This window comes from Fervidobacterium changbaicum (genome assembly GCF_004117075.1).
GTDB classification, from domain to species: domain Bacteria; phylum Thermotogota; class Thermotogae; order Thermotogales; family Fervidobacteriaceae; genus Fervidobacterium; species Fervidobacterium islandicum.
Window position 1 is genome coordinate 1211101 of record NZ_CP026721.1, and the last position, 115343, is coordinate 1326443.

At 38.7% G+C, this 115343-nt stretch carries 105 protein-coding genes, 2 pseudogenes and 1 riboswitch (2 of these 108 only partly in view); of the genes and pseudogenes, 66 read left to right on the forward strand and 41 right to left on the reverse strand.

Translation table 11 applies throughout. The annotated features are described in order from the left end of the window. From CBS1_RS05715 to CBS1_RS05735, 5 genes are all read left to right on the forward strand, one after another. Window positions 1–198: the 3' end of an aspartate kinase gene (locus tag CBS1_RS05715; RefSeq protein WP_033192196.1), read on the forward strand. It extends 1191 nt beyond the left edge of the window; only the last 198 of its 1389 coding nucleotides appear in the window; its start codon lies off the left edge, out of view; it ends in the stop codon at window positions 196–198. 24 nt (window positions 199–222) lie between these two features. Continuing rightward, the gene (locus CBS1_RS05720; RefSeq protein ID WP_236938352.1) at window positions 223–1638 is read left to right on the forward strand and encodes a homocysteine biosynthesis protein; all 1416 of its coding nucleotides are present in this window, start codon (window positions 223–225) and stop codon (window positions 1636–1638) included. A 38-nt stretch (window positions 1639–1676) separates the two neighbouring features. After that, window positions 1677–2504: a UPF0280 family protein gene (locus tag CBS1_RS05725; protein WP_052107216.1), complete on the forward strand. Its 828-nt coding sequence runs from the start codon at window positions 1677–1679 to the stop codon at window positions 2502–2504. A 23-nt stretch (window positions 2505–2527) separates the two neighbouring features. Next, window positions 2528–3478, forward strand: a complete 951-nt coding sequence (locus tag CBS1_RS05730; RefSeq protein ID WP_338323348.1) for a methylenetetrahydrofolate reductase — start codon at window positions 2528–2530, stop codon at window positions 3476–3478. A 198-nt stretch (window positions 3479–3676) separates the two neighbouring features. Further along, window positions 3677–4870 carry an L-cysteine desulfidase family protein gene (locus CBS1_RS05735; protein ID WP_090222091.1) on the forward strand — a complete coding sequence of 398 codons (1194 nt, stop codon included), beginning with the start codon at window positions 3677–3679 and terminating at the stop codon, window positions 4868–4870. 12 nt (window positions 4871–4882) lie between these two features. Here the strand turns inward: CBS1_RS05735 and CBS1_RS05740 are convergent, their stop codons facing one another. Continuing rightward, window positions 4883–8383: a histidine kinase N-terminal 7TM domain-containing protein gene (locus tag CBS1_RS05740; RefSeq protein ID WP_241685484.1), complete on the reverse strand. Its 3501-nt coding sequence runs from the start codon at window positions 8381–8383 to the stop codon at window positions 4883–4885. 162 nt (window positions 8384–8545) lie between these two features. Here CBS1_RS05740 and CBS1_RS05745 point away from each other — a divergent pair, with 162 nt between their 5' ends. The 13 genes from CBS1_RS05745 (at window position 8546) to amrB (ending at window position 22141) form a co-directional block, all read left to right on the forward strand. After that, the gene (locus CBS1_RS05745) at window positions 8546–9682 is read left to right on the forward strand and encodes a sodium ion-translocating decarboxylase subunit beta (RefSeq protein WP_456263882.1); all 1137 of its coding nucleotides are present in this window, start codon (window positions 8546–8548) and stop codon (window positions 9680–9682) included. 35 nt (window positions 9683–9717) lie between these two features. Next, window positions 9718–9885, forward strand: a complete 168-nt coding sequence (locus tag CBS1_RS10340) for a hypothetical protein (protein ID WP_164969247.1) — start codon at window positions 9718–9720, stop codon at window positions 9883–9885. After that, window positions 9848–10915 carry a sensor domain-containing diguanylate cyclase gene (locus CBS1_RS05750; RefSeq protein WP_090222060.1) on the forward strand — a complete coding sequence of 356 codons (1068 nt, stop codon included), beginning with the start codon at window positions 9848–9850 and terminating at the stop codon, window positions 10913–10915. The genes CBS1_RS10340 and CBS1_RS05750 overlap by 38 nt, the downstream gene beginning before the upstream one ends. 31 nt (window positions 10916–10946) lie before the next feature. Next, on the forward strand, window positions 10947–11597 hold the full coding sequence (locus CBS1_RS05755) for a class I SAM-dependent methyltransferase (RefSeq protein WP_052107217.1): 651 nt from the start codon (window positions 10947–10949) through the stop codon (window positions 11595–11597). Window positions 11598–11644: 47 nt separating this feature from the next. After that, window positions 11645–12337, forward strand: coding sequence for an energy-coupling factor ABC transporter ATP-binding protein (locus CBS1_RS05760; RefSeq protein ID WP_090222062.1), 693 nt, complete (start codon window positions 11645–11647; stop codon window positions 12335–12337). 6 nt (window positions 12338–12343) lie between these two features. Beyond that, the gene (locus tag CBS1_RS05765) at window positions 12344–13585 is read left to right on the forward strand and encodes a type II secretion system F family protein (protein WP_090222064.1); all 1242 of its coding nucleotides are present in this window, start codon (window positions 12344–12346) and stop codon (window positions 13583–13585) included. Between the two features lie 24 nt (window positions 13586–13609). Then, window positions 13610–13942: a type II secretion system protein gene (locus tag CBS1_RS05770; protein ID WP_033192203.1), complete on the forward strand. Its 333-nt coding sequence runs from the start codon at window positions 13610–13612 to the stop codon at window positions 13940–13942. A 2-nt stretch (window positions 13943–13944) separates the two neighbouring features. Next, entirely contained in the window at window positions 13945–14865 is a 921-nt protein-coding gene (locus CBS1_RS05775) for a hypothetical protein (protein ID WP_090222066.1), read from the forward strand. Further along, a complete protein-coding gene (locus CBS1_RS05780) occupies window positions 14837–15397 on the forward strand; it encodes a hypothetical protein (protein ID WP_090222068.1) in 561 nt (186 codons plus the stop codon). The genes CBS1_RS05775 and CBS1_RS05780 overlap by 29 nt, the downstream gene beginning before the upstream one ends. Further along, window positions 15394–15792, forward strand: coding sequence for a hypothetical protein (locus CBS1_RS05785; RefSeq protein WP_090222070.1), 399 nt, complete (start codon window positions 15394–15396; stop codon window positions 15790–15792). The genes CBS1_RS05780 and CBS1_RS05785 overlap by 4 nt, the downstream gene beginning before the upstream one ends. A 28-nt stretch (window positions 15793–15820) precedes the next feature. Next, on the forward strand, window positions 15821–16462 hold the full coding sequence (locus tag CBS1_RS05790; RefSeq protein ID WP_090222071.1) for a hypothetical protein: 642 nt from the start codon (window positions 15821–15823) through the stop codon (window positions 16460–16462). Window positions 16463–16489: 27 nt separating this feature from the next. Continuing rightward, entirely contained in the window at window positions 16490–21202 is a 4713-nt protein-coding gene (locus CBS1_RS05795; RefSeq protein ID WP_090222073.1) for a type II secretion system protein GspD, read from the forward strand. 138 nt (window positions 21203–21340) lie between these two features. After that, on the forward strand, window positions 21341–22141 hold the full coding sequence (gene amrB, locus CBS1_RS05800; RefSeq protein ID WP_090222074.1) for an AmmeMemoRadiSam system protein B: 801 nt from the start codon (window positions 21341–21343) through the stop codon (window positions 22139–22141). A gap of 82 nt (window positions 22142–22223) precedes the next feature. Here amrB and mscL read toward each other — a convergent pair whose 3' ends face one another. From mscL to sufC, 6 genes are read right to left on the reverse strand one after another with little or no spacing between them, the layout of a single operon-like run. Then, window positions 22224–22580 carry a large conductance mechanosensitive channel protein MscL gene (mscL, locus tag CBS1_RS05805; RefSeq protein WP_033192210.1) on the reverse strand — a complete coding sequence of 119 codons (357 nt, stop codon included), beginning with the start codon at window positions 22578–22580 and terminating at the stop codon, window positions 22224–22226. 51 nt (window positions 22581–22631) lie between these two features. Next, window positions 22632–23039: a Fe-S cluster assembly sulfur transfer protein SufU gene (gene sufU / locus CBS1_RS05810; protein ID WP_033192211.1), complete on the reverse strand. Its 408-nt coding sequence runs from the start codon at window positions 23037–23039 to the stop codon at window positions 22632–22634. Next, window positions 23036–24301, reverse strand: coding sequence for a SufS family cysteine desulfurase (locus CBS1_RS05815; RefSeq protein ID WP_090222076.1), 1266 nt, complete (start codon window positions 24299–24301; stop codon window positions 23036–23038). The genes sufU and CBS1_RS05815 overlap by 4 nt, the downstream gene beginning before the upstream one ends. Further along, on the reverse strand, window positions 24276–25418 hold the full coding sequence (locus CBS1_RS05820) for a SufB/SufD family protein (RefSeq protein WP_090222077.1): 1143 nt from the start codon (window positions 25416–25418) through the stop codon (window positions 24276–24278). The genes CBS1_RS05815 and CBS1_RS05820 overlap by 26 nt, the downstream gene beginning before the upstream one ends. Before the next feature lie 17 nt (window positions 25419–25435). After that, window positions 25436–26845, reverse strand: a complete 1410-nt coding sequence (gene sufB / locus CBS1_RS05825; RefSeq protein WP_090222079.1) for a Fe-S cluster assembly protein SufB — start codon at window positions 26843–26845, stop codon at window positions 25436–25438. 12 nt (window positions 26846–26857) lie between these two features. Continuing rightward, a complete protein-coding gene (gene sufC, locus CBS1_RS05830; RefSeq protein ID WP_033192214.1) occupies window positions 26858–27619 on the reverse strand; it encodes a Fe-S cluster assembly ATPase SufC in 762 nt (253 codons plus the stop codon). A 336-nt stretch (window positions 27620–27955) separates the two neighbouring features. Between sufC and CBS1_RS05835 the strand changes: the two genes are divergently transcribed. The 12 genes from CBS1_RS05835 to CBS1_RS05890 all read left to right on the forward strand — a co-directional run bounded on the left by CBS1_RS05835 (window position 27956) and on the right by CBS1_RS05890 (window position 40544). Continuing rightward, window positions 27956–29026: a hypothetical protein gene (locus tag CBS1_RS05835; RefSeq protein ID WP_052107219.1), complete on the forward strand. Its 1071-nt coding sequence runs from the start codon at window positions 27956–27958 to the stop codon at window positions 29024–29026. A gap of 1 nt (window position 29027) precedes the next feature. Continuing rightward, on the forward strand, window positions 29028–29942 hold the full coding sequence (locus CBS1_RS05840) for a DNA-methyltransferase (protein WP_033192215.1): 915 nt from the start codon (window positions 29028–29030) through the stop codon (window positions 29940–29942). Window positions 29943–30436: 494 nt separating this feature from the next. After that, window positions 30437–31012, forward strand: coding sequence for an ECF transporter S component (locus CBS1_RS05845; protein ID WP_033192216.1), 576 nt, complete (start codon window positions 30437–30439; stop codon window positions 31010–31012). Window positions 31013–31042: 30 nt separating this feature from the next. Then, on the forward strand, window positions 31043–31822 hold the full coding sequence (locus CBS1_RS05850) for an energy-coupling factor transporter transmembrane component T family protein (RefSeq protein WP_033192217.1): 780 nt from the start codon (window positions 31043–31045) through the stop codon (window positions 31820–31822). Continuing rightward, window positions 31807–32697: an energy-coupling factor ABC transporter ATP-binding protein gene (locus CBS1_RS05855; RefSeq protein WP_052107221.1), complete on the forward strand. Its 891-nt coding sequence runs from the start codon at window positions 31807–31809 to the stop codon at window positions 32695–32697. Before CBS1_RS05850 ends, CBS1_RS05855 begins: the two co-directional genes overlap by 16 nt. Then, entirely contained in the window at window positions 32694–33500 is an 807-nt protein-coding gene (locus CBS1_RS05860) for an energy-coupling factor ABC transporter ATP-binding protein (protein ID WP_033192218.1), read from the forward strand. The genes CBS1_RS05855 and CBS1_RS05860 overlap by 4 nt, the downstream gene beginning before the upstream one ends. A gap of 61 nt (window positions 33501–33561) precedes the next feature. Then, the gene (locus CBS1_RS05865; RefSeq protein ID WP_033192219.1) at window positions 33562–34803 is read left to right on the forward strand and encodes a M48 family metallopeptidase; all 1242 of its coding nucleotides are present in this window, start codon (window positions 33562–33564) and stop codon (window positions 34801–34803) included. After that, window positions 34793–35356, forward strand: a complete 564-nt coding sequence (locus tag CBS1_RS05870; protein WP_033192220.1) for a thermonuclease family protein — start codon at window positions 34793–34795, stop codon at window positions 35354–35356. Before CBS1_RS05865 ends, CBS1_RS05870 begins: the two co-directional genes overlap by 11 nt. A gap of 252 nt (window positions 35357–35608) precedes the next feature. Continuing rightward, complete coding sequence (locus CBS1_RS05875) at window positions 35609–36724, forward strand: DUF3798 domain-containing protein (protein ID WP_033192221.1); 1116 nt, start codon at window positions 35609–35611, stop codon at window positions 36722–36724. An 86-nt stretch (window positions 36725–36810) separates the two neighbouring features. Beyond that, complete coding sequence (locus CBS1_RS05880; RefSeq protein WP_062946241.1) at window positions 36811–38415, forward strand: sugar ABC transporter ATP-binding protein; 1605 nt, start codon at window positions 36811–36813, stop codon at window positions 38413–38415. After that, window positions 38408–39472, forward strand: a complete 1065-nt coding sequence (locus CBS1_RS05885; RefSeq protein ID WP_090222081.1) for an ABC transporter permease subunit — start codon at window positions 38408–38410, stop codon at window positions 39470–39472. Before CBS1_RS05880 ends, CBS1_RS05885 begins: the two co-directional genes overlap by 8 nt. Window position 39473: 1 nt before the next feature. After that, complete coding sequence (locus CBS1_RS05890; protein WP_033192223.1) at window positions 39474–40544, forward strand: ABC transporter permease subunit; 1071 nt, start codon at window positions 39474–39476, stop codon at window positions 40542–40544. A 38-nt stretch (window positions 40545–40582) separates the two neighbouring features. On the opposite strand, the gene CBS1_RS05895 is transcribed toward CBS1_RS05890, so the two are convergent. After that, window positions 40583–41047, reverse strand: coding sequence for a hypothetical protein (locus tag CBS1_RS05895; protein ID WP_033192224.1), 465 nt, complete (start codon window positions 41045–41047; stop codon window positions 40583–40585). A gap of 96 nt (window positions 41048–41143) precedes the next feature. On the opposite strand from CBS1_RS05895, the gene CBS1_RS05900 reads away from it, so the two are divergent. Beyond that, window positions 41144–41974, forward strand: a complete 831-nt coding sequence (locus CBS1_RS05900) for an alpha/beta fold hydrolase (RefSeq protein ID WP_033192225.1) — start codon at window positions 41144–41146, stop codon at window positions 41972–41974. Window positions 41975–42018: 44 nt separating this feature from the next. Then, the gene (locus CBS1_RS05905; protein ID WP_033192226.1) at window positions 42019–42693 is read left to right on the forward strand and encodes a hypothetical protein; all 675 of its coding nucleotides are present in this window, start codon (window positions 42019–42021) and stop codon (window positions 42691–42693) included. A gap of 13 nt (window positions 42694–42706) precedes the next feature. Here CBS1_RS05905 and CBS1_RS05910 read toward each other — a convergent pair whose 3' ends face one another. After that, window positions 42707–43402: a hypothetical protein gene (locus CBS1_RS05910; RefSeq protein ID WP_033192227.1), complete on the reverse strand. Its 696-nt coding sequence runs from the start codon at window positions 43400–43402 to the stop codon at window positions 42707–42709. A 138-nt stretch (window positions 43403–43540) separates the two neighbouring features. Continuing rightward, complete coding sequence (locus tag CBS1_RS05915) at window positions 43541–44578, reverse strand: extracellular solute-binding protein (RefSeq protein WP_033192228.1); 1038 nt, start codon at window positions 44576–44578, stop codon at window positions 43541–43543. A 195-nt stretch (window positions 44579–44773) separates the two neighbouring features. Beyond that, window positions 44774–44942, forward strand: a riboswitch (cobalamin riboswitch). Between the two features lie 64 nt (window positions 44943–45006). Between CBS1_RS05915 and cobT the strand changes: the two genes are divergently transcribed. From cobT to cobO, 8 genes are read left to right on the forward strand one after another with little or no spacing between them, the layout of a single operon-like run. After that, entirely contained in the window at window positions 45007–46035 is a 1029-nt protein-coding gene (gene cobT / locus CBS1_RS05920) for a nicotinate-nucleotide--dimethylbenzimidazole phosphoribosyltransferase (RefSeq protein ID WP_033192229.1), read from the forward strand. Continuing rightward, window positions 46032–46529 carry a bifunctional adenosylcobinamide kinase/adenosylcobinamide-phosphate guanylyltransferase gene (locus CBS1_RS05925; RefSeq protein ID WP_033192230.1) on the forward strand — a complete coding sequence of 166 codons (498 nt, stop codon included), beginning with the start codon at window positions 46032–46034 and terminating at the stop codon, window positions 46527–46529. Before cobT ends, CBS1_RS05925 begins: the two co-directional genes overlap by 4 nt. Window positions 46530–46555: 26 nt before the next feature. After that, a complete protein-coding gene (cbiR, locus tag CBS1_RS05930; protein ID WP_236938356.1) occupies window positions 46556–47242 on the forward strand; it encodes a cobamide remodeling phosphodiesterase CbiR in 687 nt (228 codons plus the stop codon). A 3-nt stretch (window positions 47243–47245) separates the two neighbouring features. Continuing rightward, complete coding sequence (locus CBS1_RS05935; RefSeq protein WP_033192231.1) at window positions 47246–47998, forward strand: adenosylcobinamide-GDP ribazoletransferase; 753 nt, start codon at window positions 47246–47248, stop codon at window positions 47996–47998. A gap of 40 nt (window positions 47999–48038) precedes the next feature. After that, on the forward strand, window positions 48039–48872 hold the full coding sequence (locus CBS1_RS05940; RefSeq protein ID WP_236938701.1) for a nucleotide-binding protein: 834 nt from the start codon (window positions 48039–48041) through the stop codon (window positions 48870–48872). Beyond that, window positions 48869–49783, forward strand: coding sequence for an adenosylcobinamide-phosphate synthase CbiB (cbiB, locus tag CBS1_RS05945; RefSeq protein ID WP_176759478.1), 915 nt, complete (start codon window positions 48869–48871; stop codon window positions 49781–49783). Before CBS1_RS05940 ends, cbiB begins: the two co-directional genes overlap by 4 nt. After that, a complete protein-coding gene (locus CBS1_RS05950) occupies window positions 49759–50805 on the forward strand; it encodes an aminotransferase class I/II-fold pyridoxal phosphate-dependent enzyme (RefSeq protein WP_033192233.1) in 1047 nt (348 codons plus the stop codon). Before cbiB ends, CBS1_RS05950 begins: the two co-directional genes overlap by 25 nt. A gap of 4 nt (window positions 50806–50809) precedes the next feature. Next, entirely contained in the window at window positions 50810–51337 is a 528-nt protein-coding gene (gene cobO, locus CBS1_RS05955; RefSeq protein WP_090222082.1) for a cob(I)yrinic acid a,c-diamide adenosyltransferase, read from the forward strand. Window positions 51338–51549: 212 nt separating this feature from the next. Here the strand turns inward: cobO and CBS1_RS05960 are convergent, their stop codons facing one another. The 7 genes and pseudogenes from CBS1_RS05960 to CBS1_RS05985 all read right to left on the reverse strand — a co-directional run bounded on the left by CBS1_RS05960 (window position 51550) and on the right by CBS1_RS05985 (window position 58358). Further along, window positions 51550–52548, reverse strand: coding sequence for an endonuclease NucS (locus tag CBS1_RS05960; protein WP_090222084.1), 999 nt, complete (start codon window positions 52546–52548; stop codon window positions 51550–51552). A 143-nt stretch (window positions 52549–52691) separates the two neighbouring features. Beyond that, a complete protein-coding gene (locus CBS1_RS05965) occupies window positions 52692–53507 on the reverse strand; it encodes an energy-coupling factor transporter transmembrane component T family protein (protein ID WP_090222085.1) in 816 nt (271 codons plus the stop codon). Then, window positions 53504–54703: an IS110 family RNA-guided transposase gene (locus tag CBS1_RS05970; RefSeq protein ID WP_128998116.1), complete on the reverse strand. Its 1200-nt coding sequence runs from the start codon at window positions 54701–54703 to the stop codon at window positions 53504–53506. Before CBS1_RS05970 ends, CBS1_RS05965 begins: the two co-directional genes overlap by 4 nt. Window positions 54704–54883: 180 nt before the next feature. Further along, window positions 54884–56272, reverse strand: coding sequence for an ABC transporter ATP-binding protein (locus tag CBS1_RS05975; RefSeq protein ID WP_241685581.1), 1389 nt, complete (start codon window positions 56270–56272; stop codon window positions 54884–54886). Then, complete coding sequence (locus tag CBS1_RS05980) at window positions 56253–57290, reverse strand: RNA-guided endonuclease TnpB family protein (protein WP_338323349.1); 1038 nt, start codon at window positions 57288–57290, stop codon at window positions 56253–56255. The genes CBS1_RS05975 and CBS1_RS05980 overlap by 20 nt, the downstream gene beginning before the upstream one ends. A gap of 6 nt (window positions 57291–57296) precedes the next feature. Then, complete coding sequence (locus tag CBS1_RS10470; protein WP_176759465.1) at window positions 57297–57527, reverse strand: helix-turn-helix domain-containing protein; 231 nt, start codon at window positions 57525–57527, stop codon at window positions 57297–57299. 261 nt (window positions 57528–57788) lie between these two features. Further along, window positions 57789–58358 (reverse strand): annotated as a pseudogene (locus CBS1_RS05985) (ECF-type riboflavin transporter substrate-binding protein). A gap of 282 nt (window positions 58359–58640) precedes the next feature. On the opposite strand from CBS1_RS05985, the gene CBS1_RS05990 reads away from it, so the two are divergent. Next, window positions 58641–63338 (forward strand): sister chromatid cohesion protein PDS5, encoded by a 4698-nt coding sequence (locus tag CBS1_RS05990; protein WP_164969248.1) that lies wholly within the window; start codon window positions 58641–58643, stop codon window positions 63336–63338. An 85-nt stretch (window positions 63339–63423) separates the two neighbouring features. On the opposite strand, the gene CBS1_RS05995 is transcribed toward CBS1_RS05990, so the two are convergent. Beyond that, entirely contained in the window at window positions 63424–64350 is a 927-nt protein-coding gene (locus CBS1_RS05995) for an aldo/keto reductase (RefSeq protein WP_090221661.1), read from the reverse strand. Between the two features lie 347 nt (window positions 64351–64697). On the opposite strand from CBS1_RS05995, the gene CBS1_RS06000 reads away from it, so the two are divergent. Genes CBS1_RS06000 through CBS1_RS06015 form a run of 4 tightly spaced genes read left to right on the forward strand, consistent with a single transcriptional unit; the run spans window position 64698 to window position 73074 of the window. Next, a complete protein-coding gene (locus CBS1_RS06000; protein ID WP_090221662.1) occupies window positions 64698–68333 on the forward strand; it encodes a UvrD-helicase domain-containing protein in 3636 nt (1211 codons plus the stop codon). After that, window positions 68330–71740, forward strand: a complete 3411-nt coding sequence (locus CBS1_RS06005) for a PD-(D/E)XK nuclease family protein (protein ID WP_090221663.1) — start codon at window positions 68330–68332, stop codon at window positions 71738–71740. The genes CBS1_RS06000 and CBS1_RS06005 overlap by 4 nt, the downstream gene beginning before the upstream one ends. 18 nt (window positions 71741–71758) lie before the next feature. Continuing rightward, window positions 71759–72538, forward strand: a complete 780-nt coding sequence (locus CBS1_RS06010; protein ID WP_090221665.1) for a hypothetical protein — start codon at window positions 71759–71761, stop codon at window positions 72536–72538. A gap of 23 nt (window positions 72539–72561) precedes the next feature. Then, complete coding sequence (locus CBS1_RS06015) at window positions 72562–73074, forward strand: NUDIX domain-containing protein (protein WP_090221667.1); 513 nt, start codon at window positions 72562–72564, stop codon at window positions 73072–73074. A gap of 5 nt (window positions 73075–73079) precedes the next feature. On the opposite strand, the gene CBS1_RS06020 is transcribed toward CBS1_RS06015, so the two are convergent. The 4 genes from CBS1_RS06020 to nadX are packed head-to-tail and all read right to left on the reverse strand — an operon-like array spanning window position 73080 to window position 76310. Beyond that, on the reverse strand, window positions 73080–73739 hold the full coding sequence (locus CBS1_RS06020; protein WP_090221668.1) for a Dph6-related ATP pyrophosphatase: 660 nt from the start codon (window positions 73737–73739) through the stop codon (window positions 73080–73082). Window positions 73740–73782: 43 nt separating this feature from the next. After that, on the reverse strand, window positions 73783–74604 hold the full coding sequence (gene nadC / locus CBS1_RS06025; RefSeq protein ID WP_176759466.1) for a carboxylating nicotinate-nucleotide diphosphorylase: 822 nt from the start codon (window positions 74602–74604) through the stop codon (window positions 73783–73785). Continuing rightward, a complete protein-coding gene (gene nadA, locus CBS1_RS06030; RefSeq protein ID WP_206732148.1) occupies window positions 74597–75547 on the reverse strand; it encodes a quinolinate synthase NadA in 951 nt (316 codons plus the stop codon). The genes nadC and nadA overlap by 8 nt, the downstream gene beginning before the upstream one ends. A 31-nt stretch (window positions 75548–75578) precedes the next feature. After that, window positions 75579–76310 carry an aspartate dehydrogenase gene (gene nadX, locus CBS1_RS06035; protein WP_090221670.1) on the reverse strand — a complete coding sequence of 244 codons (732 nt, stop codon included), beginning with the start codon at window positions 76308–76310 and terminating at the stop codon, window positions 75579–75581. 264 nt (window positions 76311–76574) lie between these two features. Between nadX and CBS1_RS06040 the strand changes: the two genes are divergently transcribed. The 3 genes from CBS1_RS06040 (at window position 76575) to CBS1_RS06050 (ending at window position 79565) form a co-directional block, all read left to right on the forward strand. After that, the gene (locus CBS1_RS06040) at window positions 76575–78014 is read left to right on the forward strand and encodes an outer membrane protein assembly factor BamB family protein (RefSeq protein ID WP_090221672.1); all 1440 of its coding nucleotides are present in this window, start codon (window positions 76575–76577) and stop codon (window positions 78012–78014) included. Window positions 78015–78146: 132 nt separating this feature from the next. Beyond that, a complete protein-coding gene (locus CBS1_RS06045; RefSeq protein WP_090221673.1) occupies window positions 78147–78686 on the forward strand; it encodes a hypothetical protein in 540 nt (179 codons plus the stop codon). After that, complete coding sequence (locus CBS1_RS06050; RefSeq protein ID WP_090221675.1) at window positions 78687–79565, forward strand: endonuclease/exonuclease/phosphatase family protein; 879 nt, start codon at window positions 78687–78689, stop codon at window positions 79563–79565. Window positions 79566–81622: 2057 nt separating this feature from the next. On the opposite strand, the pseudogene CBS1_RS06055 reads toward CBS1_RS06050, so the two are convergent. The 16 genes and pseudogenes from CBS1_RS06055 to CBS1_RS10650 form a co-directional block, all read right to left on the reverse strand. After that, window positions 81623–82706, reverse strand: a pseudogene (locus tag CBS1_RS06055) (ISLre2 family transposase); the annotation flags it as partial. Window positions 82707–82874: 168 nt separating this feature from the next. Continuing rightward, window positions 82875–83633: an ABC transporter permease gene (locus CBS1_RS06060; protein ID WP_090221678.1), complete on the reverse strand. Its 759-nt coding sequence runs from the start codon at window positions 83631–83633 to the stop codon at window positions 82875–82877. Further along, entirely contained in the window at window positions 83626–84327 is a 702-nt protein-coding gene (locus CBS1_RS06065; protein WP_128998118.1) for a hypothetical protein, read from the reverse strand. The genes CBS1_RS06060 and CBS1_RS06065 overlap by 8 nt, the downstream gene beginning before the upstream one ends. Continuing rightward, on the reverse strand, window positions 84320–85069 hold the full coding sequence (locus CBS1_RS10480) for an HNH endonuclease (RefSeq protein WP_206732131.1): 750 nt from the start codon (window positions 85067–85069) through the stop codon (window positions 84320–84322). Before CBS1_RS10480 ends, CBS1_RS06065 begins: the two co-directional genes overlap by 8 nt. 4 nt (window positions 85070–85073) lie before the next feature. Continuing rightward, window positions 85074–85613: an RNA-guided endonuclease IscB gene (gene iscB, locus CBS1_RS10645; RefSeq protein ID WP_241685486.1), complete on the reverse strand. Its 540-nt coding sequence runs from the start codon at window positions 85611–85613 to the stop codon at window positions 85074–85076. 220 nt (window positions 85614–85833) lie between these two features. Continuing rightward, window positions 85834–86784, reverse strand: coding sequence for an ABC transporter ATP-binding protein (locus CBS1_RS06075; RefSeq protein ID WP_090221682.1), 951 nt, complete (start codon window positions 86782–86784; stop codon window positions 85834–85836). Between the two features lie 878 nt (window positions 86785–87662). Then, entirely contained in the window at window positions 87663–88190 is a 528-nt protein-coding gene (locus CBS1_RS06080; RefSeq protein WP_033192248.1) for a cupin domain-containing protein, read from the reverse strand. A gap of 180 nt (window positions 88191–88370) precedes the next feature. Further along, window positions 88371–89768: a HAMP domain-containing sensor histidine kinase gene (locus CBS1_RS06085; protein WP_090221683.1), complete on the reverse strand. Its 1398-nt coding sequence runs from the start codon at window positions 89766–89768 to the stop codon at window positions 88371–88373. Beyond that, window positions 89758–90456 carry a response regulator transcription factor gene (locus CBS1_RS06090; RefSeq protein WP_090221685.1) on the reverse strand — a complete coding sequence of 233 codons (699 nt, stop codon included), beginning with the start codon at window positions 90454–90456 and terminating at the stop codon, window positions 89758–89760. The genes CBS1_RS06085 and CBS1_RS06090 overlap by 11 nt, the downstream gene beginning before the upstream one ends. A gap of 201 nt (window positions 90457–90657) precedes the next feature. Then, window positions 90658–91035 carry an ABC transporter ATP-binding protein gene (locus tag CBS1_RS06095; RefSeq protein WP_128998120.1) on the reverse strand — a complete coding sequence of 126 codons (378 nt, stop codon included), beginning with the start codon at window positions 91033–91035 and terminating at the stop codon, window positions 90658–90660. A 737-nt stretch (window positions 91036–91772) separates the two neighbouring features. After that, window positions 91773–92318 carry a GNAT family N-acetyltransferase gene (locus CBS1_RS06100; RefSeq protein ID WP_090221687.1) on the reverse strand — a complete coding sequence of 182 codons (546 nt, stop codon included), beginning with the start codon at window positions 92316–92318 and terminating at the stop codon, window positions 91773–91775. 136 nt (window positions 92319–92454) lie between these two features. After that, the gene (locus CBS1_RS06105; protein WP_090221688.1) at window positions 92455–93714 is read right to left on the reverse strand and encodes an MFS transporter; all 1260 of its coding nucleotides are present in this window, start codon (window positions 93712–93714) and stop codon (window positions 92455–92457) included. A 54-nt stretch (window positions 93715–93768) separates the two neighbouring features. Then, window positions 93769–94566, reverse strand: a complete 798-nt coding sequence (locus tag CBS1_RS06110) for an ABC-2 family transporter permease (protein ID WP_090221689.1) — start codon at window positions 94564–94566, stop codon at window positions 93769–93771. Beyond that, window positions 94563–95318 carry a lantibiotic immunity ABC transporter MutE/EpiE family permease subunit gene (locus CBS1_RS06115; RefSeq protein ID WP_090221691.1) on the reverse strand — a complete coding sequence of 252 codons (756 nt, stop codon included), beginning with the start codon at window positions 95316–95318 and terminating at the stop codon, window positions 94563–94565. The genes CBS1_RS06110 and CBS1_RS06115 overlap by 4 nt, the downstream gene beginning before the upstream one ends. A 1-nt stretch (window position 95319) precedes the next feature. Then, window positions 95320–96009 (reverse strand): ABC transporter ATP-binding protein, encoded by a 690-nt coding sequence (locus CBS1_RS06120; RefSeq protein ID WP_090221693.1) that lies wholly within the window; start codon window positions 96007–96009, stop codon window positions 95320–95322. 777 nt (window positions 96010–96786) lie between these two features. Beyond that, window positions 96787–97038: a hypothetical protein gene (locus tag CBS1_RS10650; RefSeq protein WP_241685487.1), complete on the reverse strand. Its 252-nt coding sequence runs from the start codon at window positions 97036–97038 to the stop codon at window positions 96787–96789. 120 nt (window positions 97039–97158) lie between these two features. On the opposite strand from CBS1_RS10650, the gene CBS1_RS06125 reads away from it, so the two are divergent. Beyond that, window positions 97159–98817 (forward strand): ABC transporter ATP-binding protein/permease, encoded by a 1659-nt coding sequence (locus tag CBS1_RS06125; protein WP_164969250.1) that lies wholly within the window; start codon window positions 97159–97161, stop codon window positions 98815–98817. Window positions 98818–99091: 274 nt separating this feature from the next. On the opposite strand, the gene CBS1_RS10350 is transcribed toward CBS1_RS06125, so the two are convergent. The 3 genes from CBS1_RS10350 to speD form a co-directional block, all read right to left on the reverse strand. Beyond that, window positions 99092–99250 carry a hypothetical protein gene (locus CBS1_RS10350; RefSeq protein WP_164969252.1) on the reverse strand — a complete coding sequence of 53 codons (159 nt, stop codon included), beginning with the start codon at window positions 99248–99250 and terminating at the stop codon, window positions 99092–99094. A 291-nt stretch (window positions 99251–99541) separates the two neighbouring features. Beyond that, entirely contained in the window at window positions 99542–100408 is an 867-nt protein-coding gene (gene speE / locus CBS1_RS06135; RefSeq protein WP_407918639.1) for a polyamine aminopropyltransferase, read from the reverse strand. Window positions 100409–100476: 68 nt separating this feature from the next. Then, on the reverse strand, window positions 100477–100899 hold the full coding sequence (speD, locus tag CBS1_RS06140; protein ID WP_033192250.1) for an adenosylmethionine decarboxylase: 423 nt from the start codon (window positions 100897–100899) through the stop codon (window positions 100477–100479). Between the two features lie 304 nt (window positions 100900–101203). On the opposite strand from speD, the gene CBS1_RS06145 reads away from it, so the two are divergent. From CBS1_RS06145 to CBS1_RS06225, 17 genes are all read left to right on the forward strand, one after another. Further along, window positions 101204–101797, forward strand: a complete 594-nt coding sequence (locus CBS1_RS06145) for a queuosine precursor transporter (RefSeq protein WP_090221697.1) — start codon at window positions 101204–101206, stop codon at window positions 101795–101797. A gap of 17 nt (window positions 101798–101814) precedes the next feature. Beyond that, complete coding sequence (locus CBS1_RS06150; RefSeq protein WP_090221699.1) at window positions 101815–102585, forward strand: lipoate--protein ligase family protein; 771 nt, start codon at window positions 101815–101817, stop codon at window positions 102583–102585. Beyond that, a complete protein-coding gene (gene rsmI, locus CBS1_RS06155) occupies window positions 102582–103301 on the forward strand; it encodes a 16S rRNA (cytidine(1402)-2'-O)-methyltransferase (RefSeq protein ID WP_164969288.1) in 720 nt (239 codons plus the stop codon). Before CBS1_RS06150 ends, rsmI begins: the two co-directional genes overlap by 4 nt. Before the next feature lie 20 nt (window positions 103302–103321). Next, window positions 103322–103858: a 16S rRNA (guanine(966)-N(2))-methyltransferase RsmD gene (gene rsmD, locus CBS1_RS06160; RefSeq protein ID WP_090221702.1), complete on the forward strand. Its 537-nt coding sequence runs from the start codon at window positions 103322–103324 to the stop codon at window positions 103856–103858. Between the two features lie 41 nt (window positions 103859–103899). Next, entirely contained in the window at window positions 103900–104547 is a 648-nt protein-coding gene (locus tag CBS1_RS06165; protein ID WP_090221704.1) for a TIGR00153 family protein, read from the forward strand. Between the two features lie 44 nt (window positions 104548–104591). Beyond that, window positions 104592–105602 carry an alpha/beta hydrolase gene (locus CBS1_RS06170; protein ID WP_241685488.1) on the forward strand — a complete coding sequence of 337 codons (1011 nt, stop codon included), beginning with the start codon at window positions 104592–104594 and terminating at the stop codon, window positions 105600–105602. Window positions 105603–105642: 40 nt separating this feature from the next. Further along, window positions 105643–106134, forward strand: a complete 492-nt coding sequence (locus CBS1_RS06175) for a DUF3242 domain-containing protein (RefSeq protein WP_241685489.1) — start codon at window positions 105643–105645, stop codon at window positions 106132–106134. 13 nt (window positions 106135–106147) lie between these two features. Next, window positions 106148–106900: a ribonuclease HII gene (locus CBS1_RS06180; protein WP_090221707.1), complete on the forward strand. Its 753-nt coding sequence runs from the start codon at window positions 106148–106150 to the stop codon at window positions 106898–106900. A 79-nt stretch (window positions 106901–106979) separates the two neighbouring features. After that, the gene (gene thyX / locus CBS1_RS06185; RefSeq protein ID WP_241685582.1) at window positions 106980–107618 is read left to right on the forward strand and encodes an FAD-dependent thymidylate synthase; all 639 of its coding nucleotides are present in this window, start codon (window positions 106980–106982) and stop codon (window positions 107616–107618) included. After that, window positions 107608–107964, forward strand: a complete 357-nt coding sequence (locus CBS1_RS06190; protein ID WP_033192257.1) for a hypothetical protein — start codon at window positions 107608–107610, stop codon at window positions 107962–107964. The genes thyX and CBS1_RS06190 overlap by 11 nt, the downstream gene beginning before the upstream one ends. A gap of 40 nt (window positions 107965–108004) precedes the next feature. Beyond that, complete coding sequence (locus tag CBS1_RS06195; protein WP_090221709.1) at window positions 108005–108826, forward strand: bifunctional 5,10-methylenetetrahydrofolate dehydrogenase/5,10-methenyltetrahydrofolate cyclohydrolase; 822 nt, start codon at window positions 108005–108007, stop codon at window positions 108824–108826. A gap of 25 nt (window positions 108827–108851) precedes the next feature. Beyond that, entirely contained in the window at window positions 108852–109220 is a 369-nt protein-coding gene (yajC, locus tag CBS1_RS06200; protein ID WP_090221710.1) for a preprotein translocase subunit YajC, read from the forward strand. Window positions 109221–109242: 22 nt separating this feature from the next. Beyond that, a complete protein-coding gene (secD, locus tag CBS1_RS06205) occupies window positions 109243–110667 on the forward strand; it encodes a protein translocase subunit SecD (RefSeq protein ID WP_090221712.1) in 1425 nt (474 codons plus the stop codon). Further along, a complete protein-coding gene (gene secF, locus CBS1_RS06210; protein ID WP_090221714.1) occupies window positions 110667–111563 on the forward strand; it encodes a protein translocase subunit SecF in 897 nt (298 codons plus the stop codon). The genes secD and secF overlap by 1 nt, the downstream gene beginning before the upstream one ends. Window positions 111564–111662: 99 nt before the next feature. Then, on the forward strand, window positions 111663–113612 hold the full coding sequence (locus tag CBS1_RS06215) for a sodium-translocating pyrophosphatase (RefSeq protein WP_090221716.1): 1950 nt from the start codon (window positions 111663–111665) through the stop codon (window positions 113610–113612). After that, window positions 113613–114614, forward strand: a complete 1002-nt coding sequence (locus CBS1_RS06220; protein ID WP_128998124.1) for a 6-phosphofructokinase — start codon at window positions 113613–113615, stop codon at window positions 114612–114614. It abuts the gene before it with no gap. A 279-nt stretch (window positions 114615–114893) separates the two neighbouring features. After that, window positions 114894–115343, forward strand: the 5' portion of a protein-coding gene (locus CBS1_RS06225; protein WP_090221720.1) for an MFS transporter. The gene runs 918 nt beyond the window's last position; 450 of the gene's 1368 nt are visible here — the first part of the coding sequence; its start codon is at window positions 114894–114896; the stop codon falls past the right edge of the window.

The following is a 115343-nucleotide window of genomic DNA, read 5'->3' on the forward strand; positions in this document are numbered from 1 at the left end:
GTTGCCGTAGTGGGTTACGGTTTACTAGATACGCACGGCATTGCAGCAAAGGTGTTTGGGGCATTGGCTAAGAGTGAGATAAACGTTGATATGATTTCTGCAGGTGCATCGGAGGTTTCAATGTATTTCTTGGTTGATTCGCAGAACGTGAAGATGGCTGTTAAGCAAGTTCACAAAGCACTTTTTGAGGAAGCTTAAAAAGTAGAAATGGGGGTGGTTGATTTGGAAAATTTGAGGACGATTGAGGAAATTAACAAGAAGATTGAAAGAGGAGAGGCTGTGGTTCTAACTGCAGAAGAAGTTGTAAGAATGGCAAAAGAAGAAGGGGTTAAAGAAGTTGCAAGGAAAGTGGATGTGGTAACAACAGGAACATTTGCCCCCATGTGTTCCAGCGGAGCGTTTATAAACTTTGGACATACGATGCCTGCTATGCGTATGGAAAAAATAAAGCTGGCTGGTGTAGAAGTGTATGGTGGACTTGCCGCTGTTGACGGGTTCATAGGTGCGACTCAGGAGTCGGATTTTGATAAGACATTTGGTGGTGGGCACGTAATTGAAATGTTGATAAGAGGGGAAGACCTATTGCTTGAAGCGTATGGAAAAGGTACGGATTGTTATCCGGGCAAGAATTTTAGAGGGTACATCAATAAGGATATGATCAACGATTTCTTCCTTTTTAATCCGAGAAACGCTTACCAAAACTACGCAGCAGCTACTAACAGCTCTGGTAAAGTGCTTTATACATACATGGGCAAGTTGTTACCAAACTACGGGAATGTGAACTACTCAACTTCCGGAGAACTCAGTCCATTGCTCAAGGACCCGAAGATGAAGACGATAGGTATAGGAACAAGGATATTTCTCGGCGGAGGAGTTGGATACGTTTCCTGGTACGGAACACAGTTTAGATCCAACGTTCGAGAAAATGACAATGGTGTCCCTCTTGCTCCAGCTCGCACACTTGCATTGATAGGAGACGCTAAGAAGATGGAACCGAGATTTGTGAAAGGTGCGTATTTTAAAAACTACGGGGTGACACTATTTGTTGGTGTAGGAGTACCTATACCTGTTCTTAACGAGGAGATAGCGTTCTACGTCAGTCTTTCCAATGAGGAAATTCACACGGAGATTAAAGATTATGCGAAGTTAGAGAAACCTACCGTTGGAGTAGCGAGCTATGCACAACTGAGGTCAGGAAAGGTTAAAATCAACGGGAAAGAGGTTAGAACAACTTCCCTTTCCAGTTTACAAAAGGCAAGAGAAATAGCAAACATTCTGAAAGAGTGGATATTGGCTGGCAGGTTCTTCTTGACAAATCCGGCGGCTATGCTCGATGAGGAACGGACTTTGAAAAGCCTTTCTAAAGTTACTCAAATCGCTCTTCAATCGGAGGATGAAAAGGTTGAGTACGTTAGAGGAACGTCGCACCCAAAGGAGAAACTCAGCGAACACAAAGAATGTGTCAACTGTGGTGCGTGTATTTCAGTATGCAACTATGGAGCTCTTTACTGGGACGAAGACAAAGTTAAATTTGATGAGTCAAAGTGTGTGTACTGTATGCTCTGCACCGATACCTGTCCTGTTGGTTTGAGACTCCCAGATGAAAAATCAGACTTGAAGTTTGAAATGCCATATTGATGTTGAGGACTTTTAATTTTGCGAGCGGGGGACATACGATGAAGCAGAATGACTACAACCGATGTGGAAGACAATACAACGGGTATGGCGAACGTTTCGATATTTTACTTAGCCAAAGAAAGCTCAACGTCGTGAAAAGATTTTACAGAGATTATTATTCTGAAAACTTTGATAGATTTTACGTGCGTTACAAATACACCGATTTAGCAATTGCAACTGATAAGTTTACACTGGAAATGCTTGATGGTGTCTACGATTTAGTTAAAAAGCACTACGAAGAACTTGAAGAATTAAGAGCGATAAGCAAGGAATTCTTCGAATCTTTTAAGCCTGTAGATATCGTTGCTTTAAATATTCCAGATATTGCCCGTTCCATGTGCGAAGCTACGAAATTGGCAGAAGTTGGTCCTATGGCCGCAGTTGCCGGTGCGTTTGCAGAATCTGTAGGAAATTATCTTCTAAACCTGCACCACTGCGAGGAAGTCATTGTCGAAAACGGGGGAGATATTTACATAAACGTGCGCAGGCCGGTAAACGTTGGCATCTTCGCAAATTTTGAGAGCGAATTCAACAAGCTTTCCATAGCTTTGGAACCGGGCGAATACGGTGTGTGCACGTCATCTGGGAAGATAGGACATTCGATTAGTTTCGGAAATGCCGATGCTGCGTGTGTGATTGCCAAAAGTAGCACGTATGCCGATGCGTTTGCAACAAAATACGGGAATTTGATAAAAAGCGAGGATGACCTTGAAAAAGTCTTAGAATTTGTGAGGAAAGACGTTGATAGAGAACGTTACATACTTGGTGTGTTGTTTGTTGTTGACAAGAAATTGTTTGCTTATGGAAACGTAAAGCTTTCAATTTAAAACTGTAAGTGTGAGAAATGGAGGTGGGGAAGTTGAAGGTTTCTGAAATAGTCAAAGAAAAGAGAATCATATCGATAGAAATAATACCACCAAAGCGTGGGGAAAATGTTGAGAACATCTACAAGAGCTTGGATAAGCTCATGAAATACGATATCTCTTTCATAAACATAACAAGACATCCTGTGGCGGTGGACTACATTGAGCACGAAGATAGGATAATCAAAGTGCAGAAGGTCAAAAGGCCTGGAACGATCGGTTTGACTGCAGCACTTATGAATAGGTACAAAATCGATGTCGTTCCACATCTTGTATGTGTTGGAATGAATAAATTTGAAATGGAAGATACCTTGATCGACCTTGATATAATGGGCGTAGATAATGTGTTTGTTATTCGCGGGGAAACCGACCAAAACAACGGAAGTTATACGAAAGGAGATTACAGATACGCAGTTGACTTGGTGCAGCAGATAAGGGATTTGAACAGCGGAAAGTACTTGTACACGAAAGCGAAACCTACGAATTTTTGTATCGGTGTGGCAGGTTATCCGGAAAAGCACTACGAATCACCGAATGCAGAGACCGATTTGAAATTCCTCAAACAAAAAGTGGATGCTGGTGCAGACTATATTATCACTCAGATGGTCTTCGATGCAGAAGTCTATAGAAGCTTCGTTGAACGTTGCAGAATGGTGGGGATAGATGTTCCAATAATTCCAGGAATTAAACCTGTTGTTAGCAAAAGCTCTGTCTTCAACATCCCGAAGAAGTTTTTCGTAAACATACCTCAAAAATTGGTTGAGGCAATTGATAATGCAAAAACAAAAGAAGAAGAGTTTAGAATAGGGATAAGTTTCACAGTAGAACTTGTTGAAAAGCTTATCGAGTACGGAGCACCCGGAATACATGTTTTTACGATGGGGCGCGGTGAGGAAAGTTGTGAGGTGATTAAGTTCGCACAAAGTATAATTAAGTGAGAATTAGGAAAAATAAGAAACACCGATGGTTTGTCCGATGCTTATCTTTTTCAGCAAGAAAATAGGGTAAAATGTGATAGATTTATAAAAAACTTTGCTGTAGAATTTTCGTAGAATGAGATTTCTACAGATTTTCAAAAGGTGGTGTTCAATGTGGCAGTATTTGAAGAACCAATCGCAGTAGGGAAGATTAGAAAAATAATCAGGGATATATTTTTCGATAATGTGAAACTTTCGTACGGTTGCACAGAGCCGGTAGCTGTCGGGCTTTCTGTGGCCATTGCGAAGGATTATCTAAAAGGGGAACTGAATAGGATAGAGATTTTGATGGATAGAAATACCTACAAGAACGGTTTAGAGGTTGGTATCCCGGGAACGCATCTGCACGGTTTTGAAATTGCAGCCGCGCTGGCGTATTTGATTGGCAAATCCGAGTTCGGATTAGAGGTTTTCAAAAATGTCACTGGTGAGATAGTTTCTAAAGCTTACGAGATGAAGGATAAAGTCAGCGTGAAATACGAAAACGAGATACGTTTGCATATTAAAACAAAAGTTGTAGGAGATAACGAGGTACTTGTGGAGATAACAGATAGTCATGATAACGTGAGCAGAATAGTTGTTGACGGGAATGAAATACTGAACACACAATCGAGCGTGAATTTTAAAAAAGAAGGAGCAAAAGCTGTCACACTCAATGAGATATTTGATTATGTTCAAAAACCTGATGAAGATGTTTTGGAACTTGTCAGGAAGGCGACTGAATATAACATAGAGATTTCAGAAATTGGATTGAATACGGATGGGAATTTCGGGAGAGTCTTAGATGGTATACCGCGGTATGTTGCCGCAGGTGTCGATCAGCGAATGAGTGGAGCACTACTCCCTGTCATGACGGTGGCTGGTAGTGGTAATCAGGGTATTTCTTGTATCGTACCAGTATCGAAAGTTGCAGATGATCTTGGCGTATCGCAGGAAAAGAAAGAAAAAGCGGTTTTACTGAGTATACTTGTAACGATTTATGTGAAGGCTTATACGGGTACGTTAACTCCAATATGCGGGGCTGGTAGTATAGCTTCAGCAGGTGCATCAGCTGGAATTGTATTCTTGAACGATGGTAGCTATGAGCAGATTAAGAATGCCATCAACAACGTACTTGCTACGTTGTTTGGTATGACGTGTGATGGAGCGAAAAGAAGCTGTTCATTAAAAGCAAGTATTGGCACCCAGATGGCACTGAATTCAGCTAAGCTGGCTTTAAATGGTACAAATATCCCTTGCGGAAATGGATTTGCCGCAAGGGATGTGGAGGAAACGATAAGAAGACTCGAAGTACTTACAAATTCGTTGAGAAACTTCGATGAGGATGTCATAAATTTCATCGGACATTGCTGAACTTTGAATTTTTCAGCTTTTGAACTTTTCTTCGAATAATCTTTCAACAAAGGCGATTTCTTGAGAAAGCTTTTCGACTTGTTCAAGGTAATTGAATTCAGCATTTTTATCACGTGCAGCGTATTCGATAGCCTTTGCGAGTTCTCCTATTTCTGCAAAGCCAAGTGAACGTGCGGCACCTTTGATGCTGTGAGCTTCTCGTTGGATGGTTTCAAAATCTCCCATGGATAATGCTGAGATAATTTTGCTTAGTGAATCTTTCGAAGAGGTTACAAACATCGCAAGCAGTTCTTTTTCGAATTCTGGAGTTAAACCGTATTCTTTTTCAGCTGTTGCTAGCTCTTCCTTTAGTTTTGCTATATGTGATCCGATTGTATCTTGTGTTATATCTTGCCTTTTTTCAGCTTTTTTACCTTCAGTTTCGACCGAAACAGCTTGGTCACCGCTTTTTAAAGTTTCTGAGTCCTCTGGTTTTTCAACTAAATGGCCACAGTACGTTTCAAGAACACTCTCTATTTCTTCAAGCTTTATCGGTTTGACGACATAATCGTTCATTCCAGCTGCGAGGACTTCATCTTTTATATTCTTCATTGCATGTGCAGTTAGAGCCACTATTGGAACTTTCAGGTTAAACTGCCTTATCCGTTTAGTAGCTTCTATACCATCCATTTCCGGCATAAGTATGTCCATAAAGATCAAGTCGTAATTGTTTTTCAAAGCCTTCTCCATAGCTTCCTTTCCATTAAAAGCAAATTCAGGTTCTATACCGAACTTTTTGAGTACCTCTGTCATGAGTAGTCTGTTTACCTCGAAACCTTCTGCGATCAAGACTTTTGCTTTGTATTTTTTAATTTCAGAAGGTTTCTTTCTCTCTTTAGCTGGAACTTTTGAACACTTTTTTAATTTGAGTGTGAAATAGAAATTGCTCCCTTTTCCTTCTTCACTCTCGACGTTGATCTTTGAATCCATCAGTTCTACAAGTTGTTTGCTAATAGAAAGTCCCAGCCCAGTTCCTCCGTACTTTCTTGTAATTGAAACATCTGACTGCTCAAAGGGTTCGAATATCTTTTCGAGCTTTTCTTTTGGAATACCTATTCCCGTATCTTTTACCGAGAACTTTATGTACTGGTAGTCGTCATCTTCTCCCACTTTTTCTATACGAACGGATACTAACCCTCCTGCAGGTGTGAATTTGATGGCGTTGTTGATCAAGTTGAACAACACTTGTTGGAGTCTAACACTGTCGAAAATTAAACAATCAGAGATACTTTGGTCTATGTAAATTTCGTAATCAACGTTTTTCTCTTTTGCTTTTGCTTCGTATAACATGAGCGAACTTTGGAGTTCGGCTTTAAGGTTCGACTCGATGAATTCAAGTTGTAATCTTCCACTTTCGATCTTCGCTAGGTCCAGTATGTCATTGATCACTCCAAGCAAAACTTCTGTTGATTTTAGTATCGTTGAGAGGTATTTTCTTTGTTTTTCATCAAGTTCGGTTTCTGCAAGAAGGTTGGCGAATCCAACTATACCGTTTAAAGGGGTTCTAATTTCATGGCTCATGTTTGCAAGGAAATTGCTCTTTGCTACACTTGCCTCCTCTGCTAATTTTTTTGCGAGTATCAGTTCTTGTTCGTACCGTTTCTTTGATTCGATGTTGGCGATGAGAGAAGCCAAGAGTGTGAAAATATTCTTTTCAACCGGGTGCCAAGCTCTCCTTTCTTTAAGAGCGGCACTTACAAAACCAATAACTTCGTTTTCCAGTTTTATTGGAGTAATAAGTGCCGAATAATTTTCCCCAAGAAGGCTTAGAATTAGCTGGTTCTGCGTGCTTTGTTTTGTTATTACAAATTGTTTACCTCTCATGAGATTATCGAGCTCGGGACCTCTTACTTTTTGAAGATCAATCTCAACTTTGGAAGATTCATTTGGATTAGATGAGTAGAACCAGGGATTGATAGAAGTGAATGAATCTTTGTCTTTAACAAACTTGTAGACTCTCATTCTTGATACATTGAGTTCTTTTGCAACAAGTTCTATGGCCCTTGAAATTTCCTCATCAAGCTTTTCAACTGGTAAATTTATAAAGTTTATAGCCAGGTTTACAATTATCTGTTGGTATTTTGCAAGTTTTCTTATTACCTCTTGCGCAACTTTTTGTTTGGTGATGTCTTTTTGTATCGACAGTATTCCCTTTCTCCCGTTTGGCAGAATGATACTTGTTTCGTAAAGTTCTATGTATTTGATCTCACCGCGTTTCCCGACGTTTCTCACCGTATGAATCAATTTTTTTCCTGAAAGTATTTCCTGGATATTTTTTCTGACTCTTTCAGTGTCTTCTTTTGGGGCAAGGATCGTAACATTCCGACCTATAAGTTCTTCCTTAGTCTTCCCGTTTATCTTACAGAATTCGGGATTAACATCGATGATATTACCTTCCTCGTCTTCTAAGAGTATGCCGACGGGGGCAAATTCGAATAGTGTTTTGTAGCGTTCATTTTCAATCATCCTGGCTCGTTCCGAGAGTTTTATGTCTGTTATGTCATGGAAAAATACCACAGTACCATTCTTTTTTCCGTTCTTGCTAACCAGTGGGCTTGTCCATATTTCAAAATAGTGGCCAAACCTTTCAATAACACCTTGCCCTTTTTCAATAGTTCCAATGCATTCTTCGCTTAGAATATTCTGAGCAGGTTTGTACAGTACATCAATATTCCCAAGAAAGTCCTTTGCATATCTTTTGAAATTTTCATTTGCGCTGACTATGTATCCTTCTTTATCAAGAACAACTATCAAGTCTCTTGAAGATTCGTATACTATGCTTTTTACTTCGTTTTCTAAGTCAAACCCGTGCAATCTTTGGGCTTCAAAAAGTATTATGATTATACTTACCATCAATCCGAAAGGTAACAAGTCAATTGGCAAATTAAAGATAATGTACACAGCACTTGCCATAACAGGTATTACAACCGCAGCTAACAGATGTAAGATTGTAATCTTGCGAAAGATAGTTCTGTATTTATGCGCTATTCTTAGAATGATGTAATAAGCAGCAAATGAGACTACGTAACTATATAAAATATGTAAGTAATACAGAGGTCCTCTTATTATGTACTTGTCTTCGACAAGATATGCCTTTAAGAACAAGTGATGTAAATTGTTTGTCCAAACAGATAATGTTGTTGTTATTGGAATTATAAGTAAAAGTATAACTTTCCTCTTTGAAATCTTTATACCTGCAAAGCTTGAAACAAAGAAATACCATAGCACAGGCAAGTATGGAATTGCGAAGTATTGTATTTTGTACCAAAAGAACGCTTGATCGAAGTTGTTAGACAGTATGTTCAGTAGTTCCATTGCGTATCCAAAAGAGTAAAACCCCACGGTGAAAGATGCGATGGCCCCGGTAATTGAGATTGACTTATTACGGTACTTTAAAAAAACTGCTATAGTCTGCAGTGATATTATCGAGTTGTACAAAAGGAGGAAAATATAGGTTGTTGAAACATTAAGCATAACAATCACGCTCCAGATTTAAATATGTTCCGATTGACAATTTTTTTAAATCGATGAATTTATGAAAAAAATGATGTTACAAGAAAGCAAAATTACCATTTTTAGCTTTCACAATGCTAAAATATTAAAGTAGCAATGACATTACACAGAAGCCCTTTGGAGGTGTTTGCGTTGCAAGAGCTCTTAAATGGAGTACTCGCTTTGAACTTTGGAAATGTTACAATGGTAGCAATAGGGCTCTTTCTAATTTATCTCGCCATCTCTAAGGAATACGAACCTGCGCTCTTAGTCCCCATTGGTTTTTCTACGATATTAGTAAATATTCCGTTTTCCTCCGCTATAGATCAGTGGATAGATGGTGTTCTGCACCGTGGTGTTTTAAACGTATTTTTCGACATAGGTATTATAACAGAAATTTTTCCATTATTGATATTCATTGCAGTTGGTGCGATGATTGATTTTGGGCCACTGCTCGAGCATCCAATTATGTTCCTTTTTGGTGCAGCTGCTCAATTTGGTATATTTGCTACGATGGTTGTTGCGACGCTTTTGGGGTTCGATATCAAGCAAGCCGCTTCGATAGGGATAATAGGTGCTGCGGATGGTCCTACCTCGATATACGTTGCTGGAAGATTTGCAAAAGAATTGCTTGGCCCTATCTCGGTTGCTGCTTATTCTTACATGTCGCTTGTGCCTATAATTCAACCACCAGTCATAAAAGCTTTAACCACCAAGGAAGAAAGAAAGATAAAAATGTCTCCGAAAAGTCTTAGGATAAGCAAAAGAGTCAAGATAGTCTTTCCTATATTGGTTACCATTGTTGCAAGTTTGATAGCTCCAAGTGCTGCGGCACTAATTGGTTTTTTGATGTTTGGTAATTTGTTAAGAGAATGTGGCGTGTTGAATTCCATCGCAAAAACAGCTCAAACAGAACTGGCGAACATTGTTACTATCTTTCTTGGATTATCTATAGGTTCTACAATGACGGCAGACAAATTTCTCAAACCTCAAACACTTTACATAATGCTTCTTGGTATCGTGGCTTTTGTCTTTGATACGGCTGGTGGAGTTCTTTTTGCAAAGTTTCTCAATCTCTTTCTTAAAAACAAGATTAATCCAATGCTTGGAGCAGCTGGAATTTCTGCTTTTCCAATGTCTGCGAGAGTCATTCATCAACTCGGTAGAAAAGAGGACCCGACAAATTACCTTTTGATGTATGCAGTTGGTGCAAACGTTGCTGGTCAGATAGGGTCCGTCTTGGCCGGTGGAATACTGATTGCACTGGTAAGCAATTTGTGAAAACTTTTAGTCGATAAGTGACGGGAGATGAGAGTATGGTGAATGAGAATTTCTTGACAGCGATAAGGGTCGGTATTACGGGTTACCTGTCACTCATAGCTGTACTCATTTTATTCTATTTTCTAATAATCTCGTTTGTTAATTTTTTCGCGGAGAGTGATAAGAATGGCTCGAAAAAAGGAAACAAGAGAGCTGAAGAATGAAATCAATAATACGTACTTGCTTTTTAGTCAGTATCTGATGGATACGATTAGAGATAGATCGACTCCGCTAAAGAAAAGGGACTTTGAGCGACTTCTTAAAATAGCCGTTGATAATCTCAGCTTTGTCCACAGTGGAAGCGTCCTATGGCAGGACAGCGATGGAAGATTTTTCTATTTGGCTGCTTATAACCATGATTACGATATTCTAAAAAACGTCACATTCGCTCCACATGAGATGGTCATGAGAAGATTTAAGCACGTCTACGTGATCAAACGTAGAAGTGTTGATATCATTAAGGAACTTGCAAGGAAATTAAACGAAAATGAGAAGCACATTCAAGAAAAGGCTCAAAGCATAGATAATATAAAGGCTTTCATTTCCATTCCCATTAGATCTCAAAGGAAAATTGTTGGTTTCTTTAATTTGGACACCTGGGATCACGAAAATATATTTGCGGAAACTGGATTTGAAAGTGTTGCCGAGTTGATGGGCAACTTACTCTCCATCGTTGTTGAGCGATTTGAATTAATTGATATGGTAAAAGAGAAGAACTCTGAACTTGAAAAGATCAACCTTTTCGATAAACTGACTTATCTTCCCAACTTGAAATTTCTATCGCAGTACTTCGAAAAATACTCGGAAATAACAAAACGTCTCCCTACGAAGTTGTACCTGGTGTATATAGATATAAAGGAATTCGAGAAGATTAACAGAATGTATGGATACGAATTTGGAGACGATTTGATTCTTAAATTGTCGAAAATAATCACAAAATCTTGTAGGAAAAGTGACATAGTTGGGAGAACAAATGGCGATGAATTTATAATACTAACACTTTCCAAAGAGAACCCCAAATCACTGATCAAAAGAATTCAGGAGAAAGTATCAGGTTTCGCTACGAAATCTGGTCTGAATATCGAAATCCAAATAAGCACAGTTGAATATGGAACAGATGGTAAAGACTTCAATACATTAATTTCAAAAGCTCAAGAAAAAATTTACGAGAAAAGGGTTTTTGCTACGTATTGATTTGCTAAGCGTATAAAACGGAGGTGAAAAAATGAACGAAAAAGATAAAATAAACAAAAAAGGTCACAGTTTGCAAAATTCTGAACATTTCGAACATTATTACGTTGAAGAACCTCAAACTCCTTTAAAAGTTAGAGAGGTACAACTTAAACTGAAGAGCGGGCACATATACACGTTTAAAAGTCCCTCAGGGGTTTATTCTTTTGGAGATGTCGATAAAGCGACCCAGATACTCATTAATCACCACGCTCCAGTAAGTGGGAAGGTTTTAGACATAGGTTGCGGATATGGGGTGATAGGCATTGTTCTTAAAAAGGAAAATCCTCAAATAGAAATATTCATGTCGGATATTAACAAAAGGGCGGTTGAATTTGCGAAGATAAACGCCAAAGACAACAATATAGATGCAGATATACGACATGGAAGTCTGTACGAACCATGGTCTGGGATGGTTTTTGATCACATAATCGCTAACCCACCGATTGTCGCTGGTAAGAAGGTGTGGATGGATCTTGTTTCTGGAGCATATGAACATCTAAAACCCGGAGGGACACTCCAGTTGGTTGCCTATCACAACAAAGGAGGAGAAAGGATTAGAAACTACATGAAAGATATTTTTGGAAATGCTGAGGATATTTGGAAGGAAGGCGGGATTCGGATTTATTTATCAAGGAAAGAATAAAATCTGGAAGTCGGTAATAAAGCTTGCGAATTGGTGAGTGGACAAAGATGTTGATAGAGTTAAAGGAAGTCTCTGTGATTTTCGAAGAGAGTACGGATATTGAAAGAGTAGCTCTCAGAGAAATAAATCTTTCTTTTTCATCAAACGAGAGCATTTTACTTGTTGGAAACACTGGTTCCGGTAAAACAACGTTGATTTATCTGATAGACCTACTAATAAAACCCTCTAGAGGTTCTTTATCCTATGATGGTAAAGACCCTTTTTTGTATCCTTACGAATATCGTAAGAAGTTCGGAGTAGCATTTCAGATACCAGAACGTCAATTCTTCAGTGAAATGGTGGAGCAAGAGCTCACATACGCTGCAAAGAATTTTCAAGTCCCGTTTACTCAAAACGATATTGAAGAAGTTCTTGAGCTCGTTGGTTTGAGAAAAAGTGTCCTCAAAGAATCACCCTTTCGGTTATCTGGCGGAGAGCAACGAAAGGTGGCTATTGCTTCTATTTTGTTGCATAAACCTGAGTTTCTCATCTTCGATGAACCAACTGCAGGATTGGACCTCCAAGGCGTGCTTTCGGTTAGAGAAATACTTAAGAAATTTAAGCAAAATGGAAAGGGATTCCTTATAGCTACGCATGAGCCCGAGCTCTTCGAAGATCTATGTGACAGAAAGGTCTTCTTGCACAAGGGCACGATTTTCGAAGATTTGCGTTTATCCACAATCCGTGCGAAAGGTTGGTGAGTTGATTTGGTTTATCAATATAAAGGCATAGACCGAAGCGGTAGAAAATTGAAAGGAATTGTCCAAGCTGATAATATAAAGGAAGCACTTGATAGGCTCAAGGAGCAGGGGATACTGGTTACAGATATTGTTGAAAAGGCTGAAAAGGGTCAGAAAAGCTCAAGCGTACGCACAGTTCAACCTGGGCGTAATGTTCCGAAAAAGAAAACGGTTTTTCAGGTAAGGTTGAAAGATATAGTTCTTTTTGCAAGACAGTTGGAAACTATGATTTCCGCTGGTTTGAGACTCGTTGATGCGATAATGACTTTATCAGAACAAGAAGTGTTTTCAAGGAAGTTTCGAAACATACTTAAAGAAATTGCTTCCGACATGAAAGGTGGTATGTCGTTTTCTGACGCCCTTGAAAGGCAGGGAGTATTTGATTCGATATTTGTAAACATGGTCCGCGCTGGTGAAGAGGGCGGTGTACTGGACGTAACGATGAAAAAAATTGCGAATTACTACGAGGGTATCAATAGATTAAGAGAGCAGGTAAAATCATCGATGGCTTATCCTATGTTTATTCTCGGGTTTGCAGTCGCAGTTGTTATTGTGATTTCTGTATTTATTTTACCAAAGCTTATCTCTGTCTTTGGTGCAACACCTCAAGGTGGAGTATTGGGAATGCTTATGAAACTGAACTATATTTTCACTAAGAAATGGTACATACTTCTGCCTATTGTTATTGGAATCGGTGTCGGATTGAAATTTTTCTTAGATACTGTGTACGGTGCGTACGTTAAGGAATTCATTGGAGGATTAATTCCGCCTATTAGGAAGTTAAGGCTCAAAATGGCCAACGAACGATTTACAAGGACACTTGGGGTTCTCATTGGTAGCGGTGTTCCAATGGTTAATGCTTTGGATATGGCTGCAAAAGCTTCAAATAATCCCAGGTTTTTAGCGATTATTTCGAAAGTTATTGATGAAGTCAAAGCTGGTAGTAGTCTAAAAGAGAGTCTTAAAAGGGCAGGTATTTTTCCACAGATAGTGTACGAAATGGTTGGAACGGGCGAGCAAACTGGTAAGTTAGATGTTGTCATGGAAAAAGTTGCTGATTTTTACGAAGAAGAGATATTGGCAGATACAAAAAAGCTTGTTAACCTTATCGAGCCTATGATGATCGCATTTGTTGGTTTGTTTATCGCATTTATTGCTTTTACAATGTACTCAACGATATTCCAGATGCAGGGGCAGTTTGGTAGGTAGAATTTGCTGGTAAGGTGATTAAGTTTGAACCTTATCGAGTTAATGGTTGTTCTGCTAATCTTAAGTTTGGTTTTTGTTGCTCTTTCAGTCAGTATCTCAAAAATGGCAGACGTTGATTTAAATAAAGAGTATGTAGAAACGGCGATCTATGCTGGTCTGTGGAAATCCCAGCTGTATAAAGATTACAAGGGAAGCTATTGCCGAGTCGCCACGATTAATATGATGGAGTTTTACAGAGTTTCAGAGAACAGCCTTTCTGGGATCGTGGTTGACTCTTTCAGGTGGGTAAAAGGTGGTAAATACTCAGGAGTAGCTGTTGAGCCTATAATTATTAAAATTTCAGGAGGTGCAAAGTAATTTTGGGCATTCTTTCGAACAGAGTAGTGGCTTATAGTCTGAACGACGGGCAAATTAACACTGCAGTTGCAAAATACCGCGGAGGTAAGCTTAGAATAAAAAGCTATTATCCACAGTTCATTCTACCTGATCCAGAAGATATAACAGTCGTAAATGTGCCGTGGGATATTATACAAATGATATTCTTAGAATTACCACCGACGAAGAAAGAAAAGGACCGTATCAGAGCTGCTGAATTAGAAATCAGGAGAATTTACAACCTTAGTGAAGATTTGATCGTGTCGTGCATTCCTTCACTCTTTGGAAAGTGTTTGACCTTCTTTTTGAAAAGGACAGATTTCTTCAGGTACCTCAGTTCGTACAATATTGATTTCATACCTGATGTCGCTTATCCAAATATCATTGCCGAGCTGTTGATTGCCAAGAAGCTTCCGGGTAGATGGATTTACATTGTGCTCAGTGAGTACAGCTCTGGTATAGTGATTATGAACGGCGAGAATATTCTGAACGTTAGGATGATTGATTTTTCGTTGAACGAAGTGAACCACTTGATTAAAGAAGAAACAGGGTTTGAACTTTTTGAAATTGAAAACAGTGGTAACGAAGAACTGATAGGATACGCTAAAAGGATAGTAGGAAGCATAATTTACGACATATTGGCGATAATAAACAGAGAAGTGATAATCACAATCAATACAACGGAACTGGAAAAGCTTAGTTTAGAAATGATCGACGGAATTTCATTGGTATGTCGATCGACCGTTCTCAAAGAGGCGCTTTTATCTACTAACTCGGATTTCAAGTCAAAACTCTCTGAGGCTGTATTTTCATTCCGGCCACATGCAGAGCTAACCATAGCAGACCTTGGCCTTCTATACAGGGGGGGATTAGAACTTGGAAAGGTTAAATCTATCACCTGGTAGGAAGAGAGTTTTGAAATTAAGTTCTTTTCTTGTACTCTTGGTAATATCGCTCGTGCCTTCTATTTCGTTCTTTTCAGCCTCATATTTTCTTAAGGAGCAAAAAGTTTCAAAGTTGTTAGTTAATTACCCCGAGGTTTTTAACAATCTCTCAACTGCGGATTTGAAAAGCTTAGATACCCAAGTAGAGAATCTACTATCCTCTTTAAAAAGCAAGGAATCTCAACTAAGAACCGTGAATGAGGGAATCAGAAGTTATATAATTGAAAAGTACAAAGATACGTACTTCCTGCGCAGGTTTTTGAAGTATGTATCATCAAGCACAAATAGCTACTTTTTAACAGGGGTGCTTTACGACGGGCAAAAATTTTACTTGGAGTTCTATGAATACGGTACGGAAACCCAAATCAGTACCTCAACGGTTTACAATGACTTGGGAAGATTCTACAAAGATGTAAATGTCTCTTTAATGGAACAGAGAAACTTTCTGGGAGATTTAAAGTACTACCACTATATCTGGGAGGGTATGAAATGATACTGATACCACGAAAAGTGGCGGTAACTATTTCCATTCTTACGCTAATCCTGTCACTTGCTGGTAGCTTTCTTTATTTTTCCAACAAAACATATTCGTATATTTCTAAGCTTGAACAGAAGTTTTCTGAAATAAGAAATGTATACCGCACAGTATCGCAATTGGAAGAACAGGGTAAACAGCTAGAAAAAGTCAGATCGCTAATTTACAATATCCAAGGGACCTTTGCTGATGACGAAATGACTTCCGCTGAACTTAAAGCTAAGCTGGAGGAACTTCTTTCTGAGAAGGTGCTGGCAATAGATTACTTGGTTATAAAGTCATCTTTCAATGAACCATTAGCATTTAAAAAGACTGCTGTGAAATATACATTGATCATTCGTAGTTCCGAGTAAGAGCAGGAAATGAGGGTGGGGAGAATAGATGGCATTGAATAAGAGGACTATAATACTTCTTGTATTAGCTGTGGCTATATGGGGCATTGCTATCGTTGTTTTGTATATAAATTACGGGCCAAAAAAGTCCAGTCCACAACCATCGTCTGGATCTTTAAATCAAGCGACACAACAGGCGATTTCTCAGACAAACTTATCTAATTCAACGAGTAATAATGCAGCCAGTAGTCAGAACTCCGGTGATATTTCTTCGGCGCGTGAAACTACTTCAGCAACTATGAGTTTTCCCAGCCAAACGAATTTAAGTATTACAGAGCTAGCTTCACTAGTTGAATACAAGGTAAACGTTCCAAACGTTTTTGAACCATACTTTGTGGATCTTGTAAGTTTGCTCAGTGGAGTTGCTGGAGATCTAGAATCCAAAAGTTCTTCAGTGTTCATTGAAGACATAACTTCAGATAACATTCAGTATCACGGTTACTTGGAAATCAGAGATGGAAAATCGAAAATAACTAAATTGTATCTTACGTTGAATGGTGAAACTAGATCTTGGCTTAGCGATGAGTTGATCGATGCAAAATACAAGGTTATATACATCGGTAGCAAGCATTTGGTTGTTTTGGATACAACAGATGGTAAAATAAAAAAGATAGGAGTTAGCAAAGAATAATTTTTGATCAATAGGGGGGATAAAGCTTTGAAGAGATTGCAGACTTCCTCAATTCTAATTACTGTTTTTCTTTTTTTTCTTTTCTCAAGTTCCTTTGCAGAACTTACAGACCTTACATATGTTAAGACCTCAAGTGAGATAGTGGTCATAGCGTCCTTCACAAAATCCCCGACGGTTCAGTACTATTCAAAAAACGGAAGTAAGACCGTCCATTTCTTAGTGGTAAATGATACATGCATAAGTCCTATTTATCTACCTGTGAATGCAGAAACAGTCGAAGGTGTCCAAGTGATACCGTTTCGTGGTGCTTTAAATATTTTTGTGTACACAATTACCCCCGTTAGTGCAACGTACAATGTTACGGGATCAAAATTGTATATTAGATTACCTTTAAGTACTTCCACAAAAAGAATGACAGCGAATTTTACAAACCTTAAGAGCGAAGTTGCTTTCAAAGATTTGGCGGAATTCTTTGGGATAAATCTTGTCTTGTACGATAGCGCTAAGGGAAAATTTGTAAATACAAAGGCCAACAACTCGAGCATAGAACAAATTTTGAGAAATCTCCTGACTCTTACAGGTTTGTCTTATGCTTACGCTGAAGATCAAACTTTGTATATTGGGGCTCAGGAAGATATTGAACGAACCTTTGCACTTAACTTCCAGATTCCTGGTGGCAAGGTGTCTGTTGAAGAGTTAAGTAAGATGTTTGTGGAAAGTATATATGTCCAACCTATGTCGGATAAATCTAAGTTATTTACATATGGTGGGGTTAATCAATACAAAATACTCGCATCAGCTATAGGCTTAGCTGCAAGTGAACTAACTAAGAAAACAGAACCCAAACTTCCGTGGTATTACATAGATTATTCATCTGACGACAAAGAACTCGAAGAATTCTTGTCAAAACTGAGAAAAATCTACGACTTTGATTTTGTTATCCTCCCGGAGATAAAGAAAGTTGCCCTTTCAGGGGTCGATTGGGACAAAGCCGAGGAAATGATAAGAACACTGAAACCTGCACGAAATCCAACACTAGAAACACAATACAAGACGTTTATTTCTGAGTATCCTCAGCGCGTTGCTGAATTCCTCAGATTACTTTACAAAGATGTGGGTATCCAAGTTATTGGAGATAAACTTTATGTTCCTGCTGATTATGAAAGCGTAGTAAAAAGCTTTCTTCAAGACCCAGTTATTTCACAACCTTGGAAGGTTACACTAACAGATGTGCCGGAAGAGCTTGTAAAAACCACTTTGAGTTATTTAGACATACCGGAAGTTGATTACATTCTCAAGTCGTACGATAACACCGTATATGTAACTTTATTTGTCAGCGAGAAAAAATATAAGGAATTTCTTGAACTTGTAAATTTAATGGGAACTACAACCGCAACGGTTAAGGTCGATGATGTTTTTTTGAAAGCCTTTAATGTAAATGTATTACAAAGTTTCTCGGATGGTTCAAAGCTCGTTAAAGGGAAGATAAAGGAGATAGAACGGTTAAAAAAAGCAGTAGAAGAAAATTTAACGACAGTAATTTTAAAGGCAGACCCGTCTGATCCTTCAAAAGATGTAATGGAAAAACTTACAGGGTACACGGTGGGTCTCTCTACCGATGGATATTGGATCTTTACAGTGCCAAAGCAGGAAGCTTCAAAAGTTCAAGAAAAGGTTAAAAACATCAGGGAAGGTTTTGGTAAGAACATAATTATCCTAAGCGGTAAATACGATGAAAATGCGTTTGAAGTTGTAAAGAAGCTTTATGGAGTTGAGGTTTACGAACTCTCAAACGCATTACTTATCTATGGTTCCCAAGCACTTAGTGCAAAGCAATTTTTAGAAAACTTGACAGTTGAAAACTTCATAGTTCCTGTTCAGATTTCACTTTCTACTTCCCACATCGATTATGTCAAAAAGGTTTACAACGCTGATGTGACATACTTCCAAGATCTTGGAAAAGCAGTGGTATCTGGGCTTACGGAAAATGCGCTAAGGGCTGCTGCATACTTGAAATCACTTAGCCTCCAGTCTGACTTGGTATCCCTAAATCTTTCCGGCACTTTGAAAAAGGAAGATTTGGAAAAGCTGAGTACAATTATGGGGTTGAACGTTAAAGTGGAGATAGTTGGTGATACCGCTTATCTGAAAGGGAGTAAAGAAGAAATAGAAAAACTAATCAAAGAAATTAACAGGCTGACCAAGTCACCGGAGATGAAATACGAAGTTCTTAGTTACGATGACAGTTTAGATGAAGTCTTGAAAAAACTCTATGGTGTACAAACTTACAAAACGAAATTCGGATACATAGTCTACGGAACTCAGGAGCAGATACAAAATGTAAAAACTTTCCTTGGTCAGATAAGGGTAGACGAAGAGGTCAGAGTGGTTACAACCAGTGTAGAGGAAAACTACATAAGGATGATAAAAGAGATTTTCGATAGCACGGTGAAACACTACAAGATAGGTGATAATCTGTACTTAATCGGTAAAAAGGAGAGCCTTGATAAAATTCAAAAAGAGATAGCCATTTTCGATGAAGAGAAAGGCTCGATGGTTATAGATACGCTAAGAGTTAGTGGTAACGTGAAGACTGAAGATATGACCAAGCTTCGTGACTTGCTTGGCTTGAAAGCAGAAGCAATCCAAGTCGGTGACATTGTTTATTTAAAAGGCAAGAAAGAAGAAGTAGCCAAATTGAAATCGGAGTTAGAAAGACTCTCTCAATATCCTGAACTCAAGTACGAGTTGTTGAATTACGACGATGCTTTGGACAACATTATAAAAGAGTTGTACGGCGTTAAAACCTATAAAGTCAAAGCTGGTTATATAGTCTACGGAACTAAAGAACAGATTGCAAGTGTGAAGAGCTTTGTGAGTGGTTTCTCGACGCAGCTTGAGTTAAGGTCTTTAACAACGAAACTTGAACCAAAGGATATTGAGACGATCATTTCAGTTTACGATGCAGATGTTAAATATTACAAGGTTGGTGATAAAGTATATTTGATAGGTAAAAAGGAGAGCCTTGATAATATAGAAAAGGAGATAATGCAGTTCAATATTGATAGTGAGTACAACGTCATAAATGGTAAATTGCTGATAGAAGTTTCAAACAAGAATTTAGCGGAAATAATAATGAAGGTAAGTAACATATTGAAAGAACAAGTTATTTTGGCTGACGAACTAAAAACCAACGTTACTTTGAGATTGTTAGTACCAGATTTTAAAAGCTTTTTGGAGTACTTACAAACGTTTGGTGTTAGCTATAAACAAACAGATGAGGTTTACTTGATTTATTCAAATCTTCCTCAACAAACATCTGTTCGAGAGCAACAAGCAGTATCTCAACTTGCACAGCCGGGAGAAGTTGTAGTTAAAGAAGGACTAATAACTATCAACGCTTCGAACAAAGATGTAACTGATATAGTTTCTCAAGTACTCTCCAAGCTTGGAAAATCTTACAAAATCGATAATGTTCAAGCAAGGATATTCTCTGTGAGTTTGAATAACATAGACTACGAAACTTTTAAGGATGTCTTTTCAGAATGGGTTAGTTTCAGAGAAATTGGTAATGTGGTGTACGTCTCAAAACCTGTTGCGAAGAGTGATTCAAAAGTTGCGGTAAGGGATGGAAAAATTAGCGTGAAAATAGATAACGAACCGTTGGGTAGTGTTATTAGGTCTGTTTTTGAAAGCTTCGGATACTCTGTAATCTTCGCAAAACCGATAACTACTACTGCAACAATGTCGATTTCAAACATTGATTTTGACACATTCACTTCCATACTCTTAAATTACGGCGTTGCTTTAAAGAAATCCGGAAATGTTTACGTCGTAGATACTACGCCCGAAGCCACTAAGACGAAGACCACATATACGTTCAACGTCACACGCGGAGCTGATAGGGTTAAACAACTCATAGAGTTCTACGGAGGAAAAGCTTTGGTGAATACAGACGCTGGAATAATAATTGCCTACGATCTGGATCCGAAAAACGTTGACGATATCAGGAACGTTATAGAAAAAGTTTCCAAAGTGAGGGTTGTTTCTATCGAAGCGAAAGTCGTCGACGAAGCTTTGTTGAACAGTCTTGGATTTGATATCACAACGATTTTGAGCTCAGCTGATTACGTATCGATAGGAACAGGAGGACTTAGCTTGAAATTCAAGATCGTCGACTTTTTGGATTTGCAGGCTCTTTGGAACAAAATAGTTGACGAAGCTCAGATTCAAATCAAAACATCGGGCAGTAACGTGCAGATCCCATATGGGACATATGGAACGGGCAAACTCTTAGCAAGTCCTAACATAATAGCCAAGAGTGGTGAGCAAGCAAGAATATTTATAGGTGATTCCATACCCGTAATAGTAAGTCAGCAAGGTCAACAAAGCGTGACTTACCTGGAAGCTGGTATAGAACTCAAAATAACTCCTAGCGTGAACCTTGATGATACAATAGATCTCGACTTGTTTACCTCTGTAGGAAACTTCGATTACTCTGTAGTCATCAGCGGGCTACCAAAACAGAACAAGAGAGAAGCATCAACTAAAATCACACTAAAAGATGGTCAAACGCTTATCCTTGGTGGCCTTGCCCGAGAGGAAATAAGCAAATCGGAGTGGAAAATCCCGATACTCGGTGACCTGCCTATTATCGGGTGGCTTTTCAAAGGTACGCAGGAAAAAATAGAGCAAAGGAACATTGTGATCTTCCTAACAGCTAAGATAATAGAACAATAACTAAAAAAGACTTTCAAAGCGCCGGTAAAAAACATCCGGCGCTTTCTTAATGAAAAAAGCCTATTTGAAAGAAAAATTGTGGTATACTATAAGCGAGTGGCTTTTCAATTAAGTTTACTCGAAAGTAAGGTGACTGAAATGAACAGAAGACCAGTGGTTGCTGGAAAGTTTTATCCGGGAACTCCGAACCAACTAGCTAGTGTATGCGAAGCTTTTGTAGGTAATGAAAAACCAAAGAATTACCTGAGCCAACCCATAGGTCTTATTTTGCCACATGCAGGTTATGTATACAGTGGGAAAACCGCAGGATTAGGCATTAGGAGAGCAATTGAATTTGGAAGGCCGCGAAATATCATCATTCTTGGTCCGAACCATACAGGTTATGGCGCTGCTGTTTCCGTTTGGCGAGAGGGTGAATGGTATGTTCCAAATGGAAGTGTCAAAATAAGCACCGAAATTGCGGATGAGATAATAGATGGTAAGTTAATTTCTGATGATGAAGCTGCACATCTCTATGAGCACTCTATCGAGGTTCAGCTACCTTTGTTGATCCATGCATTTGGAGAATTTCAATTCGCTCCAATCTGCATGATGGACCAACGGCTTTCTACAGCGCGTTATGTTGCGGAAAGAATAAGAAAAATTTTAGAAAAATACCCGGACACGATAGTTGTTGCTTCGTCTGACTTCAATCATTACGACCCGCACGAAATAACGATAAAAAAAGACGAAATTGCCATCCAGCGAATTCTTGCGAATGACTTGGAAGGTCTCTACGAAGACCTGAGGAAATACGACATAACCATGTGCGGTCCCGGACCTGTTGCGGTTGTAAGAAGCTTGTTTAACCATGCAGAGCTTGTCTATCACACTACAAGTGCAGAATTCTCACAAGATTACTCCTATACAGTGGGGTATGTTTCTTTCATTCTGTGGTAGGCATTGTGGTTAAATTAACAACTAACAGAAAAACAAAAGCCCCGAGTCATTCGGGGCTTTTCGTGTATTTTAGAGCAAATGCTTAGTCTTTTTTCACCTTTTCTTCTATCTTTTTTGCTGCCAATTCGGCAGCTACTTTTGCTTTTTCAGCAGCTTTGTTCATCGCTTTTACCAGTGTGAAAACAATCCAAGCAACTATAAGAAAATCTATCGCAGCGGAGAGAACCTTTCCCCAGTAAATGCCATGCCACTGAATTTCCTGAATACTTCCGAGTTTCATTCTGCTGAGTACCGGCTGAAGAATAGCCGGAGTAATAAGGTCGTTAACAAGGGATGAAACAAGTTGGTTGAGTTTCCCACCGATAATAATTGCGACAGCAAGACCAATTACGTTGTACTGTTTTAAGAAATCAGTGAACTCCTTGAAAAACTTCTTCATCCATCTCCACCTCCAGTGTTTTTTAGAATGAGTATTAACTGAACACTTTGTTTATTCATTCTTTAAAGCAATCTCCAGGGTTTTCCATGGAAGTAGAAAGCATTTAACCCTCATTGGATAATTCTTCACATCGTAAAAATTTATGATAGGTCCAAGAACATTCTCATCAAATTCTTTTCCAAGCATCATATTCTCTGCGTTTTTCATCATTTCAAGTGCTTCTTGTTTTGTTTTTCCAATGATTTGTTCTATCATCACGTTTGTTGATGCCTGACTTATCGCACAACCGTGCCCTTCAAATTTCACATCGACGATCTTGTCACCATCAAAAAGAAAATAAAGCGTTACTTCATCACCGCAGGAAAGATTTTTACCTTCCTCGACCTTGTGAGCGTTTTCTATCTTTCCATGAAATTTCTTTAGTTTTGAATAGTCCATTATGAATTCAGAGTATATCATTCGAACCACCTCCGGATGTATTTTAACCCTTCTATTAAGACATCTATATCTTCTTTCGTGTTGTATAGATAAACGCTCGCTCTAACTGTTGAGTTAGGAAAATCTATCTTTGATCCTTTCGCTAAGACGCCCATTAGCGGTTGTGCACAATGGTGCCCGCTTCTTGTGGCTACACCAAAATTCTCATCGAGTATGTGTGAAACATCATGCGGATGCACACCTTTCACATTAAATGATACCAAAGATTTGTGAGAAGAATCAATTGGTCCGTAGATTTCCACAAAATCAAGTTCCATCATCTTTTCTAACAGGTAATTTGATAACTCTTCAACGTGCTCTTCTACCTTCTCAAATCCGATACTTTCCAGATAATCTATCGTATAACCAAGCCCAACGGCACCTGTGATGTGTTGAGTACCGGCTTCGAATCTGTACGGTAGAACATTGAATGTAACATCTTCAAATGTAACTTTATCTATCATCTCTCCGCCGTACAAAAACGGCTCAAGCTGTTCAAGAAGTGCCTTTTTTCCATACAGAACACCTATTCCCGTCGGGCCAAGCATTTTGTGGCCTGAAAACACGAGAAAATCAACATCGAACTTTTTGACATCAACTTTTTTATGTGGTACAAGCTGAGCACCGTCAACTATCAAGGTTGCATTTTTGAAAGTCTCTCTTATCAACTCTATAGGCATCTCTTGACCTGTAACATTTGACTGTCCTGTAATTGAAACAACTTTTGGGTTTGGAATAGATTCTTTAGTTTTCAAAATTGATTCATTTGTGATAACCCCTTTTTCATCTGCCGTTATGTAAGCTACTTTAAAGCCGTAGAATTTTGAGAGTCTCACCCAAGGTACGAGATTCGCATGGTGTTCTACTTGCGAGATTAATACAGTATCTTCCGTTTTCAAAATCCCGCTTTTCACGAGCGAGTTCACTAAGAAATTTATTCCCATAGTTGTTCCACTTGTGAAGATGATTTCTTCGGAACTTGCGTTCAAAAAATTGGCCACTTTTTCCCTTGCTTGTTCGTACGCGACTGTTGCCTCACCTGCGAGTGTGTGAACAGCTCTGTGGATGTTGGAATAATGATAAAGGTAAAAATCCGTCATCTTTTCGATGACGGATTTGCATTTGAGCGTGCTTGCTGCATTATCTAAATAAACTAACCTCTTGCCGTTGATATTTCTTTTAAGTGCAGGAAAATCGTTCAGTATATTTGAAAACTCCTCATCCGAGAACACCGTTGAGCGCATTCTCAACAACCCCTTCCAGATTGTATCGTTTGAGTTCATCTTTCAGTGTCTCAAAGACCCCGCGTACAATCATCTTCTGCGCATCTTCTCTTGGTATACCCCTGCTCATCAGATAAAATACCATGTTCTCATCTATCGGTGAGCTACTTGCGGCATGTGATGCAACAACATCGTTTTCGTCGACCATAAGACTTGGTATCGCTTCAACTTTAGCCTTTAGAGAGACCAAAGTTGCATGGTTGCTTTGGTGTGCTTCGACTTCTTTCGCACCGCTGATGATATCCATTATGCCTCTGAATACTACTTTAGATTCATCAGAGAGTACACCTTTTGCATCGACATTTCCGTAACTGTTTGGTTTGTAGAATCTCATGAGATAGAGTATGTCTATAATCGTTTTCCTGCTTCCAAGATAATAAGGACGCACATCGGCGTAGGCATTTTCACCACTTATTCTCACACTTACGTATCCAGCATTTATTTTACCACCGAAATAGAAATCTTTGACTACGGTTTTTGAATTATCTTCGACATCTATGAAAACATTTGAAATAAGTAAACTGTCATCTTTGCTTCCTAAGTAAAGATTGTAAAGATTAAACTTCGCACCCTTTCTGACTTTCACTCTGAGATTGCCTACAAAGAAAGGTTTTTCGACAATTCTTACAAGATTAAGTTCCCCGCTTCGCACGTCGATCAACATATTATCGTACTGGGTGATGTCGTTGACTATCAATGTGGTGTCATCTTTGACAGTTACGTAGTCCCCACTCGAAGAGAAAACGTCGGCAAGTAGAACAAATTTTCTATCTGCTCCTTCAAAATCCAGAGATTCGAGTAAATTCAAACCATCGATATCGAGAGATTCTAAACCTTTGTATGGCAAGACGTTTGGTAAAGAAATGCTCTTTAAACCCGTTCTCTTCCACATGGGAAATTTGTACGTAAGGTATTCGGAAAGCCTTTTTATCCTCCATTCATCGAGTAGATTATTTCCGCTGGGTTTGAAGTCTTCCACATTGTAGTCTTGTGCATCTATCGTTTTTCTCTGGGGGACAATCGCCCGTAAGTTTTGATGTTCCAGTCTCAAAGTCTTTTCTATTTTCGTTATGCTCATACTGCTCACCACCCTGATTAGCCTATCGAAGACTCAATTTCCATATCCACGAGCCTGTTCAATTCTATTGCATATTCAAACGGAAGTTCCTGAACAACTGGTTGGATGAAGCCTTTGACGATAAGCCCTTTAGCTTCTAATTCACTTAATCCTCTGCTCATGAGGTAGAAGATCTGCTCATCTTTAATTCTTCCTATCTTTGCTTCATGCCCAACATCTGAATCCGTGTTGTACACTTCAATTATCGGGACGGTGTCGCTTTTTGATTTATTGTCAATCATAAGCCCTGTACAACTCACACTTGCTTTTGAGCCTTTTGCACTCTCCATTATCTTGAGTAATCCTCTGTAGAACGACCAGCCACCACCTATACTGATACTTCTTGCATCCACCGTAGAACGCGTGTTCTTACCTATGTGTATCACCTTAGAACCAGTATCGATATGCTGTCCTGGTCCTGCAAATGAAATCGATACATTTTCTGAAACGGAGTTGTCTCCTTTAAGTATCGTTGCAGGGTACACCATCGTCTTGTAACTACCGAAAGAGCCTGAGACCCAAGTCATAACGGCGTCTTCTTCAGCTATTGCGCGTTTGATTTCAAGATTGAACATGTTCTTGCTCCAATTTTGCATTGTAAGGTACTTCATCTTTGCGCCCTTCTTGACGTAAACTTCAACGGTTCCAACATGTAAGTTCACAACATCGTATTTAGGTGCCGTACAGCCTTCGATGTACGTTACCTCACTACCTTCATCCGCTATTATTATCGTATGTTCAAACTGCCCACCACCAGGATTACCAAAAAGAAAGTAAGATTGGAGTGGTAGTGGTACTTTAACACCTTTAGGTACATAGAGGAACGTACCGCCGCTCCAAAGTGCACCGTGAAGTGCCGCGTACTTGTTGTCAGTTGGCGGAACGAGCTTCATGAAATATTCCTTAACGAGGTCAGGATATTCCCTAACAGCGGTTTCAATGTCTGTAAATATAACTCCAATCTTCTTCAGTTCTTCCTTGATGTTTTTGTATATCATCTCGGAGTCGAATTGAGCACCAACGCCTGCTAAATATTTCCTTTCCGCTTCTGGTATTCCGAGTTTATCAAACGCTTGTTTAATTTCTTCAGGGACTTCCTCCCAAGTGGTAGTCTTTTTAGCATTTGGTTTGACATACGGAACTATTTTTGACAAATCGAGCTCATCCCTGGTAACGCCCCAGTCTGGTTCGTGCCATTTTTCGAATATTTCGAACGATTTAATTCTGTGCTCTGTCATCCATGCTGGTTCATTTTTAGCCTCGGAGATTTCGTATATGAGCTTTCTATTCAAGCCAGCTGGCAGCTTTATCGCCGGCTGGACATTTACCTTTATCTGGAAATCTTCTTTTTTCTTTAGTTCATACAAAAGTTCATGGAGGTCACTCATCTTTATCCCTCCTCATTTAGATGAATTGGCATCTGCAGTGCCGTTTACTATCGCGTATCCTGTTTTTTCTACCTCGTAAGCTAAGGACTTATCACCTGTTAAAGCAACCTTTCCATCGACGTACACATGCACTTTGTCAACATCTATGTAGTTGAGGATCCTCGCATAGTGTGTGATTATCAGCAGAGATGTTCCTTCGGCTCTGAGCTTGTTGATCTGTTCTGCGACAATTCTCAGAGCATCAACATCAAGCCCTGAGTCTATCTCGTCTAAAATTAAGAGCTTGGGCTTCAAAAACCTTGCTTGAAGAATCTCACCCTTCTTTCTCTCTCCACCAGAAAAGCCAAGGTTAACAAACCTTTCTAAAAACTCCGTTGGGAGTCCAACTTCATTTAAAAGCCCCTTCATCTCTTTATCAAGTTGGAAGAACGTTTTATCTTCCCCGTGCAGTTTGCGGTAAGCAATCAAAAGCAGTTGGTCAAGTTTGACACCCTCAATTTCATATGGATTTTGGAACGTCATCATGATGCCTTTCTGGGCTCTTTCGTCAGTTCTTAAATCCAGTATCGACTCTCCTTCAAACAATATATCTCCAGAAACTACTTCGTACTTTGGATTTCCCATAATCACGTTTGCCAGTGTTGATTTACCAGATCCATTTGGCCCCATTATCGCATGAACTTCTCCTCGTCCTATTTCCAAGTTCACACCTTTAAGTATAATCTTTTCTTCTTCTCTCAACTTAGCCACCAAATCTTTCACTTGTAAGAGCATAATCACACCTCCGAAAATTATCTAATATTATCTACTTAGTTTTTCCTAATTTATTATACCATATGGTATTGAGTTGTAAAGTAGATTTTGTACAAATTTTGAAACAGAAGCTGGAGTGTGGTATAATTAGAAAAGAGTTTTTCTACGCTCTGTTTCGTGATTTCACTAAGCACTAACTTAAATGACCTAATTTGTACTCTTTTGTTGCTATTTCATCAGTCTTATACTTGTGAAGAGGATTTTCTCTTCTTTTTCAAAAGCTATTTCGATGGGCTTACGGGAATTTATAGTTTATCAGAGTTGATAGGAAGAAAAATTCAGAAGGGTTGTGAGAAATTGGTTAGAGAACAATTTTTATGGAACAAGGATGCAGAAAGGAAATTTTTCGAAAACTATATCACACAAATTGAGCATCAGATTAAAAAATATAAAAACCAAAAAGATACCAACTTAGAAAAATTAAGAGAAAAACTTCTGAAAAAGATATTTTACAAAGATGAAGAACAAAACACATACTATGCATTTTGGCCTAAAACTGGAAATGTTCAAAAAGGAAATACCGTCGTTCAAGGGAGAAACAGTTTAATAGGAAACTACACTGAGGAATGGACCAAAAATCTTTTAGAAATGGTTTTAGGAGATATCGCAAAGGAAAGTAATTATAAGGAACCTTTCCGTGTTGTTCGCAATGTTGTGTGTGAAGATTTGGGACTTAGTAAAGACTCGCCAGCGGATATTGTCCTGACTATATCGACAGAAGCAAAAAATACGGATCGAAAAACCAAAACAAAGGCTGTAGAACTAAAACCTGAAGAAATTTTGGTCATATTCGAAGTTAAAATGTCAATAGTTTGGAATTGGAAGTATTCACCTAACGGTGTATTGGATTGTATAGGAGATTTTACAAAGCATCAAGGAAATCCTGGTCTTCTAAGATCGGATACGGTGTTAAAAGCTGTAGGGAAATGTATTATGATGAGGGTGAATAATCCGGGGAAACGTAGTGTACCAATAGTTGTGCTTGGAAACACCCCGATCACGAGGAACTATGAAAGAACAGTTGATAACCTTAAAAACCTTGGTTTTATTCAGGGATTTTATTCGCTAAATCCTAAACCTTTTGATGCGGGAAACGAAAAGTTATCAGACCATTATCTTATGGAAAGCTCAGATGAAGGTTTTATCACAGTACAAAACTACGCAGTATTGAAGGATCTGATTACGAAATTAATCAACACTTCCCTAAAGGACGAAAAGATTTTCTTCTCTAGTTGGAAGAGTACGGATGAACTTGGAAAAATAATAAAAGACTCGTGTGGTAAAATATTAAAGGATAGATATACGAAAGAGGACTATAGAAAAATTGCTGAGCTGTTTTTAATGTACGTAAAGGATGGTGTAATTTGACATGGCCAGTAGAAAAATTGGCACAGTTACAAGTGCGTTTGGTGCACCAAGTAGGATTAACCATGACTCCTCGCCTTTCTATAGCAGAAATCTTTATTCAAATCTTCCTAAGGAGCAAAATCTAAGTTACGTAGAGACACCTTTACCGGACGAAGTAATTAATAAAATAATTCTGAAAAGTAGCGAAAATATGGAAGAACTTCCAGATAACAGTATTCACCTGATGGTCACTTCTCCTCCTTACAATGTTGGTAAGGAATACGACGAAGATTTAACTCTCAATGAGTACAGAGATTTTTTAAAAAGAGTTTGGAGAGAAGTGTATCGTGTCCTTGTACCAGGAGGTAGGGCTTGCATAAACTTAGCAAACTTGGGAAGAAAACCATATATTCCATTGCATGTGTATGTTATTGAAGATATGTTAGAAGTTGGATTTTTAATGAGAGGAGAAGTTGTTTGGAACAAAGGTGCAACTGCCAGTTCCTCTACAGCGTGGGGAAGTTGGATGTCGGCCAGTAATCCAAGCCTAAGAGATGTACATGAATACATCCTAATCTTCTCAAAGGGAACGTTTACAAGAAAAAATCCGAAGGGTCGAAAAAGTACCATATCCAAAGAAGAGTTTCTGGAGTTTACAAAAAGTATCTGGACATTTCCAGCTGAGTCTGCAAAAAAGATAGGACATCCCGCACCGTTTCCTGTAGAACTTCCCTACCGTTGTATTCAGCTTTATACTTTTGAAGGTGAGGTCGTCTTAGATCCTTTTATGGGTAGCGGACAAACTGCGATTGCAGCATTGATGACAGGAAGAAATTATGTTGGATATGAGATTAATGAAGAATATTTAAACTTGGCAAATAGAAGAATCTATGATTTTCTTCAGAAAAAGAATACCAAAACACTCTTCGATATTTGAGTAAACACTTTAACGATGTGACAAATGATGCTTTTTATAAAGAGTGTTGTATTGTGATTTTCTCTTTGTACGTACCAACTGGTATAATGTATGAGGTGTGGGGTTGTAGATACTTAACAGACAAAAAATGCTGAGCAAGTGGTCGCTCAGCATTTTTTCCATTTTTTCTCGTTCCCTTTTATATCCTTAGTTGACATTCCCAATTTCAAGGGGAATGGTATCCTTATCAGTTCGAGTTTGCCTTCTATGGAAATTTGTTTACTCCATAAAAGTGGCATTTAACAACTTAGAAACTTGAGTTTAGTGTCCAAAATGCATGTCTTTCGCTTCCATAGGAGAGAAGCTTGCGGGTTTGTCAGGTACTGTTACGTTTGTTTCAGTTTAAGATAACTCAAACCGGGAAATTTTATGGGGATCCATGTTACAATATATATGAGACTAAAGTTTAAGGTTTTCTATAATTTTCAAGACTCTTAAGTTGGGGGGATGTTATTATGGCAAGGTCTTCAAGACTCACAACGATGATAGTTGTCCTGATTCCTGTAGCGGTAGGCATCAACTATGCGGGTAAATTTTTTGCGGAGGCTTTGAAACTACCGCTGTGGTTGGACTCTATAGGTACGGTACTTGCGGCCATGCTTGCTGGTCCAGTCGTTGGTGGACTTAGCGGGGCAATCAACAATATCATCTACGGTTTGACAGCTGGACCTATATCGTTCATCTACGCACTTACAAGCATAGGTATAGGTGTGGCTGCTGGATTACTTTATAAAGCAAAGATGTTCGAAAACGCATTTAGAGCTTTCCTGAGCGGTTTGATCATAGCCGTTGTGGCGACGGTTATCTCTGTACCTCTGAACGTTATTTTCTGGGAAGGTCAGACGGGAAATGTCTGGGGAGATGCACTTTTCGCATTCCTGAGGTCCAAGAATGTAGGTGTTTGGTTGGCTTCTTTCTTCGATGAACTTGTTGTCGATTTAGTAGATAAAGTTCTGACAGTTTTCATCGCATATGGAATTTTCAAAGCACTACCAAAATCACTAGTATATAGCTTCAGGCAAGAACAATAAAGTGAGAGATTGATTTCGGAGGTTGAACCTTTGAGAACGATAAGCCTCTACGTTGAGAAAAACACACCAGTGCATAGGCTAGAGCCCGTTACCAAATTGTGGTACGCTTTTACCTCAGTCATTCTGACTTTCTTATTCCCATCCATGTGGATGGGACTTCTCTTTCTTTTAATTTCCTTAATAATTGCAGTTCTAGCACGCGTTTTGAAAAACATGGTTGGATTCATAAATGCAGCTTTAGTTGTCTCTACGACAATGTTGATAATTCAAGGTATGTTCTATCAGGGTAATGCAACGTTGATTTTTACACTTGGCAAACTAAGTTTTTACAAAGAAGGTTTCCTACACGCAACAGTTCTTATTATACGCGTGATAAACATGATAGTAGCCTTCGGAATGCTTATACTCACGACCAGACCATCTGATATGGTATCAAACCTTGTTCAAAAAGGATTGTCGCCGAAATTGGGCTACATTCTCTCATCCGTGTTGCAAATTATTCCTCAGATGCTATCCACAGCTTCCACGATAATCGATGCCCAGCGTTCTAGAGGACTTGAGACGGAAGGTAGCTTAATGCAAAAACTGAGAGCGTTTTTCGCACTCATAGGTCCTCTTGTCTTGAGCTCGCTTGTTGAAGCCAGAGAAAGGGCGATCGCAATTGAAATGCGAGGGTTTGGTGTTTCAAGAAAGCCAACATTTGTGAAGATAATTCCCGAGACAATGCTTGACAAGAGTATAAAACTTATCATGAAATCAACTTTAATCTTTGCCATCGCGTGGAGGGTTATTTCATGGATAACGATTTAAGTATAGATGAAGCAAGGTTGTCAAAGCAAGAAAAAATAGTTGTCGCGGACCTGAGCTATGAATACCCACTTTCTGGAAAGAAAGTGTTAAACAGCATTTCCTTTTCCGTATCGCGAGGTGAGTTCATTGGTATCATCGGTAGGAATGGTGCTGGTAAATCAACACTTTGTTTTGCCCTAACAGGGCTTGTTCCTTCATTTTTTGGTGGTAAACGTAGTGGAAGCGTTTTAATCGATGATGTAGATGTTCTGCACATTCCAAAAGAACAGCTTGTCAAGAAAGTAGGACTTGTACTTCAGAATCCATTTTCGCAAATCAGTGGTGCAAAGATGACGGTGTTCGAAGAGGTGGCTTTCGGGCTTGAAAATATCGGAATCGATCGTGAAGAGATAGTTGAACGGGTCGAGAATGTCTTGAAAAGATTCAAACTATGGGAAAAAAGGGAAGAAAATCCTTTCGAACTTTCCGGTGGTCAGCTGCAAAGGTTGGCAATAGCAAGTGTTCTTGCCTTAGAGCCTGACATTGTTATTTTGGATGAGCCTACTTCACAACTTGACCCACAGGGTACAACTGAGGTCTTTGAAGCTTTATTGGAACTAAAGGAGCTTGGAAAAACGATTATTTTGGTTGAGCATAAATTCGAGAAGTTGGTAGAGTACTGCGACAAGTTACTGTTCTTGTACAATGGAGAGTTAATAAGCTACGGGACAGCTGAAGAGATCTTTTCTATGCCGGAAATTGACCAGTACCACGTAGGTGAGCCTATATACACTTCTTTGTGCAAGGTTTTGAACCTCAAAAAATCCAACGGATTGTATCCTGTGCATTTCGATGATGCAGTTAGCTTATTGAAGGGAGTTTTTCAAAGGCCATGAGTGGGACTTATAACGATGATGTGATAAGCGTTCAAAATTTGTGGTTTGCATACAAAGACGAAGAGTTTGTACTTAGGGATGTAACGATTACAATAGACAATCGACCTACTGCGATTGTTGGTCAAAACGGAGCTGGCAAGACAACGTTTGTCAAACTCCTAAAAGCATTGTTAACCCCAACGAAAGGGGATATATGGATATTTGGACAAAACACCAAGGATACAACAGCGGCTAAATTGGCAAAGACTGTCGGTTTAGTTTTCCAAAACCCAGCTGATCAGATATTTAAGAGTAAAGTAATCGAAGAGGTTATGTTCGGTCCAATGAATGTTTTCAAGGATAAGCACGTAGCTTACGAAAATTCAGTAAGAGCTCTTGAACTTGTGGGGCTGAAAGGAAAAGAAGAGGAACATCCGTATGACCTCACATTATCTGAAAGAAAACTGTTGTGTCTTGCCTCTATCCTTGCGATGGAACCGAAAGTGATTATTTTCGATGAGCCAACAATCGCACAAGATAGGTACTCCACACAAGTAATTGCTGGGATTATAAAATCACTCGTCTCTTCTGGAAAGTTTGTTATAACCATAACACACGATATGGATTTTGTTCTAGAAAATTTTTCAAGGACAGTGGTTTTTTCAGATGGCATGATAATTGCCGATGGTGAAACAGAACACGTTCTTAGTGACGACGAAATCTTAACCAAAGCCCATCTTGAGGTGCCTTGGTTGATACGCCTGTCACGTGAGTTGAATGTGCCCTATAAAAAGATTAGGGAAATAAAGACCGTAAACTATTAGCGCACGTATTTCAAATAACAATGTGAGAAAGAAAAATTCCAATTTCTAAGGAGGGATTTCTGTGCTTAATACCTTTTTCCTTTTATTCCTATTCACAATCATTCTAAAGTACGTTTGGGAAATTGCACTTGATGTTCTTAACTTAAGATATTCTACAGGTCCGAGTGCAAGAGTACCGGACATCTTAAAAGATAGGTTTTCACCAGAAGATTTTGAAAAGGCAAAAAGGTATTTGAAAGACAAGGTCAGGCTAGCAACGCTTGAGAAAATAACTTCCTTGATACTTACCCTTTTCTATGTATTTTACCTTTTCCCAACTCTTGATAAGTCACTTTCCAGTGGACGTTCTGTGATTATCCAAGCGCTTATTTTCTTTGGTATATACGCTGCGATAGAATACGTAGTTGAACTTCCGTTCAAGGTGTATTCCACCTTCGTTATTGAGCAAAAATACGGTTTCAACACGACAACTGCTAAGCTATTTATTAGAGACCAGATACTACAAATTCTCCTTGCCGTCATCATTGGTGCACCGATAATCGCCGGTATAATCTGGTTCTTAGTTAAGTTTCCCGTTTGGTGGTGGCAACTTTCCATTTTGGCTTTTGTGATCTTAATATTTTTCATGATCATCCAACCGATTTTAATCGCTCCGCTTTTCTTCAAGTTCTCTGAGCTCGAAAACGAAGAGCTCAAATCAAAGATTCGTGCCATCCTTGATAAAGCACGCATTAAAGTTCCGAACATATACAAAATGGATGCCTCGAAAAGAACAAAAAAGCAGAACGCATATCTGACAGGTATTGGAAAATCAAGAAGACTTGTACTATTCGACAATATCTTAAGTTACAATCAAGATGAGATTCTCGCTGTTGTTGGTCACGAGCTGGGGCACCACGCTAAAAGGCATATTCCCAAATTGCTGGTATTGAATGCACTACTGATAACATTTACTTTCTTCATAACAAACGCTATATACAAATTCCTCATGGAAACGCATATATTCGGTGTTTCGCAACCATACACAGTCTTTGCGTACGCGTTCATGTTCGTTTCATCGATAATGTTCTTTTTGGAACCAGTGATGAACTATTTTTCTAGGAAAATGGAGTACGAAGCTGATGAATACTCGGCCAAATTGCTTGGTTCACCGACCTATTTGATCTCTTCTTTGAAAAGGTTAGTAAAAGAAAACCTATCAAATCCAAACCCGATGCCACTTTACAAAATTTGGTACTATAGTCACCCTGCCCCAGAAGAGAGGATTAAAAGACTTATGGAGGTCGGGCAGAATGACCGCTGAGCGAAAAACTCGCAAAACAAAAAGGGTCAAAACCGTATCGCTTGGCAGCTTATTCACTGCAATTTTAGTTATGATAGTGCTATTTTTTCAGTACCAAGGTGAGTACAAACCGTGCTACGTGGTTGAAGTTATCGATGGGGACACGATAAAGGTTGATCTAGGTGGAGAAAAATACAAAGTCAGACTTATCGGTGTGAACACTCCAGAGACAAACCACCCGGTGAAAAGAGTTGAACCGTATGGTCCGGAAGCGAAGGCCTTTACTAAGAAAATACTGACAGGAAGAAAAGTATACTTGGAGTTCGATGTTCAAGAAAAAGATAGGTATGGAAGATTGCTCGCATACGTCTGGCTTGAAAAACCAAGTCAAATAACAGACGATGAGATTAGAACAAAGATGTTCAATGCGATACTTCTTCTCGAAGGTTATGCTCAGGTTATGACGATTCAGCCAAACGTGAAATACGTTGACTACTTTTTGCGGTACCAACGCGAAGCATTGGAAGCAGGTAAAGGTTTGTGGGGACTTTCGGTGTACCGGAAAAGCAAATAAAGAAGATGAAATTTAGAAAAACATATAACCATCTTCTACTTTTTAATCTCTTCCTTTGTGCAAAAGCTGTTTTTTATTTCTCCACCTAAAGAAAAAAAGCAATCAGTTTTGAACTGAGAAGAAAAGAAACAACAGGAGCTATAAATTAACAAAATTCACAACTTTCTTAACTCATATCCGATATTTTGAAACAACCAAAACTTTGTGATATAATTATCACGACCCACACTATTCCAAGGGAGGGGATTGGGTATGAAGAAACTGATGGTATTGCTTGTAGCGGTTTTGTTTATTACATCACTCTACGCTGCTCTCGGTTTTAAGATAGGCGTTGTCACGGGAACTGTTTCACAAGGCGAAGATGAGTACAGGGGTGCTGAAAACGTTGTTAAGAAGTACGGTAAAGAAATCATCCATGTGACATATCCAGACAAATTCATGCAAGAACAAGAAACAACGATAGCAAGGATCGTCGAACTGGCATACGACCCACAAGTTAAGGCAATTGTTATATGCCAAGGTGTACCCGGAACAACGGCAGCAATCAGAAGGGTCAAAGAAATGAGGAAAGATATCGTTTTCGTCGTTGGCGTGCCACACGAAGACCCAGGGGTTATTTCACCTGCGGCAGATGTTATTCTCGAAGTAGATACTCCAGGCCGTGGAAAAACAATAGTTGAACTCGCAAAGAAGATGGGTGTCGAAACGATAATTCACTACTCATTCCCAAGGCACATGAGTTACAAGCTTCTTGCGGAGAGAAGAGATATCATGGAAAAAACAGCTAAGCAAATGGGAATTAACTTCGTGTTTGTTTCCGCTCCAGACCCACTTGGTGAACAAGGTTTGACTGGTGCTCAGCAGTTCATACTTGAAGATGTCCCAAGACAACTTGCGAAGTATGGTCCAAAGACAGGATTCTTCTCAACGAACTGTGGAATGCAAGAACCTCTCCAAAAAGCGATTCTCAAACACGGTGGATACTATCTTGAACCATGCTGCCCATCGCCAACACACGGATTCCCTGGTTCACTTGGCATTTCCATTCCAGAAGATAAAAAAGGAGATATGACCTACATACTTAGAGTTGTAAACCAGAAGATCATAGAAATGGGTGGCGCAGGAAGGTTTGCAACATGGCCAGTACCTATGAACATGCTCTTTGTTGAAGCAGGTGTCGAAATTGCTAAGGCACTTGTGCAAAAGAAAGTCAGCCCAACTAATTTGAATGGTATCAAACTCATCGTGACAGAAGAAGCAAAGAAGAAATATCCAAAGGCAGAACTTCAAGTTAGAACACTCGATCCATACAAGAATTACTACATGTTCATCCACAAATCGGTTATATTCGGAGTTGACAAATTCTGATACGTTTTTTTGACTGCACGAATTGGGGTGTCGGCACTCGCCGACACCTTTAAATTAAGTTTAAGCCTTTGAATAGGGGGATGAGCATGAAAATGGTTTTAGAAATGAGAAGTATCTCTAAGTTTTACTACGGTAACCAGGTTTTAAAGAACGTTTCTATCTCAGTCGGTGAGGGCGAAATATTGGGATTAGTTGGTGAGAACGGTGCTGGTAAATCAACACTCATGAATATCCTTTTCGGGATGCCTGTGATACATTCCACAGGAGGCTTTGAAGGAGAGATTATTTTCGATGGACAAAAAGTTGATATAGACTCTCCTTCTAAAGCGATGTCGCTTGGAATAGGGATGGTACATCAGGAATTTATGTTACTTCCCGGATTCACAGTGACGGAGAACATAAAGCTCAACAGAGAGATTACCAGACCAAACATACTCAGTAAATTACTACGAAAAAATGGAAAAAGACTCGAAACTTTAGATATACCTGCTATGCGTAAAGATGCAAGGCAGGCACTTGATACTATTAAAATGTACTCAATTGACGAAATGGAATATGTGGCATCCCTTCCGGTTGCACACAAGCAATTTGTTGAGATAGCTCGTGAAATCGACAAAAAGACGTTGAAGCTTCTTGTTCTTGACGAACCTACTGCCGTTTTGACGGAATCAGAGGCGGAGAACCTACTGAATATTATCAGATTGCTTTCTGAAAAGGGCATTTCTATCATATTTATTTCACACCGTCTCCATGAAATTTTAGAGGTTGCTCATAGGATAGTTATCCTACGAGATGGACAGGTTGTTGCTGAAGGGAACAAAGAAGAGTTCACCGTCTACGAAATTGCGGAAAAAATGGTTGGTAGAAAAATAGAGAATGTGGAGCTCCCACCGAGGAAAAAGGAAATGGATGAGAACAATATTATAATGTCGATAAGGCACTTGAAAGTTCATATGCCCGGAGAGGAAGTGAAAGACTTTTCAATTGATATCAAAGAAGGAGAAATTCTTGGTATTGGAGGACTTGCAGGGCAAGGAAAACTTGGCATTGCAAACGGTATCTTTGGACTTTACCCTGCCGAAGGTGATGTAACCTTCATGGGACGAGCGTACCAATTGAACTCTCCAATGTACGCTTTGAAAAGTGGTATAGTTTATGTCTCTGAGGACCGAAGAGGGGTTGGATTGCTTCTTGATGAATCTGTCGAGATGAACATAGTCGCCACCGCTATCACCGCATTTGGAATGTTCACAAAGAAGTTCCTGGGTTTAACCATATACGACAGAAAAGCTATCAGAGAGCATGCCGAGAAGTTAATAAGGGAATTGGATATACGATGCAAAGGACCCACGCAACCAGTAAGAAGGCTCAGTGGTGGTAATCAGCAAAAGGTATGTCTTGCACGTGCGTTTACACTCAATCCGAAACTTCTGTTTGTCTCAGAACCGACACGTGGAATAGATGTTGGTGCGAAGAAGCTTGTTCTTGATTATTTGGTGAAACTCAACAGAGAGCACGGTATTACCATTGTACTTACCTCAAGTGAGTTGGCAGAGCTGAAATCCATATGTGACAGAATAGCTATCGTTGCTGAAGGTAAGCTCGCTGCAGTGCTACCACCAACAGCGCCAGATGTTGAATTCGGCTTGGCTATGGCTGGCGAGCTAAAGGAGGTAAAGGCAAATGGGTGAGGCTATGGGTATTAAGAACTTTCTGACACAGATTTTCAAGAAGGTTGATATTCCTATACTGGTCATAATTCTTTTCTTACTATCCTTGTTTGTTTTGGCTGCGTTTACTTCGGTTTCTATAACTGGTTTGATAAATGATTCCTTGGTAAGAATTGGTATGAACGGTGTTTTGGTCCTCGCTATGCTTCCGACAATTAGGGCCGGCATAGGTCCAAATTTTGGTTTACCTGTCGGTATCATTGGCGGCTTATTGGGGATGCTTATCGTTATGGAGAATCACATAACAGGCCCGATAGGCTTTTTTGTAGCAGTTGCCATCTCGATAGCTTTCAATTTGGTTCTTGGATGGATATATGCTTGGTTGCTTGATAAGGTGCGCGGACAAGAGATGATGGTTGAAACGTACGTTGGTTATTCAATCGTCGCATTTATGTCCATCATGTGGTTGGTGCTCCCGTTTAAAAATCCTGAGATGGTATGGGCCATCGGTGGTGTTGGACTGAGGTATACGTTAACGTTACAAGGGTATTTTGATAAGGTTCTGAATAACTTTCTAAGGTTCAAAATTATCGGAGACCTCTACTTCCCAACAGGTTTGATTCTGTTCTTTGCTTTTATGTGTTTCATCATATATCTATTCTTCAAAACAAAAGCTGGCTTATCTATCGATTTAGTTGGACAGAATGAAATGTACGCAGTCAGTTCTGGTGTTAAACCAAGAGCTGCACGAAGGAATGCAGTGATTTTATCAACAGTTTTAGCAGGCATAGGAATTGTTGTTTATGCCCAAAGTTACGGTTTTGTTCAACTTTATCAAGCACCGCTCTTCATGACATTTCCTGCCGTTGCTTCTATTTTGATAGGTGGAGCGTCGATAAGGAGAGCTACGATAACAAACGTAGTAATGGGAACGATAATTTTCCAAACTCTTCTGACAGTCGCGTTGCCAGTGCTGAGCCAAGTAACACGCGGTGATATCACCGAAGTTATGAGGCTTATCGTAAGTAATGGTATGATACTTTACGCACTGACACGCGCTCCAAAGGAGGCAAATTGATATGGAAAAGAACGTAGTAAGCAGAATAAAATCAATCCTTTTGGGTAATATAGTACCGATAGCTTTCTTCCTACTAACTTTGGGAGCGGTTATCGCAGCAAAGATTCCACCTTTGTTCTTATTATCCGAAGTTGTCCGAAGGTTAAGCCGAAATACATTTCTTGTCCTCGCTCTTATCATCCCAGTCATTGCAGGACTTGGTTTGAATTTTGCTATAGTTCTTGGGGCTATGGCTGCTCAGGCTGCGCTTTTCTTTGTTGTGGATTGGAACGTCACAGGTCTAAAAGGTATTCTACTTGCGATGGTTATAGCAAGTTTGATATCTGTCTTCCTCGGTTGGCTCGTTGGATTAACACTCAACAGAGCTAAGGGGCGCGAAATGATAACATCCATGATACTTGGCTTTTTTGCCAACGGTGTCTATCAGTTAATATTCCTGTTCTTTATTGGTTCGCTCATACCTTTTTCGAAAGCAGAAATGCTTTTACCACAAGGTGTTGGTTTGAGGAATACCGTTGATCTGTACGGAACAGTTGCCGGTGCGTTGAATAATATATACGTTGTGAACATAAAGTTCATAAGCATATTTGTAGTACCTTTGCTATTTGTAGTTGGGCTATGTTTATTCATCACATTCCTCCTGAAAACAAAGCTTGGTCAAGACTTTAAAGCGGTTGGTCAAGATATGCACATCGCCAGAACAGCTGGTATCGATGTGGACAAGACAAGGATCATAGCGGTTATATATTCAACTGTTTTGGCAGCAATAGGGCAGGTCATATATCTCCAAGATATAGGAACGGTGAACACGTACAACAGCCATGAACAAATAGGCCTGTTCTCAATAGCAGCCTTGCTAGTTGGTGGCGCCTCTGTTCGGAAGGCTTCTATATGGAACGCAATAATTGGTGTTTTGCTCTTCCATACGCTTTTCGTGGTGGCACCAAGTGCAGGTAACAGATTGTTTGGACAACCACAGATAGGTGAATTTTTCCGAGAATTCATAGCTTATGCGGTCATTGCATTTGCACTCGCAATGCATGGTTGGAAAGCAAGAAAGGCAAAGCATTGAAGCAGGCGGAATAATTAAAGGGGGACTCTTCCCCCTTTTTATTTTCTGTACCAGTACGCTATCATTACATTTCCAGAAGGATTTTGTAGAGCCGTTATTGCAAAGAAAACATCTGTGCCTGACAGAATAATCAAGTGCGAGATAGAAGAACTTTTTGCAAGGTCGAATCTGTACCTATTTTTTCCAATTTTCTTTACCGTAACGTTTTCAGCCTTAAAGGTTAATCCTGAAGTTAACTCAAGTTCGACTTCTATACCTCTCTTACCCTTTGGATACTTTACCACAATATCATGCGGATGTTTTTTAGGTTTTGGTAATTTTATTTCTTTTCCTTCGGATATCTCGTAATTCACAGAAACACCAAGAGAAAAATTTAAACCAAAGTTTTGAGTTAGATAAAGCGATAGCTGCAATGATACATTTGGTTCTTTTGAGTCTTTTGGACCTGCAAAAAGCAGAGAAAATAATAATACACATACAAGTAAGACGTATACTCTTTTCATTTCGACACACCTCCTACACAAACGAAGTAAAACCATGTTTTCACTTTTTAAAATTATAGCACACAAAGTGTCTTATTTGAAAGGAGTTGATTAATCATGGGAAATACTTTCATAACAAGCGATGGCGTTGGAATAAAGTACGAGTATTACATCACCAAAGCTTTTGAACATACCAACAAAATTCCATTAGTGTTCCTCAACGGAATCTTTATGCACTACGAATCTTGGAAACTTTTTACGAAAGACATTTCAGAAAAGATGCCTTTGCTTTTCCACAATTTCCGATGTCAGTGGGATTCTGATTGCGAAGAGACTAAAGAATGCTCGTTTGAAAGACACGTGCAGGATTTGAAAGAATTACTCGACCATCTCGGGATAAAGAAAGCAAAGTTTGTAGGGACCTCTTATGGTGGAGAGGTTGCAATGCTTTTTGGGGTTTTTTATCCACAATACATTGAATCGATGATGATTATAACCTCAACCGCTCGTACGGACAAAGTTATGGAAAGCAAAGCTATGAGATGGAAAGATGGCGCAAAAACAAGAAATCCGGAGAGTTTTGTTCACAGCTGGCTTACCGATGTGTACAGCGAAAAGTATATAAATTCCTTCGATAACTTAGTGCAAATCATTTCTTCAAGACTTAATGGCTTTAACTATCGTGGTGCGGAAAGATTAATTGATGCTTTTCTGAACCTGAATAGCTATGACCTTCTCAACAGGATAAAGGATGTAGAATTTCCGTTAGTCGTTGTTTCTGCGGAATTTGACAGAATAAAACCAAAGAGTTTTAGCCAAGAAATACACAATAGTTTGAAAAAGGGAGTGCATATAACCATTCCAGACTCAGGTCATGCGGTCGTTGTCGAAAAGCCAAAGGAAATTGGATGGCTGATTAGGAACTTTGCCTTTGATTTCTGGAAATAGCCTCCTGGCAAATTAGAGAATGGTAGCTTTTTGGAGGGGTGGCAGTGAAAAACGTGTTTAGCTTGATTTTGTTAGTTTTTTTCCTTCCGAATTTGGTTCTATTTGCGCATGCACCTATTGTTTCAAATCTTTCGGGTTCAAACATGGCTGAAGCTATTCCGATAAAGAATATCGATATATCTCAGGTTTTATACAAAGTCTTCAAGGAAGACAACTCTTTTCTCTGGATGACATTTGAAGGCAAGGGAGGAGACGAGTTATACTTCCAAGTAGGCACTCCTAAAGAGGATAAGTACATACAGCTAAGACCAGCTGTCGTAATAATAGGTCCGGGGTTTCCAAAAGTTGATGGTTTGCCATTTGAAATTCCAGCGGAAATGGGAGCAGTTGTTTGCAAATCTAAGGAATCACCAACAGCCTTTTATGAGCCTGTAACCGATACAAATTCGTGGATACATTTAACAAAGAGGATAACTTTGCCGCAGACTGGAAGGTACTATTTGGTGGCGTTTTTTCCACCAGATGGGAAAGCTGGAAATCTATTTGTTGCTGTTGGTACAAAAGAACGATTCACGATGGAGGATATAATTAACGTTTTCAAAATCCTGCCAGAAATAAGAGCTTTCTACGGACTTTCAGGTTTGCCAACATGGATGAATGTTGTTTTGGGAATTTCAATATTCGGATTAGTGATTTTGTTGACCTCTATATTCAGGTGAATGGAGAGTTGATTCATTCTAAGAAAAGAGGGCCGTAAAGGTCTTTTACCAGGTCTTTTAATAGCAATTGTATGTCCTCGCCTTTTTTCTTAAACACCTTCTTTAAGTCAGGATTTATTTCGTTGTTTGGATTTTCCCAAGGTCTGAAACCGCTGTATTTCCTGTATTCACCAGAAATCCAAAGGTACCTGTGCAGATCAAAAACAGAAGTTTTGAAATCAAGCGAGTTCAAAAGCATGTAGAAATCATGGTAGAAATCGCTGTACGTGGCGTATTTCTTGTTGCCCTTAATTTCTTCATGCACATGGTATCCAACCATGCGGGCTATAACGGAATTGTAAATTGGGAACTTTTCGCTTAAGAAAGTATGTGCCAAAACTGAAGTGAAGCTGATGTAGTGCTTTTCCTTCCCTTCGTCACCGTTGTTTTTCAAGACAACAACGGACAATTTGTCTACAAATTCAGGTTCAATAACAATGCCATCTTGTGCGATAAGTTCTGAAATATGATGCGCGACATCGTATACTCGAAAGATATTTGTGTTGTAAAGTGAGTTCACAACCGCAACCTTAACAAGTACAGATTGGACGGTAAAGTCTGGGAAAGTGTTTCTCACCTTCTTTAGTGCTTTTTCAATATTCTGAAGTTCACTGGCTAACTCGTACACCTTAACAGCTGATTCGACCTGTTCTTTAAAAATTTTAATCATCCAACCACCTCTGGAGTGTTTCTGGAGTGTTTTCAGATTCTACTACAATTCTACAATAAGCAGTCTCATTTTGTGCTACCGGACTGAGTATAAAAAACGGGGCTTTTCACAAGCCCCGTTTTAATGTTAGCATTTTGTTCACTTTATTATCTCTTCCCAAGCTTTGTTGTAGAGATCAATGTATTCTCCTATGTAATCTATTATTTCGCAATTTTCTAGTTGATTCAGTGTGTAGAGTGGTTCTACTTGTTGATATTTTGCAGCATCTGTTATAGGAGATGGGATCATTAAATAATCGGAGATTTTTGCAGCAATTTCCGGTCTTAAGATGAAGTCGATAAACTTGTACGCAAGTTCTTTATTCTTGGCATCTTTTAATATAACCATATTATCGATCCAGAGTGTTCCGCCTTCTTTAGGAACGAAGAATTCGAAATTCTCCCGTTCCTCTTCGGGGATGAGCTGGAAGACGTTTTCTGGATAGCCGTGCACGACCCAGAATTCGCCATTTACAACACCTTGCGCATACGTAGTTGCATCGAACTTTACGATGTTTTCTTTCCATTTAAGTATCACTTGTTTAGCTTTTTCTATCTCTTCTGGATTTGTCGTGTTTACAGAATAGCCGAGGTATTTCAACGCTGCTCCGAAGACCTCACGCATATCATCAAGAAGCGTCATCTTGCCTTTTAAATCCGAACGTTCGTATATGCTCCAGGATTTTTCGTAGTCTTTGAGATATTTCTTATTAACTATTAAGCCAGTAGTTCCCATCATGTAAGGCACGGAATACTCGTGGTTTGGATCGTACGTTGTTTTCGCTAATACAAGCGGGTCAATGTTCTTGAAGTTTGGGACTTTGTTCAAGTCGAGCTTTTCTAACAGCCCTTCGTTTATCATCATCTTCACGTGATCACCAGAAGGAAAGACGATATCGTACCCAGTTCCGCCCGCTTTGATTTTTGCGAACATCTCTTCGTTCGAAGCGTAGGTGTCGTAGATGATCTTGCAGTTGTACTCCTTTTCAAATTGTTCAATTACTTCTTCTGGAATGTAATCCGCCCAATTGTAAATGCGAAGTGTGGACTGTTTATTACACGAGCCCAAGAGAGTAATCAAAAGCAAAAATAACACTCCTACGAGTACTAAATCAAATACACGTTTTAGAGCCTTCATCTCCACCTCAACCTCCTTTTTTCTGTAATAATGCTTCACTTTTCAATTATAACACGAAGTACTTTCAAGTATAACTTATCATTCATCCTTCCCGATGATAAAAGAGAGATTTTTCTTGTTTTTTGGACAACATATGATGAAAAAAGAACTTTGTCTTTCCACATATATGTGATAGAATAATAAAAATGAAAAATGAATAGATTCAGCCTGCATGATGCCGGGAACTTCGGTGAAAGTCCGAGGCTGCCCAGCAACCGTGAGTGGGGACGAAATTCGCATCTATGCCACTGGCCGTTTGGCTGGGAAGGCGCGAAGAGTAGGACGATCCACAAGCCGGGAGACCGATCTTGCAGGTATGCAATTCCCAATGACTCGGGTCATTTGGGAAGCTTTTTGTTTATTCTTAAGAAAAAAGGGGGACTTGCGTTATGGATGTTAGTATCAGAGAACAGATTATTTCACGTTTAAACAACCTCACAAAACCTGTTGGAAGTCTTGGTTATTTGGAAGAAATCGCTTTGAAGATGGGGATTATCCAAAACAAAGTCATTCCGGACCTGCCTAAAGATAAGCGTGTTTACGTCTTTGCTTCGGATCATGGGGTAGTTCAAAACGGCGTTTCCGCATATCCAAAAGAGGTTACCTATCAGATGGTTCTCAATTTCCTAAACGGTGGTGCGGCGATAAACGTCTTTGGAAGACACGTAGGAGCGGATGTTTACGTAGTCGATGCGGGTGTGGATGGAGATTTTGACATCGCTCACCCGAAATTCATAAACGCAAAAGTTGGATACGGCACAGCGGATTTCACAAAAGGACCAGCAATGACGATAGAACAAGCAAATACTAGCTTGGAACTCGGGCGAAAGATAGCACGAAACGCAATTAAGGAAGGTGCTGATCTGCTTGTGGTAGGTGATATGGGGATAGGGAATACTACCACCGCCACCGCAATCGCTGCTGCTTTCGGTTTTTCGATTGATGAAATTCTCGATATTGGCACTCCTCTTGACAGTGAAGGTTTAGAAAGAAAAAAACAAGCGGTAGTAAGAGCTTTGGAAGTTAATAATCCAAAAAAAGAAGATCCAATCGATATCCTTCACAAAGTCGGAGGATTTTGCATGGGTGAGATGGCTGGTTTCATTCTCGAAGCTACAGAGCACAAGATCCCTGTGATTGTGGACGGTTTTCCCACAACGGCAGGCTTGCTAATTGCATGGAAGATGAACCCAAAAGTGACTGGTTTTGTCTTCGCTGGCCACAAATCGATGGTAAAGGGGCACAAAATATTGCTCGATGAAATGGGACTCAGGCCTATACTCGACCTTGATATGAGGCTTGGCGAGGGAACTGGGGCCGCACTCTCCATCTTTCTAATCGAGGCTGCTATCAAGATGATAAGAGAGATGGCAACATTTGAGAGTGCAGGTGTTTCTAAAGGTAGTGATAACATTTGATACTCGTTACAGGTGGAATTAAGTCAGGCAAAAGTACAGTTGCATTGAATAAAGCTTTAAAATACCAAACCCGTGCGTTTTTGGCAACGGGTGTACCGTTCGATGAGGAGATGAAAGAGCGTATAAGAAGACACCAAGAGGAAAGAAGAAACCTTTTTGATACGTACGAAGAGCCCGTGGAAGTAAGTCGAGTCTTGCGAACAATAGACGGAAGGTACGACGTTGTTGTCTTTGAGTGCCTCACAACTTACCTCGGTAACCTTTACTATTACGAAGTGAACGTACAAGAGCACCTTGGGAAATTCATTGAAACTCTCGCTTCCATGAGAACGGAAGTTATTATTGTTACGAACGAAGTTGGCTGGGGAATAATACCGGAAAACAAATTAGCCAGGGAATTTGCGGAAACACTCGGCAAAACGAATGCAAAGTTAGCTAAACTTGCAAGCGAAGTTTACCTTGTTGTGGCCGGGATAGAAATCAGAATTAAGTAAAAAATCTGCCTACAGGAGATGGGCTCGTGCATACAAATTTGGAAAAACAACTTATCGGTACAACATCGTGGATAATACCGGGTACCTACTACGAAAATGTCGAATACATAACTCGCAACTTCAGAACAATTCAGTTTGTCGAATTACTCGTCTACACTTGGGACGAAGATACGTTCAATTTGCTTGAAAAAGAGAAAGACTATCTCTTTGAGATCGCAAGGCAAACGGGTATAAAATACACCGCACATCTGCCAACTGATTCACTTTCGAATGTTTTCGAAGCTTTCAAATACCTCGAAAACAACTTTGAAATCGAAAACTACGTCGTGCATCCTTTTGAAGAATTTGACACTGGGGATTTTGAAAGCAAAGAACTCCAATTATTGTTAAATCATCCAAAGATAAGCGTTGAGAATCTCAAAGAGCACTACTTTAAACATTCCAGAACGGTTTTTGACACCGGACATTGCTTTTTGGGAATACCAGTTGACCAAGAATTTTTGAACAACGTTGTCGAGATCCACATGATGGGAGTCAATGGTGATAAAGACCACGAAGTGCTTGATTTTGCAACACTTGAAAAAGTACACGAATTGCTTTCTGACACGTTATTCAAAACCAGATATTTGTGTTTTGAGATATTCGATGCTGAAAAACTCGAAGAATCCTTGAAGATTTGGAACGAATTCAAAGACAACAGATGGGGAGTTTAAATCATGGAAGAGAAGCCAAAATTGTATGATTTCGTCTCAGACCTTGCCTTGTCTTTGTCCTTTATTTCCAGAATACCGGTGAAAATTAAAAACTTAGACAGCTGGGAAGCGAGAATAAAGCGTGTTCCCATATACTTCCCCGCCGTCGGGTACATTCCCGGGCTTATTTACGGGCTTGGCAATTTTCTTTCAAAACAGTTCAGCGATTTCAAACTGCCGATTTTGTTCCTTTCAACTGCGTTGGGATTTTACTTTTTTGATCTATTCCACTTCGATGGATTACTCGATATGCTTGATGGTTTTTTGAACCAATCGAACAAAGAAAGACGCCTTGAGATAATGTCCAAAGGTAACGTTGGCCCATTCGCTGTTTTTTACGGCACGCTTTATGTCATACTTTTTTACGAACTTTTACCCACTCTGAATTGGTATCACTTCATCTTCGCTTCGGTTTTCGGAAGGTACGCTATGGATGTGCTCCTTGTCTTTTCAAAACCAGCGAAATCAACAGGACTCGGTGCAGTGCTATTTCCCTATGAAAAGTTTTATACTCTTTATGCCTCTATGTTCCTCACTCCGCTGATATTCACCAACTATATTGCATTCTTAGTTAGCTTTTCTTTATCTTGGCTTGTGGGATTTGCAGTCTCTAAGATCTCTGAGAAGAAGATAGGTGGAATCACCGGAGATGTGCTCGGTGGTACGTGCTTGATTGCTCAGATGGTTGTTCTATTGGCAGGGTATGTTTTTAAATGAGTGCATTTGAATTTCGATAGGGGGCTTGACTGTGCATCTGATGGTCCTTGGTACGATGTCGAATGTTGGAAAATCAACGTTAGCGATGGTACTCTGCAGATACTTTACAAAGAAAGGTCTTGATGTTGTTCCGTTTAAATCTCAGAATATTTCAAGAAAGTTTATACCGGTAAACAACGGCAGGATAGCCACCGCTCAGTACCTGCAGGCTCTTTCATGTGAGAAAGAGCCATCGGTGGAGTACAATCCAATCTTACTAATTCCCGAAAATAATGGTGTAGAAGTTTACTTCACGGGAGAATTCATCGGTCACCTGGGTTCTGAAAAATACATGTACGAATCAAAAGAGAGATTACTTGCCAAAGTGTTAGAAATTCTTAAAAATCTATCCGAAAACCACGACTTAGTGATCATCGAAGGAGCTGGAGCCGCAATCGAGCCAAATTTGAAGGATACTGAGATCGTGAATATGCGTATTGCAACAAGTGTTGCTGCAAACGTCATACTCATTGCCGACATCTCAAAAGGTGGAGCCTTCGCACAGGTTGTGGGGACTTTAGAATTAATGAGCCCAGATGAAAGAAAACTTGTCAAAGGATTTTTATTCAACAAATTTTTCGGTGACAAGTCGCTACTAAAAGACGCGCCAAACGAGCTTGCTAAGAAATATTCGATCGAATATTTCGGCACAATACCTTATTTTGAAAACAAAATCCCAGACGAAGATGTGATTGATACAAAGCAAGGCGAGTTTAATTTGGAGAACAAGAAGGCTTTGATGGAAGAGATAGATAGGATCACAGAGTTCGTGGTAGACCAGATCGATATTTCAAAAATCGAAAAGATAGTGTACGAGGAGTTATCAATGAAATGAGTCCTTCGTCAGATAAAGTGTATGTTTTTCTTTTCGCAGTAACAATAGACTTACTTTTTGGGGAGTATCCTTCCAAGTTACATCCTGTCGTCTACATGGGATTTGTCGGAAAGTTGTTCGACAAAGTTACGCAGCAAAAAAAGAATGCTCTCAGGTTCATAGCTGGAGCTTTTGCTTTGGTGGTTGAGATATTCTTTTTCGGCGCTATTGCAGTGGTTGTTTTACATTTTAGAAAGGTTGAATCGTCGACTTTTGGCATAGTATTATTTGCTATAAAGGTGTATCTTCTAAAATCTACGTTCTCTATTAAAAGCCTTTACCAACACATGTCAAGGTGTTACACGGACGATTTAGAAACACTGAGAAAGAACGTTTCGTACATCGTATCACGCGATGTATCAAAGCTTACCAAGGGACATCTTTATTCTGCAGCTATTGAGAGTTTGTCAGAGAACATTTCAGATAGCATTACAGGACCATTGTTTTTCTACATACTCTTTGACTTGCCCGGAGCTTTGATCTACCGCATTGTCAACACGTACGATGCGCTTTTTGGGTACAGAAACGAAAGATACGAATGGTTCGGGAAATTCCATGCACGATCCGACGATTTACTCAATCTGGTCCCATCAAGGCTCACGGCCTTGGTAATTTCGTTTTTCAACCCACTCAGGGCATGGAGAAATATGATTAAGTACGGAGCAATCAAAATAAACGCGATGTATCCCATGAGTGCTTTTGCCGGTGTTCTTGGATTTGGTATCGAGAAAGTGGGATATTACAAAGTTGAAGGAAGGTTACCTGAAAAAGAAGACGTAAAACGTGCGCTTAAACTCTACGCTAAGGTTGTAGTTCTAATTTTGGCAACGGCGGTGGTGGTGTTAGTGTGGCAAACAATACAAAAAGGTTAAGAAATTTCCACGGTGGAATCAAAGACGAACACATAGTGGATTTTTCGATCTCGGTTAATCCTTTTGTCCCGGAATTTTTGCTTGAGGCTCTGAACCATTCTCTAAAGAATTTGAAAAGATACACCTATGTTGAATGGATAGAGGAAGATTTCAGAAAGTATTTTGGAAAAGATGCCGTTGTTCTTGCCGGGGCTACCGAAGCTTTTCAAATTTTAGCATTCACATTGATGAATAATAGCACAGTTTTAATCCCCGAACCAAATTACACCGAATACGAAAGAGTTGCCAGATTCGGTGCTAAAGAAATTGTGAAAGTAAATTACATTTTACACGGAACGATAAAGCTCGAAATCTTAAAGAAAACGATTGAAAAATTGACGGAAAACTTCAACAAGGTTGTGTTGATCACCGGCAATCCGAACAACCCAACCGGTATGTACGAGGACTACTCAGAGCTGTTGCGGTGGTCTTTGGAAAATTACGGATCGGATGTGCTTTTCGTTTTAGATGAAGCCTTCGTTGATTTTGTACCAGAAGAGCTAAGAAAATCCGTAGGTATTGAAAAATATCCAAATACAATAATCGTACGGAGCTTTACTAAGGTACTTGGACTTCCTGGAGTGAGAGTTGGTTATGTCAGGTCGATCGAGTTTCGCAATTTATTTGAAAAGTATCGAATGCCTTGGGGTATTGGTGGAGATGGGTTTACTATATTAGATGCGCTGATAAAAAACATCGATTCTTATTTTAACTTTCTCAAAAACACGCAGTCTTATTTTAAAAAAGAAAGGCAAAAGTTCGAACAATACGTGCTTTTTCCATCGGTGACAAACTTCATTACCATAAAGGTTGGTAATGTCGAGAACTTCATCGAGCGATTGCACAAAATGAAAATGCACGCAAGAAGGATGTACGATTTCGGGATAAAAGATTGTGTGAGGATAGGTTTGAAAGATGAAAATTCAAATGACAAGCTTCTTGACTTTCTGAAAGAGTGGAAAAAGGAACAACAAAAGGAGTGATACGATGGCAAATTTTGGAGAAAAAGGCTACATCCACGTTTACACCGGCAATGGAAAAGGCAAAACAACGGCAGCCTTTGGATTGGCACTGAGAGCTGTTTGCGCAGGAAAGAAAGTTTACATCGGGCAGTTTATAAAGGGCATGAAATACAGCGAATTGGATGCACCAAAGTACTTGGCAAATCTTGTTATTGAGCAGTATGGAAGAAATTGCTTTATAAAAAACGCGCCAACTGAGGAAGACATCCGGCTTGCAAAAGAAGGACTTAGAAGAATTCGAGAGGTACTTACCTCTGGTGAATACGATGTTGTAATAATGGATGAAATAAACGTCGCTCTTTACTATGGGCTTTTCTCAGTAGATGAAGTTTTGGATTTGTTGAAATCAAAGTCTGAACACGTCGAAATAATCCTTACTGGCAGATTCGCACCTCAGGAGTTAGTTGAAATTGCAGATTTGGTTACTGAGATGAGGGAAGTGAAGCATTATTATCAAAAGGGTGTTCTGGCAAGGAAGGGGATTGAGTATTAGAGCTATGTTTCTGATAAAATGACATTTTGGCTGAGAAAACTCAAATGGATAAAGTACTCATAAATTGGTCAAAACCTGGGTTGCACACCATGGAACTGAATTCGAAGACGAAGAACAGCGTTCAATCACAATTTGCTAGGTACTAAGCTAATATAAAAACGCTGAACAACTAATAGACATGCCCAATATGTGATTGAATTGGTTTTAAAACCTCAGATAATCTCTAATCTCATCATACTTACTAGTTGATCATACTCGTAATCCTCAGTTTGATTAAGTCCATCGAAAGAGTATTTGATCTTCAAAATCTTGGCTGTATTTGTCTTAAGATTCTTTGGGAAGTCTTCAGCGATAAGTATGCCGCACAGAAGTTCACCTTCTTTATCAAAGTCATCGATGTATTCATTAAGTTGATTAAGATCTTTATTACTTGCCACTCTGTTTTTTGCTTCTATCAAGATGTATTGATTCCTTTCAACAGGGTGCTTCAGCTTAACAAACAAATCTACGAAACCTTTTGATAAGGCCTTCTCACTGAGAATTTCGAATTCATGTGGTTGTTTGTTAGAACCACAACGGATTAATATTTCATTGAGCAAAGAACTTAGGGTTCTTTTTAAGAGCGACTGAAGAATATTTTCGTTGAATTTCACTACCGTATAATCTTCTTTTCCAATCTGTGGTTGTGTCTTACGAAATGTGATTTTTGGTACAAATTCTTCGACATCCAGGTCGCTGATAGGAGTTTCAATTTTCTGTTCTGTGGATATTTCTACGGATCTTCCCAAACTTGAAACATAGGACAGCATTGCAGCATCGGCTTGGAAATGAGTTTTCCGATAGCCTCCTCTAAGTAGAAGATCTTCCGCGACGTAGGCAAATTCTGAACGAACTATACTTTCATCGAATTCTCGGACAAGTCTAAGTTTCATCCTATATGGAAATGAGTACGTTTTCCCAGATTCTTTAAATGTTATTGGCTTCCACGGCGGTAGTTTTCCAGCGTTTTTATACGCGATTTTCTTCTCAGCTTTATAAAGATTTTTAATCCTTGCACCATACAGGAAAGATATGTAATCACCTTCATCGATGTCTAAATAAGACCATAGTCCGTTGGTACTACTAGGAAATCCTGCTAGCTGATATTTGACACACAAGTTCAAATTTTCTTTGTTTGATACAGAAATAAGATAGTACTTTGGTTCTGACATTAAATAACACTCCCTACGCAAAGTTGAATTTAGCATTTTGGCATAAATATTATACCATTTGGTTATTATTAAAACGGTTTTAATCAACATGCTTATTGAGAAATTAGAAACTTAGTAAAAAACTTCATTTCTATTAACAGTGATTACAAAAACGGGTTGTAAAATCTACCTTTGTTGACGTAGATACCAATTAATATTACCACTACAAAGCTCGCCACTGCAACCATGAGTGCTAAATAATCTTCCTTTGTAAGTCTTTTCGTCGTATACCACGTTCTCTTTTTATATTTGCCAAAGCCTCTCAAATCCATTGCGTTGCTTATTTTCTCAACTCGTTCCAAGCTGGAAAAAATCAAAGGAATGAGTATGAGCAAAGCGTACTTGAATCTGTCTTTAAACTTCGCTTTACGGGACAAATCGATACCTCTTGCCTGCTGTGCCAGGCTTATATCCGTATAAGCCCTCTGAATATCGGGAAAATACCTAAGTGTAAGTGCAAAAGCGTAGGCTACTTTGTAGTTGACACCTATTTTGTTGAGCGAAGATGCCAGTTCACTTGGGTTCGTTGTGAATAAGAAAATCATCCCAAGTGGTATCACGGATACGTACTTTAAGAATTTAGTAGTTTGGTAGAAGAGTTGTTCGAGAGTCACCGGATAATTCTTAGAAATAAAAAACAACACGTGTTCTGTACCGAAGATTTTCACGCCTTCCATCGGAGCAAAAAGGAATGTGAATATCTCATTAACAACAAGAAATGCAAAAACGTACGCGAACATCAATTTGACCCTTGAGAATCTTATTTTAGCAACACGCATCAAAAAGAACGAGAAGAATAGGATAGCTACGATGACTCTTATATCGTACGTGTACATTACCGCAGATGTTAGTAAAAGGAAGGCTATCAATTTGGTCAAACCGGAAAGCCTGTGAATAATTGTTTCATCGGAGTCAACTATGCAAAATTAAATTTTTGTTTTGAGTGTGAGATAGCATAATCAATATTGAACTTCTCTTTCTTTCTCAACATTGCGTACAACGTTCGCAATAACTTGTGTACTACTGACATTATCGCTTTTTTGTACGGTATACCTTGCTGCCTTTTTCGTTCATAGTATGTTCGGAAATATTCGTTGTGAATCACTACACTCACTGCCATTAGCCATAGTATTCGTCTTAGGTGGGCATTGCCCCTTTTCGATATGTGTCCTTCTACTTTGCTTTTGCCTGATTGGGCAATGCTTGGATCGAGTCCACAATACGCAATGAGTTTTTTGTATGTACTAAATCTTGAGATATCTCCAACTTCTGCCAAGAAATGCATCGCGCTGTTTTCACCAATACCTGGTATTGACGTGAGTATCTCGATATCAAGGTTTATCGCACTACATTCGCAATATTCTTTCATCATCTTGTCGTATTCTTCAAGCTGTTGCTGTAAAAATTGTAGTTCTTTGATATTTTGCACAAGAATCTTTTCTTTCATCGGCCAATATTGAGCAATCGAGTTATTAGCGAGTTCTTTAAGTTTTTGAGCATTAAGTTTTGTACTTCTGCCACGGTCTTTGGAAAAGAACACATCCAGATTACGAGCCTTTTGAATAGCCTTGGCAGAAGGGAAATGAGAAAGAAGATTGAGGATAGTGTCACTGTAGATATTGGTAACTCTTTCGAGTTCAGGGAAAAGAACGTTGAGCAGTTTTTCGATATTGTCTTTAACTTTTGCGATGCGGTGGATAATGTTTTCGCGTGCTCTGACAATATCACGAAGCTCAGAGTTGACAAAAGCAGAAGAAGGAATTTGATGTTGTAGGTAAAACAAAGCAGTAGCGATAATGCGAGCATCGATTTTGTCGGTTTTGGTCTTTCGAAGAGAAGCAAAGTTTTTAACAGTTAGAGGATTAAAAACAGCGCAAGCAAAGTCGTTGGAAGAAAGGAAAGCCAGAAGGTTGAGATGATAACAGCCAGTAGATTCCATAGCGATGATGATGGATTGTTTTGGGAAGGCAGAGAGTTTGTTTGCGAAGGAGGAAAAGCCTTGCTGGGACATATCGAAAGAAGATTCGAAGATGATGGAACTGGGATTAGAGATAGCGCAGACGTTGAACTTATCCTTGGAAACATCGATGCCGACGAATATGGAGAAGTTATTCATACAAGAACCTCCTTTCAATTGATGAGGGCAGGGAGCCTACTGAACCAATCCTCCATGCTGACGAGGGCTGAAAGCCCAACCAACTTATCATGGTTAAAGGCAGGCAACAGACTCCCAAAATGGCTTAAAAGCCAAGGTGACATAAGTTGTCCTGCCCTCAATTTTTTTAAGCTAAATTATTTATACCATATTTTTATGTAGGAGGTGTACATTATTAATTTCTCCTGCATGGCTCTTTCTCACCATCCTATCGTAGTTGATGAAGTGTTGGACGAACCTTGTGGAATCTTGTACACCTACTATCTGTGCCAATTTGTAGAGTGAGGTTTCCTTCAGGTTTGCCTTTTCGATTACCTGTACGTCGGTCAAAATCTCAGATGGTTTTGCATTAGCTACGATTTCTCCGTCTGCAAAAACAACAGCCCTGTCTGTGTATTCCATGATTAAGTGCATGTCGTGCGTGATTAGGATTATCGTCTTTCCCATAGAATTTAGCTGCGCTAAGAATTCCATAATTTCAGAATAATGTTTGAAATCTTGACCTGCGGTTGGTTCGTCGAGGATGATTATTTCAGGGTCAAGTACTAATATTGAGGCGATTGTGACACGCTTTTTCTGACCATAGCTCAACGCAGAAATAGGCCATTCGAGAAAAGGTTTGAGACCGCATATTTCGGCGACTTCGGAAACTTTGCTTTTAATTTCATCCTCGGGGACTTTTCTTAATCGCAGTCCAAGGGCTATTTCGTCGTAGATCATAGGTTTTGTAATCATCTGATTGGGATTCTGCATCACAAATCCTATAATTTCTGCTCGTTCTTTTATCGTCATATCGTTCAATTTCTTGCCTCTGTACGTTATCGTTCCGGAATCTTCTTTAACGAATCCGCAAAGAACTTTCGCAAATGTTGATTTGCCGGCGCCGTTCTTACCTACTATGGAAATCATTTCTCCTTCTTTGATTTCAAGATTTATATTCCTTAAAACAGGCTTGTTCTTCTCATATGCGAAATTCAAGTTCTCGACTTTCAGTATTGGTTCTGAATCGAAATCTTTATCGTCCAAATCTCGGTCACTACCAGCCTTGAACCAATTCACAACCTTTTGCTTTTCGGCTTCCCCTAATTCAAGTGTGTGTATGTAACCAGGTTTAAGGGAAGGTGATACATTGACTCCCGCGTATTTGAGTGCGGAAACATACAGTGGCTCTCTCAAGCCCGCTCCTTTAAGGATATCGCTTGCCATTAGTTCGTGTGGATGCATGTCAGCTATAATTCTACCGTTGTTCAGTACAATCACACGGTCCACTTCTATGTGAAGCACGTCTTCGAGTCTATGTTCGACGATGATAACAGTTTTTCCCGTTTTCTTGTGCAGGTCATCGATAATCTCCATTGCCTTCTTTGCTGTTGCCGGGTCTAAATTTGCTAAAGGCTCATCGAACAGTAAGATATCAACATTGTCCACCAACACACCGGCTATCGTGGTTCTCTGTTTTTGTCCACCAGATAATTCAAAAGGAGAATGAGTGAACCGCCCATGACTGAAGTCACGAGCTTCCTGCTTCACTGACAAGACTTGCTACCAGTGGTACACCACCGATAGTAGAGGTCTTGCCTCCACAGGCATCGCCTTCCGGCTCGGGCCGTCCCAGCCCTACGGGTTTATTAATCTCGCTAAGCAGCTTTAGACCTTCTGCAAGTATATTCCTCGCCGCATTGAAATCTCTGTCGTGTACACTACCACACCTTGGACACTCCCAAACTCTCACACTCAGCTCTTTCACTTCTTCGTTCTTGTATCCACAATCACTGCATGTTTGTGATGATGGAAAGTTGGGCGATACCTGTATGAATATCCTGCTTCGTCTCTCAGCTTTGTATTTGAGCATTCGCAAAAATTTCGACCATGATGCATCATGTATGCTCTTTGCAAGCCGTCCGTTCTTTACCAGGTTTTTAACCCTCAGCTCCTCGCAGATAATTACTTGGTTTTCGTTAATCACCTGCGAGGATAATTCCTCCAGAAAATCATTCCTGATATTTGATATTTTCTGATGCAACTTAGCAAGTTTGATTCTGGCTTTCTCAAAGTTCTTGCTTTTTACTTTCTTTCTTGATAAATCTTTTTGCAGTTTCTTTAGTTTTTTCTCATATTTAGCAAGCACCTTCGGTGCTTCGACACGATTACCGTTGCTATCCACGTGGAAACTTTTAAGTCCAAGGTCGAGTGCAACTGCATAGTTGATTGGCTCTGGTGTTTGGTTTTTGTTATTAACTTTATCAACCTCAACAGCGATTGAAACGTAGTAGTGTCCACTGGGAAGTAACGTGACAGTTGCTGTCTTTATCTTACCGTTGAACGTTCTGTGTATTCGTGCTTTAATCCAACCAAGTTTCGGTAGTCTTATTTTTCCCCAACAGCGGTTCTTGGTCTTATCTTTTGCCATAACTCCGAAATCAATCTGGATGTTGTTGTTTGTAGAATACGTTGTATATGAAAACCTGTGTGATTTTTTCTTCTTAAAGTGAGGTTTACCGGATAGACCCTTGAAGAATCTGTTATATGCATTATCCAATCTTATCAATGCATCTTACAGAGCAAACTTATCGACTTCCCTAAGCCAAGGATACTGCTCTTTGAGCACACTATTTAGGTGTTTTCTACACTCAGCCTCTGTGGTTGCGAGTTTTTGTTCTTTATATCTTTCCTCTCTCCAAGCAAGAAAGTAGTTCCACACAAATCTTGTGCAGCCGAATGTTTTGGAAAGTTGCAGTTTTTGTTGCTTGTTTGGATATATCCTGTATCTGTACGTGACTATCAACTTAACTTCTCTCCTTATCTTTCCATCTGCAAAGGCACGCCACTACCGATGCTCATTTGTAGGTAAATTAACATGCTAAATGTATTATACCATCTGTTGTTTGAAAGTCGAAACAAAACGACGATTCTGGTAACATAACTATCTAACATATCAGCTGTTACTCATGTCTGAAGACACGAGAGTGTCTTTAGCTTCAATATAAAATCTCCCCAGCCTTCAAGCTGGGGAGAGCATCTTAAAAACTTTTGAAAAAACTTAAGATTATTCTGCTTTCTTTAAACTGCCTTTCTTTGGTTTTGTTGCAACGTAGGCTATGAGCAGAAGTGTTCCGATGACTCCCGCACTTATAATATTCATTATCATCGCTGTAACTCCTTGGATGAAAACCTTGTCGGCAGGCTCGGCGTATATAACGATATCAAGTACAGGAGCAACAATTAACCAAGCAATCGCGTTTCCAATTATTTGGAAGATATTTACTTTGAGTATGTTTTTACCAGTGAACTCACCTTCTTCGACTTTTGTGAATTTGTAAGCCAAGCCGTATATAAAGCCGGCAAGTCCACTTGCGATGACCCAGCTCCACCATGGAGAACCATATTGAATAGCATCGCTAAGTGCGTGACCAATAAACGCAGAAAGTCCGCCAGCTATGGGACCGTAGAGCGTGGCTATAAAAAGTGCAAAGCCTTAAGCAGTCATGAAACTCGTTTGAGGAACTGGTGAAGGAATCTTAACGAACATGAACAAGAGCAGAAAGATAGCTGCCCCGATACCCGATGCAACAACCGTTGCAGTTGAAAACTTGAAAAGTTTCTTCATACTTCCCATCCTCCTCTTCTTGGTTTTCGGAATAGAATCAAAAGTAGAATATCCCTTGAATCATGAGATTTAGACATATTTTTGAAACCATTAAACCTTCTAATTTCAACATGAGGTTTTAACATAATCATTATAACACACTATCTCTCATTTTCTCAAATTTGATTACTCTAATGTTTTTTTAGTTGATTTACTTTTTTTGAACTTGTGATAAAATTGTAAAGTTGTTCCGTTAATTGTAAGGATAAATCTGTTCCAAAGTGGGTAGATCCACGAATGGAGATGATTACCATGGTGGATACTGAGAAGCAAGCAAGGGTTAAAGACATACGAACTGTTCAAATAATAGTATCTGAAAAAAGTATGGAAAAACTTATATTCGGTAAACCTACGGTTGATTATTTTAAAATCACCAGAGATTTACTAAGAACCTACGGAGGCCTGAAGGTTGTTGAACAAAGAGTAAACGAGACCGATGCTCAAGTAGTGATTCAAACAGAAGAACAAGCGAACAAAATAGATGGTACTGTGGCATTTCGAGCAGGAGAATATCTATACAACTCAAAGTTCACAATAAACCTATCCGAAAAATCAAAGGTCCAAGTTCCAACTTTCGAATTTGAGGCTTGTATTCTGGAGATACTGGCATATGTGAAAGGAAATGAGGTCCTTTTAGCGGTTTTAAAAGAGAAGGATCTTAACAGAAAAAAGGCTTCAGTGAAAGCTATTGGGAATTTGAGTGATCCAAAATTCATCTCTGCCTTAGTTGAACTACTACCTAATTCGCCTCCTTGTCTGAGAAAGTTAATTATCGAATCGCTCGGAAAAATAAGAGATCCAAGGGTAATCCCGCCACTCGCTTTATCACTGAAAGACGAAGATCCAGTCGTTCGTGATACTGCTAAGATCACTCTTTTTAATGCACTCCGTTCAGGCCTTCCGGTTGATAAAACTGTATATTCGCTGTTAGAGGATAAAAAACCCTGTGTTCGTTCTGCGATCGTTGATATTTTAGCAAACGTGCACAGCGACATCGTTGTTGAACCACTAATTAAAGCACTGAACGATGAAAATCCGAATATTAGGCTACGTTCCGTGCAAGCGTTGGAGAAATTGAAGGATCAAAGGGCTGTTGAACCTATATCGAAGCTACTATCAGACAAGGATCCCACAATTAGGCTTTCCGCCGCTCAGGCAATCGGAACAATTGGACACGAAAAGGCTGTTGAGATGCTCTCTGCCGCTGTTAACGATAGTGAATGGAAAGTTAGAAAGAGCGTTGCAGAGGCCCTTGGTAAGACGAATGATCCCAAGACCACTCCTTACCTTGTGGAACTAATCAAAGATCAATCACCAGATGTAAGAAGAGCAGCGGTTGAAGCACTTCAATTTGTTGGAGATGAAACCTCTGTAAAGGCACTTATTGAGGCTCTGAGAGATGAAGATTCGTGGATAAGAATGTCTGCAGCTGAATTATTGGGGAAAATAGGAAGTTCAGAAGCTGTAGAAAGCCTCATTGAAGCTCTCCAGGATCCTTCTCCGAACGTTAGAAGGGCAGCAGCTGAGGCTCTTGGTCGGATAGGTGATGAGCGTTCTTTAGAACCTCTTATGGAAAAACTAAATGATGATTTCACAAAAGTAAGGGAAGCAGCTGCAGAGGCTCTTGGCAAACTACACGACATCCGAGCTTCATCTTCACTTATCGACGTATTGGAAAACCACAGTGAGGAGGATCCAGTAAAAGAGGCTTCAATAAGGGCTCTTGGAAATATAAGAGATTTTGAATCAGTTGATATAATCGTAACCATGGTAAATGATGAAAATCCCAATATACGAAAAGCAGTAGTTGAAGCACTTGGGAAGATAGGTGATGTGAGGACTCTGAATTTACTCGTCAGTATAGCTACTGATAGCAATGAAGAACTTTCGGTAAGAAAGACTGCAATTGAGGCACTTGGCCAGATAGGCGATGAGCAAGCCGTTTACCCCCTTATCGAATTTCTCAATAGTGACGATCCAGATTTGAGAAAATCAGCGGCTTGGGCACTCGGAGAGATTGGGAGCCTTGGAGCTGTTGAACATTTGGTTGGGATGGTCCAAGACAGAGACATCAACGTGAAAATTGCCGTAGTAGAAGCGCTGGGAAAGATAAAAGACAAAAGATCTGCAGATGTTATCATCCTGTTGTTGAAAGATAAAGAAGCTGAAGTAAGAAAAGTAGCTATTCAAACTCTCGGACAAATCGGAGATAACACAAAAATTGATTATCTTATTCAATCACTGAAGGATCCTTCTGCCAATGTTAGAAAAGCTGCAGCAGAAGCCCTTGGTTCAATGGGAAATGCAGAGGCGATAAGTGCGCTTTTGGAAACGTTGAAAGATGAAGATAAAGACGTAAGGATGGCTGCTATGGATGCGCTCACTAAGATAGGAGGTTCGAAAGTTTTAGAGCAACTGCTGATTTTGACAATTAAAGGTAATGAGATAACTACTAAGTATCAAGAATCTCAGACTCGTGACAGAGTAACAGGTGCCATCGGAGACCTGATGGATACGGTTCCCACAATCCTTGGATTAGGAACTCCACAAACACAGAAAAGAAGTTCTAAAAATACTGCTGATCAGAAAGAGACGGATGTCGAGATTTTGATACATATGGTTTCTGATGAAGATTTAGACATCGATCTGCGTCAAAGGGCTGTTGTTGTCCTTGGTGAGACAAGGGCACAGAAAGCTGTGGAAGCATTAACGAAAATGCTTAATGACAAGAACGAATCGTTGCGGGAGTCGGCAGCAATCTCGTTAGGAAAGATAAGGGACCGAAGCGCTTTACAGAGTCTAGGTATGTTACTGAATGATAAATCTTCGGATGTAAAAAAGGCTGCAATTTGGGCGATTGGCGAGATAGGTGTTATAGAAGCTCTAGAATATCTTAAGAAAGCTTTGAAAGATAGCGACTGGACTATTCGCGATGCTGTCGTTAAAGCGCTTCGGAGTGTTTGGCAACAAAACATTCAAGGAGCTTTTGAACTTATAGCTCAAGCAATAAGAGATGTAGATTACCACGTAAGAAACAGTGCGAAGATAGAACTACAGATAGCTGCTAAGTCAGGATGCAATATAACAGATATTCTCACCAAACTTTTGAAGGATAGAGACCTCTTCGTAAGGCTTGGAGCTGCTGAAATACTTGGATACACAAAAGATCCAAAAGCTGTTGACGCTCTTATTGAAACTTTAAAGAGCGTAGACACTGCGGTTCGAAAAATGGCTATAGAATCGTTAGGCAAAATTGGGGAACCAGATTCAGTCGCTGAATTGTCGAAATTAGTTAATGACAGAGATTTTGGTGTGCGTTTGGCATTAGTTAAGACTTTGGCGAGCATACAGCACGAGAATACAATAGAACCACTCACAAGAATGCTTAGTGACCAAAGTGATGAAATTCGCTCGATGGCTGTTCAAGCACTTGGAAAATTTAAGGACGAACGAGTAATTAATGCAGTTGGAGAACTCCTGAAAGACGAAAATGTGCAAATACGTTCTTCGGTGGTACAAGCACTTGACAATATTGGAGGAAAGGAAGTTTTGCAATTGTTAAGTACAGCAACAGCGGATAATGATTGGAGGATTAGAAAGGCTGCTATAGAAGCTATCAAGAGGATAGCTGAGAAAGAAGGAATAGCCGATCAGAGAATAATAACCGAAATTGTAAATCTACTTAAAGATCAAAATTCGACAGTGAGAAAAGCAGCAGCTGAAACACTCTATTCTATAGGTAATCTTGAAGTTCCTGGCATTGTTGAAGCCTTTCTCGATGCTCTAAACGATGAAGATTCTTGGGTACGGTTAGCAAGTGTTCAAGCCCTTGGAAAATTTGGTGGTTGGTCAGTTGTAGACCATTTAATAAGTGCCTTAAAAGATTCTGCATCTTACGTAAGAAGAGCTGCTGCAGAGGCATTGGGGAGGATAGGTGACTTGCGATCTACACAGGCGTTAATGGAGACATTGAAGGACACAGATTGGAAAGTTCGTAAAGCTGCCACGGAAGCTCTCGGAATGATAAGCGATGAAACAACAGTTGAAGCACTTGCTGACATCCTCAACGACGAAAACACTGAAGTCAAAATTACTGTTTTGGAAGTTCTAGGAGAATTAGCAGACTCTTCAATACTTGACAGAGTAGCAACGGCGCTTAGTGACAAAGATCCAGAAGTAAGAAAAAAGGCAGTCGAAACAATTTGGAAACTAGGTACACCTGAAGCCGTTAAGTTCTTAATTAAAGCTTTAAAAGATCATGACGCCGAGGTAAGAATCAAAGCTCAGGAAGGAATCCTCCGTGTCAGTGATTTCAGTGTGCTCGGGCATGTTAACGAGTTGTTGAAAGATGATGACCCAAACGTAAGATGGCTGGCAGTACAAGTATTGAAGAAAATAGGTGGGGCATCTGTGGTCAAACCATTGGTGAAAGCGACGCAGGATCCCGTTTTCAGTGTACGGTGGTTTGCTGTTGAAGCACTTGGTGAAATTGGGAATCAAAAAGCAATTCTAAATTTGTCTGAACTATTGGAAGATAAAGACTACACAATACGCAGGTCTGCTGCAGAGGCAATTGGAAGAATTGGAGGCAAGCAGGCGTTCGAAGTTTTAATTGAAGCGTCAGGCAACAAAAATCCAGAAGTAAGGGAAGGTGCTGTTTGGGGATTAATGAAATTGGCAGTATACGAATCGGAAAAGGTTGTTGAGATCCTTGAGAAGATGACAGACGATGTGAACCAAAATGTTAAAAAGTCAGCAATAAAAGCTCTCACCAGTATGAGAAGTAAAGAAGCCTTCAAAATTATTATAGAAAAACTGAAAAGTCAAGATGCAGATACAAGAAAAATTGTATCAGAGGCACTTGAAGAAGTCACCGGAGAAAAATTCGGCCAAGATTATGAAAGCTGGTTAAACTGGTTAAAAGATAGCGGACTATACTTAGATGAATAATGCCTTTCAAATCCTAGAAAAACAAAAGGGCCGATTTGGCCCTTTTGTTTAACATTTATGCAGATTGCATAGTTATTGTCAAAACTCAGGGAATCATATTCCCAGCAGAAATATAAAGGCTGTACCATTCTTCTCTTGTTAGTTCAACCTCTGTAGCTTGTGCAATTTTTCTAAGTCTTTCAGGGTTTGTTGTTCCAACTATCGGCTGTATTTTAGCAGGATGTCTCAAAATCCAAGCGATGGCGATTGCTTCCTTTGAAACACTGTATTTCTGTGCCAAGTACTCTAATTTTAAGTTCAAGTCTGGGAATAGTGGGTTGTCTATGAACGTGCCTTGTATGTTCCCGTATTCGTTTCCATACTGGAATGGCGACCAAGCTTGGATTGTTATACCTTTCAGTCTGCAGTACTCAAGCACGTTTCCATCTCTGTTTATAGATTGATGGAACTTTGTGTTCGTGAAGATACCTGAGTCTATCATTCCCGTGTTTGTGAGACTTAGCTGGAGTTGGTTAGTTAATAATTTGTGTTGCACCGCACTACTGAGCAGTTCGATTTGCATAGAATTGAAATTGCTCACACCGAAGTATCTAACGTATCCTTTTGAATGCACGTAGCCGAACGCTTCGGCAATTTCTTCAGGTTCCATGAGTGTATCCGGCCTGTGCAAAAGCAAAACGTCGATGTAATCTGTATCCAGCCTTTTGAGCGCGTTTTCGACTGATGAGATAATATGTTCTTTTGATAGGTCGTAAAAACCACTCCTGATACCGCATTTTGTTTGGATTATCACTTTGTCCCTTGGAATTTTGAGATTTTTCAACGCTTGTGCGAATACTTCTTCAGATCTTCCACCACCGTATATATCCGCATGGTCAAAAAAGTCGATACCAAGCTCTAAGGAGGTAGCAATTAACCTTTCCACATCTGAAATAGGCTTATCCCAGATTCGCATACACCCAAGTCCGACAACAGGAACGTCGAGTTCGTTGCCGAGTTTCATACGCATCATACCTTTTCACCTCCTAGTTTTTGTAATCAATTTAAAATTATACCATGTGGAACAGTTACAGTTTCCAGTTGGAAAAAGACAATTATCGTCTTAAATTTGGCTTTCAGAGTTTCATTTTTTCTGAATTAATCAGTTATTTGCTCATTCTCTCTTTCTGAAACTCTTATAACTTCACCTATTTGTTGAGAAGTTTATGGTATAATAATGTATACCAATAATACGATTGCAGTTGGAAGAGTTATGAGATTCAAACACATGTGTTAAAATATTTAAAAGACGTACATGGTTTTTGCAAATTGTTTAAATGTTATAATTTGTTAATCTCGAACCTTGAGAGGTGGAGTGTAATGGAAGTTGAGCAGAAACTCACCGTTGCTGAGAAGGTTAGAAGAGACCCAAACAAGAATTACTTTATTTCAGCATCCGCTGGTACAGGAAAGACTTATACACTCACCAACTATTACATAGGCATTCTCGAGCACTACGAACAAACTGGAGATAGCGACATCGTTGATCGCATTGTGGCGGTCACGTTTACAAATAAAGCAGCAAATGAGATGAAGGATAGGATTGTAAAGGAAATACAGAAAAAGCTTTCGAGTTTGAGTGAAAGTGATAAGGCTTACAAATACTGGAAGGACGTTTATAGAAACATGTCAAGAGCCATTATCTCAACGATTGACAGTTTTTGTAGAAGGGTACTAATAGAGCAGAACATAGAAGCTGGAGTTGACCCAAATTTTAAGATTATAAACGAACTTAAGCAAAGAAGGTTGATTGATAAAGCAACGCAAAAGGCGATTCAACTTGCTTTTGAGGTGTACGACGCTGTTGAAAGTGGGGCTAACTACGGCGATAAGGTTGGAAATTATCTGTACGGTCTTACATTGGAAAGATCAAATCGTGTAAAGGAACTATTGAACGAACTTGCGAAAAACACGGACGATATTTTTAGGCTGTTCGATGTTTTTGGAAGCATATCGGAAGTTGCCAGTAAAATTGAAACAGTCGTTATGAACTGGCGTTTGGAATTGAACGAATCAAAAGTGAGTGAAAAGCTCTTGGAAATTTTTGAAGAAGCTGGCGGAGCGTTGAGGGCGTTTAGAACGATATCCCTAATTGCAGCCGAATTTTACGAAGCAGAAACACTCGATAATTTCGAGTACGATTTCAAAGGCGTGCTTGAAAAGACATTAAGGGTGCTTGAAAATAGCGCAATTAGAGAATACTACCAGCAACGGTTTAAGTACATCATCGTTGACGAGTTCCAGGATACCAATGAGCTGCAGAAGAAGATATTTGACTTAATTCACACGGATGATAACTACATTTTCTACGTTGGTGATAGAAAGCAATCGATATACCGCTTCCGCGGTGGAGATGTGTCGGTGTTTATAAAAACCATGGAAGAATTTGAGCAGAAGATAAAGAGTGGAAGAACTGATTACGAAATGCTTTCGTTGAATGTAAACTACCGTTCGCACCCAGAACTTATCGATTACTTCAACTATATGTCAGAGAATACGATTTTCAACAGTAGCATATACGAATCTTTTTCTGTAGATTCAAATAATTCAGCAACCAGCAAGCGAAAATCTTCTACGAAGAATAAATCAAAATCCAAAACTGTTAATGAGGAAATAGCCCCATCGGAAGGCCTTGATGAGCTACTTTCTATAGACGACAAGATATATGTTCACGAGGTTTTCAGATTGCGATATCCTGAGCTTTACGAAAAGCTTTGGTTTATTGAAAAAGATGACAAATCTGATGCGGCATTCTCACCAGATGAAAATGAGTTCTTACCCGGGGAAATAAGAAGGGTTAATTACATTACCATTTCAAAGGCATTTTTGAAAGAAAACGTCGAAGAAAGTGAGGAAAGTGAGGAAGCCGCGGGTGGTGAAGTAACAGAGAATCTTGAAGGCACAGACAACGCAAAAAATTTATCAGATATGGACGACAGGGAACTGGAAGCAGTGTATGTGGCGAAGGTTATAAACTCACTTGTTGGCAAAGAGATGACGTTTTATGAAAAGCAAGATGGAAAGTTCATACCTGTTTCAAGAAAGATCACATACAAAGATTTTGCCATACTGTCTTACAAACTGCAGGACATAGAGGATGTCTATAGAGAAGTCTTTGCAAGGGAAGGCATCCCACTTTACATCGTCAAAGGTAGGGGATTCTATAAAAGGCCGGAAATAAAGGCAGTTATCTCGGCACTTTACGTTATCCAAAATCCAAATAGTAACTACTACTTTACGCAATTTTTCTTTACACCGTTCACGGATGACGTAAATCGAAGCGTTGATAATTCGGAAGAGACAGGAAAAATGAAGAATTTCCACAAGATTGTGACTAAATACAGTGAATCGAAAGAGCAAGGATCAAGAAAATCATTTTTCCAATGCGCAAAAGATCTTATCGATGAAGGTGCTTTACCAGAGCATGTCGTAGAGATTATCAAACTTGTTGCAAAATACGATGAACTGAAATACTACCTTAAGCCCGCTGAGACTTTGAAGCTCTTTGTTAAGGAAAGTGGCTATCTAAAGAAGATTGCGCGATATCCAAACTCAAGCCAAAAGTTAAGGAACGTTCGAAAACTGCTTGAACAGGCCATGGAATTCGATGACCAAGCACCAACGTTCTTTGAATTAACAAGGCTCCTTGAACGCATTTCGGAAGTTCAAGAGGTAGAGGCTTCGGAAATCTCTGAAGAAGAAGATGTTGTGAGGATGATGACTGTCCATGCGTCTAAGGGGTTGGAGTTCAATATAGTCTTTTTGGTAAATAATGATAGGGCAGATAAAGGTGAAGAGAAGACATTCTTCCCAGAGAGTGAGGATGGAAATGGGAGGTATGTTTACATAAGTCAGTTCTTGGATAAGGCACTTAAGAAATTTGTCTCACCAAGAATGACTAAAGAGCTGGAAAAGGAATTGAGAAAGCTCTTGGAAGCAGAGGTCATATACGATGAAACCGAAATCTTGAGAAAGGTCTACGTTGCCATTACAAGAGCAAAAGAAATGCTTTTTGTTGTGGATTTAAAGAAAAAAGACAAGAATAATAGAGGCGTACCGGCTATAAAGTATCTGGATCCTCATGGGTTCGAAGAAAAGATAAAGGTGATTGTAAGCCTTGATGAAATAGAGAGCGCAATCGGTAGTGTTGTGGAACCTTCGAGAAATGAAACAACATTGGAAAGGAGTATTATCCAACCACCCGAAGCTTTAGAAACCAACGTCGATGAAGATCTCATCTTCAGTGATTTCACACCGATGGCATACAAACGGTACATCTCACCTACATTGCTTTACGGCATAAACGATGAAAAGAGTGAAATTGAGTCTGTTGATGAATCGAGCGAAGATTTTGAGGTTGCAGAGACGATTTCAGCTATTCCGAGGACAAGTTTCGAAGCGTCGAAAACAAAGGCCAGATTGGAGGCATTGAACTCTCTCTTGGAAAAGACTTCAGAAATAACACGCGGGAAACGTATCCATTCAATGCTTGCAAGTGTGACAAGATATGAGCAACTGGAAAGACTAGTGGAGGACGGAGTAATTCCAAGGGAGATTCTTAAGGTGCAAATATTAAAGACTCTTTTCAACGAAAGTGAAAAGATATTCTCAGAATGGCGATTGGCAAAGACCTTGGATATATACGATGAAAAAACTGGTGAACGGAAAAGCTACGTACTCTTTGGTGTTCCTGATAAAGTCTTTTTGAAAAACGGGGAATTCTACGTTGTCGATTTCAAAAGCTCAGACCTATATGATTCATCACCTGACGTAGAACGCTATGTGTTCCAGCTGAAATTTTACATGATGCTTCTTTCAGACCTTGGGAAAGTTCGTAGGGGTTATCTTGTCAGCGTTCCGAGGGGACAAGCACTGCCAATTGACCCGCCCCAAGAGGACTTCATCGACGATATTGTTGAAAGGATTAAGAAATTCGAGGAGATGATGAGCATATGACAACCAAAGTTGATGCCAAAAACAATAATAGAATTGCATATGTCGTTCCTATAGACAAGTCCCATTTCCAATTCATTGCAAATCAAATTGAGAGGATTTACGAAGAAGACCCTCTGAACTTCCTTTTCATCGGTCCTTCCGGGTTTTACGTTAGACAAATTGCCGACAATGTAGCAAAGCAACTGAATAAAACCATCAACAGAGACGCTTTCAGAGTCATCAACCAATACGTTACCGAAATACTCCGCCTTAACAATTACGATGCTGAGGTTTTCGACAGGGACTTTTACACAATCTATGTTACCGATGTTATCGACAAAATCCAAAACGATGCAAAATTTTCTGGCGATAGCCAAAAGCAGATAATACTAAGGACACTTTCAAAATCACCAACGATAATAGAGTACATTGTAGATTTGTTTGAAAAAATCTGGGAGCTGAACCTTTACGGAGAGAGTGGAAAAACCGAAGCAGAATTAACAGGTACATACGCACTAATTCATGACATCATCCAGAATCCAACAACACCATTTGCCGAGATACTAAATGAGGTTATTCGCAAGATGGAAGAGTCCGCGGAAAAACTGAAAGGAAAAAAGATTTACGATCCGATAAGCGTTTACAGATGGTACATAGACCAAGCAGAATACGTCGAACCTGGACGGAAGTACCTTGTTCTCAGCGGATTTTTCGATATCCCACCGCTTATGCGAAAAGCTCTTATGAAAATGATTGACAAAGCCGAAAACGTATTTTTCTACGTCTGGCAAAAGCCGGCAGATTTCTCATTTGACCAACTTGACGAAGTTTACGGATTCCTCCAATCAGCTGGTTTTGAGATCAGAACCGATTTCTGCCAAGAAAAGATTGTTGCATTAGAGAAACTTGTAAACAATGTTCGACGTATAAAAGTGCCTACGGAAAATCAGCTTTACCAGTACAACTATGTAACTTCCCAAGTAAAGAAATTGCTTTTGCAAGGTGAAAAGCCTGATAATATTGCAGTTGTTGTGCCTTCAGCTTCGATAGCGAAAAGGCTCATGGAAGAATTCAGCGATGCCAAAATTCCGTACAGGTACAGTGGAAAGATACCGGTCACTCAAAGTAAGATTGTTCAGATACTCACTCAACCACTGGAGACGTACTTCAACGAGTTCAGAACAGAAAACCTACTTGCAATAATTGAATCTCCTCTCATACCAGACAGAAAACTCACAATGGATGAAGTCGAAGACCTCTTTAGAGAATTTGGATATTATTCTACAAACCTGACAATCAGCATACTGAGGGATAAAGAAAAGCGATACGAGATATTCTTCAGAAGCTTAGATAAAGAGATAGAAGAAACAGCAAAGGAAAAGGAAGAGGGAGAAATAGAGGAAGACGTTTATCTTGACACTATCAAACGTTTGGAACAACTCAGAGAATTCAGAAACATCATTGAGAAGCTTTTTGAGATACTCGATGAAATAGATCAAAACAGTGGCAAAACGAATTTCTTTGATTGGTACAGAGGATTTATCTTGAAGTATTCCAAAAACTTTGCTGGTGCATTTGAGAAATCCGAAAATGCGAAGAGTTCAGAACACGCAGTCGAATCACGAGAAGTATCGCGAAGTCTCGGTAACGAAGTAAATGCGTTCTCAAAGCTCGTAGAGACAGTGAATAAACTCGAAGATTACGTTGAAAAGATTGTTGAGCTCGGAGAAAGAACAAAAATAGAAGGTTGGAAGAAGATATACAGACTTTTGACTGTGATGCTTAACTCTTCGGGATACAGAGAGACCTTCAAATCCGCAAACGTAGTTGATATCGTCGATCTTTCAAATGCAAGGTTTTTGAGCAAAAAGTACAAATTCTTCTTGGAATTCACGGATGATTATTATCCATCGATAGAAAGAATAAACCCTCTGCTTTTCAAAACAAACAGCGAAAGATCAAAGATATACGAGATGATCGAAGAGCGAGAACGCAGATCTCTGATACTTTCGATACTATTCAGCGGAGAATCGCAATTTGTCGTCCCGCTTGCCACAAATACTGGTGACATGCTCGTACCTTCAAAGTATTTAAGTGAATTTTCGGATTTAAAAGACGAAAAAGAAAAGTTCGTTCCCACATTGTCGGACATATACTCAGAGATAGACTATGAAATTGAAAGGCTGAAACAACAAGATTTGGAAAACAAAAACAAATTAGATAAGGTCTTGAAGGAGAGTGAATTCATCCTAGAAGAAAGGGTAAATATAAAGGATATCAGCTACAACAAAATAAACACCTACATGAAATGCCCCCTGCAATTTTATTTCCAACAAGTGGCAGATCTTTTCTACAAGCCGGGTGCAACGCTCGAGAACAAGAGAGCTATAAACGATGGTTTAATCGTGCACCGCGTAATGCGTAAGTTCTATGAACAATTCCTGGAGCAGACAATCTTTGAAGTTGATGTGAATCAAGTAATGAATTGGATAGAAGAAGAATACAGAAACTTCTACTTTGAGGGCATATACGCTTACTCGATTCCAAGAAAGCTTAAAGTGGCAGAAATTTCAGAACAGCTACTACCACTACTGAAATCGTTTGTACAGGACAAAAAAGTGATAAACTTGAAGCAAAGGAGTATATCATTTTATCCTGATTATTTGGAAGAAAAATCGTCAGAGTCAAAATCTTCAAAGGGTGAAGAGCTGATTTCAGAAAGAATATTAGGTCTTGAAAAAGAATTTACAGCACATTATCAAGGTTATTCCTTTGTTGCACGAGTGGACCGAATAGACAAAGTTTCCGTGCTAACAAACGAGGAGTCTAAACAAAAAGGCAAGAAGAACAAAACAAACGATTTGGACATGAAAAACGACGAAGGAGAAGGCTTTGCGATACTCGATTACAAATATGCCAGGGTAAGAAATTCTGCTATTGAACAGATCATGTTCTACGATTGGATACTCCAAAAATCGAAAGATAGTACCATTGACAGCGACGATAGAGTTTATTTCATACTCTTCTCACTCAAGCCCAAAGAAGATAAAGGTAAATACACCTACGAATATGAGTATGCGAAACGACAGCATGACGGTGAAAATGCGAAAATATTCTTGCCTGCGGGCAAGCGAGGAAGGATTTCTTCGTATATTCCTTTCGATTATCAGATGTTCGAAAAGTGGTTGATGAAATTAATTGGTGAAATAAGCGATGAAGGAAGATTTGTTCCGGTGTTTTTGGACAGTGAGATGAAATCGTTTGTAAAACTTGCAATGAAAGAGGTCAAAAGCAAAGAAATAGAACTTGCTGCACCCGATGGTTCAAAAAAGACAAGAAACTGCAGAACGTACAATTCAGGAAATTGTCCATATGAACCAATATGTTCAATGTATGAAATGTACGGTGTAAAATTGAAAAAGGGGTGAAGAAAGGGGGCTGTAGCCGTGAAGGTATACTTCGACAAAGAGTTCCAATTGCATGAACTAATGCAACACGCGGCACCGTGTATTATTCAAGTTGGAAATAGGCTAAGTGTTGATTTACATTCTACAAACATTTTAAACTTCATGATGTTAACTCCTATCAATGAAACTGAGGAAAGAATCTTCGATTTTGAGTTGAAATCGCTTGAGTACGACCCAACCGAGAGTGCCGAACTCTTGGAATTTCGTGATCTGGTCGAACTAGATGAAAAGAGCTTCGAGAAGTTCAAAATTGTGAACATTATCGCACGTCATGTCAAAAGACAAAAATCTTCTGGTGAGCCAAGATTTCTGAACGTGGAGAATTCTTTGGTAGGTGTCGAAGTTGTACTTAGTGTTGATAAAGGGTTCTTAATCAGTCATCCAGAACTCTTCTCCCACAAAGGTTTCGTGTTCTTACTTGATTGCATAATTGCATCCATGCTTGGACAACTAATGAAGGGAGAACCGGTTAGAATCTTGAGTAACGAACCGTTACTTTATCGGTTAGACTTGCAAAACATTACAGCTGAAAAAGTGGAAGCTTTGGAAAAAAGATTTTCAGAATTTAACAGTAAAATCGTGGATATGATAGATGGCATGTTCGTGTTAATGAAAGGTGTTGCACAGAAATTTGAAGAAAGTATTTTGCAAAAGCATAGGGAAAGCGTTATTCCCATTTTATGTGAAGGAGTCGAACTGAGCAGTTTAGTTGATGAACTACAGATGCTCGAGAACGCACTAAAAAGGATGAAGCTCTAATTCTAAGTAAGAGAGGTCTGGGTATGCTTGAATACGATGAAATTACCCGTCTGATGAGAAAACACGCGAACCAAAAAATCGCTACAATATGCTACGCTGAAAACAATGGAAAGTTGTTGTTTTTGCTGCGAAAGAAGGAACCTTTTGCTGGGTACCTTGTACCTCCAGGTGGTCACGTTGAAAAAAACGAAGATGTCGAATCTGCAACAAGAAGAGAATTCATCGAGGAAACCGGACTGGAGTTGGTGGATTTAAAATTGAAGATGGTGACCTCGGAAAGAGGACCTGAGCACTACAATTGGATACTCTTTATATTTGTCGGTAAGACAAACGGTACGAACTTCGTTGAGAGCTCTGAAGGAAAGTTGTTTTGGATAGATAAGGATAAAATATTACAAGAAAACTTGTCCCCCATCGATAAATTGTTGGCACCGTACATCCTTGATGGAACGGATATTGTATGGAAAGTAGAAATAGATTATGACGAGCAGAAACAGTTCAAAAACGTGTTAATTGAGAAATTCACAGATTTTTGAGAGACTCATATATTAACGATTAAGTATTCGTTAGTCTCGGTGGAATGCTTACCAATTATTTTGATTTCTAAAGGCTCCTTGAATATTGGACCATCGTACACAACTGTATGGTATTCTCCGTTTTCACCTGAAATGTCGATACTGAGCTTTTCAATTAGCTTGAGAGTTTCTCTATTGTGTAAGTCTTTTCCGAGCAGTTCTCTGTATTCGGTCTTAGTAGCGATAATCTTTGCCTTAAAACCTTCCCTTATGAATTCCTCGATGAGTTTTTCTCTTGGTTCCAACCATAGCGGTTCCAAGACGCTAACGTTGTAAGTTGCGCACACTCTTTCAACCCAATCTTTGTGTTCCTGCAAATCGATATCACCAAATATCCCTATCCCATTTTCAACACCTTTGAGAAATTCAAGGAACTCCCTTTCGTACGTTTCCCAAGTTGCACACCTCATCATTAATTTGGCACCTATACTTTCTGCCTGCGCCTGTATCAGCCTCTTTGACAAACCATGAGCACGCGTGTGAACGCACGTTTCATCGAACATTGTAAACAGAATATCAACTCTTTTAAGCTCTTTTAATGCTCTGTGCAGTGCGAGTGCGGAATCCTTTCCGCCACTCCAAGATGAGAATATTACCTTATCGTTTATTTTCTCAGATAATTGCATTTGCAGTTCCACAGCTCCTTTTGTTCAAATATACATATAGATTCTACAAAACTTCAAGACTGTAGTCAACATACTTGACTTCGCTTGTGATTCTACCTATGGAAATCACATCAATGTATTCGCACACATATTCTTCGATATTGTCGGGATTAACACCACCGGAGATTTCTACAATAACATCTGGGTACCTTTCCTTTATTAACCTTGCAGCCCTGCAAGCTTCTTGTGGGGAGAAGTTATCGAGCATGACGATGTCTGAGCCAGCCTGACACGCCTCGACTGCCATTTCGAGTGTCTCTGCTTCAACTTCTATCTTCTTAGTGAACGAAAGATGCTTTTTCACTTCATTGACCGCTCTTGTTATGGAACCGTAGAGCTTTATATGGTTGTCCTTTATCATAGCACAGTCTGATAAATTGAGCCTGTGTGTATCACCACCACCGTGCAGAACCGCGATTTTCTGGAGCTCTCCGGTAAATGGAATTGTTTTCCTTGTTGCTGCAATCTGAACCTTCCCGTCGGCCTTTTCCACAAGCTTTCTTACCTTTGTCGCAATTGCACTCATAAAAGAAAGAACATTTAGAATGCTCCTTTCACAGATTAGTATATTGTAAGCATCCCCATGAATTTGTGCCACTTTGCCCTTCTTTACAAGGTCTCCATCTTTGTACAAGAACTCTGCTTTTATGTTAAACCTTTCGCACACACCACTCACGATTTCCACACCGGAGATGACTGCGGCTTCATCTTTGAGAATTACTTCTGCGTTACATTTTGTTCCCTTTAAAGGATAAGAAGCGTAATCTAAGAAGTATTCGTCTTTCCTTATCAATTCAACAACGTTATCGATAATTCTATCAAGCACTTTTAACCACCTTTCTTTCTGAGCGTTCTGCACCTTCGGTTATTTCAAGCATTCTTTCTATAGCCTTTCTTGCCTTTGCAATAAGCTCACTATCCAATGTTACCTCTATCTTTTCTTCCAAGAGTGCCAGGTATGTATTTCTTAAGTTGTTCTTTTTCATATTATAGCAAACCATCGAGGGCACTGGTATGAATACTTTATCAGGATAGAGCTTTTCAAGTTTTGCCAGCATTCCGACCTCTGTCACGACGATGAATTCATTTGCCTTTGAAGAAGCGGGGTACTTCTCCATTTGCGATGTGCTTCCTATGAAGTGAGCCAGATTGCGTATATTCTTTGGAACTTCCGGATGGACCATAACTTCCGCGTTTGGATACTTTGACATCAGCTTTTTAATCTCGCTATCCTTAACGTAGTTGTGCACATAACAATATCCTGTCTCGCCCGGTATTGGGATGATGTTTTTCCCCGTTTTTTCCGCTACGTAAGATGCGAGGTTTTTATCAGGTCCAAAAAGTATTGTATCTGAATCAAGTGCATTTACAACATCGATAGCATTTGCCGACGTACATACAACATCTGCAACTGCCTTCACTTCCGTCCTGCTATTGACATACACAACAACTGGTATGCCTTTGTAGATTTCTTTGTACTTCAGCACATCTTCAACAGTCAATGAATTTGCCATCGGGCAAGTGGAATATCCTACGGGAACGATGATTTTCTTTTCGGGATTCAAAACCTTCATAACCTCTGCCATGAAATCGACGCCGAGGAAGAGTATCTTCTTGGCATCTATCTTTGTCACTATCCTTGCCAGTTGCAGCGAATCGCCTAAATAATCCGCTATCTGTTGCAGTTCGGGAATCTGATAATTGTGAGCCACAATGATGTATCCTTTTTCATCGGCAAGCTTTCTGATTTTCTCAGGTGTGACGTACATTGACATATTCTCCACCTCCACATGTAGCATATTAGCCTACCTGAAACCTTTCTGCCCTTTTTCTCAAAGCTGATACCAACGATAACGGGGCAAGGTAACTTGTCTTTGGATTTGGTGAAGGCTTGTTCTTATGTATTATTTTGTATTCACCGACTGAAGAATAGATGTTTATCTCGTGTACGTTCTCTTCGATCTTTGGGTCAGCTACTATGCGTACATCGACCTTATCGAAATCTCCAACAGCAAGTGAAAGAGTCATGGAAACGTTCGTGTTTTGCGGGAACTCCTCAATGGCTTGGCGTGCGTTTCCTGAAAATATCACTTGCTCTTCACTTAAGTTTTCGAGATTGAAAGCTTTTGGTGGTTTTCGTGTTACAAGCTCGACCTTACTGATGAATTTTTTAACAGCACGTATGATATCAAGTCCACCTATTGCACCTGAAGGGATGTAAACTGTCTGGGAGGACCTTTTCAATTCCTCCATGAACTTGTCAAAGAACTCAACATCCGAAAATGCACCGGAGCTTATGATGTAAAAATCTTTCCCGCTTTTGAGCACGTCCAAACCATACTGTTTTACAGCATCTACGGAAGCGCACTCAACAACCACATCAGCATCTTCTGGAACAAAAAATCTTTCTAACCTTTCGCAAGGTAGGTCTGTTTCAATAACATCGTAATACCAGCACTTTTCAATCTCGTCTCTTAGTTCTTGGTAAACTATCTTTGCGATATTTCCCCCACCTATGAAAAATACCTTCATACTGTCACTCCAATCTTCCACTGAACTTTTTTGTATTCTTCAGATTTTTCTAAAATTCGTTCACTTAAAGAATCTTCTACTTTATTATACATCTACTGTTATTTAGTGTCAAATACTGTAAAATTTTCATGTGGTGGTACCTACATGGCCAAAAAGGTGTAGAATTGTGGTATTGCTATGAGGAAGTTAAAGAAAATAGTTGCAACGTTCAAATAAGAGGCTGTAAGGTTTGTTCGAATTTTCTCTCTGAAAGGAGGGATAAGTATGGCAAGAATGAAAAAGAAAGAAGATGAAGAACGGATATTGAACGATGTTGCTAAACGTGAAGAGCGTGTAAGAACTTTTGCACAATTGGTTTCATTTGCACAAATATTAATCGTGGCTTCTGCTTTCTTGTCACGTAAAGATATAAAGTACGTTTTTAGTTTTGGCCCGCTGTTCTTTCTAATTCCCGGTATTATCAACATTCTGCGCGTCAAAGGTTACAGGATATTAGGTGTTTCCTATTTTTTATCTTCACTAATTCTTTTGTACACAGCAATGAACGTTGTTGTTCCAGCTTCCACCATTTATTACATCTTGACCTTTGCAAATTACATTTTCTTATACAAAGCGACAAAACAAAAAGTGTTTAACAACCTGTGGAAATTAGTTTTATTATTTGCGCTTGCAGACATTATATTCATAGGATTGAAATTGCTTCACTTAGTTCTCTTGCTACTTTTATTACATCAGATGATCCACTTGTATGCTTTATTGAACATGAGGTATGTCGACATACTGTACACAAAACCAGATAAAATAAAGAAAAAGTACTCAAATGCAAAAGGCGTTGATATTCCTGTTGACTTTGAGACAAGGACACCAAAGCAGATATTTAGAACGCTCGGTGGTATATATTTTTCACCAGTAATAACGAGTGATGAATTTGTTTGTTTTACTTCCGCAGATGGGAGTCTGTACAGTTTTGCCAGTAACGGTGAATTAAAATGGAAGGTGGATGCTGGTAGTGAGGATTTTTCAGACCCCCTGCTGGATAGTAAGGAGAACATATTTATTGTGAGTTCTTCTGGGATGTTGATAAAATTAAGCGCTAAAGGTGAAGAGATATTCAGAATAAGAATAAAGCGCGGAATTTCTTGTATGCCTGTTATATTCAACGACATGATATACCTTTTCAATACTGCAGGTGTTTTGTATGAGATATCGACAGATGGTGAAAGGCAAAGAACAGTGTTTAATTTGAATGAATTTATCGATTTAAGTCCCATTATAACAGAAGACTCGATTTACGTCTTACTTCCCCCAGGAGAATTATACAGGTTTTCAATGGATGGTGAAAAAATCTGGAAGACAGATATGGGAACTGTTACAACAGCACCGGTGATAAGCGAAGATGGAATTATCTATGTCGGTTCGAACGATAAATTTATCTACGCGATCAATTCCGAAGATGGAAGTGTGATTTGGGCATTTGAGACTGACAGTGAGCTAACCGTCTCACCTGTCGTAAGCGAGGATGGAAGAGTATATTTCGGATCTGGAAAGAAATTTTACTGTTTGGACAAAGAAAAGAACATACGTTGGGAGTTCTCGATGAGTTCTGACATTTCAAGTTCTCCAGTTATCTCAGAGGGCTATATCTATTTTGGTTGCAAGAATGGGGATTTCTATTCACTAAGAACTGATGGGACGGTTGATTGATACTATAAATTTCTCACAGGTGTTTACGCAAAACCAACTGTGTCAAAAACTGGCACTGTCTATGTACCTTGTTCTGATGGCAGTGTTTATGCTTTTTGAGGTTCAAAAATTATACGAACCGAGGTGAAAATTATGGAAAGAATGGATATTTACAGAATTGGAAGCTGGCGTTGGATCGTGGTGAGCCTTATATTCACGATATTCTTTGGATATTTTGTTTTCGGACCATATGGTACCAAACTCAATGTTGCCTTAGGTGAAGAGATTATTGATTCAAAGTTCATACTGTCTCAGGACTATATTTCAAAGTATATCGACAAGGTTAGAGAGGATGATTTGGAGCACTTTGTATATCTTCACGTTTTGGATTCATTCTTTGCGTTGAGTTATTCATTTCTTCTTTGGTCGATATCTGTGAAAGTTTTCCTGCAAAGACTTAAAATGTCAAACGAGTTTCTAACTGTTTTTGTGCTCTTTGGAGGGCTGTTCGATTTGATTGAGAACATACTCTTGATATGCTTGGTGTTCTTCAAAGAGAAGGTGCATGACGTATTCAGCAAGGTATTGATTTTTGTCACACCGGCTAAGTTCTTGTTACTTGCCGTTGTTGTGCTTATAATACTCGTAGGTATAGTTGTAGTCCTTTTTAAGAAAAGCCGAGGAGAGATTTAAGTGAACATATTAACTTTAAACCTGCACACCTATCAAGAAGTTCCCTTCAAAGAGTACGACAATATCCTATCGTTTCTTGAAAAATACAAGCCTATTCAAGAAGCGATTGCTGGCCTTATAATCCAAAAACGAGTCGATATTGCTTTTTTCCAAGAAGCAGGACAGTATATTCACGAAGAACCAGACATAAATATCCAAGGAATAGCTATCAAGAAAAGCAACTATGTAAGAATCTTAACAGAGATGCTTTCTGATAAGAGAAAAAACTACTATTTTGTATGGGACATCTCCCATTATGGCTTTGGCATTTGGGAAGAAGGGCTTGGAATTCTTTCAAAATTTCCCATCGTTGAATTCGAAAGTAGGTACGTTTCCAAACATACTTGTTTGGATACTTTTTACTCAAGAAAGATAATCAGAGCAAGAGTTCAAGCTGAAAAAGAACAACCTGATTTATACTGTGTTCATCTCAACTGGGCTGAGGCAGGTTTTGTTGAGGAATTCTCTAATCTGGTGAAATGGATCGAAGAAATTGGGAATGAGAATTTTGTTATTGCTGGGGATTTCAATGTGCCATATGGTTCTGATGAATACGAATTGATAGTTAATACAAAAGTACTTGGTAGAAAATTGATTGATGCTTGGATAGTTGCCAATCCTGACAGACCTGTTCAACCAACTTTTGGTGGAGATGTAATTTCAGAGAGCACTGCAAGGATAGATTATATCTTCATCCCTGAAGGATGGGAAGTAGCGAGAGCAGAGATTGTTTTTGATAAGGAAAGAGTATCTGATCATATGGGAGTGTTTTGTGAAGTTAAGTCTTACTTTCATAGATTTGAAGTAAAAGAAAATTGTTTACTGAAAAATGGCAAATAAATTGTGGTATATATATCTTTTTAAATAGGCGAGTTACGACTATAGAATGTATAATACATCAACCTAGACATAGGATAGTTTAAGCTCTTTACCAACGAAATTTCGCTATTTTAAAACTGTTCTTCCAAAGTACTACAGTTTACGAAAAACTCTGCGGGTAGTTTCATTCATGCACATCCCATGAAATTGTAAGGTTTCTTACTACTTTATAATTTCTCATCTAACGTATAAGTCAAATAGCTGCGCAAATATAAGTGATTTCGTTTTCATATTAGAATAGATGATTATGGCAAAGTTGTTAACTAACAAAAACTAAAAGCTAAAAACTCAGATACGGAAAGTGCACGAGGGCTAGTTAAGTCATGAGATAGACGTGATAGGAACGTCCGTAGCAAGGGTGGTAGTACCAAAGTATATACTTTCGAAGTTACATTTCTGTGATTTTCTTACACTGCTCAGTGTATGGCTTAGTAGGACGAACTTCAAATTAAAAGGAGTGATTAACAGCTTTGAGTTTCGTTGATCCTTCTTGTGAATGATTAGAACAGTGTTTGATTGGTTAAAGTGCAACAGTATCTTATTACTTTTTTACTGATGGTGGACAAATATCATTTCTATGCAAATGAGTGTAGTTAAATACGCTCTATTGGTGGAAAAAACTGTTTTTACAGGAGAGCTTCCAATATTTAAGACGACGAAAACACTTTTGAGTAAGCTTAGTAGAAGAAAAGGAGATTAGATATGATGGTTTGGTGGCGTTCTTGCTTTAAGTGGTACAAATTCATGTTAATTCCTTTGTTTGTAAACTTTTCATACAAAACATTGGTGATTTTTCGATTGTTTATAATAGTTTACTATTCTCGTGCAACTTTGACTTGATATGTAAAATAATTGTAGATAGTGTGCCGCATTCTTGTTTTTTCATCTTGTAAAGATGTTTTCCTTACTCTGAATTTTAACAAAGTGGCTTTTCAAAAACTCAATAACAACCTCAAAAACAGATTATATATGAAATTAAAACAGATGATTCATCTCTTGATTTTACAATAGTAAACGACTTAAAAGAGAATGTAGATTTAGAAGTTTCTGGAACCGTGTATTTCAATGGCTAAGAATGTTCATTTATTAAGAAGTATCCAATGAAGAATTGGGAAAAGTTAGAAATAATTGTTGCTGACATTCCTAGAGACTAATTAACCAATGTAGGACTGCTCCTCTCTTTAAAGTTTACTGGTGATCATAATTATCAAGGAGGATTGTTTAGGTTTTCCTTTGGGCGTGAAACACCGGAAAGCACACTTCTTTCAGCTAGCAACTTCAAATAATCGATAACGAATTCTTATCATTTGCAGCTTTTCATGAAATATGCTTGCAAATATCTCGACTTCTACCCGACCATGTCGGTGCACTTCTCTAGTCTCGACTATATAAGGACCTTAGATTAGATTCTAATAATTTGTGCTCCCATCAATGGTATTCCTAGCTGTTTTCAATACTACTTAACGAGAGTGAGTAAACTGCCTTCGTTGTAAACTGGTATTTCAAACCAATGGAATAAGCATCAAATAACTGGTTTCACAAGTCATCCTTACATTTAGGTAAAAAGTTCAAAAAAGCTACTACTTAGTGGATTATTCACAAACTGACACAACACCGTTTAGGATAAGAAACTCTTATTAACTGATATATTTCCATGTTATGGCCACATTCCAACTGATGTATTAAGTAAGAAATTCAAAAGCACATTGAATTAAATATACCCCAGAAATAGCTACACCCGACCACCTTTTGCATAAGAAAGCGCTAATACTTTTATTCCCAAAACATCTATTCATTCGTTGAAACACTTTATTGTCGAATGCTTATTTTTTATCACTTATCTTCTTCTCTTCTCTTTTTTCATGCCCCTACTTCTTCTGTATCTTTTGATTCCTGAATCTAAAAAATGCTCTTTGCTTGTGCAAGCTTTAATCTAAAGAAACTGGCCTGAAAAAACGAAACCAGATAAGAGCAAACATTTTTAATTTTAATACTTCAACATCTTCCTTGTATATACTTATTTCCCTTAAATTACCTCCATTCCTGCTAAATACCATTAGCTTTGACATTATCTTTAATCCCTCTTTACTCCATCCTAATGTCCTACTGCTTAATCTCGCTGATAATACATGACTTATATGTTCTTCTGCACTGCATCCTATTACATCCTCGTCCTCTTTATATATTACTATCCCTTCCCAGTTATTTAATATATATCTCCTTGCTTCTTTTGCTCTCTCCTTTTCTGCCTTAGTTTCTGCTATATTTATTAACTCCTTAAATATCTCCTTTAAAGCCTTCTTATCCCCTTCATTTATCGCTCCACATATCTTTTGCCTATATTCTTCTCGCTTTGCTGTCTCTCTTATTATGTATTTGTTCAAATGATATCTATCTAATACAAATTTCGCTTTCGAAATCCACTCCATTCCTTCCTTTATCCATCTTGCTCCATCTCCTGCTATGTATATCTTTTCTATGCTCTCTATTTCATAATTGTCATACACATAATTCGCTACATCTATCCATATCCCTTCAGCTTCTACACCAACGTATGCTTTGTTATATACATTCTTTAATTCGTTTCTCCCATTTTTGCTTTGCCTTCCTTCATTTATATATACAAACCTTGGTATCTCCTTCTTCCCGTTCTGCAATGCCACATGATCCTCATCCACTTCTATGTATAGCACCCTTACTTTCCTCTTTTCTTTTATTTCCCTTTTTACTTCTACCTCCCCTACGTGGCTTATTGCATTAAATACTGTCTGTCTGCTTAGTTTCTCGGGACATGTTTTTTTGCTACTCTCCTTGTAGGACATATTGATTGCGTTCTGCACCAGCTTTATCTTTACTTCTTTATCTATCTTCTCATCTTTGCTTATTCCTATAATTTCATCAAGTAAATATCTATATTCCCCACTCTTCTTAGATTTGTAATACGTTCTTGCATATTCTATCTCGCCTAGCATTGTTACAATCTTTTTTTGTCTTTCCTTTCTACTACCCATCCTTTTTTCTTTTTTCGTCTCCTTTAATCGTTTTATCTAATTCTTCTAAAAAGTCCTTTATTGTGTTTACTCCTAATTCATCAGTCATTTTTTAACTACATCAACATGTTTCGTTAAATCCCATTCTTTTGATATAGTTTCCTCCTCAATTATTGACAAATAGGCAATTAATATAGGTGGGCATTTGAGTAATTTGCCCACCCCAACTATAGACATAGGGCTGAAACTAATGTGCTAAATTTTTTTCATTTATTTTATATTATATAGTCGAGTTTATAAGTTCATTAAAGAACCTACTCAAAATTTTAACTAATATAAATCTCAAAACCAAAATCTGAACCATCAATATTAAATACATAATTTCAATTGGAAATATCAAATAATCCGCACTAAATGCACTTTTAAATATATTTATTATATATGTAAATGGTAATAAAAGGGCCACTATTTTAAATCCTGATTTGAGTAATCTATAAGGCATATAGCATGCAGAAAATATCAATAGAATACTAATCAGAAGTGAACTGTAAGCAAATCTTTTTGTTTTAAGAGTAAAGGCCGCTAAAAGCCCACTAATAATCGATGATATAGCAATTATTATTACGATAAAGATTGCTGCATTTAATAGGGCATATAAAGAAATTTTTATATAAATTATTCCATAAACATTCATTAAAATTAATGCAAAAACATACTGAATTAAATAGATGAAAAAATAAAAAACCGTTTGAGCTAAAATATACTCAAATATCTTAACATTAGCTATTCTAAAATTTGACATTTTGCCACTTATAATTTCTTGATAAAGTTCATAGTTTGCAGCAATAACGGTGTTACTTATTATTCCTGCAATAATTATAGTTAAAAGGGTAAACCTTAGATTTTCTAAGTCATTTGATTGAGCCAATGCAAAATAATAAAATGGAACTATACTTAGATAAATTCTTAAAGTGTTTAATAATAATTCCTTCCAATTTCTTTTATAAAAAAATATATTTTTCATTAGAATGCTAATCATAAAATCCCCCAGCCACAATATATTTTTTTATACTTTTTTCTGTATTCCATATTGCAAATGCCATCATACTTACAAACATTAAAATTGATAGTTCAATGTTAATATTATTTCCTTCTGAAAAGCTAATAACATAAGTTATTGGTATTAGCTGCGAAATACTTCTTAAAAATTTTGGAAATACGCTTATGGGATATAAAACGCCACTTATTATATAAACTATATCCATTCCAAAGTTAAATCTGTGAAAATAATTTTTTGTTTTTAAGTGAACAGCAAGCATTATATTGCTTACTATAACATTGTTGATAAAAACAAATATAGAACAAATTATAGCAAATAAAAAATCTATATTTAAGTGGAATATAACCTCATAACAATACAGTATTATGAGTAAGGATGGAATATATAAAATATTTACTGCTACTGTTTGGTAAAAATTATATCTATGTAAGCTAATTTTAGAAAGTAATACATCATGTATTTTTTCACTGCCAAAGAACTCCATTCTCCTTGAAATTATCTCAAATATGGTAAAATAAAAGCATGACCACAAACACATCTTTAAAATTATATTTTTATCTATATTTTGAGCTATTACACTGTTTAATAAAATCACTGGAAGAATCGAATTTATAGGTGCAATTAATAATAGTTTAATTATGTTCCACTTGTTTCGTAAAAGACTTTTAAACATAAAATATATAATCATGAAACCGGGCTACGGATACACGTGCCTTTAGCCATGAACAAGTAGCCCTTTTCCTCCTTTCGAACATCAACGTTTTAGCTCTCTCAATTAGCCTTAACTTTGTGTACTTTACACTATCGCTTATTTTTTCTCCACCAAGACTACTTATCGAAAAGTACCCACTACTTCTTAAGCCTGATATAATTCCTATTTTGCCTTCACACTCAACTTTATCAAACCTTCTGAACCCATTCACTTGCTTAACCGTGTTAATCGGTCTTGTTCCACCCTTAATCGGATTGGCTTTGTGAAGCGACCTGTTCTGATGTCTGAAGAATTTACCAAAATACCATTCGCTTGCTCTTTCTTGAATATTCCCACCAGCTATCACAAATGCATCATCTCTGTGCGACTTCTCAAGTCCATATAGAATCCGTTTTTCTTTTGTAATACTACCATACGTAATCTCAACCTGATAGTTTTGCCTGAGTTTGTTGACTATGTGCCATCCAATCGTTGAAACGTGAGCCGCGTCCTTAAACACCTTTATTTGCTCTAATCTTGATTTAGGTATCTTTATCTTGCCTTCGTGCAACATCTTGTGTTCTTCTGATGTTAGAACTATTAAATTGTTCGGTGTATCTGTACCACCTTCGCTTCTTGGAATGATATGGTGTACTTCTAACACCCCTGTTTTACCAGATAGTTCGGACTTATATGCAGCCCGCCAAAGGCAGTACTCTCTCACATCACTAAATCCTTTCTGCTGGCCATTTTGGTAGTCCTTTTCCTTCTATGCCTGGATTTAGTACTTTCTGGATATCAAACGGTGCAACTTCCACAACGACTTTTGTTATCGGTATTATTTTGCTGAGCTTGTTTACTATCCTGACGTGCGCATCTACTTTCCACTGCAAGCTTGGTGGTAGCCAGCCATCTTTCTTTCGTCTGTTTAGAAATCTGGGTTTACGATATCTTCTTTTGCGATATCTTCTTAATCTTCTATGTTGCCTGCGCTCAAGCAATAATTTACTGATGTCTTGCCTGAGCTGGATTTGTGCAGAGAATATCTCTTCCTTGTCAGTGATGGCAGACACACCAACAACCTTAGAGCCTGTGTCTATTCCAACGGTAACAGGTTGCGTATAGTTTGTTGTTTCGTACAAAAGCTGGATGGTGAACGGTTCTCTTTTTACTACCTTTGCCAGACCTTGCTTTAAGAGTCTTCTAACCTTTCCATGCCTTTTGGTTGGCATGAGTGGTTTTCCATCTTTTGAAATCACGAATACCATGCGGTAAGCCTTCTATCAAAAGTTAGGTGCTCATCCCCAAAGTTAGGCTGGCTTGTCGTGTCTGCCACACTGTCCCTACCCATCAGGACTGTTTAGTGGCAGACGGCAGGGCATGAAACTTGAGCAGCATTCCAAGATGCCTTAACCAGCCTAACGTAGCCCGATGACCTTTCGGCCCTGGCTGAGGGTAGTCAACCAGGGCCTTTACAAGCCCGCCACTTCAGTGGTGGGTGGTTGACTTAGTATCCCCCAATCCATCCTTATACAATTCATAGAAGAAAATATCTTCTAATTGTATAGATCTTTTATTAAATGACTTTATTTGAAACTTTGAGATAAAATCTTCTATGCTTTCTATCCTCTCCATTATTAAAGCTGTGCTATTATCATTCTGCTCAAAAACAATATATTTTTTTATCCCATAGTCCCTGAGCTTTTTATGCATTTTATAAGTATCTTCTTTGGATAGTCTAATTTCTACAACTTCTTTATAGAATTCTTTAAAAATAGTATCCATATAACTATCCTTTATGATGCGTCCTTTATTTAGAAAAATAACTCTAGTGCAAAGCCTTTGAACTTCATTCATAATGTGTGAACTTATTAAAATAGTTATATTCATTTCTTTAGCAAGTGTCTCCAATAAATTATGAACATCGGCTTTAGATATAGGATCCAATCCACTAGTAGGCTCATCTAATATTAAAAATTGAACTTCCAATAAAATAACCCTTATTATATTAAGTTTCTGTTTCATTCCACTAGATAAACTTTTAACTAGTGTATTTTCTCTGCCTTCCAAATCAAATTTCTTTAACAAACTTAAGATGTTCTCTTTATTTTTTTTAATTTTATGCATCCTCAAGAAAAAATATATATTTTCCATAACCGTTAAATCATCATATAATTGGTTTGAATTTAAAATAAGACCAACTTTAGGAATTTTCCCTTTTCCTTTATAGATATCCTCACCCAAAACTTTTACTTCTTCATATTCCGTAGGTTTTAAAAGACCACTTAAAATTTTTATTAACGTTGTTTTGCCAGCTCCATTAGGCCCAACAAGTCCCACTATTTCTCCATTTTTAATTTCCAAATTGATGTTTTCCAAACTAAAAAAATTATTCTTTTCATATTTTTTACTGCACTTTCTAACATTAACAATATCCACTCTATAGCACCTCCAATTGGGTCAAAATATTCATTATTATTACTTAACATATTTTCAAATTCTGACTATCATAATCATAATTTTCAAACAAATCATCTGAAGTATTATATTTGATTCTTATGTCAGTGTGGAAAACTTTTTCGATTGCATCAAACCAGATTGGGAATTTAAATGCATCTACAGATAATAACTGCAAAAATTTATTTCTTGAAAAAAGATTTGTCCTAACATCAATTTTATATTCTAGTAATCCTAGAAGTTTTTGTGTATTTTGATAAAATATAAAAATATCCTTCGTTCTTATTTTAATATTGGATCTTTACTGTAAACATTCAGAGCCATCCTCATTACTAAGAATGTATTCACTTTTTATGCAGACGAAAACATTGTCATGTTAGAAGAACAAAAGTACTATGTCTGGTTCCTAATTGATAACAAAAATGATAGTTGATTGGCATTTTTCAAAATATCGTGGCATGGGACAATTGAAAGTACCGTTAGAGAAGTTCTTAGGTAATGAAATTTGACCTATTGAAACTGCGACAGACGGACTTGATTCGTATGAGTTTGTGAAAATAGTGCGCAACGGTGTCAATCACATAGTAGTACGACTTGAACAAAAAACAGTGGGAATCGAAGTTTTCGTTATTCAAAAGCTTTCTACCTTCACAAGGAGATCCAAAAGAACTTGTAAAAGCATGTTAACGGCTCTTGTGGACCGCTAAACTTGCTAAGCAAAACAATGATAATTTTGATTAAGTAATTCGTGCCCTGCATGCTATCGTTAATACAATTTAACAATACAATTTAACAGTATCGTGTTTTCATTAAGCCGTTTTTGGGATGTTTTTATTGGTTGATAGCTATTGTCCACTTTTTCAGATAGTTTGTATCCACAGAACCTTTGCTTTTTCCTTTCCGGGATTTCTCATGTAGTGTACACAGTCGCCTGAGTAGTAGAAACAATCTCCTTCATTTGCGCGGTACCTTTTGCCATCGATGTAGATATCCACCGAACCTTCGATGACGTATCCGAACTCATCACCATCGTGGTAGCCTTCCTGTTCAGTTTGAGCACCTGGCTCGAGCTCAACGATTTTGGCGTCGAGTTCTTTATCTTCGACCGCGTCCATGAGTATCTCTATACTCACACCTTTTGGTAAATCGTAAACAGGAACGCGTTCGTCTTTCTTGAATATGATTTTTTTCTGTTCATCTGAGAAGAAGTGCTTCAGGTCTGTTCCCAACACTCGAAGGATTCTTTCTAATGTTTCTACAGAAGGAGAAACTTTGTCACTTTCGAGTTGGGAAATAAAACTTCTTGATAAATCACACCGGTCAGCCAATTCTTCTTGTGTGTAACCTCTTGCTAAACGGAGCCTTTTCAACTTACTACCCAATTTCATGATTTCACCTCTTCGACCTCGCCAATTGATGTGTCGGTTCTAATATATAATAATACCACAATTTGCTTGGATTTTCCAAAATCTGGCGTTTTGAGGTCGTAGAATTAGACACGAATTGAGAGCAGGAATATTGTAAGCGGATAATTCGACCGGATGTAAGGGGGATGTATTCTTAGATTTTCATTGCTCGCTCATTTCGCGAATGATGAATTCGACAGCCGCACCACCTTCCACTCTGTTGTACGCTTTTATTTCTCCACCGAACAAATCAACTATTTTTTTGGATATGTAGAGTCCTAATCCAAAGTGATCTTTAAAATCCTTCCCTTGATAGTAAGCTTTAAACAAGTTGTTTATATCTTCTTCGTTAAAGCCAACACCTGTGTCCAAACACAAAAAGTGTATGGCATCGTCTTTATCATCTACTATCAATCTTATTTCTCCTTCCTGAGTAAATCGTAGGCTGTTGTACAATATGTTATCAAGAAGTCTCAGAAGTAGATTTTCATCAAGAGCGTAGTAATCTTTGCTTAGATTTATTTCGAATACCACCTCTACATCTTTTGAAAGGGTCATCATTTTTATTTCTTTTTCTTTTTCACTTAGGATGTCTTTAAGATTTACTCTACTTTTTCTGACAACTGGATTGGGAATTTCGATTTTCCCAAGAAGAGATATATTGTTCGCCAAGTTTGTTATCCTTTTACAGTTATTCTTGATAATTTTCAGAGAATTCTCAACGGAAGGATGGGGATTGAGAGTATCGATGATTTCTGCCTGCCCTTGAATAACAGTGACTGGGGTTTTTATATCGTGCGCTATGGAAGCTAACATCTTTCTTCTTTCGTTGTCTAAATCCCACAGACTTCTGAAAGCTGAGTGAATTGTGGAAATCATTTCGTTAAATGCATCTTGAATTTTCAGAAATTCTGTTCCAGACATACCTTCTAGGGTGAAATTAAAGTCTTTTTTAGAAACTTTTTCTGCCGCTTCTAAAAGTTTATGCATGTTTTTAGATACATCAAGATAAAGGCTTCTTGTAAAAATAAGCAAGTAAATAATGAAAAAGATTATGGGCGAAACAATTGCGGGGAAATAGAGGAAAGCAAATATTTGGTTTTTCGCTTTGTTATTTAAAAAGAAACTAAACGGAGCTCTCAACACGTATATTGCTTCGACTCTATTTTCTTTTACTACGGGAACATATCGATAAATGTATCCATTTTTTACAAAATCCCTGTTGAAAGTTTTCCAATAGTCAATGCCTTTACTGGCGATGTTAAAATCTCCATAGAGGTGTTTACCATTAATATCGATGACTTCGCCTTCAATTTCTTCAATTTCTTTTTCGAAAAGGCTTAAGTTTATTAGTTTTCCATTTATTATTTGCTCTGACTTCTTTTTTATTTCCTTCTCGATCTCATCCAAGTATCTTACATAATAGTCAGTTGGTCGAACGATTCCTCTGTATAAAGGAAGCACAAAAGCCAAGTAAACAACAAAAGAGGAAAGAAAGGTAAAAAACATTATTTTGAACACCAGTAAATAAAATTGGTGTTTCAATGATTTAATCTTCATTTCGTACCTCCCACTTATATCCTAATCCGTAAACTGTTTGTATGTAACTATACTGATGATCGTACTCTTTGATTTTTTTCCTGATGTTTTTAATAACTTCTGTTACTGCTTCTAAATTGCTATTCGAATCAAATCCCCACACATTATCAAATATTCTTTCTCTTGAAAAAACTATGTTTTTATTCATCATGAGAAATTCCAAAACTTCGTATTCTTTTCTCGTCAAGTCCAACCTATTTCCTTTGCAAAATACTTCTTTAGATAGTACATCTAAAACTATGTTCCCCGATCTTATAGTAAGATTCTCAGTCGTACGTATTCTTTCTTCCCTTCTAATGTGTGATTCTATCCTCGCTAAGAGCTCCTTTAAGCTAAATGGTTTTGTTATGTAATCATCTCCACCAATGGATAGTGCTTTAATTATATCTTCCTCCAAGTTTTTTGCACTTAAAAATATTATTGGGCAGTTAATTTTTTCTCTTACCATTTTGCAAAATTCTATGCCGTCCATTCCTGGCATCATGATATCAAGTAGCACGAGATCTATTTTTCCGCTCAATATTATTTCAAATGCTTCTTTGGAATTCTTAGCCGTTAGTACGTCATAATTGTTCATTTCGAGATAATTTTTTAACATGTTTCTTATATCATATTCATCATCTACAACTAGTATAGTCCTTTTTTTCATAAAATCACCTGCCTATGAAATTTAAAAAATTATTATCATTAATACGCTGAGTGAGAAATTCAGAAAAGTATACGCGACAGTAATGCGTTAATTGCTGACTTTTATCGTCTTAAATGATTCTGCAGCCCCTAAGGTTCAGTTTCAAACCGTGTGCATGATTGGTTCTTTGTTTTTGTTATAGGGTTTGGTTTAATTTCTCACTCAACGTATAACGTCTATATCTGTATTTAATTGTGATATTATAATCTGTTGCTCGTCTTTTTTAATTTCTGTAAGCTTCTTACTGACTACTGATTGCAAAATTTTTTCTCTGAGTTTCTCTTTTATTGATAGTGAATACCTTACTCTGAATATTTTTGACAAGTACTCGCCGATTATTATTACCAATATTGTTATAACATAGGCATTCATCAAACAAATAGCTTTGCCGAATATCTTTATGTTATCTAAGAACTGTTTAATAATTAAAGGTTGGAAAGTGTTGGATACTGATACTAGCATTGTGCCTAAAACAAAGCACGATAAATACAAATAATCGAAAACTTTGAAATCAACCAACTTTCTTTTCTTCAAGCTCATACCTCCATTTCAACCGGTGCTGTCGAATTTACTGACAAGACAATTAGGCTTTCACTCTTATTTCCTTAAGGAGCCTCTTCGAAAAGCGCAGAGCGTCTGATGGATATTTTCGTTGCATTGACTTTTAGAGTAATCAGAAGAATAGCTTGAATAACTATTTGTAGCTATCTCAAATGGTACTTACTCTGCAAATGTGTCTTTTCTTTAAGTTCTTACAATGCTTTCCTACCTTTTTTGTTGTTCAAAAGTATTACCGAAACACCTCTTTCATCTTTGTATTTCTCCGGTACATCCCAAAAAGTCTCCAAATCTTTAATCGCCTTGAAAGAGTGCTAAATGAAAATTCTTAGCGGGTTTTTCGCAGATGGAGGCTCCACAATGAAATCGTAGAAGAATTGGAGCATTCATAAAGTGTTTACACGCTGTTATCAAGTCACGGTTAACTATCTTAGACACAAATCTGCTCCATCCATGTCTTTTGGATAACTCAAAGAATTACACTGCCTTTCAAATATTCTTTCGATTTTTCAAAATCTTGTTCCGAGAGATTGTCCTTCAATATATCCGGAATTATGCTATTGCTCGTGTACCTAAGATTTAAGAGCCCTTATACTTGCTCGGAGATTCTCTCAATATCAAAGTATCTCACGTATTAACAAACCTGCTTGCACCTGAAAATATCTTTAAAGTTCATATCTAAAAGAATCTTGCTGTGTGCAAAAGTAAAAATACCTCTCTTATTTCACTTGAAATTCAGACTTGATTCTCCAATATTCATCAGTCAAAATGCTCATTAAAACAATATCAAAATACTGGCCTTTGAAATACCTTGCTTGCCTCATGCGACCTTCCTGAATAAATCCGCATTTTTCGTACACCCTTATCGCCCTCTGGTTATTCTCAAACACTCTTAACCAAATTCTGTTCAAATTGAGATATTCGAAAGCGTATTTGAGCATCATCTGTGTCACTTCTGTTCCTATACCTTTATTCCAGTAATTGGAATCGAAAATAGCAATACCGTACTCTGCGCTGCGTGCAACCCAATCAATTCTCATTAAACCTGCAGAACCAACAAGGTTACCATTTACCTCTATTGAAAAATTCAGTTGGTTGTGGGAGATTGCGTCCTTTTTAATCCATTCTTCTTTCAAATATTGATTCATTGGGAGAACAAGACTTAAGTACTCTTTTGTCTTTTCATCGTTGATGAGCTGTGCGAATCTCGGTGCATCCGATATTTCCATAGGTCTAACTGTCGCCAAATTTCCTTCCATCCTCATATTTTTTCACCTCTCAAAAATTGCCATTTCATTAATTAAGAGCATAGCATTTAACATTTGTGGTTGTCAATTGCGCTGTCGGAAAATCCGGACAAATGTTGATGCTAATTAATTCATTGGTTAATTATCATTGTTCTTAAGCTTCGTGATTTGCCAAATTTGGATCGTAAGCATCCTCTGGCGCATTTAGAAGAAAAGCTATTATAACGACTGTTGAAATCACATTAACTGCGAAAAATAGCCAAAATGGATTCACTTTGTCAAGTAAGTATCCGTAAAGTGCTGACGAAATCGGTGTGCTACCCATGGCAAATAACGTCAGGATTGAAAATACTCTTGACCTTAATTGTGATGGTACTAATATCTGTAGATTTGAGATAATTGGAACATTCACAAGTACGTTTAAAAAAGTTGTTGTAAATATTACAACAGCAAAAACTATATATATTGCAATATTATCGAGATGGAAGTAAGGCATGATAATTATCGAAAGAACAACCATTAAGAATTGCTCTAACATGAGACCTGATGAGATGAGCGTTTTTGAACTTAGTTTGTGCAAAAAGAACATTATGGCGAAGTTGCCCACGAGTGCTCCTACTGTTGCAAAGACTTCCAATGTTCCAAATTGTGTTGGGGAAAACTTCAATACACTCCTAACAATATATGGAAAAGCAACACTAAAAAGTGGTGACATGAGAAAATTTATAACTATTGCAAAAGTAAACAGAAATGTCAATCCCCTGCGAGTGAAAACAAATTTGATACCTTCGGAAATTTCACTGAGGAACTTAATCTTACTATCCCTTGGTACGTGCTTGTAGATGATAAACATCTCACTTATTCCAGAAAGTATATACAACAAAGCTGTCAGTAAAAGTACATTGCTAAGACCGTAATAACCATAAAGCATAGAGCCAACTATAGGTCCGATAATATTCGCCCCGCTGTTAGCTAAAGCATTCAAAGAGGTAGCCCGTTTCATGTTTTCTTTTCTCACGACATCTCCAAACATTGCGCTTGTTGGTCCATCAAACAATCCATCAAGAAACGAGAGGATAGCTCTAAATACTAACAAAACGGCAACACTTAATTTATTGTTAATGGCGATAAGCCAAGTGGCAAATAGTAATATACCTCTGAGTTCATCAAGTAGAACCATTATTGCTTTTCTGTTTATTCTGTCACCCAGAACACCTCCGATGGGGGTGGTGATGAGTCTAGATAGTATGCCAAGAATTGTGAATATACTCATCATCATACCCGAGTTTGTTTTATCCAAAATGTAAAGAGGCATAGCAACAAGAAGAGCAGCAGCACCAAGAAGAGATTCAAAGCGCCCAGTAACGATCAACGCCAAGTTCCTTCTTTCATATCTGTAAATATCTTCTCCCATAACCATTTCCCTTTCTTAATTAAATTTTGAAATAACGCTCCTTGTTGAAGAAGCCTATAATGTTTCTTTAAATTCCAAACTTCTAGCCAAATGTAAAGACATCAACAAGAGTATAGCAGAGTAGATTACTGAGGTTGTTATTCCGTTCATTATTGAACCTAAATAAATTTGAATTGGAGAAAACTGACTAAGCAAGTTAGTTACATGGTCATTTATTTTTATGTTCTTAAGTAGAACTATAGAATATGTGTTAAAAGTAGAAGGAATAGACCATGGAAATATGTACCACATTTTGTATCCAAGTCCGGCGTTTATCATTTCGCTTAATAATGCTCCCACTGTGCCTATAGCCAAAGATAAACCCATTCGCCATTTAAAAGTTATTAAGACATGGAGGAGTACCGCAGGAAAAGAACCAAGCAACGGAATGACGGAAGAAAAAAACAATATTCCGTACTGAATATGAATACCAAGGTGCTTTATAGTAAAAAAGTAGATCAAATCTATTGCAAACAATATCCATGATAAGCACAGTAGCGAAAACAATACCTTTGAGAAGACCAACTTACTTTTCGAATATTTCACATTTACAAATGCGTTCTCCCCATGGATACTTTCGTACCCAATTAAATAACTCGGTATAAAACTTATAAGAAATGGGAAAAAGAAGGTATAAAAGACATTTCTCAACATGAAGACGTCTTTTTCAATCTCATTTTTCATTCCTAAACTGGAGATTTTCCAGCTGATGGATAGCGCAAAAGCAACAGGAAATACTAAAAGAAAAAATCTGAAGAACGTCCTTTTAGTTTTCAACCATTCAATCCTAAGTAGAGTAATCATTTTTATCATTTCACCGCCTCTTTTTCAAACCATAGAGAAGTAATAGCAGAAAGAACGAGGAAGAATATCAATGAAGAAATCATTCCCATAGTAACAGAGGTAGTAGTGATGAGTGGATCACCATCGGGTAATAAGACGCCGTTAGGATGAACTTTTATTATAGGACACAAAGTTCTTATGACAATACTGAATGGATTTAAAAACCAGTACTGCTCTGTTGCAGTTAAAGGACCTGACAGAGAACCGAGAAAACCAATGAGGATACTACCAGCCAGTCCAAACTTTGTTCCGAAAAAAAGGTAGATTGGAACTAAGCTTATGCTACCGAACCAAATTATGAAAGTCGAAATTACTATTTCCTTAGTAGCAATCCAGCCAGCAAAAACTTTTTGCGATGCTGCAACAAGGACAGAAAAGATAATAACAGAACAAAGCATTAAAACGCTAATAGTTAAAATCTTGGACATCCAAATGCCTTTTAATGAAAGATTACGAAGCACAAAAATTTTGTAATTCCCAGCTTTTCTTTCCATAACACTTGCAAGCCCAACTATGAATGCGATACTAAGGGGCATGAAAAGCACGGTCCACCAGTTGTAACTCGTAGCTATTATAAAGGCTCCTGGTTCCATAAAGCTCTTCGGACTGTTTAACATGATGAGTACAACCGTTAGAGAAACCATGATGGGTACAAAATAAAAAAGCTTCTTTATAGGTGTTCTTTTGTACTTCAAGAACTCTGCCTTTAAATAGTTGAGCACATTAAAACCCCCTTATAATGCTGGTGAACAATTTTTCCAAGTCTTGATTTCTATCGAAGTCCCCATCGTATTTGATTGTTCCCTTATGGATTATGACTAATTTGTCTATAATTTTCTCTACTTCACTTAGAATATGACTTGTTACTATTACTGTCTTCCCGCTTTCTTTAAGTGATATAATTAGTTCTCTCATCTCTTGAACTCCAATTGGGTCAAGACCATTTGTTGGTTCATCCAATACCAATATTTCTGGATCTCCAAGAAGTGCTATTGCAATCCCAAGCCTTTGTTTCATACCAAGAGAAAACTTTGAAGCAACCTTCTTGCCAGTATCCAATCCAACGATTTCCAAAGCTCTGTTAATTTCCCTTGCACCTAGTCCCGATAAAAGCGCGTGTAAAAGAAGGTTTTCTGAAGCGGTTAAATTTCCATAGATGGCGGGTGATTCAATCAGAGCCCCTATTTTTTTGATGTTTTTCTGGTTTAATTTTTCTCCAAAAACGAAAACATCGCCAGAATTTGGCTTTGTGATACCACATAATATTTTTAACAAAGTTGTCTTACCAGCACCGTTGGGACCTACTATACCAAATATTGAACCTTTTGGAATGCTTAATGAAACGTTGTTCAAAACCTGCTGCTTACCATAGTACTTTGTTAAGTTTCTTGTTTGCACAGCAAATTCCGTCATGCTTTTCCCTCCCTTTAAACGTTTCTGAGTAGTATTTAACATACAATTCTAAGAATCTAATAAGGTTCCGAATATTGCTTAGTTTTGTCAATTGAATAGGTACGGTTTACACGTTGAACTGTGCAAAAAGTGGGCAGAAATAATCCTGCCGTTGTGTGTTAGGTAATGAAAATACAAAGCACAAGAAAGTAGCTGGTTGTTAGACAAAACATCAACCAATGCTATCAGGAATAGTCTTTTAGAGGGCAAAAAAAAGCGGAAGACGACGATAGATGGTGTAATTTCGATAGTGAAAAGATTCAACAAGGCGAGTGGAGTGCGGGTAAGCTAATCACCTATTTTGAATTTCTCACTCAGCGTATTTTTAAAACTAATTTAAATATGCGAATCTAAGGACCTAATAAGGTTTAAAACAGTATTTGCGAAGAACTTTTAGTCGGTTATTAATGAATCTACAGCCTGAGACCCCAAATCCATAAACGAGATGAGATTCATAGTAGGTAGACCCTACGTTCCGCGGAGCATACTTGAAAAATATTCCAAAATTCTATTATGAATCTTATAGAATTCTTAGAATCGTATAGTAAACATTATTTTTGAAACATTTGATACTATTAAATTGTAGCGATGAAAGAGAATAAAGCCGAAATAACTCTATCAGTATCGTTATTGTTGAGTTTCTGAAGATTTCGCACTACACAAAACCCGTTCTTTCGGTAAATTATAAATATACTTGAAGCCACGTCAGAGTTGTAGAAAATCTTGGAATTGAAAACTTTAGTTTACATCGATTAGTTTGTCCAAGTTCGCAACAATATGGTTGATGTTCTCGTAGATGATCTTTACTGTACCATATACACTAAGTCTATCAGTAGTTAGTCCGATTGTTTGTTCAATGTTTTCGGTACGGCAAGAACGGCAACGGAACTTAACGAAGCAAAAATATTGTTGGTTGTCGTATTTATCATGACCGTTTTTGTAGATATTGGTAGAGCCACAATTGAGACAGAAAGGTTTTTGGTTTTGCATATTGTGATACCTTCTTGTGCAAGATAGTAGAAGGGATGTTCCCTTCATAAAGAATAATGCTGTTTTTGGAATTTTTCAATACTTTTAGTTAAGAGAACCATAATGAGGGGGAGAGTTCTTGTGGCAGAATTGAAAAGAGTGATTAGGAATTTTGTTAAGAAAAATATTTTTAAAGTGGTTATTTCAATTACGCTATTCTTAGTAAGTGCCTTTATTAGTGTTTTACCTGCAAAAGTTTATGCACATATAATAAACCAAGGTTTTATGAAAAGTAATCTGAAAATTGTACAGATATCGTGTGGATTATTGATTGGAATATATATCGCACGAGCGCTATTTAGCTATCTGTCTAATAACTATTTAATAGTTTTAGGAAATGAGCTTGTAGCCTCAGTTAAAGAAACAATTTACGAACGTTTGTTCACGTTAGACCTTAATTTTTATGCTGAAAAAGAGATAGGTTATTTAAACACTAGAGTAGAAGAAATATCGAAACTCGATGCTATATTTTCAAATGTTTCCATTTCATTCTTAGCTTCAGTATTAGAATGCTTGTTTACGATTTATATTATTTCTACAATTAGCATAAAGTTCCTAATAATTCTTTTAATTCCGATACCACTTTTGGTGTTTGTTTCATATAGGGTATCGAAGCTTATGGCAGAAAGCTTTAATAAGACCTTTGAGAGTGGTGCACATTATTCTGGGAAGATAAGTGAATCACTAAGAGGTATAGAAAATATAAAGTCGTTGGGACTTGAGGAGCATGAAAAACGTAAAATATCTAACTATAATAAGCAAACATTAGAAAATATTAAGTCGCAGGCAAAAGGTATCAATAAATTCGGTTCTGGAATGAATGTAGTGGGTTCTATAATTTCAGTTTTTATATATCTAATAGGCGGTGTGTTGATAGTACGCAATAATTTATCAATTGGTTCATTTATTGCAGTCTCAATGTATGCTGGTAAATTATACTCACCTTTTTTGGGATATGTTGGAACATATATAATTTTGGCACCTGCATTAGTTTCATTAAAGAGAGTAGCTGAATTGTTTTTTGATGATGCTCCATGTGAAATTTCAAAAGAAAAATATTATCAGTTGTCGGAGATTCATACAATAGAATTCAAGGATATATCAATCTCATATAAAGATAAAGAAGTATTGAGCAATCTCTCGTTAAAAATAAACAAAGGCGATAAAATCCAGATTTTTGGGAAAAATGGTTCGGGAAAAAGCAGTTTAATAAAGGTTTTATTAAAAGTGATTCGTCCGAGCAAAGGAAGAGTTTTTATAAATGATATAGACTATGAACTTATAAGCAAAGAAACCATTTTAAGACACGTGTCCTACGTTCCACAAAAGATTTTCATATTTAACTCAGGCGTTATTCAAAACATAAACTACGGCATAAAGGAGTATTCTAAAGAAAAGCTTTTAATGTTACTCGAAGGTTTGGGATTAACTGAACTCATAGAAAGACTGGAAAAGAGTGGGGATAGCAAAGTTGGGGAAAATGGCTTTAAACTATCGGGTGGAGAAATACAAAAAATTGCGATAGCTCGAGCTCTATTGCAAGATAAAGATATATTTATTTTTGATGAAGCAACGAACAATCTTGATAGAAAATCGATAGAGTTTCTCAAGGATTATATAATGAGGTCAAATAAGACCTGGATTTTAGTTGATCATCAGAATGATTTTACACAGCTGGGGTTTAGGACAATTGACTTAGATAGCTATCAATCCTTTAAAGGGGACAAGATTCCCCTTTGAGGGGTTGGGCTTTCGGCTTCACTGTATGAAACTTACTAAGACATAGGGCTTGATCCCTATCACCTTGACAGTGCTCTCACCTACTCTACGGACTTTCCCTCAGACTTGTCCATACCTACAAACTTTAACATATTAATTGCTTTGTTCAAATCTCTATCAATTTCACTTCCACAGCTCAAACATTTGTACATTTTATCGCTGAGTGTTAACTTTCCATGTTTGTATCCTCAATTTGAACATGGCTTTGATGTTGGCAAATATTAACATTGTCATCTTAGTAGTATATAGCTCTGCATCTATACAAAATGGAACACACTTTCTTGGACATGTCTATTCGTATGTTCTCAAGCATTTCATACCCGTTATGGAGTTTCCTTTCTTCATATGTCTTTTCTTCTATCATCTTTTCACGTATCGGTCGAGCTTTTTCCATGCAAATCACCAATTATTTATACACTAACTGTACCTTTAACTCGATTAACGCACCATTCATCATAATTTCCTAAAGAGGATGTTTTTTCTGGTATGAGCTAACTCCTTACTCTTCCAATTCCCTAAAGAAGATGGGGTTCTCAGTAGCTCAAAGTTACATTTTCCATGGAAATACACTTATCCCCACAACTACAAAGGCGAAAAAAGAAGGACCCTCATTTGAGAGGATCCTTCCTCGATAAAAGACTATACTTCGTCAACAATCAGCAGTGGGAATAATCGTATTGTCCTTTTAATCTTCAATGTATTTCTTAACGAAATTCGGAAGTGCGAATGCAGCTTTGTGAATTTCTTCGTTGTAGTACCTGAGAGGTTCTTTGAAGTTTCTTACCTTTTCTGGGTTGAAATCTTTTATCGGGTCCCAACCGGCCTTTGATGCGTACGTGTAGCTCCAAAGTCCACCTGGGTACGTTGGCATAAAACCAAGGTACATCTTGACAAGTGGGAAGTTGGCTTTGATTCTCTTGTAAGCTGTTGAACCCCATTCCCAATCGTACGTCATACCTTCTGTTTGTGCACAAAGGATACCGTCTTCTTTTAGCGCTTCGTTACAAGCCTTGTAGAATTCAAGTGTGAAGAGGTGACCGCCTTGTCCAGCCGTTGGATCTGTTGAGTCAATTATTATGACATCGAATTCGTTTTTGAACTGTCTGACGAATTTTGAACCATCTTCAAAAACGAGTTCTACTCTTGGATCATTCAGCTTTGATGCGGTGTACGGGAGATATTCCATAGCAGCCCTTACGACCATTTCATCGATTTCGCACATTACAACTTTCTCTACACTTGGATGTTTCAAAACTTCCCTAACGCTGCCGCCATCCCCACCACCGATGACGAGCACTTTCTTTGGATTTGGATGCATGAACATTGGTACGTGGACAAGCATTTCATGGTACATGAATTCATCGATTTCAGTTGTCATCGTGATACCATCCAGTGCAAAGACGCGTCCGTAGAAAGGTGATTCGAATATGTCTATTCTCTGATATGGACTTTGTGCGGAATAAAGCCACCTATTTACCTTCATGAACAATCCACCAGGGTCTCGAGAATACCATTCCATGAACAGCATATGTCTTCCTGGTTTGAGTTCCATCTCTTCCATAGGCATTCCCCCTTATATATAATTTTTATTAGCTTCTTCGTGTCTTTAATTCAACATTCTCAGAGGCTTGCAACAGCCTGCTTTACTTCTTCAATAGTTGCCTTGTGAGATGCGGTCTCAGGAATGCCTATTTCGTCGTATTTTCCACGTAGATGTTCGACTACGTGCGCTCTCTGAGATTTGAAAACCTTCTTAAGATACGTGAATGCTCTCCATGGATCTACGTGGTCACCGCATGTGAATAGGTCAACAGCTGCGTAGCCGTATTCTGGCCAAGTGTGAATTGTCAAGTGTGATTCACTGACCACTACAACACCGCTCACTCCATAGGGGAGGAACCGGTGGAAAGATGAGTTGACGATTGTTGCACCAGCTTCATATGCCGCTTGTTTCATGTGGAACTCAATGGCGTCGATGTTGTCGAGTATCTCCTTGTCGCAGTCATAGAACTCCGCAATGATGTGTCTGCCCAAGCTTTTCATCGTAATCCCTCCCCGTAAGAAATTTTTTTCTACCTTATGTTTTCAGGGTTTCTTGATGTTCACTTAAATGAGCACGTTGTTTCCATATACATTGGCATGTCTATTTAATTGAACACGAAGCGTCAGTATTGCGAACAATATTATATACCCCCTTTAAGAATTTTTTGGTTAAGGTGATGTAACAGTTTGTCTAATTTTTGCGTACCATCACGTTGTGTTGAGGAAGGTTAGATTATAATATTTTGCCTTACCATTTTGAGGAGAAAGTTTTACATAGACGAGACTTTGAAAGGAGAGGTGGATTGTGGACAGGCGAGAGAAAAACGCTATGATTTTAACAACTCTGTTCATCACAGGAATTGTTATTTCAAATGTTATCGCAGCGAAGGTTGTGAAGTTAGGAGTGTTCTTGTTTCCTTCATCAATCGTAAGTTACACGTTCACTTTTATAATCGCGAACATGATGTCAGATGTGGTTGGTAAAGAACGTTCAAAGTTTCTCGTTTTTATGGGATTTCTTGCTCAAGCGACTGCAAGTGGTCTCATTTTGCTCGGGTTGTTTCTTCCTTCAGCAAGTATCGAACGAGGAGAAGCTTACCGCTTGCTTCTGGGGATTAACTGGAGATTCACGCTTGCCAGTCTTGCCGCGTATGGAACTTCTCAGCTTATGAACTATTATATATTCAATTCCAAATTTTTCAGGAAAGCATCCGTTGCTAATTTGGTCTCTGTGCTAATTGCACAATTTTTTGATACACTGATCTTCACTATTGTGGCTTTTGTGGGTGTATACAATCAATTGTTTAATATGGTGTTGTCTCAATATGTGATAAAGATTATAATAGTGTTAGTGACAAATCCGATATTCCTCTTGACTAAAAAACTAAAGGGTGAATAAGCTAAGGAGCTGATATTTTGTACATTTTTGAAACCTACGGCTTCAAAGGTTCAAAGAACATGGCAATAGATGTTACACTCGGCCAAATTGCAAATGAACTGAACGATGCGATCTTGAGGTTCTACACATGGGAGGTTCCAACTCTTTCGCTTGGGAAACACCAAAAAGCGGATGATGTGGATTTTGAATATATTGAGAAAAATGGCTTTGACTTAGTTCGAAGACCTTCAGGTGGACGTGCAGTTCTCCATTGGGATGAAGTGACTTATTCAATAGTTATTCCTAACGGTCATGAACTTTTCAAATATGGTGTGCTTGAGCTGTATAATTTGATTTCTAAAATCATTGTGAACGGGCTCAATAGACTTGGATATCCCGTTGAATTAACGGAAGGTAAAAATAAGCCAGTCAGCCATGTATGTTTCCAAGTGCCTTCTACGTATGAGATAACACTCAACGGTATTAAAGTCGTTGGGAGTGCGCAGACTCGCACTCAAGATTACATACTTCAACACGGTTCGATAGTACTTATCCCCCATGAAGAAATAAAGCATTGCTTTAGGAGCACAAAAACACTTGATATACCTTTGATAGGCTTGTACAATTACGCCCGTAGGGAATTTTCAGAGATAGTTAAGAGCTTGAAAGAATCGTTCGAGGATTATTTTGGTGACGGGAAAGAATTTGACGAGGACACAAAAGAGAAGATTTTAGAAAACAGCAGGGTTCTTGAAGAAAGATTTTTGGTTCGAAAACCTGAAGTTTCAAAAGAGGAAGTGGGAGCATAAATCCTAATGGTCTTGGTGTGCTGTATATTGTAGGAACACCGATAGGGAATCTCGGGGATATCACTATCAGAGCTCTTGAGGCCTTGAGAAGCGTTGATTTGATAATTGCTGAAGATACTCGTAGAACTCTTCATTTACTTTCGCACTATGGGATTTCAAAGCCTTTGGAATCATTCAATGAAAGAAATTCTTTTAGAAAAATAGATCATATCATCGAACTGCTAAAATCAGGAACCAAAATCGCACAGGTTTCTGATGCTGGAATGCCGGTGGTTTCAGATCCAGGTTGGAACCTTGTTAAGAGATGTCACGAAGAAGGGATAAAGGTTGAGGTGATCCCAGGGCCAAGTGCACTGACAAGTGCCATAGCACTGAGTGGTTTCCAAGGGACTTATTTTTACTTCATCGGTTTCATGCCCAAGGACAAAAACAGAAGAAGACTATTGAGAAAAATCAAGGACGATGAGCTCATTGAACGGTTCGTGTTTTTCGAAAGTCCTGAAAGATTGAAAAAAACCTTAGAAGACATCTACAAAATCCTTGGAGATTGTAAAGTGTTCATCGCAAGGGAACTGACAAAACTCCACGAAGAGCACTTCTACGGAACAGTTTCTCAAGCTATGAATTATTTCGACAAGGTAAAAGGTGAGATTACCGTTGTCGTAGAGAAATCGGAAATTCCAGAAAGTAAAGAAGAATTGGAAGAAGATAGTTGAAAAGATAGGAGAAGAACGATATGCTAAAGGTAGAAACGGGTGAATTAAAAGGTAGAACAATTGCCACGGTCCCAGATCCCAGAACGAGGTACACATCAGCAATAATAAGAAGAAGCCTTGCAAATATGGTAGATTTTGAAGGAAAGGTGTGCTTGGATATATGCGCCGGTAGTGGTATTGTTGGTATAGAGATGTTGAGCAATGGAGCAAAGCATGTGACTTTTGTTGACGCATCGAGTGTGTCGATAGCAACGATAAAGAATAACGTTAAGAGATTGGGGTTAGAAGAAAGGGTTGATATAAGGAAAATGGATGCGCGCCGGTTTTTGGAATCTCACACCGGCGTTTTTGATGTCATTTATTCAGATCCACCGTACGAGTTAGGGCTTGTTGACGAGATTGTTTCTCGTGTGCATATGGTTATGGGAGTCGATTCAGTTTTCATACTTCAGTGTTCAAAAAGAGAAAAGCCGAGTGAGAGCGCAATTGAAAAACTGAGAATTGTAAAGGAAAAGGACTATGGTGATACTTTGTTGATTTTCTTTGAAAAGTCGTAAAATTTGGGAAAATCGTGGTATAATTGTTTGGGGGTGTTAGTATGCCATTTTCATTTGCGAGGAAAGAGAAAGAAGTAATAGAACGTTTACTAGATTTATCTAGAAAGACTGTAGAAGCAAGTACCACGTTGAAAGAATTTTTTGTGTGCTACTTTGAGGACAGATGTGATGGAACTCAGAATTATTTTTCGAGTATTAAACGTATCGAACATGAAGCAGATGAACTTAGAAGAGGAATTATATCGGAGATTTACAAGGGGTTGTTCCTACCGGACATGCGTGAGGTCATACACTCATTAACGGAAGGTGTTGATAAGATCGTTAACAAGTGTGAGTCTGTAAGCAAGATAGTGGATTATCAACATCCCGACGTCCCAGATGAACTAAAAGAGAAAGTGATTAAACAGTTGGAGTGTGCTGTCAAAGCCGCGGAATCTTTTGTGAAAGCAGTGGAAAAGCTATTCGATAACCTTGACGAAGTCCAACATTACGTAATTGAGGTTGAGAGATTTGAACACGACGAAGACGTGGTTGAAGAAGAGTTACTGAGAGCGATATTCAGCAAGGATATACCACTTGCTGAGAAGATGCAGTTGAAAGAATTGGTTATTAACATAGGTGATATAGTCGACAGGACAGAGGATGCCTCAGATATATTGGAGGTATTGCTATTAAAAATCGCCTACTGATATTCAGTAGTTCTGTTATTGCTTTTCTTGTTTTTACAACATTCTTGCTTACGTTTTTTTCAGTTCTTGCTTTCGCCCAACCAGAAGAAGCAGAAGAGATAGGAACATACTATGTGTACTACAACTCTTTAATTCCAGTTTACAAAACGCTCTATAAGATAGAGCCTTTCTTCGAGTATTCGAAGATAGTTGAGTACAAATGGAAAAGGCCTGTAGCACGACTTGTTGAAATCAGAGAACCAAAAATTAATGAGCCTTCTGTAGTTTTAATTCCAGGGATGGATCCCAACGAGATAAACGGAGAATGGACGGATTACAAAAGGTATTTTGTTGATACGTGGAAAAGATGTCTACCGGAAAAATACGGGCTTTATGTTTTTATTTATACGTCGCTGGACGTTCCACTGGAAGAAAGTGCCGAGAAACTTACTCAGGAAGTTCAAAGGTTAGCTTCATCTGGCAGTGGGAGCTCCAAGTTCAATTTTTACGCCCACAGTATGGGTGGATTATTGTTGAGGTACGCACTGCAGCATGAGGGTTTTTTAAAACATGTTAATAAGATAGTCTTTGCTGGAACGCCACATATAGGTTCTCCATTTGCGAATTTTGTAGTGATGAACAAGAAACTCCTGAAGCTTAGAAACGATTGGAACTATCTGAAAGCGATCTTAATCACCGCAAATTTGGCAAGTGTATTTATAGAAGCACCAAATTATCGATACCTAACATACAAAAGAGAACATCCCGGAATTCCTGAGGGTGTTGAATTTGTGAACTTCGCAGCGGTGATAAGGCAGAGCAATGAACTGATTGTACAGAATATCTTAAAAACCGAGCCGTTTTCGAGTGCAGCGATGGTCTTTTTGAACTCGGTAAGTAAAATCGTATTTCCTGAGGGTGAATTCACTGAAAATGATGGTATGGTACCATTGATTAGCGCTACTGCTTTTGGAAAGAGCGAGATTTTCGAAGGTTTTGACCATGCAGATTTTATTTTGAGTGATATAATTGTAAGGAAAGCAATTGAGTTTTTCTACAATGAGAAAGAATTTTAAAATAACAGGTGAACGAAAAAGAAGGTGATGGGGTTTGCAAGTGAGAAAGCTTAGAAGAACGATGAGCTTTATTGCGGTTTTTGTAGTAACGTTTATACTCTCATCTTGTTCGATCCCATTTGTCCCGGAAGTTCCTCCGGGAAGTTACTCTGTTGAAGCAGCTATAAATGTAATTGCAAATAAGTATATGTTGATGGATACTGGTTGGATAAACGGGTTTGGCGATATGGAACTTGGAGAAGGTAGGTACGCAACGTTTGATGGCGTCGATGGTTTTCTTATGGTTTTTAGATACGACGATTTTGAACAAGCAAAAGACGCGTGGAATAAGATAACAAAAAAGTACGGTAATCCTTTCAAACTGAAGTATTTGAAAATAAACATGGGCACTTATGGTGTCTTTACAATTCGTTTAGAAAATACGGACCTGTATTGCTGGTACAAAGAGAATTGGCTTTTCATCGTCACCGGAGACAAGATAGAGAGGTTTGTGATGGATATAAACAATATCTACAAAACCATAAAAAAGTAAACAAAGGTGAAGTATGACATTTGTTGAAGAAAACGATTCAGTGCGGTTGTTTGGAGACAAACCTAAGATCGATTACACCGTAATTGGAGTTGACGAGGCAGGACGTGGACCGCTATTTGGACCTGTTGTGGCAGCGGCGGTTTATTTTGATGAAGGCGTTAATATCGAGGGAATTGCCGACAGTAAGAAGTTAAATGAAAAGCACCGAGAAAAACTGTACAACGAGATTTTTCTTCATGCCAAATTTGGTCTGGGACTTGCAACACCTGAGGAGATAGACTTATACAACATATTTCATGCCACTGAACTTGCGATGAACAGAGCTCTTGAGATATTGAGCCAGTTCGTTGAAATTAAGAATGTCTTCGTTGATGGGAAGAATTTAAAACTGAACTTTCCTGCTGTGTGTGTTGTCAAAGGAGATGCTAAGATTTATCAGATCTCTGCGGCATCGATACTGGCGAAAGTTACACGTGATAAGATTATTGAGAAGTTTCATGTTCAGTATCCAGAGTACAATCTGATACATCACAAAGGATATCCAACAAAGGAGCATATAGACCTTTTGCAAAAATACGGTCCGACACCTTTTCACAGGTTAACTTTTGAGCCGGTGCTTGAATTGTTGTCAGTAGAGCTGCTTGATGATTGGTTTAGCAGAGGATTAATTAGCGAGATTAGGTACAGACATCTTTTAAATTTACTGGAGGTGGACCTCTTTGGCACAATCAGAACACCTAAACGAAAAAAAAGAATTGGAAAATGATAGCTCAAATAGTGCGCAACTTGAGAGCAATTTGTTTGAAGCAAAGGTTTTAGATAAAGGATTTGTACGTCTTGTTGACATGATGGGGGACGATTACGCAGCGGTAAAGGCTGCGCGCGTTTCATATGGCCAGGGGCTCAAAACTCCCGAGCGCGATAGGGCTTTGATATTTTACTTAATGGAGCATGGTCACGAGACACCTTTTGAGCACATAGTCTTTACTTTCCATGTTAAAGCTCCGCTTTTTGTAGCAAGGCAGTGGTTTAGGCACAGGATAGGCTCCTTCAATGAAATAAGTCAAAGATACACGGAAATTAAGGAAGAAGAATTTTACATCCCTGAGAACGTTCGCGTCAATGTTCCGGAAGACAGACAAAAGGCAGTTCCTGTGGAGGACGAAGAGTTATTGGAAAAAGCCAGAAGTTTAATGGTAAAGTCTTTTGAGGACAGTTACAGCACTTACAAAGAGTTGCTGGCCTTAGGAGTAGCAAGGGAATTAGCAAGGATAGTGCTTCCCCTGTCAACTTACACTCAGTTTTACTGGACAGTTAACGCACGAAGTCTGATGAATTTTTTGAATCTTCGTGCTGATTCTCATGCGCAGTGGGAAATTCAGCAATATGCCATTGCCATAGCGAGAATGTTCAAAGAAAAATGTCCTTGGACGTATGAGGCTTTTACGAAATACGCTTACAGGGGTGATCTACTTGAAGCTTAGAGAAGTTTTGGAACTTGTAAATGGTAGAGTTGTTGCACCGGAAAATGCGAATTTGGATATTGAAATTTCCAAAGTTGCCGCATCAGATCTTATGAGCGATGTCTTGGCTCTCAGTGAGCCAGGTTCTTTGCTTGTAACAGGACTTGCAACACCGCAATGTGTGAGAACAGCAGGTGTTGTTGGTATACCTGTGGTTTTAATTGTGAGAAATAGAGATATCATGCCTGAGACAATAAAAGCTGCTGAACTTTCGGGCGTTGTATTGTGTGTTACAAAAAAAGGTATGTACGAAGTTTGTGGTATACTTTATTCTGCAGGGCTACAACCTGTTTTTAATCAGGGATGAAGAAATAAACTTTATTTAAGAATTTAAGAGGTGGAAGACTATGCTTTTGAATTTAGAACCGCTTTATTCGTCAATTGTTGAAAATATAAAAGAGCGTATCTCAAAGCTGTCAAGACCACCAAAGCTTGCAGCTGTTACGTGTCAACCAGATCCCTCTACGATAAGTTATTTAAAAAGTCAAGAAAAACAAGCAAAACGTCTCGGAATCGAGTTTGCTGTATACGAGGCACCGAAAACCTCGGATTTAAAGTTGCTCTTACCGAAGCTTTCTGCAGATGATACAGTTAATGGTATATTCTTAACTCACCCTCTGCCCGCCGATATTTCGGAATTGGAGGCAGTGTCGTTGATTTCGCCAGAAAAAGATGTGGAAGGTAGGAATCCTATTAGCCTTGGTAACATCTTGTACGATAACCCTATCTTCCCACCCTGTACTGCCGAAGCTGTCTTGAGGATTATTAAATACCTTACAAATCCATCTGGGAAGAGAATCACGGTGATTGGAAGGAGTGTGACTGTTGGAAAGCCACTTGCGATGTTACTTTTGCAGAAAGGCGTAGATGCTACGGTTACCGTATGCCACTCGAGAACTAAGGAACTTGCCGAGTTAACGAAGAGCTCGGAGATAGTGGTCGTTGCTATTGGAAAGGCAAAAGCACTTAGTAAAGAATACTTCAATCCAGGAACACTAGTTATAGACGTTGGTATAAACGTTGAAGGTGATGAAATATACGGAGATGTGGACCCATCCGTTTCGGAATTTTGCGACCTCACACCGGTTCCTGGAGGGGTAGGCAGGATAACGACACTTGTTCTAATGGAGCATACAGTTAAAGCAGCCGAAATGGCAAGAAAATATTGATATATACACTTAGGAGGTGTTTAAGGTGAAGTTAGTATTTGCGGGAGCACCGGATGCAGGTGCAGCATCAACGGGAACACAAACAAGTGCATCAGGAGCCATGATGCAGATGTTAATAATGCTCCTGATATTCTTTGCGATGATGTATTTTTTGGTCATCCTTCCACAAAGAAGGAGAGAGAAAGAGTTCAAACAGATGATTGAGAGTTTGAAGAAAGGTGACACGATCATCACAACCGGTGGAGTTGTTGGAAGAATAGTCGATATCAAGAAAGACGTAGTGAAAATCAAGAGCGCAAACTCAACAGAACTCGAAATTCACAAGGCTTACATAGCGAAGGTTATTAAAGAGAAAGAAGAGACAAAAGAAGAAGAAACAGATTCCAAAGACTAAGTATTCGGGGGAGGGTTTACAGATGCGCTCAGATCGTGTAAGACTCATAGTCTCACTTGCTCTACTTGTAGCAGCGATTGTTGTCATGCTCCTACCAGGAGGACGACCAGCAACAGGTTTTGCTAAACTTTTTAGTCGCATTAAACTTGGTTTGGACCTCAGTGGTGGTGTAAGACTTGAGTACAGAGTTGATATCGAGAAAGGAACGGAGAATCCAGCGGCGGTTGTCGATGATGTTTGGACAGTTCTTAGAAACAGGCTTGATTCGGCAGGATACACTGAAGCGGTAATTAAGAAAAGCTTCAGGGAAAATAATTCATTCATAATCATAGAAATACCTGATGCAACTGATACATCGGCAGCGGAAAAGCTTGTCGGTTCTACTGGTGTACTTTGGTTTGGTCAGTCAATTGACGAAAGAGATTACGACCCAACGACAAATCCCGATGATGTAAACCTTGCGCTAAGGGAAGGGGCAGAGTGGTATTCCGACAAGGATGGTAAGAAGTGGTATTTAATAAAGAAAGAGATAAACAACAGAAAAGACTTGGTGTTGACTGGTCCAAGAGTTGTTGAAGCAGTTCCAACGATTGATCAAAAAGGTGTTGCAAATTACGTTGTGTCGTTTACACTTGACAGACAATACGTTGAGATATTCAAACAGATCACAAAAGAACTTTACGTCCCAGAGCAAGTGTTAAATGCTGGTACAACTCAATACCAGCTTGCTTTGAAAAAGAGACTTGCAATTGTACTTGATGATAAGGTTCAGTTTGTTGGATTCGTAGTTAGCCCAATCGAAGATGGGAAAGGGCAAATCAGAGGTAACTTCACATTTGAGCAAGCAAGAGAGCTTGCGGCAATCTTGAGAAGTGGTGCTTTACCGGCCAGACTCGAAAAAACGTCTGCGAGTCTTGTTACACCAACACTTGGTAAAGACGTACTGCAGCAATCACTCAGAGCGGGTATAATAGGAACCATCATAGTCATGGTGTATATGCTCATTTTCTATGGAGTCATGGGCATTGTGGCAATCATTGGTATATTCTACGCACTGGTACTGATATTCGGCTTCCTTGCAGGAACCGGAGCTATATTGACACTCCCTGGTATCGCAGGTATTATTTTCACCATTGGAACACTTGTTGACGGTAACATAATCATTTATGAAAGAATCAAAGAAGAAATGAGAAATGGAAAAACTCCAAAAGCAGCTATCGAAATTGCATTCTCAAGATCATTCTGGACACTCTTTGATGCGAACCTTACAACAATCATTGCTGCGTTGTTCTTGTACTACTTTGGAACAGGAACTATAAAGGGCTTTGCAATTACAACGATCGTTGGTATCTTCGCAGCAATGTTTATGAACCTTGTCTTCAGCAAATTCTTGCTTGATGGAGTATCTGGAGCTATCAGAGTTAGAAAAGCAGGGGGTGCTCAATAATGAAAATCAATTTTGTCGGTAAAAGATATTATTTCATAGCACTTTCTCTTGTTTTGATTGTTGTATCTGTCATAAGTATCTTCACAAAAGGCTTTAATGTTGGTCTTGAATTCATCGGTGGTAGCGAAATCATAGTTAAGACGTCACAAAAGTTATCTGTTTCTGATGTGAGAGCTAAGATTTCAGAGCTTGGTCCAGAATTTAAAAATGCAAGGATTATAGAAGTTCACGCCCTCGGTCAAGCAGAGCAGAAGACATTTTCAATAGTTGTTTCCCCAAGGGATAAAAATGGGGCGCTAAGAACATACAAACCAGATGAAAAGGTAGAAATTTCCAACAAGATATCTGAAATTCTCAATGGAGAAGTCGTATCATTCAATGAAGTTAGTGGCGATGCTGTGAATGAGATCAAAAACCTAACATGGAAAGCCGTTGTCTTCACACTACTCGGTATACTTGTGTACGTCGCTCTTAGATTCAAACTCGCATTTGGAGTAGGTGCAGTTCTTGCACTCATTCATGACGTGGTGATTACACTTGGATTTTTCTCCATTTTCGGATTCGAAATGAACATAGCTGCGATAGCGGCGATACTCACGCTTGTTGGTTATTCTGTGAATGACACAATTATTGTGTATGACAGGATAAGAGAATTCGGAAGAAAGTTCAGAGGAAGAGACATGGCATCGATAGTCAATGACAGTATAAATTCAGTCATAATCAGAACGATAAATACCTCTCTGACGACTTTCTTCGTCGTCCTTATGCTCCTTTTATTCTCAACCGGTAGTATTAAGTCATTTGCATTTGGAATGACCATAGGCGTAGTAATCGGGACGTATTCTTCAATATTCATCGCATCACCGATAGTAATTAAATGGGTTAAGTCCATATAATTGAACTCCAAATACAGCACGGGGGCACCACGTGCCCCCTTTTTCTAATGATTTCTCGAGTATGCAATTAAAAACACAACGTACAATGGAGGTGAGATCTTGGCACTTCTGTTTTCCTCTATATTAGCCGGTTTAGTTTTGATTATCTACCTAACGCTCACTGTGTTAGACAAGAGCCCTGGAAACGAAAAGACTGAAAAGATTTCCCGTATCATCCAGAAAGGTGCGCGTTCCTTTCTCATGCAAGAGTACACAGTCTTCTTCCCAATAGTTTTTGCACTTGCTATTCTCTTTGGCTTTTCTTCAGGATGGACAAAAGCAACAGCATTTGTAATAGGTTCTGTTTTTTCCGTTCTTGCAGGTTTCTTCGGAATGACTATTGCGACAAAATCAAACGCAAGAACTGCCTGGGGAGCGACAAGAAGCATAGGCGAAGCGCTCGATATTGCCTTCTCTGGTGGAGCAGTTATGGGACTTGTCGTCTCTGTGCTTGGACTTTTGGGATTGGGAGTTGTGTACTTGCTCTTCGGACTTGAGGAAATCAGCTTTTACTCGCTTGGTGCTTCGTTTGTTGCACTCTTTGCACGCGTTGGTGGTGGTATCTACACAAAGGCTGCTGATGTTGGTGCGGATATTGTAGGAAAAGTGGAAGCAAATTTGCCAGAAGATGATCCTAGAAATCCAGCCGTTATAGCTGATAACGTTGGTGACAACGTTGGTGACGTTGCTGGCATGGGAGCAGACCTCTACGAATCTTACGTTGGGTCGATTTTCTCGGCAATTGCCCTTGGATATGCCTTGTTCGGTGAAAAAGGAATATTAGACACACTTTACATAATCTCATTCGGACTTCTCGCGTCCATTATTGCAATCGTATTTGTGAAAATTCTTTCCAAGCTTAATACAGAACCTGCAAAGGCTTTAAGATTAGGTACTATTAATGCAAGCGTTGTCTTTTTGGTAATTTCTTTTGCTTATTCCATTATGGAGAAGAATTTGAATCTATTTTGGACGGTCCTTGTTGGTAACATCGTAGGCGTGCTCATAGGTCTCATTACCGAGTGGTACACATCTGGTAAAAAAGTTGAAAAGCTGGCTCACTCCGCAGCAATGGGACCAGCGAACGTCATAATTAGTGGAACTGCACTTGGAATGGAATCAACGGCGGTAATAACTATACTTATCGCACTGGGCACTTACATTTCCTACCGCTTATCTGGACTCTATGGTATTGCCATGGCTGGCGTAGGTATGCTTGCAACACTTGCGATGAACCTTTCAGTTGATGCGTATGGTCCTATTGCAGATAACGCTGGTGGGATTGCACAGATGGCTGGTTTGGACAAAAGTGTAAGGGAAATTACTGACAAACTCGACGCGCTTGGAAATACTACGGCAGCTATGGGAAAAGGATTTGCAATAGGTTCAGCCGCTCTTACTGCAATTGCGCTATTTGCAAATTTCGGTTCTGCTGCCCATGTACAAAGTATCCAGCTCCAAGATCCAAAAATGTTCATCGGTGCGCTAGTTGGTGCTATGCTCACGTTCTTTTTCTCCGCACTTACAATGAACGCCGTTGGTGATGCTGCAAACGATATGGTTGAAGAGATAAGAAGGCAAATTCGAGAAGTACCCGGTATTTTATCTGGAACAACAGAACCAGACTACGAAAGCTGTATAAAGATAGCCACAAAAGGTGCGCTTAAAAGAATGGTTACACCTGCCGTATTAGCAATAGCTGCTCCCATAATACTCATGATAGGCTTAGGTGTCCAGGCGGTTGTTGGTCTATTGATCGGTGCTACAGTTACCGGTGTTGCACTTGCTATATTCATGGCGAATTCCGGCGGGGCATGGGACAACGCGAAAAAGTACGTCGAAGAAGGTCACCTTGGCGGTAAAGGTTCATTTGCTCACAAAGCTACTGTCGTTGGTGACACTGTAGGTGATCCATACAAAGACACAGCAGGACCTTCTTTGAATATCCTTGTCAAACTTATGGCGATAACATCAATAGTATTCTACTCAATAGTGGGGAGGTGGCTATAAATGAGAAGGATAGGAGTTCTTTCTGTCGGGAATGACTGTCCTGGTTTAAACCCTGCAATTAGGTCAATCGTAGTGAATGCTATAGAACAAGAAATAGAAGTGATGGGCATAAGGGACGGATTCGAAGGATTGCTTAACGATAAAGTTGATATTTTGATTAGGAACAACGTTTCCGGTATACTTCACCAAGGCGGTACCATACTTGGAACATCGCTCTTCATACCAGAGAAAGATGAAGAACTAATAGCGATTAAGAACAAAACAACACAGTACGGCATAACTGGTTACATCATTCTTAGAGGAAGGAATGCCGTTAGAAGTGCACTGAATTTGCAAAAATACGGAATTCCATCGATAATTGTTCCAGCAACAATAGATAACGACCTTTCATTTACAGACTTTTCCATCGGCTTTATAACAGCTCTTGAACACGTAACCCAAGCGCTTGATATAATCCATTCAACTGCAGAGTCACACCACAGAGTGATGATTGTAAAAACGATGGGAGCACCTGGTGGTTGGCTTGCCACATTTGGAGGACTCGCCGGTGGTGCCGATTTCGTTATAACAAGCTCGGATGTACTTAATCCAAAGGAACTCTTAGCTACAATACAGCACCGGTATGAAAGTGGAAAGAGATTCTCGATAGTCGTTGTCGAAGATGGTGTTAAACTGCCAGACGAAATCATCGATGAATGTAAATGCTCGCACGAAACAGACCCTGCGGAGGTTGTTGGACTATACATCGGGAAAAAACTGAACCTTGAGTGGAGGTACACAAACCTTGGCTACATCCAAAGAGGTGGAACACCTGCTGCTATAGACAGAATCATAGCGACACAATTAAGTGCGCGTGCTGTGGAACTTGTAAAAATAGGAAAATTCTACCATGCGGTAGGAGTTAAAGGATTCGTTGTTACAGAGGTCCCTTACAGCGACACATTGCTTAATGTTAGACCTGTTGATTACTACATAAAACAATTAGCCAAACTTTTCTACTGATCGCAATTGAACGAAAAATCCGATAAGAGACAGCGGTGGCGTAAGCCACCGTTTGCTTTTTGGATAAGTTAAATAACGATTAATTAAAGAAATAAGAGCACTGTGGAGTAAACTTGAAAAATCTCTACAAAACATTGAATTAATGCTTCATTTTCGTTTTTCTAAAAAATTGTAAGGAGATTAATTTAAATGATATAATGATTCCAGTATCGGTAACGTTACCAATAAATATAACAAGGGTATTTTTTCAGAGAATTTCCGAAAGGGGTGCAGGGGAAAATGGCTGAAAAATTGCCTTTATGGAAAAAGTGGATGTACGCTTTGGGGCAGCTTGGGTGGTCGCTTACGAGCTTTGCGATTGGGAACGCTCTGATTTACTTCTACATGCCTCCTGAGGGGGTCAACATCCCGAAGTACATAACCAGGGGTGCAGTTTGGGCTGGTTTGACCATTGTAGGGCTTGTTCTGGGGATTTCAAGACTTTTCGATGCGATAACGGATCCCTTGGTGGCTACCTTGTCTGACAGGAGCAAGATGAAACTTGGCAGAAGAAGAGGATTTCTTGCTATCAGTGTCCTACCTTTTGCTTTACTTTCGTTCCTGCCATTTTTTCCACCGTCATCCAATTACACTATCAATACAATATGGCTATTTACAACCGTAATCGCTTTCTACTGGTTTATGACAATGTACGTGACTCCATTTTTTGCGTGGATGAGTGAGCTTGGC

What these genes read in the sequence shown, in the direction of transcription:
- CBS1_RS05725 (WP_052107216.1), top strand. Translation starts at nt 1,677, where the DNA reads ATGAAGCAGAATGACTACAACCGATGTGGAAGACAATACAACGGGTAT.
- CBS1_RS05740 (WP_241685484.1), bottom strand. Translation starts at nt 8,383, where the DNA reads ATGCTTAATGTTTCAACAACCTATATTTTCCTCCTTTTGTACAACTCG.
- CBS1_RS10340 (WP_164969247.1), top strand. Translation starts at nt 9,718, where the DNA reads ATGGTGAATGAGAATTTCTTGACAGCGATAAGGGTCGGTATTACGGGT.
- CBS1_RS05750 (WP_090222060.1), top strand. Translation starts at nt 9,848, where the DNA reads ATGGCTCGAAAAAAGGAAACAAGAGAGCTGAAGAATGAAATCAATAAT.
- CBS1_RS05755 (WP_052107217.1), top strand. Translation starts at nt 10,947, where the DNA reads ATGAACGAAAAAGATAAAATAAACAAAAAAGGTCACAGTTTGCAAAAT.
- CBS1_RS05760 (WP_090222062.1), top strand. Translation starts at nt 11,645, where the DNA reads ATGTTGATAGAGTTAAAGGAAGTCTCTGTGATTTTCGAAGAGAGTACG.
- CBS1_RS05785 (WP_090222070.1), top strand. Translation starts at nt 15,394, where the DNA reads ATGATACTGATACCACGAAAAGTGGCGGTAACTATTTCCATTCTTACG.
- CBS1_RS05790 (WP_090222071.1), top strand. Translation starts at nt 15,821, where the DNA reads ATGGCATTGAATAAGAGGACTATAATACTTCTTGTATTAGCTGTGGCT.
- amrB (WP_090222074.1), top strand. Translation starts at nt 21,341, where the DNA reads ATGAACAGAAGACCAGTGGTTGCTGGAAAGTTTTATCCGGGAACTCCG.
- mscL (WP_033192210.1), bottom strand. Translation starts at nt 22,580, where the DNA reads ATGAAGAAGTTTTTCAAGGAGTTCACTGATTTCTTAAAACAGTACAAC.
- sufU (WP_033192211.1), bottom strand. Translation starts at nt 23,039, where the DNA reads ATGATATACTCTGAATTCATAATGGACTATTCAAAACTAAAGAAATTT.
- CBS1_RS05815 (WP_090222076.1), bottom strand. Translation starts at nt 24,301, where the DNA reads ATGCGCTCAACGGTGTTCTCGGATGAGGAGTTTTCAAATATACTGAAC.
- CBS1_RS05820 (WP_090222077.1), bottom strand. Translation starts at nt 25,418, where the DNA reads ATGAGCATAACGAAAATAGAAAAGACTTTGAGACTGGAACATCAAAAC.
- sufB (WP_090222079.1), bottom strand. Translation starts at nt 26,845, where the DNA reads ATGAGTGACCTCCATGAACTTTTGTATGAACTAAAGAAAAAAGAAGAT.
- sufC (WP_033192214.1), bottom strand. Translation starts at nt 27,619, where the DNA reads ATGCTCTTACAAGTGAAAGATTTGGTGGCTAAGTTGAGAGAAGAAGAA.
- CBS1_RS05840 (WP_033192215.1), top strand. Translation starts at nt 29,028, where the DNA reads ATGGCCAGTAGAAAAATTGGCACAGTTACAAGTGCGTTTGGTGCACCA.
- CBS1_RS05845 (WP_033192216.1), top strand. Translation starts at nt 30,437, where the DNA reads ATGGCAAGGTCTTCAAGACTCACAACGATGATAGTTGTCCTGATTCCT.
- CBS1_RS05855 (WP_052107221.1), top strand. Translation starts at nt 31,807, where the DNA reads ATGGATAACGATTTAAGTATAGATGAAGCAAGGTTGTCAAAGCAAGAA.
- CBS1_RS05860 (WP_033192218.1), top strand. Translation starts at nt 32,694, where the DNA reads ATGAGTGGGACTTATAACGATGATGTGATAAGCGTTCAAAATTTGTGG.
- CBS1_RS05870 (WP_033192220.1), top strand. Translation starts at nt 34,793, where the DNA reads ATGACCGCTGAGCGAAAAACTCGCAAAACAAAAAGGGTCAAAACCGTA.
- CBS1_RS05875 (WP_033192221.1), top strand. Translation starts at nt 35,609, where the DNA reads ATGAAGAAACTGATGGTATTGCTTGTAGCGGTTTTGTTTATTACATCA.
- CBS1_RS05880 (WP_062946241.1), top strand. Translation starts at nt 36,811, where the DNA reads ATGAAAATGGTTTTAGAAATGAGAAGTATCTCTAAGTTTTACTACGGT.
- CBS1_RS05885 (WP_090222081.1), top strand. Translation starts at nt 38,408, where the DNA reads ATGGGTGAGGCTATGGGTATTAAGAACTTTCTGACACAGATTTTCAAG.
- CBS1_RS05890 (WP_033192223.1), top strand. Translation starts at nt 39,474, where the DNA reads ATGGAAAAGAACGTAGTAAGCAGAATAAAATCAATCCTTTTGGGTAAT.
- CBS1_RS05895 (WP_033192224.1), bottom strand. Translation starts at nt 41,047, where the DNA reads ATGAAAAGAGTATACGTCTTACTTGTATGTGTATTATTATTTTCTCTG.
- CBS1_RS05900 (WP_033192225.1), top strand. Translation starts at nt 41,144, where the DNA reads ATGGGAAATACTTTCATAACAAGCGATGGCGTTGGAATAAAGTACGAG.
- CBS1_RS05910 (WP_033192227.1), bottom strand. Translation starts at nt 43,402, where the DNA reads ATGATTAAAATTTTTAAAGAACAGGTCGAATCAGCTGTTAAGGTGTAC.
- CBS1_RS05915 (WP_033192228.1), bottom strand. Translation starts at nt 44,578, where the DNA reads ATGAAGGCTCTAAAACGTGTATTTGATTTAGTACTCGTAGGAGTGTTA.
- cobT (WP_033192229.1), top strand. Translation starts at nt 45,007, where the DNA reads ATGGATGTTAGTATCAGAGAACAGATTATTTCACGTTTAAACAACCTC.
- CBS1_RS05935 (WP_033192231.1), top strand. Translation starts at nt 47,246, where the DNA reads ATGGAAGAGAAGCCAAAATTGTATGATTTCGTCTCAGACCTTGCCTTG.
- CBS1_RS05940 (WP_236938701.1), top strand. Translation starts at nt 48,039, where the DNA reads ATGGTCCTTGGTACGATGTCGAATGTTGGAAAATCAACGTTAGCGATG.
- cbiB (WP_176759478.1), top strand. Translation starts at nt 48,869, where the DNA reads ATGAGTCCTTCGTCAGATAAAGTGTATGTTTTTCTTTTCGCAGTAACA.
- cobO (WP_090222082.1), top strand. Translation starts at nt 50,810, where the DNA reads ATGGCAAATTTTGGAGAAAAAGGCTACATCCACGTTTACACCGGCAAT.
- CBS1_RS05960 (WP_090222084.1), bottom strand. Translation starts at nt 52,548, where the DNA reads ATGTCAGAACCAAAGTACTATCTTATTTCTGTATCAAACAAAGAAAAT.
- CBS1_RS05970 (WP_128998116.1), bottom strand. Translation starts at nt 54,703, where the DNA reads ATGAATAACTTCTCCATATTCGTCGGCATCGATGTTTCCAAGGATAAG.
- CBS1_RS05990 (WP_164969248.1), top strand. Translation starts at nt 58,641, where the DNA reads ATGGTGGATACTGAGAAGCAAGCAAGGGTTAAAGACATACGAACTGTT.
- CBS1_RS05995 (WP_090221661.1), bottom strand. Translation starts at nt 64,350, where the DNA reads ATGATGCGTATGAAACTCGGCAACGAACTCGACGTTCCTGTTGTCGGA.
- CBS1_RS06000 (WP_090221662.1), top strand. Translation starts at nt 64,698, where the DNA reads ATGGAAGTTGAGCAGAAACTCACCGTTGCTGAGAAGGTTAGAAGAGAC.
- CBS1_RS06005 (WP_090221663.1), top strand. Translation starts at nt 68,330, where the DNA reads ATGACAACCAAAGTTGATGCCAAAAACAATAATAGAATTGCATATGTC.
- CBS1_RS06015 (WP_090221667.1), top strand. Translation starts at nt 72,562, where the DNA reads ATGCTTGAATACGATGAAATTACCCGTCTGATGAGAAAACACGCGAAC.
- CBS1_RS06020 (WP_090221668.1), bottom strand. Translation starts at nt 73,739, where the DNA reads ATGCAATTATCTGAGAAAATAAACGATAAGGTAATATTCTCATCTTGG.
- nadA (WP_206732148.1), bottom strand. Translation starts at nt 75,547, where the DNA reads ATGTACGTCACACCTGAGAAAATCAGAAAGCTTGCCGATGAAAAAGGA.
- nadX (WP_090221670.1), bottom strand. Translation starts at nt 76,310, where the DNA reads ATGAAGGTATTTTTCATAGGTGGGGGAAATATCGCAAAGATAGTTTAC.
- CBS1_RS06040 (WP_090221672.1), top strand. Translation starts at nt 76,575, where the DNA reads ATGGCAAGAATGAAAAAGAAAGAAGATGAAGAACGGATATTGAACGAT.
- CBS1_RS06045 (WP_090221673.1), top strand. Translation starts at nt 78,147, where the DNA reads ATGGAAAGAATGGATATTTACAGAATTGGAAGCTGGCGTTGGATCGTG.
- CBS1_RS06060 (WP_090221678.1), bottom strand. Translation starts at nt 83,633, where the DNA reads ATGATTAGCATTCTAATGAAAAATATATTTTTTTATAAAAGAAATTGG.
- CBS1_RS06065 (WP_128998118.1), bottom strand. Translation starts at nt 84,327, where the DNA reads ATGTTTAAAAGTCTTTTACGAAACAAGTGGAACATAATTAAACTATTA.
- iscB (WP_241685486.1), bottom strand. Translation starts at nt 85,613, where the DNA reads ATGGTATTCGTGATTTCAAAAGATGGAAAACCACTCATGCCAACCAAA.
- CBS1_RS06080 (WP_033192248.1), bottom strand. Translation starts at nt 88,190, where the DNA reads ATGAAATTGGGTAGTAAGTTGAAAAGGCTCCGTTTAGCAAGAGGTTAC.
- CBS1_RS06085 (WP_090221683.1), bottom strand. Translation starts at nt 89,768, where the DNA reads ATGAAGATTAAATCATTGAAACACCAATTTTATTTACTGGTGTTCAAA.
- CBS1_RS06090 (WP_090221685.1), bottom strand. Translation starts at nt 90,456, where the DNA reads ATGAAAAAAAGGACTATACTAGTTGTAGATGATGAATATGATATAAGA.
- CBS1_RS06095 (WP_128998120.1), bottom strand. Translation starts at nt 91,035, where the DNA reads ATGAGCTTGAAGAAAAGAAAGTTGGTTGATTTCAAAGTTTTCGATTAT.
- CBS1_RS06100 (WP_090221687.1), bottom strand. Translation starts at nt 92,318, where the DNA reads ATGAGGATGGAAGGAAATTTGGCGACAGTTAGACCTATGGAAATATCG.
- CBS1_RS06105 (WP_090221688.1), bottom strand. Translation starts at nt 93,714, where the DNA reads ATGGGAGAAGATATTTACAGATATGAAAGAAGGAACTTGGCGTTGATC.
- CBS1_RS06110 (WP_090221689.1), bottom strand. Translation starts at nt 94,566, where the DNA reads ATGATAAAAATGATTACTCTACTTAGGATTGAATGGTTGAAAACTAAA.
- CBS1_RS06120 (WP_090221693.1), bottom strand. Translation starts at nt 96,009, where the DNA reads ATGACGGAATTTGCTGTGCAAACAAGAAACTTAACAAAGTACTATGGT.
- CBS1_RS10650 (WP_241685487.1), bottom strand. Translation starts at nt 97,038, where the DNA reads ATGCAAAACCAAAAACCTTTCTGTCTCAATTGTGGCTCTACCAATATC.
- CBS1_RS10350 (WP_164969252.1), bottom strand. Translation starts at nt 99,250, where the DNA reads ATGGAAAAAGCTCGACCGATACGTGAAAAGATGATAGAAGAAAAGACA.
- speE (WP_407918639.1), bottom strand. Translation starts at nt 100,408, where the DNA reads ATGGAACTCAAACCAGGAAGACATATGCTGTTCATGGAATGGTATTCT.
- speD (WP_033192250.1), bottom strand. Translation starts at nt 100,899, where the DNA reads ATGAAAAGCTTGGGCAGACACATCATTGCGGAGTTCTATGACTGCGAC.
- rsmD (WP_090221702.1), top strand. Translation starts at nt 103,322, where the DNA reads ATGCTAAAGGTAGAAACGGGTGAATTAAAAGGTAGAACAATTGCCACG.
- CBS1_RS06165 (WP_090221704.1), top strand. Translation starts at nt 103,900, where the DNA reads ATGCCATTTTCATTTGCGAGGAAAGAGAAAGAAGTAATAGAACGTTTA.
- CBS1_RS06180 (WP_090221707.1), top strand. Translation starts at nt 106,148, where the DNA reads ATGACATTTGTTGAAGAAAACGATTCAGTGCGGTTGTTTGGAGACAAA.
- thyX (WP_241685582.1), top strand. Translation starts at nt 106,980, where the DNA reads ATGATGGGGGACGATTACGCAGCGGTAAAGGCTGCGCGCGTTTCATAT.
- CBS1_RS06195 (WP_090221709.1), top strand. Translation starts at nt 108,005, where the DNA reads ATGCTTTTGAATTTAGAACCGCTTTATTCGTCAATTGTTGAAAATATA.
- secD (WP_090221712.1), top strand. Translation starts at nt 109,243, where the DNA reads ATGCGCTCAGATCGTGTAAGACTCATAGTCTCACTTGCTCTACTTGTA.
- secF (WP_090221714.1), top strand. Translation starts at nt 110,667, where the DNA reads ATGAAAATCAATTTTGTCGGTAAAAGATATTATTTCATAGCACTTTCT.
- CBS1_RS06220 (WP_128998124.1), top strand. Translation starts at nt 113,613, where the DNA reads ATGAGAAGGATAGGAGTTCTTTCTGTCGGGAATGACTGTCCTGGTTTA.